Source organism: Stieleria magnilauensis (genome assembly GCA_007753675.1).
GTDB lineage: Bacteria > Planctomycetota > Planctomycetia > Pirellulales > Pirellulaceae > Stieleria > Stieleria magnilauensis.
On record CP036432.1, the window covers coordinates 4432414 to 4547756 of the forward strand.

General features: G+C 59.9%; 53 protein-coding genes (2 of these 53 only partly in view). 28 read left to right on the forward strand and 25 right to left on the reverse strand.

The genetic code is table 11. The features are described 5' to 3' along the window. From TBK1r_RS15720 to TBK1r_RS15735, 4 genes are all read right to left on the reverse strand, one after another. On the reverse strand, positions 1-734 hold the 5' portion of the coding sequence (locus TBK1r_RS15720) for an IS1380 family transposase (RefSeq protein ID WP_145208447.1). It extends 724 nt beyond the left edge of the window; the window shows 734 of its 1458 coding nt (coding positions 1-734); the start codon lies at positions 732-734; its stop codon lies beyond the left edge, outside the window. A 1097-nt stretch (positions 735-1831) separates the two neighbouring features. Next, on the reverse strand, positions 1832-3985 hold the full coding sequence (locus TBK1r_RS15725) for a DUF5722 domain-containing protein (protein ID WP_145212407.1): 2154 nt from the start codon (positions 3983-3985) through the stop codon (positions 1832-1834). A gap of 79 nt (positions 3986-4064) precedes the next feature. Further along, positions 4065-5870: an SLC13 family permease gene (locus TBK1r_RS15730; RefSeq protein WP_145212410.1), complete on the reverse strand. Its 1806-nt coding sequence runs from the start codon at positions 5868-5870 to the stop codon at positions 4065-4067. Positions 5871-6081: 211 nt separating this feature from the next. Next, positions 6082-6621: a hypothetical protein gene (locus TBK1r_RS15735; RefSeq protein ID WP_145212413.1), complete on the reverse strand. Its 540-nt coding sequence runs from the start codon at positions 6619-6621 to the stop codon at positions 6082-6084. 143 nt (positions 6622-6764) lie between these two features. Here TBK1r_RS15735 and TBK1r_RS15740 point away from each other — a divergent pair, with 143 nt between their 5' ends. From TBK1r_RS15740 to TBK1r_RS15780, 9 genes are all read left to right on the forward strand, one after another. Further along, positions 6765-7490: a two-component system sensor histidine kinase NtrB gene (locus TBK1r_RS15740; protein ID WP_145212416.1), complete on the forward strand. Its 726-nt coding sequence runs from the start codon at positions 6765-6767 to the stop codon at positions 7488-7490. A gap of 235 nt (positions 7491-7725) precedes the next feature. Next, positions 7726-8697: an HlyD family efflux transporter periplasmic adaptor subunit gene (locus TBK1r_RS15745; protein ID WP_419581389.1), complete on the forward strand. Its 972-nt coding sequence runs from the start codon at positions 7726-7728 to the stop codon at positions 8695-8697. 265 nt (positions 8698-8962) lie between these two features. Further along, positions 8963-12418: an ABC transporter permease gene (locus TBK1r_RS15750; RefSeq protein WP_145212419.1), complete on the forward strand. Its 3456-nt coding sequence runs from the start codon at positions 8963-8965 to the stop codon at positions 12416-12418. Positions 12419-12441: 23 nt separating this feature from the next. Further along, positions 12442-13143, forward strand: coding sequence for a lipoate--protein ligase family protein (locus TBK1r_RS15755; RefSeq protein WP_145212422.1), 702 nt, complete (start codon positions 12442-12444; stop codon positions 13141-13143). A 344-nt stretch (positions 13144-13487) separates the two neighbouring features. Then, complete coding sequence (locus TBK1r_RS15760) at positions 13488-15338, forward strand: efflux RND transporter periplasmic adaptor subunit (RefSeq protein WP_145212425.1); 1851 nt, start codon at positions 13488-13490, stop codon at positions 15336-15338. A 7-nt stretch (positions 15339-15345) separates the two neighbouring features. Then, complete coding sequence (locus TBK1r_RS15765; protein WP_419581390.1) at positions 15346-16167, forward strand: ABC transporter ATP-binding protein; 822 nt, start codon at positions 15346-15348, stop codon at positions 16165-16167. A gap of 1 nt (position 16168) precedes the next feature. Next, positions 16169-17503 carry an ABC transporter permease gene (locus TBK1r_RS15770; protein ID WP_145212428.1) on the forward strand — a complete coding sequence of 445 codons (1335 nt, stop codon included), beginning with the start codon at positions 16169-16171 and terminating at the stop codon, positions 17501-17503. A 341-nt stretch (positions 17504-17844) separates the two neighbouring features. Next, positions 17845-18621, forward strand: a complete 777-nt coding sequence (locus tag TBK1r_RS15775; protein WP_145212431.1) for a 3-keto-disaccharide hydrolase — start codon at positions 17845-17847, stop codon at positions 18619-18621. Further along, complete coding sequence (locus TBK1r_RS15780; protein WP_145212434.1) at positions 18618-20531, forward strand: AAA domain-containing protein; 1914 nt, start codon at positions 18618-18620, stop codon at positions 20529-20531. Before TBK1r_RS15775 ends, TBK1r_RS15780 begins: the two co-directional genes overlap by 4 nt. A gap of 36 nt (positions 20532-20567) precedes the next feature. On the opposite strand, the gene TBK1r_RS15785 is transcribed toward TBK1r_RS15780, so the two are convergent. Then, positions 20568-21911 (reverse strand): hypothetical protein, encoded by a 1344-nt coding sequence (locus TBK1r_RS15785; protein ID WP_145212437.1) that lies wholly within the window; start codon positions 21909-21911, stop codon positions 20568-20570. 163 nt (positions 21912-22074) lie between these two features. Between TBK1r_RS15785 and TBK1r_RS15790 the strand changes: the two genes are divergently transcribed. Further along, a complete protein-coding gene (locus TBK1r_RS15790) occupies positions 22075-24417 on the forward strand; it encodes an efflux RND transporter permease subunit (protein WP_145212440.1) in 2343 nt (780 codons plus the stop codon). Positions 24418-24466: 49 nt separating this feature from the next. Here TBK1r_RS15790 and TBK1r_RS15795 read toward each other — a convergent pair whose 3' ends face one another. Together TBK1r_RS15795 and TBK1r_RS15800 are read right to left on the reverse strand one after the other, a co-directional pair. Then, positions 24467-26110: a sulfatase family protein gene (locus TBK1r_RS15795; protein WP_419581391.1), complete on the reverse strand. Its 1644-nt coding sequence runs from the start codon at positions 26108-26110 to the stop codon at positions 24467-24469. Positions 26111-26202: 92 nt separating this feature from the next. Further along, on the reverse strand, positions 26203-26976 hold the full coding sequence (locus TBK1r_RS15800; protein WP_372895848.1) for an AraC family transcriptional regulator: 774 nt from the start codon (positions 26974-26976) through the stop codon (positions 26203-26205). A 257-nt stretch (positions 26977-27233) separates the two neighbouring features. Here TBK1r_RS15800 and TBK1r_RS15805 point away from each other — a divergent pair, with 257 nt between their 5' ends. Next, positions 27234-28253 (forward strand): DUF3500 domain-containing protein, encoded by a 1020-nt coding sequence (locus TBK1r_RS15805; RefSeq protein ID WP_145212443.1) that lies wholly within the window; start codon positions 27234-27236, stop codon positions 28251-28253. Positions 28254-28407: 154 nt separating this feature from the next. Here TBK1r_RS15805 and TBK1r_RS15810 read toward each other — a convergent pair whose 3' ends face one another. Then, positions 28408-28935, reverse strand: a complete 528-nt coding sequence (locus TBK1r_RS15810) for an NUDIX hydrolase (RefSeq protein WP_145212446.1) — start codon at positions 28933-28935, stop codon at positions 28408-28410. Positions 28936-29054: 119 nt separating this feature from the next. Between TBK1r_RS15810 and truB the strand changes: the two genes are divergently transcribed. After that, positions 29055-29945, forward strand: a complete 891-nt coding sequence (gene truB / locus TBK1r_RS15815) for a tRNA pseudouridine(55) synthase TruB (RefSeq protein ID WP_145212449.1) — start codon at positions 29055-29057, stop codon at positions 29943-29945. A gap of 19 nt (positions 29946-29964) precedes the next feature. On the opposite strand, the gene TBK1r_RS15820 is transcribed toward truB, so the two are convergent. Beyond that, positions 29965-31149 (reverse strand): cytochrome-c peroxidase, encoded by a 1185-nt coding sequence (locus TBK1r_RS15820; protein WP_419581392.1) that lies wholly within the window; start codon positions 31147-31149, stop codon positions 29965-29967. A gap of 371 nt (positions 31150-31520) precedes the next feature. Between TBK1r_RS15820 and TBK1r_RS15825 the strand changes: the two genes are divergently transcribed. Then, positions 31521-32219 carry a LuxR C-terminal-related transcriptional regulator gene (locus TBK1r_RS15825; RefSeq protein ID WP_145212452.1) on the forward strand — a complete coding sequence of 233 codons (699 nt, stop codon included), beginning with the start codon at positions 31521-31523 and terminating at the stop codon, positions 32217-32219. 42 nt (positions 32220-32261) lie between these two features. Here TBK1r_RS15825 and TBK1r_RS15830 read toward each other — a convergent pair whose 3' ends face one another. Next, positions 32262-33536, reverse strand: a complete 1275-nt coding sequence (locus tag TBK1r_RS15830) for a hypothetical protein (RefSeq protein WP_145212454.1) — start codon at positions 33534-33536, stop codon at positions 32262-32264. Positions 33537-33646: 110 nt separating this feature from the next. Here TBK1r_RS15830 and TBK1r_RS15835 point away from each other — a divergent pair, with 110 nt between their 5' ends. Next, complete coding sequence (locus TBK1r_RS15835) at positions 33647-34399, forward strand: 3-keto-disaccharide hydrolase (RefSeq protein ID WP_419581393.1); 753 nt, start codon at positions 33647-33649, stop codon at positions 34397-34399. A 121-nt stretch (positions 34400-34520) separates the two neighbouring features. Here TBK1r_RS15835 and TBK1r_RS15840 read toward each other — a convergent pair whose 3' ends face one another. Next, positions 34521-35159, reverse strand: coding sequence for a PEP-CTERM sorting domain-containing protein (locus TBK1r_RS15840; RefSeq protein WP_145212460.1), 639 nt, complete (start codon positions 35157-35159; stop codon positions 34521-34523). Between the two features lie 887 nt (positions 35160-36046). Between TBK1r_RS15840 and tnpA the strand changes: the two genes are divergently transcribed. After that, complete coding sequence (tnpA, locus tag TBK1r_RS15845; RefSeq protein ID WP_145212463.1) at positions 36047-36499, forward strand: IS200/IS605 family transposase; 453 nt, start codon at positions 36047-36049, stop codon at positions 36497-36499. 308 nt (positions 36500-36807) lie between these two features. Here tnpA and TBK1r_RS15850 read toward each other — a convergent pair whose 3' ends face one another. Then, on the reverse strand, positions 36808-38574 hold the full coding sequence (locus TBK1r_RS15850) for an AAA family ATPase (protein WP_145212466.1): 1767 nt from the start codon (positions 38572-38574) through the stop codon (positions 36808-36810). Positions 38575-38602: 28 nt separating this feature from the next. Further along, positions 38603-39247 carry an MOSC domain-containing protein gene (locus TBK1r_RS15855; RefSeq protein ID WP_145222676.1) on the reverse strand — a complete coding sequence of 215 codons (645 nt, stop codon included), beginning with the start codon at positions 39245-39247 and terminating at the stop codon, positions 38603-38605. A 79-nt stretch (positions 39248-39326) separates the two neighbouring features. Between TBK1r_RS15855 and TBK1r_RS15860 the strand changes: the two genes are divergently transcribed. The 3 genes from TBK1r_RS15860 to TBK1r_RS15870 all read left to right on the forward strand — a co-directional run bounded on the left by TBK1r_RS15860 (position 39327) and on the right by TBK1r_RS15870 (position 42896). Beyond that, the gene (locus TBK1r_RS15860; RefSeq protein ID WP_145212469.1) at positions 39327-40529 is read left to right on the forward strand and encodes a DinB family protein; all 1203 of its coding nucleotides are present in this window, start codon (positions 39327-39329) and stop codon (positions 40527-40529) included. Positions 40530-40583: 54 nt separating this feature from the next. Continuing rightward, positions 40584-41729, forward strand: a complete 1146-nt coding sequence (gene solA / locus TBK1r_RS15865; protein ID WP_145212472.1) for an N-methyl-L-tryptophan oxidase — start codon at positions 40584-40586, stop codon at positions 41727-41729. 210 nt (positions 41730-41939) lie between these two features. Continuing rightward, complete coding sequence (locus TBK1r_RS15870) at positions 41940-42896, forward strand: AEC family transporter (protein WP_419581394.1); 957 nt, start codon at positions 41940-41942, stop codon at positions 42894-42896. An 82-nt stretch (positions 42897-42978) separates the two neighbouring features. On the opposite strand, the gene TBK1r_RS15875 is transcribed toward TBK1r_RS15870, so the two are convergent. From TBK1r_RS15875 to TBK1r_RS15885, 3 genes are all read right to left on the reverse strand, one after another. Further along, positions 42979-44145: a hypothetical protein gene (locus tag TBK1r_RS15875; protein ID WP_145212475.1), complete on the reverse strand. Its 1167-nt coding sequence runs from the start codon at positions 44143-44145 to the stop codon at positions 42979-42981. Continuing rightward, complete coding sequence (locus TBK1r_RS15880) at positions 44142-44549, reverse strand: SseB family protein (protein WP_372895509.1); 408 nt, start codon at positions 44547-44549, stop codon at positions 44142-44144. Before TBK1r_RS15880 ends, TBK1r_RS15875 begins: the two co-directional genes overlap by 4 nt. Positions 44550-44886: 337 nt before the next feature. After that, entirely contained in the window at positions 44887-45927 is a 1041-nt protein-coding gene (locus TBK1r_RS15885; protein ID WP_473772512.1) for a TIGR00266 family protein, read from the reverse strand. Between the two features lie 219 nt (positions 45928-46146). On the opposite strand from TBK1r_RS15885, the gene TBK1r_RS15890 reads away from it, so the two are divergent. From TBK1r_RS15890 to metX, 4 genes are all read left to right on the forward strand, one after another. Continuing rightward, positions 46147-47538, forward strand: coding sequence for a Gfo/Idh/MocA family protein (locus TBK1r_RS15890; RefSeq protein ID WP_145212482.1), 1392 nt, complete (start codon positions 46147-46149; stop codon positions 47536-47538). 5 nt (positions 47539-47543) lie between these two features. After that, complete coding sequence (locus TBK1r_RS15895) at positions 47544-48674, forward strand: S1C family serine protease (protein WP_145212485.1); 1131 nt, start codon at positions 47544-47546, stop codon at positions 48672-48674. Between the two features lie 85 nt (positions 48675-48759). After that, on the forward strand, positions 48760-50064 hold the full coding sequence (locus TBK1r_RS15900; protein WP_145212488.1) for an O-acetylhomoserine aminocarboxypropyltransferase/cysteine synthase family protein: 1305 nt from the start codon (positions 48760-48762) through the stop codon (positions 50062-50064). Next, entirely contained in the window at positions 50061-51833 is a 1773-nt protein-coding gene (gene metX, locus TBK1r_RS15905) for a homoserine O-acetyltransferase MetX (RefSeq protein ID WP_145212491.1), read from the forward strand. The genes TBK1r_RS15900 and metX overlap by 4 nt, the downstream gene beginning before the upstream one ends. On the opposite strand, the gene TBK1r_RS15910 is transcribed toward metX, so the two are convergent. The 6 genes from TBK1r_RS15910 to TBK1r_RS15935 form a co-directional block, all read right to left on the reverse strand. Further along, positions 51830-53767: an ATP-dependent helicase gene (locus TBK1r_RS15910; RefSeq protein WP_419581395.1), complete on the reverse strand. Its 1938-nt coding sequence runs from the start codon at positions 53765-53767 to the stop codon at positions 51830-51832. The genes metX and TBK1r_RS15910 overlap by 4 nt on opposite strands. A gap of 137 nt (positions 53768-53904) precedes the next feature. Further along, positions 53905-55365 (reverse strand): sulfatase, encoded by a 1461-nt coding sequence (locus TBK1r_RS15915; protein ID WP_145212497.1) that lies wholly within the window; start codon positions 55363-55365, stop codon positions 53905-53907. Between the two features lie 624 nt (positions 55366-55989). Beyond that, on the reverse strand, positions 55990-57027 hold the full coding sequence (locus TBK1r_RS15920) for a WD40 repeat domain-containing protein (RefSeq protein WP_145212500.1): 1038 nt from the start codon (positions 57025-57027) through the stop codon (positions 55990-55992). Then, positions 57024-58283: a DUF1501 domain-containing protein gene (locus tag TBK1r_RS15925; RefSeq protein WP_145212503.1), complete on the reverse strand. Its 1260-nt coding sequence runs from the start codon at positions 58281-58283 to the stop codon at positions 57024-57026. The genes TBK1r_RS15920 and TBK1r_RS15925 overlap by 4 nt, the downstream gene beginning before the upstream one ends. A gap of 27 nt (positions 58284-58310) precedes the next feature. Continuing rightward, positions 58311-59975: a DUF1549 domain-containing protein gene (locus tag TBK1r_RS15930; protein ID WP_145212507.1), complete on the reverse strand. Its 1665-nt coding sequence runs from the start codon at positions 59973-59975 to the stop codon at positions 58311-58313. A 292-nt stretch (positions 59976-60267) separates the two neighbouring features. Continuing rightward, positions 60268-60987, reverse strand: a complete 720-nt coding sequence (locus tag TBK1r_RS15935) for a hypothetical protein (protein WP_145212509.1) — start codon at positions 60985-60987, stop codon at positions 60268-60270. Between the two features lie 298 nt (positions 60988-61285). On the opposite strand from TBK1r_RS15935, the gene TBK1r_RS15940 reads away from it, so the two are divergent. The 4 genes from TBK1r_RS15940 (at position 61286) to TBK1r_RS15955 (ending at position 108117) form a co-directional block, all read left to right on the forward strand. Next, positions 61286-101941: a CARDB domain-containing protein gene (locus TBK1r_RS15940; RefSeq protein WP_145212512.1), complete on the forward strand. Its 40656-nt coding sequence runs from the start codon at positions 61286-61288 to the stop codon at positions 101939-101941. Between the two features lie 16 nt (positions 101942-101957). Beyond that, on the forward strand, positions 101958-102314 hold the full coding sequence (locus tag TBK1r_RS15945) for a hypothetical protein (protein ID WP_145212515.1): 357 nt from the start codon (positions 101958-101960) through the stop codon (positions 102312-102314). Between the two features lie 1375 nt (positions 102315-103689). Further along, entirely contained in the window at positions 103690-106611 is a 2922-nt protein-coding gene (locus TBK1r_RS15950; protein WP_145212518.1) for a DUF1553 domain-containing protein, read from the forward strand. A 102-nt stretch (positions 106612-106713) separates the two neighbouring features. Next, entirely contained in the window at positions 106714-108117 is a 1404-nt protein-coding gene (locus TBK1r_RS15955) for a DUF1501 domain-containing protein (RefSeq protein WP_473772513.1), read from the forward strand. A 249-nt stretch (positions 108118-108366) separates the two neighbouring features. Here the strand turns inward: TBK1r_RS15955 and TBK1r_RS15960 are convergent, their stop codons facing one another. From TBK1r_RS15960 to TBK1r_RS15970, 3 genes are all read right to left on the reverse strand, one after another. Beyond that, the gene (locus TBK1r_RS15960) at positions 108367-109620 is read right to left on the reverse strand and encodes an AI-2E family transporter (protein ID WP_145212524.1); all 1254 of its coding nucleotides are present in this window, start codon (positions 109618-109620) and stop codon (positions 108367-108369) included. Between the two features lie 193 nt (positions 109621-109813). Beyond that, positions 109814-110170 carry an alkaline phosphatase family protein gene (locus TBK1r_RS15965; protein ID WP_419581397.1) on the reverse strand — a complete coding sequence of 119 codons (357 nt, stop codon included), beginning with the start codon at positions 110168-110170 and terminating at the stop codon, positions 109814-109816. After that, positions 110167-110481 carry a sulfatase-like hydrolase/transferase gene (locus TBK1r_RS15970; protein ID WP_145212530.1) on the reverse strand — a complete coding sequence of 105 codons (315 nt, stop codon included), beginning with the start codon at positions 110479-110481 and terminating at the stop codon, positions 110167-110169. The genes TBK1r_RS15965 and TBK1r_RS15970 overlap by 4 nt, the downstream gene beginning before the upstream one ends. A 532-nt stretch (positions 110482-111013) precedes the next feature. On the opposite strand from TBK1r_RS15970, the gene TBK1r_RS15975 reads away from it, so the two are divergent. Both TBK1r_RS15975 and TBK1r_RS15980 read left to right on the forward strand, forming a co-directional pair. Further along, positions 111014-113899, forward strand: coding sequence for a hybrid sensor histidine kinase/response regulator (locus TBK1r_RS15975; RefSeq protein WP_145212533.1), 2886 nt, complete (start codon positions 111014-111016; stop codon positions 113897-113899). Between the two features lie 491 nt (positions 113900-114390). Further along, positions 114391-115343 carry the beginning of an FG-GAP-like repeat-containing protein gene (locus TBK1r_RS15980; protein ID WP_419581398.1) on the forward strand. It continues 2116 nt past the right edge of the window, so 953 of the gene's 3069 nt are visible here — the first part of the coding sequence; its start codon is at positions 114391-114393; its stop codon lies off the right edge, out of view.

Here is a 115343-nt window from a genome sequence, read left to right on the forward strand (position 1 = left end):
ATCGCAAAACCTCCGTCACCACGAAGGGTGATTTTGACCCGAGGCCATCGTTGGCGGATCCTTGCGACAAGCAATTTTGTGATTCCGCGTGCGTGATGGCCATCACCGAGGTTGGCTGGACGAAGATACGAGACGAGAAGTTGGTCGCCGCAAAACACGTACAGAGGTTGGAAGCAATAGCTGTCGTAGTAGGCATTGAAAGCCTTTTTATCTTGATCGCCGTGTACCTTGTCGTCCGTTGCGTCTAGATCGAGTGTGATTTCATCAGGCGGGGTGTCGAAGCTGTCAAGAAAAATGTCGACGAGGATCTTGCTGAGTTCGAAGAGTTCTTTTTTGGTGATTCGGTTTTCAAATCGGGAATGAGTCGAGGGGCTCGCCAGAGTGGGATCCCAATCGTCATCCGACCTGTCATTGATTCGAGGGGGCCGTCCGGCGGCGACTTGAAAGGCGGCATCATCGCGAAGCTGCTGTTGATCGTTTGCGTCTTCGTATCCGGCCGCGATCGCAAAGATTCGACTGATAAGGATTTCCGCTTGAGAATGAACGGTGTGAATCGGATCACGCGGGTCGTGAATCGCTTGGTCGATCCGCTTGATCAAATTGAGCTTTTTGTCGACTTCGCGAAGCAGGACGAGGCCCCCATCGGAAGTGAGCGATCCGCCGTCGAAATCTACCTCAACGGCCTGCCTTCTGAGGCGTTTCAATGCGGGACGATTTCGTTTACGCTTTGTCATTGCCGAAAGCCTTGGTTTTGTGGTCTATGAAGTGTCGTAACTCCAATAGATACACGAACTAAGGCTTTCGCGCTATAGGGGCAGTCGAATAAGCGGATGCAATATCCGGGCTAAAGCCTGCACACCAGCAACCGTTGGTGTCCAGCCTTTAGGCGCATCCCCACGCGCTGCGAAGCAGCAAGGCGGGACGGCTAAAGCCTGCACACCAGCCACCATTGGTGTCCAGCCTTCAGGCGCATCCCCACGCGCTGCGAAGCAGCAAGATGGGCGGCTAAAGCCTGCACACCAGCCACCATTGGTGTCCAGCCTTCAGGCGCATCCCCACGCGCTGCGAAGCAGCAAGACGGAGCGGCTAAAGCCTGCACACCAGCACACGTTGGTGTCCAGCCTTTAGGCGCATCCCCACGCGCTGCGAAGCAGCAAGATGGGCGGCTAAAGCCTGCACACCAGCAACCGTTGGTGTCCAGCCTTCAGGCGCATCCCCACGCGCTGCGAAGCAGCAAGACGGGGCGGCTAAAGCCTGCACACCAGCAACCGTTGGTGTCCAGCCTTTAGGCGCATCCCCACGCGCTGCGAAGCAGCAAGACGGGACGGCTAAAGCCTGCACACCAGCAACCGTTGGTGTCCAGCCTTCAGGCGCATCCTCACGCGCTGCGAAGCAGCAAGACGGGACGGCTAAAGCCTGCACACCAGCAAGCGTTGGTGTCCAGCCTTCAGGCGCATCCCCACGCGCTGCGAAGCAGCAAGATGGGCGGCTAAAGCCTGCACACCAGCAACCGTTGGTGTCCAGCCTTCAGGCGCATCCCCACGCGCTGCGGAGCAGCAAGACGGGCGGCTGAAGCCTGCACACCAGCGCATGTTGGTGTCCAGCCTTGAGGCGCATCCCCACGCGTTGCGAAGCAGCAAGATGGGCGGCTAAAGCCTGCACACCAGCAACCGTTGGTGTCCAGCCTTGAGGCGCATCCCCACGCGCTGCGAAGCAGCAAGATGGGCGGCTAAAGCCTGCACACCAGCAACCGTTGGTGTCCAGCCTTTAGGCGCATCCCCACGCGCTGCGGAGCAGCAAGACGGGGCGGCTGAAGCCTGCACACCAACTCTCACTCCCCCACGTCCCCTTCCCACTCCGACTGGTAACGGCGGATCATCTCCGCCTCGCGGTCGGTTCCGATGGCTGAGAAAACGTCCCAGGCGGGCTTTTCCGCGCCCAGCGGGTTCGCTTGACTCGGCAAACCACGCAGCCCCAATCGCAGCCCTCCTTCGTCGGGATGGTCACTGGGTCGGTGGTAATCAAAGGCGATGATGGAGGGACATTGGCGGAGTTTCTTCCAAGTCAGCAGCAGCGCGGCGGCCTGGGTGCGGAGCTGTTTTGGATCATCCTCGTCGGCGTGAAATCCCTGCTCGCTGCAGATCACCGGGCGGACGCTTCCGTCGACCGTTCGGCTCGTTGGCAGGTGCATGAATCGGTCGAGAACCTGCAAGTTCTTGATCGTGATCAATCGGGTCTCAAGATCGTCGGACACCTGCGTGTCGTTCCAGAAATCGGCCTTCCACAGGCTCTGCGGGTAAGGATGGTACGCAACGCCCCAAGGAAAGTCGCCTTCGAGTCGGCTGTCCTGGATCAATCGCTCCAACATCGCTTTGGGCGCATACGTTTTCCAGTGCTGGTTGTCGGTCGTGTTCCAGCGGTGGGTCAAGGAAATGAACGCGCGGGCATGGGGATTGAATGGACGGGTCGCCGCATCGACCAACCGTATCGACCGGACGTAGTGATCCAAAAAGATCTCCAGGGGTTGCTCGCCCATGTTGGTCCACTGCCATCCATAGTCGACTTCGTTGTGCACGATCCAGTGATCGACCCGGCCGTGTTCGGGATGCAGCCCGCTGTAACGTTGACCGAGCAGATGCAATGCGGCAACGTAGCGTGCGACGGCTTGAGAATCGGTCAAGTTCGGCATCGCATAGGTGCCGGCGTCTGTCGATTCGGGGTGGGCGATCGGGGACCGTCCACGTGACGAGGTCGGGATCAGCAAGATTCCCGCAACGACGGCGCCGGCGTCGGTCGCGGTTCGAATGTCACGGTCTTGTTGCCGCAGTCGCGATTGGTTGCTCCACCAAGTCCGCCCCTTGATGTCGAACGGTTCCCAACCGGGACGCGCCGTTTCGCTGACCAATCCGCTGACGACGATGTTGACCGAGGCATGTTGGATCCCGAGCGCGCGAAGTTGATCCGGCGAGAACCGCGAGGTAATACACGTCAATCCCTTGGCGGCTGAAAGTGTCTTGGCTGGCGGGACGGCGGCGTCTGGATTCAGGTCACGATATCGGGCTGCAGAAATCGGCGTCGGTGTAGACGTGGTCGCATTGTCGGTTTGTTGAAACAATTGAAACCGAACCCCCGCGTCCAACCAGGAAGAGCCAACCGGTGAATCAATCCGCGCCGTCCATCGCCGGCCGTCCTGATCGATGGTGACCGGCCAGCGCTGCGACAGCTCTGCGGTCGTCGGCGGATCGGCGGAAACTGAATCGGGATGCCGCGCGATCAAAAACGCCGAGCGAACCACCGTGGATGGCGAAAGGGTTCCCGCCACCTGAATCCGCTCGCCGTCAAAGTCGATCGAATCAGTCTTCGCCGGCCAGTGACGGGACCGATAATCGTTGATCCGTTCGGCCAATGCCGTCTTTTGCAACTGCCGTTGGGCGGCTTCGTCGCGTTGCCGGAGTTCCACGTCGTTCATGGGTCGAACGACGACGCCGCGCACTTGCAACTGAACCCCCGATCGACTGCCCCAATCGATGCGGACCGGAACTTCGGCATCGCTACCGATCACATCGGGCGCCAGTGCGTTGAGCGAGAACGAGTACTTCGTCCAGCCCTCGGCGCTGGGCATTGACGGCAGCGCGGTGGCGGCGGGCCGATGAATCCCGCGTCCGCTTCGCCACTGGATTCCCCGAATCCCGTCGGGGCAGAAGTATTCCAGTTCCAGGATCCAGTCTCGCTCGGTCGCCGGCAACCGGGGCAATTCGAAACGAAAGTACGGATCGTTTCCCAAGGCAACGAACGAAACCACGCCGTCACGCTGCGACACGCGGAGCTGGTTGGCTTGGTCGCCGACGCCGGACCAATCCAACGGATACTCGTCCGCAATCGTTGACGCCCCCGTCTCGATTCGGCCACCTTCGTCAGCCAGGCAATGACACAAAAACAAGGGGCTGATGACCAGCCAATACATCCAGACGAAATGGCGAAACATGGAAATCAACGGAAGGAGGGAGCTAACGGTGGGCCCAATCATCGTTTCATCGGTCCGCAAGTGACAGGCTGACGGAGCACTATTGCAGCGCCGGCGGCACAGCAAACGGGAACGCGATCGGGATCACGATCATCGAGACGGCAAACACGATCAGCGACAGGGGCAACCCGAAACGCAAGTAATCACTTGCGCGATAACCGCCGACGGTGTAAACCATCAAATTGGTTTGATAACCGAACGGGGTCAGGAAACTTGCCGAGGCCGCGATCATCACGGTGATCACAAACGGCACTTCGCTGACCCCCAGCGTCCCGGCGGCTCCGATGGCGATCGTCAACATGATCAGCCCCGCAGCCGTGTTGGTGATCAATTCGGTGCACAGCATCGTGACCAGGTACACCAACGCCAGGCTTAACCAGGGGTCGCCGCCGGCCAGGTTGATCATCTCGACCGCGATCGCCTGGGCGGCACCGCTGGTCTCCAGTGACGTGCCGATCCCGAGGGTCGCTCCGATCACAATCAGAATGCTCCAGTCGACCGAGCGTCTCGCTTCGCTTGCGGTGCAGCATCGGAACAGGATCATCGCCAGCGCCGCGGCCATCGCGGCGGTCAAGATCGATGCGATCTTCAGCGCCGCAATCAACACCATCGCAACCATAATGACGATCGCATACCACGCCCGATCGTGGCGGCGGATGACATCCGAGCCGACTCGGCTGACCAGATAAAAATCGCGGAGTTCTTTGGCCCGGTGCAGAAACGACGGCGAGGCTTCGAGCAACAGCACGTCACCGGTTTCCAATTCGACGTCGCCGATTTTGCCCGTCAGCCGACGATCGCCGCGCGCGACGGCGACCACCGCTGCGTTGTAATTGCTGCGGAAACGTCCTTCGCGAATCGTTTTGCCCAACAGCGAGCAGCGGGGGCTGACGACCGCTTCGATCAGTGTCCGACGCCAAGCGGGGACTTCCAATTTGCGACCTTGGTCGTCCGGAGTCAGCAGACCGCGGATCTTTCTCAAGTCGACCACCGACTCCAACGCGCCGACCAAAATCAACGCGTCGTCGGCTTGCAGTTTTTCGTTCGGCTTGGCCGGGATGACCGAGTCGCCGCGCTGGATCTCGGCGACGTACAGCCCCGGCAGACTACGCAGTCCCGCGTCCTGAATCGTTTTGCCGATCAACGGTCCGTGGGGATCGACCTGCATTTCGACGGTGTATTGTTTGGGATCGTCGCTGGCGCTGACGGCAGCTTTCCGCGCGGGAATCAACTTGGTCGAAAACAGAATCATGTAGCCGACGCCTAGAATCGCGGCGGGGACACCGACCACGGCCGGAGCAAAGAAACTGATCTCGCCGTCATACTTGGCCTTGAATTCCTCACGCACGATCAGATTCGTGCTGGTCCCCATCACGGTGCACATCCCGCCCAGGATTGCGGCGTAGGAGAGCGGCAACAGCAACCGACTGGCGCTGGCCCCCAGCCGTTTGCAGACGTCATCGACGATCGGCATCAGCGCTGCGACGACCGGCGTGTTGTTCAAGAATCCGCTGCAGATCGCGACGGGCAGCAGGATCCGCAACTGCGCATCGCGAAAGGTTTTCGCGCGATCGAGAAACCAGCCGGTCGCCAATTTCGTGCCCCCGGTCATTTCCAATCCCGCGACCACGGCAAACAACAACGCGATCGTCAACAGTCCCTGATTGCCAAATCCCAGCACCGCTTCGGCAGGACTGGGCAAGTTGGGCGTTCCGGTCAAGTCTTGGACAATCACCAAGACAGCTAAAAACACCATCGCCAACAGGTCGGTAGATGCGATCCGGGTTGCCAAACTGGCCAGCAGTCCGAGCGAAACGGCGAGCGATAACCAGGCTTCCCAGATCATGGACCGGCTGACAATGGGGTGGAACGACGGGGAAAGGGAACAGGCGGAGAAGTGAAACGATAATCACTCAGACGCCCGATGTTCAGATGGGGTTCGGATTCGCCTCCCGCCAGGGGCGAGCGGAAAAGGGGTCAGGCACCAAAAACCAAATGGCCCAAGGGTGCTTCGCATTTTTGGTACCTGACCCCTTTTCCGAACATTCGACAACACACTAGCGAAGCAGCCGGCGCAACAGCAACGGGGCCACCACCACGGCAAATCCGGCCGGGATCAGCCCCACCAAGACGCTCGATGCCCCAGCTCCGACCAGCAGAATCGTCGGGATCCAGCCGCTGAGGAATCCGCAGACGGCCCCAAACTTGTTGATCGATCTGCGATCCCAATGCGGCGTTCCGGACGGTCTCAGGCCGCTGGCGAACAAAAAACAAACCGGCACCAAGATCGCCGAGCCGACGCCGGCGATGACCAGCCCGGCGGCCGTCGCAAATGCAACCGCCCAAAGAAGCGGCAGCACATCGGTACCGAATTCCGACATCCCACCGAACAACTGGATCGATCCGACGGCGACCGCCGAGAGCACGACCCCGAACAGCCCTCCCGAGCCCGTCACGGCGGCGATGACCGAGAGAATGATGCGAAGATTCGAGAACTCCGCGGCCCCCGATGTCGCCTCGTTAAAGTCGACCGAACCGAGATGGGAGGTCGGAGCAAACGGATTCAGCGGGGGCGGTTGGCCATCAAGATCGTTCATCGCACTTCAATGCCGGCGTAAAACGGCAGGCCGCATCCATCGCCGACTATCTGGCAGTGGGACCATCGTTACAATCGTACCTGACACCGACGAAGGTCGCCACCATCGCACCCATCGATTGACCTCGCCCCTGACCGCCAGCAATGACTTCCAACGAGAAAACCTCCCCCATCGACGCATTGCGGGCTCAGTACGAAGAGCTCGCCGAACTCGCCGGATCGCTCGCCCACGAGATCAAGAATCCGTTGTCGGTGATTCACATGAACATCGACCTGCTGAGCGAAGACTTGGCCGATTGGAATTCGCCGCAAAGCCGACGGTCGATCGAACGGGTCAATATCGTGCGTGAACAGTGCGAGCGGATGCAGGGCTTGCTGCGTGATTTCCTGCGTTACGCTCGGCTCAGAGACATCGATCTGGTTTCCGGATCACTGAACGATCAAGTCGATACCGTGCTCCGCGCTTACAAGGCCGAAGCGGCTCAGCGGGGCATCGAGATCAAACGTTATTTGGACAGCGATCTGCCGTCGATCGCGCTGCACAGCGACTCGCTGCAAGCCGCCCTGATGAATCTGGTCAAAAACGCCCTCGAAGCGACCGGCCGCGGCGGACAGCTGTTGGCGCGAACCTATTCCACACAGACCAGCGTCGCCTTGGATCTGATCGACAGCGGCCGCGGGGTGGACAACAACACCATCATGCACATGTTCGAACCGTTCTACACGACCAAGGAAGGCGGCAGCGGACTGGGATTGCCGACCGCCCGGAAAATCATCGAAGCCCACGGCGGCCGCATCAGCGTGCAAAGCGAAGTCGGACGCGGAACCAAGTTCACGCTCGAATTCCCCGTGCTCAAGCGGATCGTCTAACCCGCTCCTGGCGTTGGTGGAGCGTGACTCGACACGATGAACGCGATGCGGGTTTCGAAACGGGAACAATCCCGACATTCGGCACGACCGGTTCGATCGGATAGCGGCCGAACGACTTGCGCAACACCGCCGCTTGTTTCTTCGGTCCGCTGAAATAGTTTGATTTTCCGACCCGCGTGATTTGTTTGTAACCTAGCGCGGCATTCATCTGCTACCGACGACCCAGAGCGTTTCCATGTCCCTGACGATCCCTCGCCCCCGGCCGCTTTCGTTTCGTTCGGTGATCTGGATCGCCGGCTTCGCACTCTCGATCGCCCCGCTACTGATGCTCTCCGCTTCCAGCGTCTCGGCACAGACCGACGAATCGAGCGACGTCGAGACGAAAGTCGATGCAGACGCCGAGTCACCATCGGATGCGTTGGTGATCGAAGACGCCCAGACCTCGTTGATCAAGAACGCATTCATCGCCGCGCCGCTGCCGGGCGTCGTTTCATCAGTCGACGTGCAGGAAGGCGATCAGGTGCAAGTCGATGCGGTGCTGATCCGTTTGCAAGAAGACTTGGCGGAAAAAGAATTGGTCGCCGCCAAAGCCGCTTTGGACGCCGCTCGCTTGGAAAGCGACAACGACGTCAACTTGCGATACGCCAAACGGACCTTGCAAGTCCGCGAGCATGAGATGCAGCAGAGCCGATTGGCCAACCAAGCCTATCCGGGTGCGGTCAGCGATTTTGAGCTGGAGGAAATCCGCTTGAAAGTCGACCAGGCTGCGTTGGCGATCGAGCAAGCCCGACACGACTTGATGGTCGCTGCAGCCGCCGCGGTTGAAAAACAAGCCGCCGTTTCGATCGCACAGACTCGGCTGGAGCAACACACCGTGCGGACGCGTGTCGAAGGCATGGTCGCGGAAATCGACGTTCAACCCGGCGAGTGGGTCGAAGCCGGCGAGCCAATTGTCCGCATCCTTTCGCTGGACCCGATTCGCGTCGAAGGCTTTGTCGACGGCAAGAAGCACGGCCCGCAACTGGTCGGACGCGCCGTCCAATTCACGCCCGCCGGAGCAAACGACGGCGAGCCCCTTCGCGGCCGCGTCACCTTCGTCTCCCCCGAAATGCACCCCGTCACCGGCCAAGTCCGCCTCTGGGCAACCGTCGACAACCCCGACGGAAAGATCGGCTCCGGCGCCTCGGGCGCGCTGGTCGTGGAGTAGGGATAGGTTTCAAGTTTCAAGTTTCAAGTTTCAAGTTTCAAGTTTCAAGTTTCAGGTTTCAGATTTCAGATTTCAGATTTCAGATTTCAGATTTCAGATTTTCCTGTCACCCATTTTCTTGTCTTCCCACAGCATCCCCCCAACCACCCGTTTTTCCGCCACCTCCTTCCCCCACCCCTCCCGACGCGTTGCAACATCTCCTTCGTTGACGGACAATCGACCGCATTGAATTGTCCGGATGTCTCGAACCGCAACGAAGCCTGAGATGAACCCACCGCCTCCCGCCGCACCTGCCCGATTGAGTGCCGGTTCGATGGTTGTTTCCGGCGTCCGATACAACTGGCGGACGTCGTTGGCGGTCTCGTTGGGGGTCGCCATCGCGACCGCGGTGATCGTCGGCGCCTTGCTGGTCGGCGATTCGATGCGAGGCAGTCTGCGTGGTTTGACGGTCGAACGACTGGGCAAGATCGATTCAGTGCTCGCCCCCGGCGGATTCTTTTCCGCCGAAAACGCAGCAACGACCCTGGGCGTGGATCCCTCGCAATTGGCGACGGTGTTGTTGTTCGACCGCGCGGTGATTGAAACCGTCGGATCGGCCGACTCGCGTCGTGCCGGTGCGGTCCAGACGATCGGATGTGACGAGTCGTTCTGGGATCTGGACGTTTCCGGCATCGCGCCGAAGACGATGCCGGGTGATGACACCATCGTCTTGACCGAAGCGTTGGCGGTCGAACTGGGCGTTCAAATCGGAGACCAGGTCACGGTGCGTTTACCGGTCGAACAGGCGGTGCCGGCGGACAGCCCGCTCGGTCGGCGTGACGTTCAAACCGAGGGAATTCCGCGGCTGACGGTGGTCGACATTCTGCCCGATCGCGGATTGGCGCGGTTCTCACTTTCGCCGGCCCAAGCGGCGCCGAAGAACGTGTTCCTGTCGCGGGATGTCATCGGCGAAGTCCTGGAGCGTGAAGGACAAGCAAACATCGCGTTGGCGTCGGTCACGATCGATCCCGAAAAGATTCACGTGGGACTGTCGGACTTGGGGCTGCAACTGGAACGGGTCACCAAGACCTTTCAAGACAAGACGATTTTTGATTACTACAGCCTCACCAGCGATCGCTTGATGCTCGACGACACCGCAGTCGAAGCCATCACCGCTGCATTGCCGACCGGCTCGGTGACACCGGCGATGACCTACCTGGCCAACGCCATCGAAACACTCGATGGCAGCGGAGAAGCATCCGCGACGGTCACCTACAGCACGATCACGGCGATCGATTCGTCGCCCGAGTTGCCACTGGATTTCGGCGAATCAGATCCGGCAAACGACGTCGTCCCGATGGTCATCAACTCCTGGACCGCCGAACGTCTCGGGGTCGACGTGGGTGCCACTCTTCGGATCGCCTACTTCGAACCGGAAGTCGAAAACGGAAAGGAAATCGAGCGCACGTTTCAGGCCGTCGTCAGCGGGATCGTGCCGATCACCGAGCCGGCCAGACGTTATTTCCGCAGCCGTCCGGCGGTGTTTGACCGTGAACCGACGCGCTACAACGATCCGAATTTGACCCCCACGGTCCCCGGCGTGACCGATCAAGATTCGATGAGTGATTGGGACACGCCGTTCGAATTGACCCGCGACGTGCCGGCCGCAGACGATGACTATTGGAAGAACCATCGGCTGACTCCCAAGGCGTTCATTCCGCTGGCCGATGGGCGACGCTTGTTCGGCAGCCGGTTCGGTGAAACGACCGGCTTGCGAATCGATCCGGCGGTTGCCGCTGACGTCGACGCGTTGCGAACACAGATCGTCGCGGCGCTGCAACCCGTCTTGCCCGAACTCGGTTGGCACCCGCGTCCGATCCGCGCAGATCAACTGGCCGCGTCCAAAGGCACCACGCCGTTTGATGGGCTCTTTCTGGCGCTCAGCTGTTTCGTGATCTTTTCGGCCGTGATGTTGATCGCGATGTTGTTCCGATTGGGTCTGGTCCGCCGCGGCCGCGAACTGGGAACGTTGATGGCGATCGGATTGCAGCGCAAACAGGTCTCACGTTTGTTCCTCGGCGAAGGCGTGGTGATTGCGTTGATCGGCGTGTTGCTGGGGATTGCCGGCGGGATCGGCTACGCCCATGCGGTCTTGGCGGCGCTGCGGACCTACTGGGTCGGCGCGGTCACCGTTCCCTTTCTGACGTTCCATGCGACATCGCAAAGTCTTGTCGGCGGCGGGTTGATCGGATTGTTGATCGGAGCGGGCACGTTGTGGTGGACGCTGCGATCGATGCTGAACAACCAGGCCGTCACATTGTTGCGCGGCGCGGACGCATCGGATGAAGTCCAGGCGGAGAAAGACGTCAGTTCGTGGCCGCGTCGGATTGCGATCGGGTTGTTCGTGATGGCGATCGGCGCGGGAATCGCAGGGGCGATGTCGGGCGGCCAAACCGCCGCCGGCGGATTCGTCGGGGGTGGCATGTTGTTGTTGATCGCCATCCTGATGCTCGTCTATGAAGGGCTGCGCAAATCCAAACGCGATCACGATTCCGCCCCCGGCTATTCACTCGGCCGACTGGCCCGCAGCAATTCGACGCGGGCGCCGCTGCGGAGCACGTTGACGATCGGATTGATGGCGACCGCGTCGTTTTTGATCGTCGCGATCACCGCGTTTCGGTTGCAACCGTCCGATGAAGGCACCGGTGGGTTTGACCTGGTCGCCGAGACCGCCCAGCCGTTGTACGAAGACCTGGCCGACCCCGACGTTCAAAGGGGGCTGTTGGGAAACGACGCCGAACTCGTCTCGTCGGCGACGATTGTTTCGCTGCGTGTCCGCAGCGGGCAGGACGCCAGTTGCAACAATCTCTACCAAGCCACCGAGCCGACCGTGCTGGGCGTGCCCGATCAGGCCGCCGAATCACTCGGCAAATTTCGCTTCTACGCCTCGGCCGCTCCTGACGCCGAAGGCCAAACGGCGTGGTCGCTACTCGGCCGCAAAGCGAGCGGCAGCGAAGACGATCCGATTCCGATGATCGTCGATCAGAACACGGCGATGTGGAGTCTGCAGATGATCAAGGGGATCGGCGAACGAAAGGCGTTTCTCTATGACAACCGCACGATTCACTTCGAGGTCGTCGGGTTGCTCGAAAACTCCCTGTTGCAAGGTCGGCTGATCGTGGGGGAGGCCAATTTCGAAGCCTCGTTTCCTGAGATCAGCGGTTATCGCTACGTGTTGATCAACACCGATGAACAAGACTCCGACGCGATTGCTTCAGCCATGGAAACCCGATTGGGCGACATCGGTTTTGATGTTTCGGATGCCCGCCAAGTGCTCAGCGGCATGATGGCGGTCCAGAACACGTACCTGAGGACGTTCCAAAGCCTGGGCGGACTGGGGCTGTTGTTGGGCACCGTCGGGTTGGCGATCGCACAATTGCGCAATGTACTCGAGCGCCGCAACGAGCTTGCCGTGATGCGGGCGATCGGGTTCACCCAAGTCCGCTTGGCGGCGATGGTGATGGGCGAAACCGCGTCCCTGTTGTTGATCGGCATCGGTTGCGGTGTGGCCTGTGCGGTCGTCGCGGTGCTGCCCCATGCCCTGACGGGCGGGGTGCGGCCACCGATCCTCGAACCGATCGTCGTGGTGCTCGCGATCGTCGTCTTCGGACTCCTCGCGGGACTGGTGGCGGCGATGAAGGTCGTCCGGATGCCGCTGTTGCAATCGTTGAGGGGAACGTGAGAGGAACCGTGTTGGACCCTGCGATGTTGCTAGCCTTGGATGAGGCGTTTTTACTGGGGGCCGAATCAGGCGTGATCGGTCCCAGTTTTCGGACCTGGGAGTTTCCCAGCCCGACGGTCGTGTTGGGGCGATCGTCCAAGGTGGATCGCGAGACCGACCGCGAGCACTGTGATCGTCACGGCATCGGGATCTATCGCCGCTGCAGCGGAGGGGCATCGATCGTCGGCGGGCCGGGTTGTCTGATGTACAGTGTCGTGCTGTCGCTGGAGCATTCGCCCCATCTCGCCAAAATCGACGAAGCCCACACGTTTGTGATGCAGCGTGTGCTGGCGGCGGCACAACGTCAGCTGCCCGAGATCCGACTGCAGGGGATTTGTGATTTGACCTGGCGGAACCGCAAGTTTTCCGGCAATGCGTTGCGGGTCACACGAAGCCACGTGCTCTACCACGGCACCGTGTTATACGCGGCCGATTTGGAAAACGTGGCGCAGTGCTTGGATTTCGCACCGCGCCAGCCCGACTATCGCGACGGCCGTGACCACCAGTCCTTTCTCACCAATGTTCCGCTGGACCCTGCGATGCTGGCCGATGACTTGGCCGCACAGTTCGATTTCGCCGAACGATTCGAGCCGCTGCCGGACCAGATCCCCGACCCCATCCTGGCGCGAGCGGCTGAGCTGGTGTCAAAACGTTACAGTTGCGAAGACTGGCGTTTCCGGCACTGAAATTTCGTCCGGTCGACGACAAGTTTTGGCATTGTCCCATTTGTCACCCGAGTAGACTAACATGTGGGGCCGTTGTGGTCGGAGGCGTTGGCCTGTCGCTCGCCGCTTGCCGTTCTCGGCCCACCCAAGCCACGTCTTGCCCCCTGACACGTCGGCCCGGTTCGGCGGTCGACGCCCCGCAAGACCGCATGCGTTGGAACATGTTCATGGCTGAAATTTGGATGGGAGCGGAACCATTTGGCGAAACCAGGGTTTCAACAGATGGCCCCCTTCTCGCATCCGGCTTGTGTGCTTTGACATCCCGCCCCCAAAGACATCCTGCCCTCCGTTTCTACGGTTTTCTAATGAAATTGAACCCGCGCCCCGCTGAGAGCACGTCGTTTTCCCGTTTTTCGCCACTGCGTCCGCGTCGAGGCGGTGCACTTGGAGCCGTCGTCGCCTGTTTGGTGGTCGCCGGAATTCTCGGTGGAATCGGCTACGCGCTGTTCTATGGCAACGGCGACGGGAGCAAGTCCGGCGAGCTGATCACGGCAAACGTCGTCAAGGGCCCGTTCGATCACATCGTGCTGGAACAAGGGGAAATCGAGAGCAGCAGCAACATCGCCGTGGTCTGTCTGGTCAAGTCGCGGGGCAGCGGCACCGGCGGCACCTCGATCCTGTGGGTGATCGATGAGGGCGCGCGAGTGGAGAAAGGCGACAAGTTGGTCGAGCTGGATTCGTCTCAATTGGAACAGACACTCAACGAAGACAAGATTCGCGTGATCGCGGCCGAAGCGAACGTGACGACCGCCAAGGCCCAGGTCGAGCAAGCCAAAATCGCCCGCCAGGAATACCTGGAAGGCGTCTACATGACCGACGAACGTGCGATCCAAAATGAAAAACTGATCGCCGAACAAGACCTGGTCAAAGCCCAAAAGGCGCTTGAAAGCAGCCAGCGATTGGTCGCCAAGGGGCTGATCAAGTCGCTGCAGCTCGATGCCGACAAGTTCGCCGTCGCCAAGGCTCGCAATGAGCTCGAAGCCGCCGAGGGCCGCCTACGTGTGCTCCAGAACCTGACCAAGAAAAAGATGCTGGTCCAGTTCGATAGCGATATCGAATCTGCCCAGGCCCAGTTGAGCGCTTACGAAAGCGAGCTGCTGGAACAGCAGATTCAATTGGCCGACACCAAAGAACAGATCAAAAATTGCATCCTGACGGCTCCGGCGTCTGGCGTCGTGGTGCACGCCAACAAATACAGCAGCCGCGGTGGGAACGCCGAGTTTGTGGTCGAAGCCGGGGCGTCGGTCCGAGAACGCCAGGAGATCATCTATCTGCCCGACCCCACCAAGATGCAGGTCAAAAGCAAAGTCAACGAGTCACGAATCACGCTGATCCGCGAAGGCATGGCGGTCAAGATCTCCGTCTCGTCGATTCCCGGGCTGACCCTCAAAGGCCGGGTCACGAAGGTCAATCGCTATGCCGAACCGAGTAGCTTTACCAGCTCGGGCATCAAGGAATACGCCGTGTTGATCGACATCTTGAATCCCCCCGAAAACATCCGCACCGGGATGACCGCGGAAGTGCAGATCTTCGTCCAGCAACTCGAAGACGCAATTCAGATGCCCATCCAAGGGCTCTACGAACACGACAACCGTATGTTCGCGTTGGTCAAAGAAGGACCGGAGTCGTTCCGAACGACCAAAGTCTCCATCGGTGCAACCAATGACACGATGGCAACGATTGAAGAAGGCCTGAAGGAAGGCGAATCAGTGGTACTCAATCTGCGTCAGCACCTGGACTTGATGGAGCTGCCCGAAGTCTCCGCCGACGACAACAGCGAAATGCGTGAGATCGCCGATGTCGACCCCAATGCCAAACCCATCGAGATCGAAGACGGACCGACAGACGGTGATGGTGGTGGTGGTGGTGGACGCAAAGGCGGTGGCGGCCCCGGTGGTGCGGGACGTGGCGGTGGCCCCGGTGGCCCCGGTGGCGCAGGACGTGGCGGCGGCGGTGGCCGTCCCGACCCGGCGACGATCGTTGCCCGCATGATGGAAAGCGGCGATAAAGACGGCGACGGGACGATTTCCGCGGAGGAACTCAGTTCGATCGACGCCAACTTCCGTGACCGAATCTCCGCCGCCGATAACGACGGCGACGGTGCCGTCACCCGCGATGAGATCATGACAATGATCCGCCAGCGGGCGGGAGGTTGATCCGGACATGTCGATGACTGATGCCTACCGGTCCTCCGAGGCCGATCCGAGTGCAGGCGCGACCACGCCCAAACGCCTGGCCACTTCGATCCGCAACCTGCAAAAGCACTACGTGCTCCGAAGTGAAACCGTTAAAGCGCTGCGAGGCGTTTCGTTTGACGTTCCCGAAGGCGATTACGTCGCCATCATGGGACCGTCGGGAAGCGGAAAAAGTACGCTGCTCAACTTGCTCGGTTGCCTGGACAAACCGACCAAGGGGTCGCTGATGCTCGGCGACGATGACATCGCCAAGATGACTGACGATGAACTCGCCGAGATCCGCTCCCAACGGATCGGGTTCGTGTTTCAATCGTACAACCTGATCCAACAGCTTAGTGTCGTCGAGAACATTCAGGTGCCGCTGTATTACCAAGGCAACATCGGAGCCAAGGAACGCGCCCGTTCGATCGAACTGGCCGAACGCGTCGGCTTGGGTGATCGCCTGGATCACCGGCCCACGCAATTATCCGGTGGACAGCAGCAACGCGTCGCGATCGCCCGCTCGCTGGTCAACGACCCGTACTTTGTGCTCGCCGACGAACCGACCGGAAACCTGGACTCCGTCACCACCGAAGAAATCCTGTCGATTTTCGATCAGCTCAACGAGGAGGGCCGAACGATTATTTTGGTCACCCACGAAGACTTCGTTGCCGCGCGGGCAAAACGTGTCGTGCGTTTGAAGGACGGAAAATTGCACAAAGACGAAATCAACACGGAAGACTCCCGCAATGCCGCTCGCGATTTCCAACGCAAGCATGTCGAGCAACTGTTGAAAGAGGGCGACCGTTAAGATGATTTGGCTCCGCACGCTTCGACTCGGGGTCAAAAGCCTCGCGCTCCACCCGCTCCGCAGCGGATTGACCATGCTCGGCATCTTGATCGGTGTTTGGGCCGTCATCCTGTTGACCGCGGTCAGCCAGGGTGCCAGCGATCAAGTTCAGAAACAAATTGAATCGCTCGGTGCGAACACGATCATTGTTCGCAGCCAAAAACCGCCGGAAGAAAAACTGGCCGCCGGCGGGTTCGCCAGTCAGTACGGTCTGCTGCGACGCGATCTGGACACCATTCTGGCCAGCGTTCCGACGATCAAGACCGCCGTGCCGATCCGCGAGATCCGGCGTCAATTCGCGTTTCGTGATCGCACCATCGACGGACGTCTGGTCGGTTGCACGCCCGGCTACGCCGACGTCAACACGCTGGCCATTCGAAACCGCGGCGGCCGTTTCTTGAGTGATGCCGATGGCATTCTCGCCGATACCGTGTGCGTCATCTCCGCCGGCGTCGCCGAACGGTTGTTCCCTTTCGAAGACCCGCTGGGGAAACGCGTTTACATTCCCGAAAGCAAGGATTACTACCGCGTCGTCGGTGTCTTGGAACCCCGCAATCCCTCCGCGGCCATCGGCGGATCGCTCGATTCACAGGATTTTTCGTCTGACGTCTACGTGCCGATCCAAACGATTCGCAGCCGTGTCGGCGACCGCATCGTGACCCGCCGGAGTGGACAGTTCCAAATCGAAATCATGGAACTCAATCAGATCACCTTGCAAGTCGGCAGTGTCGACGAGGTGCGTTCCAGTGCGGCGATGATCGAACGTTTGCTGGATCGAAACCATGCCAAGATGGGCGACGTTGCCGTCGTCTTCCCGCTGGAACTGCTCGAACAGGCACGGAATTTGAGATTGATGTTTTTGGGCATCGGAATCTTGATCGCCTGTATCTCGCTGATCGTCGGCGGGATTGGGATCATGAACATCATGTTGGCCAGCGTCACCGAACGAACACGCGAAATCGGAATTCGCCGGGCGTTGGGCGCCAAACGTGTCGACATCGTGCGTCAGTTCCTGGTCGAGACGTTGGTGCTCAGTTTCTGTGGCGCCGCGCTCGGCATCCTGCTCGGGTTTCTCGGCCCGGCAATGTACGAGGGCATGATCTATATCGTCCGCGAAGGATTCCCGGACAAGTTCGCCGCCCTGCCCGATGCGATTCGCGAAGCCAAACCGACGATCGTTTATGAAACGATTCCGTTGGCAGTCCTGATCGCCGTCCTGGTCGGCTTGGTCAGCGGGTTGTACCCCGCCATCCGAGCGGCGCGGATGAACCCGATCGAAGCCCTGCGGCACGAGTAGGACAGCCCGAGGTTGCTCGCTCCACATCGTGGAGGAGCCTGCCGCACGTGGTTGTCGAACGCTTCGTCCAGATTAGATTTTGGGTTGCGATTGCGGAGCGGAAAAGGGGCACCACTGAGCCCACCGATAGCAGCGCGAACCCACGGATTTTTTGCACCTTGTCATCCGTGGGTTCGCGCTGCCATCGGTGGGTGTTCTTTTCGAGGGTTGTCGCTGGCACGCCCCACAAGCGATAAGACGGTTCCAAGCCGTCGGACGCTGGCGGCATCGACGTCGAGCGACCATAATGCCGCTCTGATTCACGTCCCTCCAACTTCTCCCCCCCCTCCGTGCAAATCATCATGTCACGAATCCTCTTGATCGCGTCCCTCGCGTTGGTGGCGATTCCGCTCCCTGCAGGCGAATATCTCAATGGCATCACGTGGCAGGCCCCCCCGGTCGTCCAGCCCGGGCCCACCGCTGCTGATCCGCCGTCCGATGCCATCGTGCTGTTCGACGGGACGGATATGTCCAAGTGGAAAAACGGTGAAAACTGGCCGGTCGCCGACGGGGTGGTGACGATCGGCAAGGGCCAGATCGTCTCGAAAGACGAGTTCGGTGATTGCCAAGTTCACATCGAATGGTCGGCTCCGAATCCTCCCAAGGGAAACGGTCAGGGCCGCGGCAATAGCGGACTGTTCTTGATGGGCACCTATGAAATCCAAATTCTGGATTCGTACCAGGCCGAAACCTATCACGACGGTCAGGCCGGCGCGATCTACAAACAAACGCCTCCGATGGCCAATGCGATGCGCGCCCCCGGTCAGTGGAACACCTACGACATCATCTGGACCGCACCGCGGTTCAACGAAGACGGTTCGTTGAAGTCGCCGGCTTACATCACCGCGATCCACAACGGCGTGGTCATCCAGAATCACTTTGAACTACTCGGCGACACGCCCTACAACCGCCCGCCGGCTTACAAGCCGCATCCGCCCCGAGGGCCGCTTTCGATCCAAGACCACGGCAACCCGGTCCGGTTCCGTAACATCTGGGTTCGCGAATTGACGCCGGTCAAGGGTGAACAGACCCGCAAACCGTACATCCGTGACGGGCAAAAAGAAACGCCAATCGAATGACGATCACCGCGAAACAACCTCTCGACCGATTGAGCGTCGACGACTACTTCGACGTCCTCTCGTCCTGGTTGGATCTGGAAGCGGACGCCGAACGCGCCCGAATGGCGCTGCGACGGCAGATGCGAAACACGCGTGATGCCGAGCGAACCGGCGAGACGATTCTGGGGCTTCAACTTCAAGACCACCAGACCGGGCTCGCCGGAAGGTTTCTGTTCGATTTCGCCAAAGTTGGGGGGAAACCGTTACCGCTGAATCGATTGAAAGTCGGATCACCGGTCGTGATTTCTGATGCCGACGATCCGGGCGACCAGGGGATCGCGGGCGTCGTCAGTCGTCGCAGCCAATCGGTGATCCAGGTGGCGTCGGAAAAGTGGCCCGACGCAAGGTACTTTCGGCTGGATCTTTCACCCGATGAAACCACCCGTCGCCGACAACTGGCGGCGATGGCGTCGGCACGCTGCGCCAGCGGCCGGGCCAAGCAGATGCGGGACCTCTTACTGGGACAGCGCCCCATCCGCTACGGCGATCCGGATCCGATCGAATTCCGCAGCGACTTGAATCCGCCACAGCGGGACGCGGTCCTGTTTGCGCTGGCCGCGCCCGACATCGCGATCCTGCACGGCCCGCCCGGCACCGGCAAAACGACAACGCTGGCCGAAGTCATCTATCAAGCGGTGATGCGTGGCGACCGCGTGTTGGCCTGTGCCCCCAGCAACACGGCCGTCGACAACTTGCTGGAACGGTTGGTCGCGATGCTGCCCAACGTGCTGCGGGTCGGCCACCCGGCTCGAGTGTTCGAATCGTTGCGCGGTCACACGCTGGACGAACTCGTCGACGCCGACCCGTCCTCGGCGGTGATCCGCGACATGCGACGCGAGTTATCCGAATTGATGCGTTCGGCGGCGCGGTCGCATCGCGGGCGGGATGGAAAGAAGCGACGTAGCTTGTTGTACTCCACCGCCGGTGATCTCCGCGGCCAAATTCGATCGTTGGAACGCAGCGTTGTCCGGGGCGTCATCGAAGGGTCCGACGTGATCTGCACGACGACAACGATCGACGAAGACTTGCTGGGGGACGCTCGGTTCGACTTGGTCGTGATCGACGAAGCGTGTCAGTGCACCGAATCAAGTGTCTGGCAAGCGGTTTTGCGTGCCGACATGGTCGTGATGGCCGGCGATCACTGCCAGCTTCCGCCGACGGTGTTGTCCGACCAGGCAGCCGCCGAAGGCATGCGCGACTCGATGATGCATCGGTTGATCGAACGCGAAGGCCAATCGATCTATCGACGGCTGACGGTACAGTACCGCATGCACCAGTCGATCATGGAATTTTCTTCACAAGAGTTCTATGACGATTCGCTGGTCGCCGATCGCAGCGTTGTCGAGCATCGACTGAGTGACCTTCCGAATGTCCAGTCGTCGCCGATGACCGAAGAGCCCTTGATGTTGGTCGACACGGCCGGTGCCAACCTGAACGAGGAACTTGAACGCGACGGCGAAAGCAAACTCAATCCGGGCGAAGGCAAGCTGGTCACCCGGTTCGCGACCGAATTGATCGAGGCCGGTGTGCTGCCCGATCAAATCGCCATCATCGCCCCTTACGCGGCCCAGGTGCGTTGGCTCCGCAATCGCCCGGAATTGCGCGACGTTGAAATCGATACCGTCGATGGTTTCCAGGGCCGAGAAAAGGAAGTCGTCTTGATCACGCTGACACGCAGCAACGATCGCGGCGAAATCGGTTTCCTGGCCGACACCCGGCGGACCAACGTCGCACTGACCCGCGCCCGACGAAAGCTGATCGTGATCGGCGATAGCGCCACACTGGGCGGCAACGACTTTTACCGCCGAATGCTCGAATACTTCGAATCACAAGGCGCCTATCGAAGCGTGTTCGAATTCGGCGTCGATTGAATGAGTCCGTCACGCAGTGCGTGACTCCCGGCATGCTCAGCATGCCCTACGTTTACCCACCACACTACACACCGCCAGGATCGCGATCGCGGGCATGATCGGGGCTCGCATTCGAAGATTGCTCCAGTAGACCGCATGGACGCCCGTCAGCGTGATCGCCAATAACCAGATCGCCCACCAGCGACTGCCAAAGACTCGTCGCCGGTGCCGCGCGACTGTGACAATCACCGCCAATGACAGCGCGACGTAGAACAAACCCACCGCGAGGGTGGCCGGCGTGGAACGCCCCGCGACCGCATGCGGAAACGGACTCCACAGACGCCCCACACGCACGACCATCGACCATGCGAACACAGACGGGTGCCGCTTGATCGTGGCCACGGCCGATTCATAGCACAAACGATCGTCGTCAACCTCCGAGACCGCGGCGTCGTAATTCGGTGTCCCGGTCCAATCGCGTCGCCAAAACGCCGCCTCGCGCGGGTCGCCCTCGTAACGATGCGCGTAGGCGCTCAAGAACGACGTCGCGTCCCAGGCTTGCCCGAATTGCCCTTCAGAAAGATAGCGATAGAACGACTCGTTATTGGCCAACAACAACGTGTATCCGCCATGGGTTGTGGCCCAGACTGGATGCCCCAAAACGCGCATGTTTCGCCACGTCCAGCCGCCGACCGCGAGGGCGACGACCGACGCGATCACCAGGGCGGATTTCACACCGCGTCGGTTTCGAAAACGCAATGGCGTGGCGACAACCAACAGCACGGCCCAGACGAGAAAGGTCGGCCGGCAGAGGTAGGCCAACGCGAGCGCCCCGCCGATTCCCAAGGGAAAAAAGATCGAACCACGCTTGCGCGCGGAGGTCGCCCCTGCGGCATTCCATCCGCTCCACAACCAGATCGCCGCGGCAGCCAAGGTGGCGGCCAAGGTTTCGGTCATCACTTCGACGGATTGCCGCAACAGAATCGGGTCGATTGCCGTCAAGACAACCGCCGCCAAACCCAGGCGGTCACCGCCGTCGAACCGAGACGACTCACGAAGCTGCGCCGCGAAATGCCGCGTCGAGAGGAAGACAAAACAGGCCGTCAATGCGGCCAAGACGAGATGCAGCGCTGCGACGGCAAGTCGCGACAGTTGTCCGTCGGGCATGCAAATCGACAACAACCAGGGATACAGCGGCGGCCGAAACGCGATCGCTCGCGTCGATCCGTCCGCACCGGTCAGACCAAAAACACCGGATTGCCGCAGCGTTTTCGCGATCACCCGATAGGCATCCGGATCCGCGACGAACGCGTCGGAGTCAAAATAGATCACCCCACCTCGAATCAACAGCGTCAGCCCGACGGCCAACAGCAGTATTCGGAGATTTGATCGAGAGGGCAAGGGAACGGCTCTGGGGTAACAACCTGGATGCGACGACGCGGGGAGGACGCCGCCAATTCTATCAGCCTGACCGACGGTCGGGCACGCGATACACGCCAGATCGCATCGTAGGGCATGCTGTGCATGCTTGACGAGCCGTATGGCGTCCACGTAGCCTGTCGCGATGCAGTTCTTGATTCAATACGCGATTCGTTGGCGATTGGTCCTGATGGCCCTCGGCATCGTGACCCTGGCCGGCGCGTACCCCATCTCCACACGACTGACGACCGAACAAAGTGTTTCGTCGTTGTTCGGTGATCAAGACATCACGCTGCAACAATACGAAAATCTGAAACGTTGGTTCGGCGAAGACGACGTGCTGGTGCTGATGTACCGCGACGAAGCGTTGCCGACGGCGGGCGGCATCGAGCGGAGCCGCCAATTGACCGAAAAGGTCAGGGCGCTCGATGGAGTCACCGCCACCCTCTCACCTTGGGTGCTCAACGAAGCGGCCGAGGGGATGAATAAAGTCAACGTGTTGCCGTTCGGGAACGGCGACGCATCGCCGGCTGACGAGACGCCGGCGCTGATGCGTCCCGATGACCCGGTCGGCAAGGGTCTGAGCGACATTTTTTCCGGCTACACCCATTCGGCGGACTATTCGCACGCGGCGGTCGTGGTGATGATCGACGACCAAAAAACCGCGTCGACCGTGGCGGGGCTGCGCGACATCACCACCTGGTGGTCCCAGCAGCAGTTGGTCAGCAACGTTTCGCTGGTCGGCGAACCCGTGCTCGTCGACGAAGCGTTTGCCTTGGTGCGTCGCGACGGTGCGCGATTGGCGATCGTGACGATTGCGTTGCTATCGCTGGTGTTGACCCTGGCGCTGTTGGACTTGCGCTTGGTGCTGCTGCTGGCGCTGGTGATCGGGTGGTCGGTCGTGCTCACCAAAGCCACGATGTTTTTGGCCGGCATCTCGTTGTCATTGATCGCATCGATTCTGACGGCCATTGTCACCGTGGTGGCGGTCACCGCGGTGCTACACCTGGGCGTCCGCTATCACAGCCGCCGCGGCCGCGGGTTCTCTCAGATCGAATCGACCGAAGAAGTCATGCAGCGGATGGCCGCGCCGATCTTCTGGACGTGCGCGACCGATGCGGCGGGATTCGCCGCGCTCTATTTTTCCGAAATCCTGCCGGTGCGTCAGTTCGGTTTGATGGTTGCACTGGCGGCGATGAACGTGTTTGTCGCGATCTTGCTGTTCACGCCCACATGCTTGATGCTTCCCGAACTTCGTTGGATTCGACGCATCGTGCCGACACGGCATCTGCTGACACGCACCTTGCGTCGACTTTGTTTTCGTGTGGCGGCCTGGTTTGCCGTGCATCGCAAATGGACGGTTTCGGGTGCGGCCGTCGTGATGGTCGTTGCCATCGTCGCCGTCACGCGGGGCGAGACCGAGACCAGTTTCTTACGGAACTTTCGTCCCGACAGCACGATCGTCCAGGACTACGGCAACGTTGAAAATAACTTGGGAGGAGCGGGGGTTTGGGATCTGGTGCTCGATGTGCCCGCGACCCTGTCCAATCCATTCCTGTCGCAAGTGCAAACGCTTCAACGCGACCTGCTCGGCGAACTCGGCGGCGATTCGGGTTTGAGCAAGGCGATCAGCATCGCCGATGCCACCGAAGTCCTGGGGCGTTCGTCGGCCGGAAAATGGATGCCGGCATCGGTGCGGATCGCCGCGATGCGGACGCGATTGCCCACCTTCATCGGCGCGTTGATTTCCGAACCGATCGGCGCGGCACCGCAGCGGCGTAAGTTGCGCATCATGTTGCGAAGCCCCGAGGGATTGTCGGCCGACACCAAACGCGAACTAATCGCAAACGTGCAACGCATCGCATCGGAACATTTGCAGCGTTGGGACTCGGAGACCGAACCAACCACAACGGAACAACCAAGCAGCGAACAGCCGGTCACCGAACGTGTCACCGTGACCGGGTACTACGTGATCATGACGCGATTGGTCGACCAGTTGGTGTCGGACCAGTGGCGCTGCTTCATTGTTTCGGCGTTGTTAATTTGGCTGTTGATGGGCATCGCCACCCGCAGCTTGCGTCTGGCGACGGCGGCGTTGGTGCCGAACTTGCTTCCCGCGTTTTTGGTGTTGGCAACCGTCTCGCTCGGCGGAGGCCGAATCAACATGGGCGCCGCGATGATCGCCGCGGTCTCGGTGGGACTGTCCATCGATGGCTCGGTGCACCTGTTGACGGTGTATCGGCGTCGGCGAGCGATCGGCCGCAACCCCGGTCAGGCGTGTGTGTCTGCGGCCGGCAACATCGGCGCCCCCGTGATGTTGGCGACGTTCGCACTGGTCGCCGGTTTCAGCGTGCTGTCGACCAGCGAGTTCATTCCCACGGCGACCTTCGGGACACTGGTCGCATGGACGCTGGTGATCGGAACGCTGATCAACCTGAGTGTCCTGCCCGCGCTGGTTCGCACGCTGGTTCGCACGCTGGATCGCTAAACACGGGATGGGCCTTCAGCCTGTCCCTGCCTCACGCCGACAGCCGGTTTCACTTCGGCCGGCGTGCTTCCAGCCACGGTTGCTCGGGAACCCACTCGGGATGTTGCCGTGCCCACTCCGGTTCAGGGAACCAGCGCAGACCGCTGACCCGCGGGTAGGTCTCCCACACGTTCGCCTTCTCGGGCGCGGTGACGCGGACGTCTCCTGTACGACGCAGATAACTGTCGAGCAGGTTCGACAAACGCTCCCGAATCTCTCCGAACGATGGATCGGCTGCCAGATTATTGAGGCAATCGGGGTCGCCGACGATGTCATACAGTTCCTCGCCGGGACGCAACCCGACCGACAATTGCATCAGCCGAGCGACGTCCGGTTGATCCTGATTGGCGATCATCCAGTCAAGCGTCGGACAAGCATCGATATCGTGATAGCCGCCGTCGGCCGGCCCCAATTCGAAGCTGACCAGTTTGCCGGAATCATCGTACTTGGCGCGGTTGTATTTCTGCGGCGTCCCGGCGGGGAACCGTTCGGGCGCGAAGTTGCGGATGTAGAGATGGGTGTCGGTTCGGACGCAGCGACAGGGATACCCCAGCGTACGAAACCGGGACGACGAGTGACGTTCGCGACCGCTATAAACTGCGTCGCGCGATGGCGACACCTTATCGGCTTCGTTGCTGTATCGGGGCAGCAGGTTGATGCCAGGTAACTGATCGGCTTGCTGGGGCACGACGCCCGCGGCGGCAAAAATGGTTCGCGTCACATCGATCAGGCTGACCAGATCATCGGTGTCTTGACCGGCGGGAATCCGCTCGGGCCAGGCGATCGCCAGCGGCATGTGAATCCCGTACTCGTACAAATTCGCTTTGGCACGGGGGAACGACATGCCGTTGTCGCTGGTGACGATCACCAGTGTATTGTCCAGTTCGCCGTCGCGCTGCAGTCGATCCAACATGCGTCCCAAGTGCGAATCAAACCATTGAATCTCGTACATGTAATCGGCGATGTCGCTGCGGATTTCCGGCTCGTCGGGCAGGAACTTGGGCACCGAGATCGCATCGGTGTCGATGCCGTTTGCTTTGCCCAACCCCTTGCCGAACACCCGATGAGGCTCGGAAGCGCCGAACCAAAAACAAAACGGTTGGTCGTCGCCGCGGGCGTCGAGGAAGTCGTCAAAGTTCGCGGCGTAGTCGTTCGAGGCGATGCCCTTGGGAGCCTTCAGTTTTCGCTTGCCGTAGGATTTGCCCGCCGGGTTATGGGGCCAACCGACGGCCTTGCCTGGCGCCCAGCCCTTGCCTGTCATCCCGACGTGGTAACCGCTTTTTTCCAATTGGCTGGTGAAGACCGGCAAATCGGTGGGGAAAAAGCTTGCGTGTGTCCCGGCTTCACGGATCTGCCAGATCTCGCGGCCGGTCAGAAAGGCCGCCCGCATCGGGCTGCAACCCGGCGCCGGCGTGAACGCGTTTTGAAACAGCACGCCGGCTTTGGCCACGCGATCGAAACTCGGGGTCCGGATCGCCGCGTCGCCATAGGCCGAAGCATGGGGATAGGACTGGTCGTCGGAGATCGCGATCAAGATGTTGGGACGCCGGGCCTGGGCCTGGGAAACCGACGGAAGCATCACCGCCCATCCGCAGAGCAACCCAACCAGACCGACGAGGCTTCGCATTTCAATCAACCAACAGGAACGTGTCATCAGGCAGTCATTTCTTGTGGGGAGCAGGTCGTGTGGGGAGCAGGTCGTGTGGGGAGCAGGTCGTGTGGGGTGCAGGGGGTCGAGAGCTTCCATCAAATGCGTGGCAGCACGCGTTGGCGTTTGCGGAATTTGAGCGGAGTTTCTCCGATGTGCTTTTTGAACTGTTGCGTGAACGCGCTTTGGTCGCAGAAACCGAATTTCAAGGAGATGTCTCCGACGCTCATGTCGGTATTGATCAACGCGTCACTGGCCGCTTTGATCCGCGTCTTGGCCAAGAACTCTTGCACGTTCAACCCGAACAATTCCACGAATCGACGATGCAGCTGGCGTGATGAAACGCCCGCGATCGCCGCCAGTTCGTTGACGCCGATCTTGCGATCCAGGTTTTGGTGGATGTGATTCAAGATGTCGTCAATTTGCGAGTAAGCTTGGATCTCGGCACGCGCGCCATTGTAATCCCGCACCGTCCCCATCACCCCGATCACTTCGCCACGGTTGTTGCGGACCGGCAGCTTGGTGGTCACGAACCAGTCCAGCAGGCGATGTTCGGTGTACCAGATTTCGACACGATTGATCAACGGTCGGCCGGTTTCGATCACCGTCCGGTCGTCGCGGACAAATTCATCGGCAAGCTGTGCGGGAAAATGATCGTAGTCGGACGTCCCGATGATTTCGGCTTCGCTGGACACCCCCAGTCGATTCAGGATGGCGGAGCTGACCGCCATCATGCGGCTCTGGGCATCCTTGACGAAAAAGTAGACGTCCGGGAGATAGGCGAACAGTTGCTGAAATTGCTGAGGCCCACCCATCGCTTCAAAAAACTGCTCTTGAAGCTGACGGGGGTTGCCGGGCGGGGATACATTCATTTTTTTCGGTCGTCCATGCGATGCATTTGGTGGAGGACGCACTGTCGTCAACAAAACAAGATTGGATTGTAACCGATCTCCCCGGAGAAGCCTGACTGGGTAGCGACGCCGCCTTGCGTTAGAATTGGGGCCGACGGCACCTCGCCGAGGCGACCTGATGGCTGGGACCTGATGGCCGCGTCCTGGCATCGGCTGTCGGCAATTCCCCCCCACACCCGCCTCCTACTCTCCCCACCAACCTCGTGAGATCTCTTTCCATGCGAATCCTATCCGTTGCGTTTGTTTTGTTGTGTTTGACGGGTGTTGGGCTGAAGCTCGCCGATTCCCCCGGCTCTCAAGTCGCTCTGTTCGCCAATCATTTCCTGGAACAATTGGACGACGACCAGAAATCGATCGCAACGATGCCCTATGACAGCGACAAACGCGTCGATTGGCACTTCATCCCGAAAAAGACTCGCAAGGGTCTGATGCTTCGCAACATGAATGCCGCCCAACGGGTGGCCGCCCTGCGGATGCTTCGCAGTGCCCTCAGCGAAGCGGGCTACGGAAAGGCCAGCAAGATCATGTTGCTCGAAGGCGTGTTAAGGGAACTGGAAGGGGAAGACCGCACCTGGGAACGCGATCCGCACAAGTACTTTGTGACCCTCTTCGGCACGCCCGGTGACGAAGGAAAATGGGGGCTCAGCTTCGAAGGACACCACCTGTCGATGAATTTCAGTTTCAGCGACGGCGCGTTGGTCGACAGCACACCGCAATTCTTCGCCGCCAATCCCGCCACCGTGATGAACGACGTTTCCGGACCACTGGGCAAGGGAACGCGCGTGCTGAGAGACGAAGAACAACTCGCATTTGATCTGGTCGCGTCGCTCGAGACCGGCCAAAAAGACATCGCGATCATCGACCAAGATGCGCCCGAAGAAATTCGCTTCGCCGGCGAAGCTCAAGCAAAGGTCGATGAACCGGTGGGCATCACCTATCGCGAAATGAGCGAGGAGTCCAAGGCATTGCTGACCAAACTGGTCAACACCTACATCGATGCCGTCACCGAACCGGTCGCCGATGAACGCCGTGCCCAGATCGAAGAAGACGGCTGGGACGGTGTGCATTTCGCTTGGGCCGGCCCCACCAAGCCGGGTATCGGGCATTACTACCGCGTGCAGGGCAAACGGTTTTTGATCGAGTTCGTCAACACGCAAGCCGATGCCGCCGGCAACCCGGCCAACCATATCCACTGCGTCTGGCGCGACCTGTCCGGCGATTTTGATTTGACGCCGTAAACCGTCGAGCCGTCCGGTAGGGCATTCGTTTTAGCGGCACGGCGGGAGCCGTCCGGTTTGCGGCAACACCGAAGGGCTCGCGCCCTTCCGCTATCATCCACCGGCATCAAGACGCAACTCGGTTCGCGGCACAACACGCCGGCGCCACGCTGACTCAATCTGCGGACAACCACGCGTACAGCCCCACCAGTGTCTTCGCATCGCGGATTTTTCCGCTGGCGATCCAGGCTTTGATTTCGTCCCGCGTCGCGATCCGATTGACGATCGACTCGGTCGCTTCGCGGTCAGGATCCCCGGCGACCAACTCGGTCGCCCGGTACAGATGCATCAGTTCGTCGCAAATGCCCGGCGCGGAATAGAACTCATGAATCAATTCCAGCTTGCCTGCCCGGTAGCCGGTTTCTTCGATCAATTCTCGCGACGCCGTGACCACGGCCTCTTCGCCCGATTCACGCGTACCGGCCGGAAGCTCCAGCAGCGTCTCGCCTACCGTCGGTCGGGTGTTTTCGATCAGAACGACGCGGCCGTCCTCCAGGATCGGTAACAACACGACCGCACCGGGATGACGAATTACCTCTCGTTGATAAAGCCGGCCATCGTCGCCGGTCAACGTCATCCGGTGGACGTTGAACCTGGCCCCCTTCAAAAGCATCGGTTCTGTGGGATCATCGTCTCGGCTCATCAGTCGTCAACCCTTCTGTCAGCATGTTGTCTTGATTCGTCAGCCGGATATGTTACGCGGTCCCTCCGTTGATGGACAATCCACCGCCCCGCGGCCTCCACCCTGTGTACCAAGGCAACATGTTCGGATTTCTCAATTGCGACAAGCCGATCGGCTTTTCATCACGCGACTTGGTCAACATCGTCCAGGGCCGACTGCGCGGGCGGAAGGTCAAGGTGGGGCACTGCGGCACGCTTGATCCGCTGGCCAGCGGCGTGCTGGTCGTCGGCGTCGGGCCCGCCGCCCGGTTGACCCCCTTCGTGCATGAAGCTTCCAAGAGCTATCGAGCGACGTTTCGACTGGCCGCCGAGAGCCCGACCGGCGACATGGAATTCGAACCCACGCTGTATCCCGATCATCCGATCCCGAGCGCCCACGAACTCGCTTCGGCGTGCCGCAGCTTGACGGGAAGGATCGAGCAGATCCCGCCGGCTTATTCGGCCATCAAAGTCGACGGCAAACGGGCCTACGCGATGGCCCGCGAAGGCCAGGACGTGGTGATGCCCGCCCGAAAGGTTCACATCGAGTCGATCAAAATCCTGTCCTATCGCTACCCCGATCTGCAGCTGCAAATCACCTGTGGAACCGGCACCTACATTCGCACGCTGGGCATGGACGTTGCGAAAGCGGTCGGCACCGTCGCGGTGATGACGTCGCTGGTCCGAACACGCGTCGGCGAGTTTTCGATCTCGAATTCCATTTCCGAAACGCAGCTCCGTGAAAACGAAATCGAATCCCTGCTGTTGCCCGCGGCGATCGGCGTTTCGCACCTGCCCCGGTTGATCGTCAATCCAGACGAATGCAAACGCTTGGCCAACGGGTTGTGCCTGGGCACCCGGCAACCCGACACGCCCCGTGGCGCGGAGGGAGATCCCGAACATGTTGCGGCGATCACCCCCGATGGACACCTCAAAGCGATCTTGGTCCAGAAGCACTCGAGCTGGTGCCCGAAGCGAGTCTTTCCGGACTAGAGCCTGCCAGCGGGACTCGCTACGGTTGAGCGACAAACGGATCTGAAAACTTGGGATCGGTCAGCAGCGTTTGGTCGGTCAACGTGGCAAGGAACGCCGCCAGTGCAACCTTGGGGACTTCTGGCAAGGCCAGGCCGTTGGCGGCAAAGTCCGCCAGTCGAGGGTCCAGGTTTGCGTGCGGCCGGACGCTCCAGTTGTAATGTTCGATCACTTGGTCCAGCGTGACGAATCGTCCGTCGTGCATGTAGGGACCGGTTTGCGCGATGTTCCGCAACGACGACGGCTTGAACTTTCCCCGATCTTGCATCCGCCCAGACTGCGAGCCGACTCCGGCGTCAACGTCGGGGCCATCGCTATCGATCCCGTTGTTCCCCGGTTCGCTCAATTGAAAGATCGCCCACTGTTTCAGGCCGACATCATCGTGATCGGGCAGATGACATTCGGCACAGCGCGCGCGGCCGAAGAACTGTCGTTTGCCGAGGTTCTCTTGGTCGCTGAAACTTGGGAAATCATCCTTCGGTGACTTCACCTGTTGCAAACCGAGGTCGTAGCGTGATCGAAAGGAAACGATCGAACGGACGAACTGCGCGAGCGCTTTGGCGATCCGGTCTTTCGTGATCGCGGGATCGCCGAACGCGTTGGCAAACAATGGCGTATAGATCGGATCATCCGCCAACTGTTGCACCAATGCTTCGAGCGTGTGCCCCATCTCAAGAGGGTTTTCGATCGGCATCAGCACCTGCGTTTCCAGGCTCGATGCCCGTTCGTCCCAGAAGAACCGATCGCGAGCATAGAAACGCAGATTGACAAGACTCATCGAGTTCCGACTGACCGCTTCACCTCGAAAACCGATGCTTTTCGCCCGAGGGTCACTGAACGCGTGCTGCTGTTCATGGCATGTCGCACAAGACGTTGTGCCGTTGGCTGAGAGTGTTTTGTCGTAGAACAGGACGCGGCCGAGTGTCGCCCCGTGGTCGGTCAGTGGATTGTCTGCGGGAGTGTTGTCCAGTCGACGGAGTTGATCGGCAATCGCTGCGGGCACGTCCAAGTCGCTGTAGCGATAGGGCGTCGCAGGCAGATCGAGTTTGCGTTGTGGTGCGGACGCGGGCGAGCCGCCGGCATCATCCGCCGCCGCGGCAAAGCACATCCACACGGGCAGCAGGACCGCCACCAACAGATTCATGATCAAGGGTTGAACCGACAAACCAAACCTCTCCGCATCATTCAGGACAACCCGCAGGCTGAAGTGGCAAAACGATGGGGGCAAGACAATCCCAGCCCCAGCCGCCCAACACCATTCTACCCACAGACATTCGCGCCACCATTGTCCTACTCTCCCCATCACCGATCCCCAAAATCCATTTCCTCCATCATTCTGCCACCCCATCATTCTGCCACCCCATCATTCTGCCACCCCATCGTCTTGCCCCCATCGTCTTGCCCCCATCGAACTCCGGCACGAGACGTCGCCCCACTTGAGGGTTGCCGGTCAGAACGGCGGTATTGCGTGGGAACGCCACAACGGTGAACTATTTTGATGACTCGCAGACCGATTATTAAACAGGAGCCGTTGACGTGAGCAGTGATTGGGCATTGGACCAGCCTCGGCCGACCGATTTTGTGGCCCCCTACTTCTTCATTTCCCACCGCGGCCTGTCGGAGATCACCTACGTCAGCCCCTCGGTCGAAAACGTGTTGGGCTACGCCCCCGATTCGATGGCGGGTCTGTCATACGAATCGTTCCTTTGCCAGGGCGACCCGCTTAACGACGATGTCGCTGAATGCCAGCACGCTAACCTCAGCGGCGGCGGCAGCCTTCACGCGCTCCGCTGTGTTCGCGACGCGACGGGCAATCCCCGCGTCCTCTCCATCCATACCGTGGGCGTTGCTCAGCACGACGGCGGCCCGATCGAGCGGCGTCACCACCTGGCGCGAGATGTGACCGAGAGTGTGCGTCGACACCTGCAGATGACGAAGCAACTCGAGTCGCTCGAACATGCCGCCAGCCAGATGACGGATCAGGAACGCGCGGTGGCGGAGCGGATCATGCAAGGCAAGATGAATCGTGTGATCGGACGCGAGCTGGACATCTCAGATCGAACGGTCGAACGCCGCCGCGCCGCGATCATGAAACACTTCCACGCAACCACGCTTGCGGAATTGATTTCCAAGCTCGCGCAGCTCGACATGCTTCGAGAATGGACCAACACCGAGACGGAGACGCAGTGGAAAACGGCGCGGAATGCGGATCAGGTTTCCGCCTTGGCCGTTTAAGTGGGCGAGGTTTCGAGACTCGCCGCTACGATCCGCGGAGCACTAACGCGAGACAGCACCCAGCCAATACCGCTCTGCCTCTCGCTTTAATTCCGCTACACCGATCAAGAATGTTTCTTGACGTTCCCCGGTCCATCGATCCGAAGCACGTTTCAGCTTTACACGAATCGCCTGATCCAAATCGTGACGCTCGGCAAGCTGGACGGCCAGCTCAAGCTGATACCTGGCTTGCGGATAAACGGGCACCCAGCGCCGCTCCAGCGACCATTGCCCGATATCCAAGTCACTCCATCGATCACCATCCGGATCGTCCAAAAAAGCGGCGACGTCACTCGGCATCCGATCGATCGCGGACTGATGGATTTGGATTTCGACGCGGCTGTTGTGTGGCGAGTACAGTGCCCAAGACGTCCAATGATCCCAATACCCCGATCGTTCGGTCAGGGGCAACAGCAAGGCGGCGACGACCGCCAGACGAATCGGCCAGCGTACCAGATGCCGTGTCGGCAGCGGAACTTGCTGATCGGTTTGCTCCATCGGTCGCGGGGAGACGACAAACAACAACGCTGCCTGGATGGCCAGCAATCCGTTCCATGCCAACACCCCCAGGCTGTGCGAGAGGGACCACGGGCCGAGCAACCCGATCAACGTCACGTGCATCGCGATCGCACAGACACCGCCGATTCGGCGTGTCCAGGGAAACGCCAACGCCATCGCGATCGCAAGTTCACCGGCTGGCAACGCAAACGCAAGCCTCGCCGCGGTCGCATCACCCACGCCGCCGATCGGGCTGGCGAGCGTTTGCACCATTTGATGGCCAACGGTGTGAACAAACTGGTAATCAAACTTGCCAGACGCGCTATAGAAATAGATGCTGATCGCAATCGCAATCACCCAGCGACGACCTTCCCGCCACGACATCCCGGCAAACAGGACAGCATACAACAGCGATTGGTAGGCCCAGGGTTGCAAGCGATGTTGGTCCAGCACGATCAAACAGGCCAGCGCTGCGGCGACGCCCCACCAGCACCATCGGTCGGCGCCACGATAGACGGCCGCCGCCAAACCGATCAGCAGGACGGCCAGTGCGACAGTTTCCACCGCGCCGGCCAACCACTCGGCACCGGGCACCGCGATCCAAGGAACGGGCGGAAAACCGGGGTCGCGCCCCCAGGGCGGGATCCAGATCGGCAAGGTGACCAGGATCAAAACCGCTAGCCCGATCGCCCACACTCGGGCAAACCGGTTGGCTGCCATCGAGGGCAGCGGGACCGTCGAAGGTGATGCGGTGTCGGGTTTGTCGGGCGGAAGTGTCAAGACCAGACGTCGGGGTTGCGGAGTGATCGGTCATGCGTCAAGCGGCACGCGCCGGACCACGAGGTTACACTACGGCGTTCCAATTCCCCAGCACCTCTCGGAGCATCATCATGCGGCTACCTCAATCCATCGCCTTGCTGGTTGTCAGCAACCTTCTGTGGAGCGTTTGCGCCTACGCTCAGTACGAGATCGAAGACGGTTATCACTCCCTGTTCAACGGCCAAGACCTCTCCGGCTGGGTGGTCCCCGAAGGCGACAACGGTCACTGGAAAGTCATCGACGGCGTCATCGATTACGACGCCCGCAGCGAAGCAACCGGCGACCGAAACTTGAAGACTGCCGCGGAGTATGGCGATTTCATTTTGAAGATCGATTGGCGGATCAAGGAAGCCTCTGGGTCGTACGACGTCCCGATCGTGCTGAGCGATGGAAGTTACCTGACCGATGCCGCCGGCCAGAAGCTGACGATCAAGATGCCCAACGCCGACTCGGGGATCTACTTGCGAGGTCACCCCCAAGCACAGCTCAATATTTGGCGATGGCCGGTCGGCTCGGGCGAAGTGTATGGGATTCGCAACAACCGGGACACGCCGCCGGAGATCCGCGCCGGCGTCACCCCACGCATCAACGCCGACAAACCGATCGGCCAGTGGAATTCGTTTGTGATCATTTTGATCGGAGACCGGGTCACGGTACTCCTGAATGACCACATGGTCCTGGAGCAAGCGAAATTACCGGGAATTCCCGAGCGGGGCCCGATCGTGCTGCAGCACCACGGCGGCCCCGGAAAAGACGGCAAACTCAAGCCCGCCTCCAGCTTGGTTCAATTCAAGAACATCTGGATCAAGTCGCTGGATCGGTGATTCGGCAAGATCCATCAAGGCATGAGCATTGATCGGCACGCCGCGTTCACCTCACAAAAAAAGGCACCACCGATTCACAATCGGCGGTGCCTTGATGGTGGGTATTCCCAGGGCTTACGTCTTAGCGACGACGGCGACGCAACAACACCATGCAGCCAAGTCCGCTGAGAGCCATTATGGTCGTCGGCTCCGGCACCGAGGTGATCGTAATGGTTCCCGCGTTTGCGAAAAGCTCTGGATCAAGGTTCGTGAACGACGCATCATCGAGAACGTTGTCCGCAGTTGAGCCTGGGTTCGGATCGGTAAACGTAAACGTCGTCGTGCTTCCGCTCTGTTGTACCGTGTAATCGAAGAAGCCAATCAATGCGTTTCCTGTATCCTTACCAGGACGCAACGGTAAAAAGAAATTCACTCCACCGCCCGATACCACCGTTCCCACAACGTTGTCAAATGTTGCGGGTGGACCAAAGCCGAAACCGGCGTCCGTCGTCGCGTTGGAAACAACACCCACACCCGGGTTGAAATTCGCTTGAAATCCCGCGGTCGTCAGGCCGGTTGCAGCGATGCGGGTGTCACCGGGATCCTGAAAGACGAACACCGAAAGACGTACGGTATCGCCCGCGTCAGCGAGCACCACTAAGTTGTCTCTCGCACTGCCCGCAGTTCCATCGGACGAGTACCTCAACACAGCAGCTGCGGAAGCCTGGGAAGCAATTCCCACAGCAAGGGCGAGGGCACAAGGGAACACAAAACGACGCATTACATACTCCAATGACTGCGACTGACGACCTAGAGTCAAGTTCCGATCATACGCAAATCCTACAAACTGTCCAGCTTATTGACTGCGACTTTGCAGATTTATCCGATTCCAACACCCCCCTCCCATAGAGAACATCCCTGGACCAAATAGAGCAAGAGGCACACGGTTCCCTGATCGTGCAGGATCGCTGGAGTCGCACCGATGTCGCCACGCCGGCGGCGTGACAAAATTATAGCTTGGGGTCGCAGTATCGCCCCCCCAAGTTCCGGTCATCACCAGCCATCCACCCCTAACAGGTGCACGCAAGCCACCCAGTCGGTCGTCCGATGCCGTTCGCGACGCCCGACAATCTCACGCTATTTGTTGAACGCCGTCGGCGTTCCGGTCCGATTTGCATCCCTCACCCGGGGTGCACTCGAGCGACCCCGGGCTGTGTTGTGGCACCGCTCTGCGGTGTGACGCCGATGGCGTCGCTGGCGTGGATCATCGCCCGCACCGGAATCCGCCCCGTCGCGTGCACCCCATCATCCGAAAAACCGCGTCGCGGTTCCACGCCAACGGCGTGACACAACAAAGCTTGGGGTCGCGATAGCGCACCCCAAGTCCCGGCCACCACCAGGCCCGCCAATCCCAACGGGATTGAACAAGAACGCCACACCCCCATACTGGCGAAGTTTTTTTTGCGGAAGACGCCGCGGATGCTATACAGACCGGCTAACGAAACAAACCGCGACGCGGCATTCACGCCAGCGGCGTGACACATCAAAGCTTGGGGTCGCGGTAGCGCACCCCAAGTCCCGGCCACCGCCAGGTCGCCAACCCCAACGGGGTTGAACAACTGCCGTGCGCGCCGCTGGATCACTTGAGACGACACAGAAGGCGATCACGTGGGGCAATCACTCGTTCAAATCTACGTCCACTTGATCTATTCGACGAAAAGCCGAAAACCGTTTTTGAAAGACCCCGAATTTCGTCAGAAGCTATACGCGTACAAAGCCGGAATCTGTAAAAAACAAGGCTGCCCAGCCGTGATCATTGGTGGCGTCGAAGACCATGTTCACCTGTTGTGCCGACTCGGCAAGACGATCGAGATCGCGAAGTTCGTTCAGTCACTGAAACGCCCGAGCAGTGATTGGATCAAGGAAGAATCGTCCATCAGAAATTTCTATTGGCAGACCGGGTATGGCGCGTTTTCGATTAGCCCTGGACACGTCGATGGATTGACCGAGTACATCCGCAACCAGGAGATTCATCATCGCAAGGAGTCCTTCCAGGAGGAATTCCGTAGAATCTGCAAACGTTACCACGTTGAGATCGACGAACGGTACGTCTGGGACTAGATGACACACGCAGGGCGATTCGCCGACGGCGTGCCCTCCGCCGGACAATCCGGCACCGTTTGTTGAACGCCGTTGGCGTTCCAATGCCGTTTTGAATCCATCACCCGGGGTGCGCTCTCGCGACCCCGGGCTTTGTTGTTTCACCGCTCTGCGGTGTGACACCGATGGCGTCTTGCGTAAGGTTGACCCAACAAACCGCGTCGCGGTTTCCACGCCAGCGGCGTGACACAACAAAGCTTGGGGTCGCGATAGCGCACCCCAAGACCCGTCAACACCAGGCCCGCCAAGCCCAACGGGGTTGAACAAGACTACAACGCCTCTTCTTCGCCCGCGGGGAGTTCTAACACAGGCTCGCCCCAGTCGGCGAGAAACATCTCGCCGCAGGCTTCGCACTTCACTTCGGTCCCCAAGCATTGATCGTCGATGACTTGCGGGATGCCCTTGCACTCGACCCGCACCTTGCCCGGTTCGGCCGCCATGGCTTTGAGGTGCATCGGATCGACACCCGCCACTTCGATATCCTCCGGCTCAAGCGTCGTGAGCAACTCACGCGTCACGTCTTCAGTTGATGCGATGCGATTGGCCAATCGGCGCACACTCCGCTCCAAACTGTTGCGCGAAGTCCGCCCGTTGCCGAAGTGTCGATCGCGACTGGCGTACAAGTAGGTGAATCCACGCAGCAGTCGACGCCGTGATTCGGTCGGCAAGGTGTACTTCGATTTCTTGGCCAGCAATTCGAAGATCCGGCACAATGCTTCGGGCGAATAATCCGAGAACTGCATCGTTGTTCCGACACGGCTGCTCAGCCCCGGATTGCTACGAATCATCTGTCGCATTTCGACGGGATAACCGGCCAGGATGACGACCAGTCGGTCACGCTGATCTTCCATGCGTTTGAGCAAGGTCTGGATCGCTTCACGGCCATACTGGTCTTGGCCGCTCTCGTCGATCAACGTGTAGGCTTCATCGATGAACAAGACGCCGTCGAGCGCTTCATCGATCTTGGCGTTTGTTTTGGGGCCGGTCTGCCCGGCGTATTCGGCGACCAGTCCACTTCGATCGGTCTCCACCAAGTGGCCTTTTTCTAAAATGCCTAGCGCGCCGTAGATCTCGGCAATGATCCGGGCTACCGTCGTCTTGCCGGTTCCCGGGTTGCCGACAAAGGCCATGTGCAAACTAGGACGCGAGGTCGGCAGATCCAGCTCTTTGCGGCGACGTTCCATCGCCAAAAAATTGGTCAACGTCGTGATTTGATCTTTGATGTTCTCCAGCCCGATCAGGCTGTCCAGCTTGGCCTTGGCGTCGGCCAATCGCTGCTCGGGTGTCCGCTCATCGATCGGCGGGTCGTCGCTGGAGCGGTCCACCGGCTTTGCCACGCCGACACTGCTCCCTGCACCTCCTCCCGGTCCGGCAACCGGAGTCGGTTTTTCGGCGGCGGTCGGCCCGACGCCTTCCCGAAGTCGCTTGGCCTCTTTACGCAACCACTTCAGGGCGTCGCGGGCGTTGGACGTATCGGTTTCGCTGACCAATGTTTCCGGCGCCCGACCGCGGGCGATATCGAATTGCTGTTTCATCAACTCGACCCGTTCGTTGTCCGACGCGCTGACCGTACCGTCGACCGACGTCAACAGGGTTGCCATCCGCATGGCCAACGTTTCCAACTCGCCCCAGTGACCGCGGAGTTCCGGCAGTTCGACGAAAGGACGCACCAGGTCGGACCACTGGAAGTCGTCTGCGGCGCTGATCAGCCAGTCGACCGCTTCGTGCAGTTGGCTGCCCAGCACCGATTTGCCCCAAATGTGTTCCAACAACACGCGGCCGAGTTGACGCTGTTCCAGGTTCTTGGCACTCGCGTCGGGCACGACGGTCGCAAAGACTTTCATCAGGAACCCCTGATGCAGCTCATTCATCTGATCTGAGAGCGAGGCCGCATCGGGATCGTCACCACCGCCCAGCCAGCCGTAGGATCCACGCACCAGCTGGCCCCCTTCGATGTACAGGGCTTGCGTCTCCGCGAGGGCTTCGCGATAGAGCCGAATGGATTCGATGATCCTGTCGTCGCTAGGTCGTGACATGGTCTGGGGATTCCTAAGAGTGAGAGTATTACGCCAGTGCGTCCTGCCATTCCCGCGACAGTTCGGGGAGATGCATCAGAGCGTGAACGGCCATCCGATCGACTTCACGGCCGTAGAGAACATCGTTGGCCCGAGCGATGGTCCAATCGGCGTTGGGACGGCTGATCAATTCCAACTCCGAACCCGATGCCAACGATCCGCCCGTGATGACCCGCACATACCATCCGGTGCGTCCGGTCTGCGTGACCTCTTTGGTCATCGATTTGGTCTGCCAGCGCCGCGCGATCTTCCAACACGGCTGACGAGGTTGGCTGACTTCCAAAACACACTCGCCGGACCGAAAACGATCACCGATGCACACGTCCGACTCGGTCACACCGCCGAGTGTCAGATTTTCACCGAATCCGCCGGCCAAAAAGTCAAGCTCGGGATGTTCCTCGGCCCAAGATCGATAGTGAACACCGGCGTAACAGAGGATCGCCTTTTCCGGGCCGCCGTGATTCTTCCTGTCGGCAACTTGGTCACCGATCAGCCCCAATTCATTGACCGAAACCGCTCCGTCGACACACGTCTTTCGAAAGGCACTCGTCCACTGGCGTGACATCGCGTCACGTGAACTCGGGTCACCTTCGGTCACCACTTTTCCCAGTTGGATCGATTCGATCGTGATCATTTACGTTAAAGTGGAACGACTTGGAACAGGCGTCAGTGTGTCGCTTGATCAAAATAACGGATCGGACACGGATTGATCTATGCCCACCACCAGAATATTGCCAATCGCCCCGGTGCTTTGCGGTGCCGCGTTTGTCGTCGCCATTCTGATGAGCACCGCGCCGAGTTCCGTGATCGCGGCGGACGGTGAACCGCTTGCGATTCGTTTGTGGCCCGACGGTCGCGTCAGTATCGAAAACCACTGGGGACTTCGGCTGGTGGTTTCAGCCAGCCGACCACCTCAGCAGTCCTCCGACAGTCCCTTCGAAAAGCATGTCACCAGCCGCGGCGGGGTCGATCACGCCTGGTCCCGACGTGCCAATGACGACGCCGCAACTTGGACAGCGGCGACTGATCAAAACGCGATTCCCGGATCAATTCACGTGACGTCGATGTCCGGCCAAGACGACAAAGCCGCCGGGATGTGGGTCCAAACCGACGGTGTCCGTGTCGCCGTCCTGGGGGATTCGTCCGCCGCCGGCGCACCGCTCGCCAAGCAGGATGCGAAACTTGATGTCGTGGTCATCCCGTTGCCCAAAGATATCCCGGATGCCGATGCCGCTGTGACGGCCTGGATCAAAGCCATGCAACCCCGCTTCGTGCTACTGCCATCGCAGATCACGGACGAAACCGCCAAGCCGTTCGCGGACTCGATCGACGCGTCCGGCGAAATCACCGCGGTGGACCACAACACGTTCGCGGTTTCCCAGTCCACCGATCGCGCCGGGCAAACTCGTTTGGTGAAGTTGAACGACCAGCCGTACGAACTTTCCGAGGAGCTCGAATCGCTGATGAAGAAGATGGAAGCGTCGTGCGATCGCTCCCAAGCCGTGTTCAGCCGGTTGAGCGCCAATCAATTGAATTTCCGGCCCGCCAACGGGACGCATACGCCGCGCTGGAATGCCGAGCACATGATGGGGCGTCAGCTGCTTTTCTTTTCGCAGATCTATCACGCGCTCGACCCGGCGATTCCGGTGATGGATTTGAATCCCAAACAGATGCCGCCCGACTACGTCCCAGCCCACCCTGATTGGGACGGAAAGGAAGAGTCACGACAAATGCAACGTGTCAGCGACTTCACGCGACGGTTCGCCTACTTGCTTCGCGGCATCAATCTCGACGTCAGGGCGCCGGGAAGCCGCTGGACACTGCGTGGACTGTTGCGGCAAATGGATCGACACTACGACGACCACACGGCAAACACGAAAAAGAAATTCGAATCGGCCGGCTGGCCGGACGAGTGAGCCTCGCTGTACCGAGCCGCTCTGTTTCGTGTCTTCACAACGAAAGAGTCTGCGATGGCAAATTGGGATGTGATTGTGATCGGGCTCGGCGGAGTCGGTAGCGCCGCCGCCTATCATTTGGCTGCCAGGGGTTGCCGTGTTCTGGGGCTGGACCAGCACCACCGCCTCCACACCTATGGCAGCTCGCACGGGAAGACGCGGATCATTCGTCAAGCGTATTTCGAACATCCGTCCTACGTTCCGTTGCTGCGTCGCGCCTACGAGCTGTGGAACGAATTGGAACAGGCCGCCGACGAGCATCTGTTTCATCGAACGGGCTTGGTTGAATTGGGGCCGAAGGAGGGCGTGGTCATCCCCGGTGTGTTGCGAAGCGCGGCGGAGCATGGACTGGCGATCGAAGAACTTCCGATCGCCGAGGTCGCGCGTCGTTGGCCGGGATTGGCCGCACGAGAGTTGCACTCACAGTCCCAATGGCAGGCCGTGATCGAAAAAGACGCCGGGTACTTGCGCGTTGAAGCTTGTGTGGAAGCCCATCTACGCCTGGCCGAACAGGCATCGGCGACGTTGCAACATGAGCGACCGGTTCGTCATTGGCGCGCGTCCCCACACGGCGTTGAAGTGACCACCGACGACGGCGTCGAACACGCCGATCGACTGGTCATCGCCGGCGGCCCCTGGAGTGGACAACTACTTTCCGGGTTGGGAATCCGCTTGAGCGTGCTCCGCAAGTATCAATATTGGTATGCACCGCAACAAACGGGCTACGACCAACGCGACGGCTTCCCCTGCTTCTTTCATGAAACCCCGACGGGATACTTTTATGGTTTCCCCTCCAACGATCGGGATGGATTGAAAGTCTCGCGTCACAGCGGCGGAACACCGATCGTTTCCCCGACCCCGGCACACCCGCCCGATCACGCCGACCAATCATTGATTGAAGACTATCTCAAGGCGTTCCTACCCGGCGTCGGCAACCACCTGCAAGCACAAGTCGGGTGCTACTACACGATGACGCCGGACGAACACTTCATTGTGGACGTTCATCCGGACCACCCCCAGGTCGCGATCGTCGCCGGACTCTCCGGCCACGGATTTAAATTCACCAGCGTCCTCGGCGAAATCGCCAGTCAACTCGTCCTCGACGGCCAGACAACCCTAGAGACCTCGCTATTACGTCTTGAAAGACGACACAACACCTGACTCTCCCTATCTCCTTGTCTCCCTATCTCCTTGTCTCCCTCTCTCCTTGTCTCCCTCTCTCCTTGTCTCCTTGTCTCCAAACGCCCCCGACGAACACGATTCACCTTAAACGAACCATCATCCCCATTGCCCGGCGGCAGTCGGTTCGCATTCTCACCTTGCCGCGACGACTTCTTACGCCCGCGGGGGCTGGGGTTTATGTTGGGCGGCATGCAAGACTTTTGGCCCATCATCGCGTCCGTCCTCGGTGTCTTTCTGGTGATGGGCGTGGGGGCCGCCTGCCGGTCGCTCGGATGGCTGACCGCCGAAGCCGATCGGACGTTGGCCAATCTGACCGCCAACGTCATGCTGCCGGCTTACTTTGTGCACCAGTTTTCGCGAAGCAGTGAGATCGGTGAGATCTCCACCGCTTGGCAACCCCCGCTGTTCGGATTCGTGTCGACCGCTTTGGGACTATTTCTGGCGTTTGGCTTTGCCCGTTCAGCGATCGGCCGCTGGTTCGGGCTGGTCAGCGATTCGTCGCAGCGAGCCTTCGCCTTGAGCGCGGGGATTTGCAATTACGGTTACATCCCGCTGCCGTTGGCCGAACAGTTTTATCCCACCGCAATGATCGATCTGATTCTGCATAACGTGGGGGTCACGATGGCGCTGTGGAGCATTGGGATTGCAATCATCAGTGGTTCGGGCCGCGACGGTTGGAAAAAAACGTTGATCAGCCCACCGCTGTGGGCGGTCGTGTTCTCAATCTTTCTCAGTTCCATGGGGTGGGCACAATCCATCCCGACACCGTTGGCGACGGCGATCGGGACGTTGGGGTCGTGCGCGATTCCGTTGGGATTGTTGCTCAGCGGTGCGATCATCGTCGACTTCATCCGTGATCAATCCTGGCTGGCCGACGCGCGGGTGATCGTAGCGGGGATCGGCGTCCGGCAACTGATCTTGCCGCTGTTGATGCTCGGCGTGGGTGGCTGGTTGGTGCAAAGTCCCGACCTGCGCACGGTCGTGATGTTGCAGGCGGCGATGCCGGCGGCGGTCTTTCCGATCGTCTTGACCAAGCTCTACGGACGCGACACCGAAACCTCCTTGCGAGTCGTCTTGTGGACCTCCGTCGCGGGCATCGTCTTGATCCCCACCTGGCTCGCCGTCGGAGCCTGGTGGCTGACCTAGTGCTTGCAAGTGGCGTACGCTTCCAGCCTGCGCCCCCCCCAAACGCCCCGCTTGTTCGCTGCTTTCCACGCAAGCTGGAAGCTTACGCCACGAACTTCCCACGCACCAACTCGGTCGCTCGGTTCCAATCGTCGGTATTGGCAAACTGTTCACGCGAGACCAGGCAGCAGGCGACGTCGCTCTCGTGGGGATACAGCCCGATGGAGTCCTCGGTGATTTCCACGTGATCAAAGAATTGCCATGTCGCCCGTGTTTGGCCCAGCGACGTCATTGCACAATACCCTTGGTCATCCAGCCAGCCCTTGGAATACCAAGCGATCATCCGGCCTTTTTGTTTTGCCGCACGACGCGCGCGCCAGACACGCACAAAGATGCTCGCCACCAAAATAGCGATCCACAAAGCCGCCAGAGCGACATACAGCGTGCGAAACCCCGTCAGCACAAAGATGCTCACCAGCAGACTGGCGAGAAGAACGGCCAACGCGACCCAAGTCCGCACCACCGCTTGCTTGGTCGCCTTCAACAAACGCGTTCCCCGTGCACAGTCCTCGTAAAAGTTTCCTTCAAACTCGATCGCATCCCCAGGCATCGAAAACAGGCACACAGTCTCCGGCGGCGTTCGTTTCCGTTCGTCAAGAAGTTGTGGCAACTGGGGTGGAAAGGCTTGCTGCAGATCCGCCGCCACGCTTCGTGCCGATGCCGGATCGGCGAACGCATCGACCGGAAGCGTTTGCCAAAACGTCTGCTCCTTTCCAAAGCTGAGTACCCACAGGTCATGCGTTGCGGCGCAGGAGACGAGGTTGCAGAGCGGCCAATAGGCTTGACTCTGCTCGGTTTCGAGCCACAAACCGTCTCGGTCGATCCAGCCATGAATCGGCCCCAAGGCGAGCTGAAAGCTTGGAACGCGGGTCCCGATCAACCAACGCTGGTGGCGACAAAACAGGCCAACACCGACGAGCAGCACGGCGGTCGCCAGCAGCGTGCGAAGCAGGTGGGTGGCGTCCAGATTGCCGGTGACCAACACCAGCACGCCGGACAACAGCGCGAACAAGCCGGCCAGGACGAGCATGACGCGCGTCGTGTTGCGATACTCGGTTCGGATTCCCGCTTTGATGACCGCATCACGATGATGCTGCGGCGTCACCTGGCCCTTGAATTCCAAGCGGCCTGGAATGAAGTGACTGGGCGGGGGCGATTGCTGGGCGGCAAGCGAATCGGTCAGCGGAGCCTGATAGGGATTGGGCGTCACGCCTCCGATTTCTGCACCAAGTCCAAGAGTTCTTGATCGATCACCAGCGATTCATCGCTTTCGGGGTTGAGATACAAACCGTGTTCGGGAGGCATGTATTGCAGCAGCGCGTCGCCGTCGAGGACGTAGCCTTCGATCTCGTCTCCCTCTTCGTACATTTCTTCCATCGAATGGACGAAATCTCCGGCGGCTTGCTCGTTGGTGAATGCGACCAACAAATGCATCCCGTCCAGTTCGGTGCTGAAGACGCTGGCACCTTCTTCGTCATCATCATCTTCCTCATCCGACATCGTCAGCAGCACAAACTCTGCCGAGTCGAACAATTGACGAACCAGAACGGCGTCGCGCTGCTCGATCGCGAGCGCCAGTTTTGATTCGAGAGATTCGGTCGATTCGGACATCATTTGGCTCGCAGGTTTTTGGGGGCGGTTGGGCCGGAGTGGTGATCCCCTAGTTATCGCAGCCGGGCACGAAAAAGCAAACCCGTCATCCCGGCAGGCCGCGCCAGCAGCGTGGCGCGACTTGGCCGAGCATTCACCTCGCGCCGGTCGCTCACCGGCTTGTTGATTTAATCCGATCGCACGTGGGATTAGCCGCGAGCGCGCAAGCGTACGGGCATTCATCTTGTCAATTACTCTCCGGCGCCCGTAGGCTCGCGCCAAACGGCTGATTAAATCAACAAGCCGTCACGCGTCCCGCTGGAACGACTCACGTCCCCCCGCTTTCGCGGGGCACACGGTCTCAATCTCCCATAAACATTTCGCCCAACCCGCCCAACAGCGAGCCTTCGCCCTTGCGGGTGTTTCCGGCCGAGGGAATCGCTGCGGCGAGTCGCCCGGCAAACCGCGAGAACGGCAGGGATTGCAACCACACCGGACCGGGGCCGCGAACGGTGGCCAGAAACAGCCCTTCGCCGCCGAAGAACGCGTTTTTCAGCCCGCCGACGAACTGGATGTCGTAGTGGACCGATGGCCCCATCGCCATCAAGCACCCGGTGTCCAGCCGCAGCGTCTCGCCGGGTTCCAGTTCCCGGTACATCATCGTTCCGCCGGCGTGAATGACCGCGATGCCGTCGCCCTTGAGCCGCTGCATGATGAAACCTTCGCCGCCGAACAGCCCCGCACCGATCTTCTTTTGAAAGGCGATGTCCACTGTGATCCCGCGAGCACCGCACAAGAAGGCATCTTTTTGGCAGATGATTTCTCCGCCCAGTTGATCCAGGTGCAACGGAATCATGCGTCCGGGATGGGGTGCTCCGAAGGCGACCTTGGCTTGCCCGCGGCCCTGATTGGTAAAGGTCGTCATGAAGAGTGCCTCGCCGGTCAGCGCCCGCTTGCCCGCCGACAAGACCTTGCCGAACAGGCTGCTGTCCTGCTTGGACGGGTCGCCGAAGACAGTCGCCATCTCGACGCCTTCGGTCATGTACATCAGCGCGCCCGCTTCGGCGATCGTCTGCTCTCCCGGATCGAGCGTGATTTCGACGTATTGGGTCTCGTGGCCGAAGACTTCATAATCGATCTCGTCACTGCGCCGGCTGACCCCGTCCCCGGATTGACCGCCCCGCATCGTGACCGGCGCGGTGCTCATTTCGATCTCGCCGGCTGAGAACCGATCATCGCCGTCGGTGGTCGAATTCAGACCGGAAAAACCACCCAACGGAACGGTCGAGGAGCCTCCCGGGACACGGAACGTCTGGCGACAGGCCTTGCAATTGACGTCTTTCCCCGCCATCTCTTCACCGGCCTGGTAGTGTTTTCCGCACATCGGACAGTCAAATTCCACTGTTTCCTCTCCTCCAAACATTAACGAGATGGTCACTTTTCGCTGGGTCGCAGGCTGCCCCAAAGGGCCCATTAGCAGTTACCATAGGGCGCTGGCTCCGATACCGAACGCGAACCGTGGATTGTCACCGATCCCCGCTCGTTCGCGCCGTCCCGATTCTCCAGTCCTGATCTGCAAATTTCCCACACCAATCCAGTCCCCCATCATAAAGGCATTCCGATGACCAAGCGATCCAAGGTGAACCATCGCCAAGAACGTCGCCAATTCCTCAAGACCGCCGCAGCCGCCTCGGCCGCCGCCTCGGTCCCTTACTTTTATTCGACGCCGAAAACGCTGGCCGACGAAACCAAGAGCAAGAACGACCGCGTCGCGATGGGCGTCATCGGTGCCGGCGGCATGGCGGGCGGCAACATGAACTCCGCCAAAGACTGGGTGGACGTCGTCGCCGTGTGTGACGTCGACGCCGGTCGCCGCCAGTCGTTCAGCCAACGACACAGCGGCGGCAAAGCCGTACAGTCGTCCGACTATCGCGAGTTGCTCGACCGCAAGGATATCGACGCGGTGCACATCGCCACCCCCGACCACTGGCACACCAAGCCACTGATCGAAGCCATGCTGGCCGGAAAAGACGTCTACTGCGAAAAACCACTCACGTTGACGATCGACGAAGGCAAGTTGATCCGCAAGGTTCAGAAGGAAACCGGACGCATCGTCCAAGTCGGAACGCAACAGCGCAGTACGTTCAATCTGTTTGTCAAAGCGATGGCGATCGTCAACGAAGGACGACTCGGAACGATTCGTGAAGTCCAAGCCGCAATCGGCGGTGCCCCCACCAGCCCTCCAATCCCCGTCGCCGAAGTGCCCGAAGGACTGGACTGGGATCGTTGGTTGGGGCCGGCCCCGAAGGTCGACTACCGCAATCTGCCGAGCCAAAAGAATCGTGGCCGCGGCAACACGAATTGCCACTACGAATTCCGCTGGTGGTACGAATACAGCGGCGGAAAACTGACCGACTGGGGCGCGCACCATGTCGACATTTGCAACTGGGCGCTCAAACTGAACGGTCAAACCGAAGGCCCGCTGTCGATCGGCGGCACCGCCACCCATCCGGTCGAATTCAAAGACGGCAAGCCCGTGATGAATGACCGCTACAACACCGCGACCGCGTTCCTGTTCAACGTGATGTATCCCGGCGGCACCAAGATGATCATCCGCAACGACACCGACAACGGCGTGCTGATCACCGGCGACAAGGGCAAGATCTTTGTCAACCGCGGCAAGCTGGTCGGCAAACCGGTCGAAGATCTGAAAGACAACCCGCTGCCCGAAGACGCGATCGCCAAGGTGTACAAGAACCTGCCGATGGAGCGGAACGAGCGGGCGGCTCACTGGGCCAACTTCCTGCACTGTGCGAAAGAACGGAAAGAGCCCATCAGCGACGTCCACACCCACATGGAAATGCTCAACGTCTGTCACTTGGCCGGCATCAGCGCACGACTCGGTCGGGAACTGAAATGGGACAACGCCAGCGAGCAGATCGTCGGTGATTCGCAAGCCAACAGCATGCTCGCCAGGCCGTACCGCAGCGGCTACGAAATCGACATGGGCTAAAGCCGATGCAGTCCGAAGACGCGATCGATCTCCGTCGTCAGCTTCGCCTGACATGGCTGCTGCTGACGCTGGTCACCGTGGTCTTTGTCTGGCCGACCGTCCGCGTTTGGCTGGGGATCGGCATGGCCGCCAGCGGAACACCTCGCGCGATCACCCCGCGAGGTGATTTGGCGGCCTTTGAGCAATCGACGGTCGAACTGTTTCGCACGGTCAGCCCATCGGTGGTTTACCTGACGACTCGATCACGCGTCGCCAGCCCGTTTTCGCGACGGGCCATCGAAGTCGATGCGGGCTCGGGCAGCGGTTTCATGTGGGACGAATTCGGCCACATCGTGACCAATTTCCATGTCCTGCAAGAAGCGTCTTCGGCCAAAGTCGTGCTCTGGGATCAATCGTCCTACGAAGCGATCTTGGTCGGCGGATCAGCCGATCACGATCTGGCGGTGCTGAAGATCAACGCCCCGGCTGCGAAATTGCTGCCGGTGGCCATCGGCACCAGCGATGACTTGCTGGTCGGCCAGGCGGTGTTCGCGATCGGCAATCCCTTCGGACTCAGTCAAACCCTGACCACCGGAGTCGTCTCGGCCAAGAGCCGCTCGATTGACAGCCCGACGGGACGTTCAATTGAAGAGGTCATTCAGATCGATGCGGCGATCAACCCCGGCAACTCCGGCGGCCCGTTGCTGGACAGTGCCGGGCGGTTGATCGGAGTCAACACGGCCATCTACAGCCCCTCGGGCACCTCGGCAGGCGTCGGGTTTTCCATCCCTGTCGACACGGTCAACCGGGTCGTCCCGCAAATCATCGCCAATGGTCGCTACGAGCCGCCGCAACTGGGCCTCCGCGTCAACCGTGAACTCAGCGAAGTCGTTACGACGCGGCTGGGCGTCGAGGGCGTGCTGATTCTGCACATCGTCCCCGGCGGCCCCGCCGATCGCGCCGGACTACGGGAAACCGTGATCGGACAATCCAGCTTGGTCCGGCCCGGCGACATCATTCAAAAGATCGGCGACGCAACCGTTCGCGACATGAACGACATGCTGGAAGCCTTGGAACACCACCGCGTCGGCGAGACGGTCACGGTGCAATTCCTGCGGGAAGGCCAAACCGAAACCGTCGACGTCGTGCTGCAATAGGCCGCCCGCACCGTGGTCAGTCCCGTCGGTTTGGCCTAAACTGTTCGCCCCTCTCGACAAACCACCGTCCCCAGGAAGCGAATTGATGAGCGAGAATTATCGCCCAGGAACTTTGGCGTTGCACGCCGGCCAGGAACCCGACCCGACCACCAACGCCCGCGCGGTGCCGATCTATGCGACCACCAGCTACACCTTCAACGACACCGACCATGCCGCCGCCCTGTTCGGGCTGACCGAGTTCGGGAACATCTACAGCCGTTTGATGAATCCCACCGTGGATGTGCTGGAAAAACGGCTGGCGGCACTCGACGGCGGCGTCACCGGGCTGTGCTTCGCCTCCGGACAAGCCGCGATCACGGCCGCGATCCTGACGATCGCCCACAGCGGGCAAAACATCGTCAGCAGCACCTCGCTGTACGGCGGCACCTGGACCCTGTTCACGCAAACATTCAAAAGCCTGGGCATCGAAGTTCGTTTCTTTGACCCCGATCATCCTGAACAGATCCATGGCTTGATCGACGAGAACACGCGTCTGGTCTACATGGAATCGATCGGCAATCCCAAGAACGACGTGCCGGATTTCAAAGCGATCGCCGACGCCGCACACAGCGCCCCCCACGGCGCGATCCCCGTGCTGTGTGACAACACCGTGATGACCCCGATGTTGCTCAAACCGATCGAGCACGGCGTCGACATCGTGATCTACAGCACGACGAAATTCATCGGCGGCCACGGCACACACATCGGCGGCGCGATCGTCGACAGCGGTAACTTCAAATGGGCCGACCAACCGGAAAAATGGCCGGAGTTCTGTGCGCCGTCTCCGTCCTATCATGGTGCCGTCTTCGAAGAACATTTGCGCCCGATGGGCAACATCGCCTACCTGCTGCATGCCCGAACGCACTGGTTGCGAGACACCGGCGCGGCGATGAGTCCCTTCGCAGCATTCCTGTTCCTGCAAGGTCTGGAAACGCTGCACCTGCGGATGCCCCGGCACTGCGAGAACGCTCAAAAGGTCGCCGAATTCTTGGAGTCCAACGACGCGGTCGAGTGGGTCAATTACCCCGGACTGAAATCGCACAAGGACTACCAGCGCGGACAACAATACCTGCCCAACGGACAGGGTGCGATCATGGGATTCGGCATCAAGGGTGGCATGGAAGCGGGAAAGAAATTCATCAACGCCTGCAAGCTTTGTTCACACCTGGCGAACATCGGCGACGCCAAGACGTTGGTGATTCACCCGGCCAGCACGACGCACCAACAGTTGACGGCCGAAGAACAAGCCAAGGCGGGAGTGGTTCCCGAATACGTTCGGGTCTCGGTCGGGATCGAAGACGTCCAAGACATCATCGATGACCTGAAACAGGCCCTCGCCGCGGCGACGTGAGCCAGCCCGACTCCACCGCCGATCTGTTCGCAAGCACCGACGACGACCGCGTCGTCGGACCGCTCAAGCATGTCCGCTCGGTGACCTTCGACGGCGATGTTGCACTGGAACTGGGCGGACGCCTGAGCAACGTTTGCTGCGCGTTCGAAACCTGGGGCACACTCAACCGCGACGCTTCCAACGCCGTCCTGGTTTGCCACGCCGTCTCGGGCGACTCCCACGCCGCACGGCACGACCCGGACGACGATCCCGGCTGGTGGGACGATTTGATCGGCCCCGGCAAACCGGTCGACACCGATCGGTTCTTCGTCGTTTGCCCCAACGTCCTAGGTGGCTGTCGCGGCACGACCGGCCCCAGTGATCTGAACCCGGAAACCGGCCAACCGTTTGGCGCCGACTTCCCGCGGATCACGATCGGGGACATGGTCACGGTCCAGCGGATGCTGGCCGATCATCTGGGCATCGGCCGCTGGCACGCCATCGTCGGCGGTTCGCTGGGCGGCCATCAGGCGATGGCTTGGGTGGCCCAACATCCCGATTCGACCAATCTGTGCGTCGTGATCGCTTCGAGCGCGCGGCTGACCAGCCAAGCGCTCGGGTTCGACATCATCGGCCGCAACGCCATCCAAACCGATCCGCATTTTTACGGTGGCCAGTACTACGACAAACCCAAACGGCCCAACACGGGACTGGCCATCGCACGCATGCTCGGTCACGTGACCTATTTGTCGACCGAAGCGATGGAGCAAAAGTTCGGCTCCGATCGCCACGACCCCCGGCAAATCGTGTCCGTGTTCGAACAACGATTCAGCATCGGTTCGTACCTAGCCCATCAAGGCCAAAAATTCACCACGCGTTTTGATGCCAACAGCTATGTCACGCTGACGATGGCGATGGATCTGTTTGATCTGGGCGTCAACCGACTGCAATTGATGGAAACATTCAACGATGCGGATTGCCAGTTCCTGGTCGTCAGTTTTAGCAGCGATTGGTTGTTCACCACGGACCAGTCACGTGACATCGTCAACGCGCTGACGGCATTGGGCAAGCCGGTCACCTACGGTGAAATCACCACGCCGCGGGGACACGATTCCTTTTTAATCGCCGAAGACATCGCCCAGTACGGACCGTTGGTGCAAGCTCGACTCGGTGACATCGACACCGCGCCGGCCTCGATCTCGGAAGTCGAAGAGCTGATCCTCGCCGAGATTCCCGACGGCGCGTCGGTGCTCGACCTGGGCTGTGGAGATGGTCACCTGCTGGCCGCACTTCACAAACGGGGGCACCAGAAACTCGTCGGCGTCGAAGTCGATCAGGAGAGCATCGTCAAAACCGGACGCCGGGGCATCGATGTCATCGACTATGACCTGAACCATGGCTTACCGGCCTTCATCGACAATCAATTCGACGTGGTCATCTTGAGCGCGACCTTGCAAGCGGTCGCCAACGTGGAAACGCTGTTTCAGGAAATGATCCGTGTCGGTCGGCGGATCATCGTCAGCTTTCCCAACTTCGCCTACCGAAAACTCAGAGAAGACTATGTCGTCCGTGGGCGTTCGCCCAAAGCCCCCGGCGAATTCGCGTTCGAGTGGTACAACACGCCCAACCGGCGATTTCCCAGCATCGCCGATGTTCACGATTTGTGCCGCCAAATGTCGCTTCGTTTGGAAAAAGAGATCTATGTCGATGCCTCCCTGGGCAAACGCATCGACGCCGATGACGATCCCAACCTGAACGCCGACACCGCGATCCTGGTGATTTCGGGCTAACCGCGAAACGATGTGATCGGCGCGTCAAACGGATCGGTGTCGATGTCCAGATCCGACTGCACCAACTCCGGCGGCACGTCGCTCAAAAAGTACGGCTGTGAGCTTGATCCGCCGGATTGATAAAACCGATTGTGGTGCGGGACATAGGCACCGTGCGAACGCAGGGTGCCGGTCAGAAACAGTTCGTTCTGGGCACGCGTCATCGCGACATACAACACCCGTCGCTCCTCTTCCTCCTTGTCGTCGTCGCCGATGCTGCGGACATGGGGATAGTTTCCCGGCTGGACCCCGATCAGATAACACACCGGTGCTTCGGTTCCCTTGGCACTGTGAACGGTGATCAGCGTCACCAAATCGTCGACGTCTTCGTTGCTGGCCTCGGATTCGGTGATCGGGTCCAGCGTGTACGTTTCTAAAAACTCGCCGACCGATTGGTGTTTGGCCGCCAATCGTTGCAGCAACTTCAGGTCCTTGCTGCGACGATCCCAGTCATCGTACTTCTTTTCCAGCAGCGGCGTCATCTTGTCCGTCGCGGCGCCGATGACGTCACTGGGCCGGTCCCAGCACGTCAGACACTCGGTGATCGATTCGGCCAGACGCGGATTGGTTTTGTATTGATCGGCCAGGAACTCGCTGATGGCTTTGATGTTTGGCATCGTCAACAGTTTGCCGATCGTGGTCGCCGCCGTCTTTTCGCCGATCCGCGGCCACAGCGTCAGATAGCGCATCCACGCCAATTGGTCGGCGGGATTGTCGATCACACGCAGCAGGCTGAGCAGATCTTTGACGTGTGCCGATTGAAGCAGTTGCGTGCCGCCGATGAATCGATAGGGGATGTCGTTTTCGATCAAGGCCGCTTCGACGCTCCTGGCCGCCCACGCGCTGCGGGTCAGGATCATGTGGTCACGCCACGGATCACCGTCTTCATGTCGCTGCATCAAATCCGATGCCACCCAGTCCGCCTCCTCAAAGTCGCCGTCCAATTCAACCAGGACGGGTTTGATGCCCGGACCTCGGGCGGCCCGAAGGTGTTTGTCATAGCCCAGTGACGACTGGTCGAGCAACCAGTTGGACAGATCCAAGATCTCCTGGGTGCTGCGATAATTCTGCTCCAGTTTCAGCACCTGCGCGCCGGCGACTCGCTCGGTGAAGGAATGGACGTTGCGAAAGTCGGCACCGCGGAACGCATAAATGCTTTGCGCGTCGTCACCGACACAAAACAATTTTGCCGGGTCACGCATGCCATCCAAGATCAACCATTGCAGTGGATTGGTGTCCTGCATCTCGTCGACCAGAATATGGTCGTAACGCGATTGCATCTTCTCACGGACGATCCGGCTGCGGTGCAACTGCCGGGCGAACAGGTGCAGGATGTCGTCGTAGTCGAAATATCGACACTCGTGCTTTCGCTTGGTGTAGTCCTGCAAGACGCTGCTGATCCGTTTGATTGCGTCTTCGTCATGGTCGGTGAACTCGGCCAGGTACTCGGCGACCGGACGGTTGGTGTTCCGCGCGTAGGAATAGTAATTGGCCAGTTCGGCCGACTTGGGAAACGCGGCGTCCTTCCCCACCACGTTCGCGCGGGCGAGCTTCATCAGTTGCAACTGGTCGTCGCGGTCGATGATCGTCAACGAACCGCACTCGAACAGATCCGGCCATCGACGAAGGTATTGCAAACAAAAGTTGTGAAAGGTTCCCGTCGGCACGGTCTTGGCCGAGGAACCGATCTGCTGGGTCAGCCGATGCCGCATCTCGCGGGCGGCGCGGCGGGTGAAGGTCAACAACAGAATGCGTCGCGGGTCGACACCGATCTTCGTCAGATGGACGACACGGGCGACGATGGTGCTGGTCTTTCCCGTCCCCGCACCGGCCAGGACCAGCACGTCATCCCCGGCGAACTCGGCGGCACGCTTTTGCTCGGCATTTAATTCCATCACGTCCATTCCATCCCGCATTCGATCGGCAAAACACCGGGCGCAACCCCAACTACCGCTCAATCGACATTGATGGGCGCCGCTCGCGCTGGCGCGAACCGGCTGATCTCAGAGTTGCCAGGGTTCAGGCTATAGACTTATCCTTTTTTTTTCAAGCGTCTAGCGATTTCCCGCTCCTCGTCGGCGGCGTCGAAGTCGGGATTCGGCTCGGTCGGCACGGGGGCAGCGGTCGATTCTCGCCACGCCTTGAGCAGCCCGTGCAATCGGTCTCGGTCTTGCGGATGTGACGCGGCCAGATTGGTCGTCTCGCCGGGATCTGCTTCCAAATCGTACAGCTCCAACCCGCCGTCTTCGAAGTATTCGTGCAGCTTCCATTTTCCGTTGCGGATGATGCTGCAAGGCCGCGAACGAAACAGCACATCGCGCTGCTCGTCGATTCGTTGGTAGCTTTGCAGATAGGCGGGGAAGTGCCAGAACAGCGATCGCGTCTGGAACGCCGGATCCGCTTCGCCGGCCAACAGGGGGCGCAGGCTGAGCCCATCGACGGGCTGATCCGGCAGCGCCGCGCCGGTCATCTCACAGAACGTCGGGAACAAATCGACGTTGATCACCGGCGTGTCGCAGGTCGTCCCCGGCTTTGTCACCCCCGGCCAAACGACAAACATCGGTTCGCGGATGCCGCCCTCGTAGTACGTTCCCTTGTATCCTTTCAGTGGTTTCATCGATGTCGCCGGACCGTAGCCGCCGTTGTCGCTGGTGAACACGATGATGGTGTCGTCGGTTTGCCCCAGCGACTCGATCGTCTTGATAATCCGACCCACACCGCGATCGACACTTTCGATCATTGCCGCCATCACGGGATGGTCATGCAGTTCACCGGGTGTTTTCTGTTCGTACTTTTTCACCAGCTCCGGCTCACCCTGAATCGGCGTGTGCACGGCGAAATGGGTCAAGTACAAGAACCACGGCTTATCCGATTCGCGACGAATGAACTTGATCGCTTCTTCGGTCAATCGGTTCGTCAGGTACTCGTCCTCGGGTGCATCGGCCAGTTCGGGAATGTTGCCGTGCGGCGGATAATAACCGCGTGGCGGACTGCCGCTGTGCGTTCCCGCAAAATTAAAATCGAATCCATAGGGCAGCGGGTCGTTGCTGAGATGCCATTTGCCGATCGTGCCGATACGGTAGCCGGCGTCTCGCACACAGTGGGCCCAGGTGCGCATGTCGGTTCGCAGTGTGTCGGTGCCGGGAATGTGCATCAGCCGTCCATGTTTCCGATTCCCCCGCCGCGACGTCCCCACGTTGTAGATCTCGTGACGCGGCGAGTACTGTCCGGACAACAGGCAAGCACGCGACGGAGCACAATTGGCGGCGCCGGCATAGGCGTCCGTGAACACCATACCGTGGGCCGCCAATGCATCCAGGTTCGGAGTCTCGTAGAAGTCGCTGCCCATGAAACCGGCATCCCGCCAACCGAAGTCGTCCAAGAAAATGAACAGCACATTCGGCTTGTCGGCACCTGCTGCGCCGGCGGATTCGATTGCTGCAGTCAACGAACCAACGAAGCAGCAAACCAGGGCGAGAAGTTTACAGGGCATGGCAGAGACAAAGGTTGGGGCGAAAGAGGATCAGACACCACAAAGTGGGAGAGGCTTCGAGGCTGTCAGGGCACCGTCGATCCGAAGCGTTCACCACATCATAACCTGTTCACCGAAACGTTTGAAACAGCGTCCCGATTCCCCCCTCCTGCCAGGTCGTGTCAGGTGGGTGACGCCGAAAACTGCACGACCTCTGACAGGGAGGGTGGAACGTCATACTGATAGATTTCGCGTCCAGGCCGCCAACCCCAACGGGGTTGAACAGAACGCGGATCGCCGGATTCCCGCCGCCGCTTGCGCCGTCCGATCGCGCAGCCTTGCTTGTTGAACCCCGCTGGGGTTCCTCTCCTTCTGTGCCACCACCCCGGGGTGCGCTTCGCGACCCCGGGCTGTGTTGTGGCACCGCTCTGCGGTGTGGCGTCGATCCATGGCATCGTCTACTGCGTCCAATCGTTTTTCGTTGGGCATCACCCAATGCTCCGGTCAGTAGGTCGGGAAAAACGGACTCTGACTCTGCGTGGGCGCAGGTCCGGGAGGGGAAATCCCAGTCGATAGCGTGCAGGTGGTGAGTGCAGTCTCGGCGCCCCAGTGCCCCGTGAATCGCTGATTCCAAGGCGGTCTGTTTTACGATTCAACCTCAGTTGCTTCTTCCGGCTCGGTGGCTTCGGCGGTCATCTGGTACAGCCGGACTTGGCCATCGGCATGGGCGACGGCCAATCGGTCCTCCCCGACAAGATCCACTCCACGTGCAGCGCTTTTCATTTTGAACGTGTGAAATGCCTCGTCACTGCCATCGTTGTAAAACCAAAGTTCGCCTTTGCCTGATTTGTCCGCACCTCCGCCGACCAGGAAGCCTTGGGGATGGAACCGTACCGCCCACGCGACTCCTTTGAAATTTTCCGCCGCGCGAAGTTGCCGGGTCGCTTCACCGGTTTCCCAGTCGAAGACCACGATGATCGGATCTTGAATCCCGGCGAACGAGTTCACCACCTTGGTGATCCCCGCGCTGGCCCATCGACTTCCGCAGGGATTGAATTGCATGTCCCGTGCGCCACCCATGTCGGCCGCAAATTTCTTGTCGTAGCCCGTCATCATGCCGGCATCGACTTTGCGTTGCTGCTCACCCGTTTTCAGATCCCAAATCAAGATCACGCCCATCAGATCTTGAGAAACCAAGTGCTCGCCGTCGGGGTGAAAGTCGACACCGTAGACGTGTCGCTCGTGCCCCTTCAGCTCTAGCTCTTGCTCTCCGGTTTCAATGTTCCACAGTTTGACAAGCAAGTCATTGCCGCACGTCGCCAGACGCGTGCCGTCTGGGCTGACTCGCACCCAGCGGGCGGCACCCTGATGAGCGGAGATGCTGCGGATGATCGAAGGATCGTCTTGGGTGAGGTCCCAGATGTTGACGACTCCGCCCCAGCACGCGGTGTAGAGCTGTTTCGAGTCGCCGGAAAAATCGATGGATCGAACCCAGCTTTGATGTCCGCTCAGCGTTCGGAGTGTGCCGTCATCAAGATCCCAGAGGTGAACATCCAGGTCTTGAGCGCCTGCGGCGACAAAACGCGACGCCGGATCGACGCGCAGTGTAGTGAGTGGCCGGGAATGCTTGAATTCGCCGATCAGGTGCGTCTGAACCGGATCGATGGTTGCGTTTGAATTCATGCCAACAGCTCCTCAATCGGCGCCGCGGCGGGGTCGCCGATCGGAATCGATTTTCCGGCAACGTCGTGGTCCGTCGTGGAATCAAGCCCGAGTGCGGACAGGTACGTATGAAACAGATGTCCGCCGTCGACTTCGCGTTCGACGACTTCCGTCCCCTCGTCGTTGGTTTTGCCGATCACCGCGGCGGGCTGGATGCCGCACCCGCCCATCGCAACGGACCACGCCGTCCCCCAGTGATCACGACCATATTTCGTGTTGATTTTCGGCGTGCGTCCCATCTCGGAATAGACGATCACCAATGTACTATCGAGCATTCCGCGATCGTGGATGTCGTCGAGCAGCATCGAAAACGTCTTGTCGAATTCGCCGAGTTGCTCCAGGTGAAAATTAAAATTCTCTGCGTGCGTATCGTAACCATGATGCGTGACTTTGACGCACGTGGCACCGTTCTCCAGTAAGTCACGCGCGAGGATGCAATGGCGACCGAAATCGTGGCGGCCGTAACGGTCCAGGTCTTGCTCGCTGACGGTACCCTCAAACATCGCCTTGCGTTTCATCAGTTTTTCAGCTTGTTCGAACGAACTGTTGTAGACATCCGTCAGCGCACGTGAACGCTGCTGTGAGAACCGACGATCAAAGTGAACACGCAGCCGTTGGCGAGCCTCGTCGGCGGGTTCGTCGATCGATTTCGGCGAGACGAGGTTTGCCGGTGCCTGGTCGCCTAACAGTTTCAGTTCGGCGTGCCGAGCCCCCAAGAACGCAGCCGTCGAATCAACGATGCCGCGTTTGCTGATGTGAATGTAGCCGGGCAGTTCGGCATCGGTGGGAGCCAGATATTTTGAGACAACCGAACCGAAGTAGGGATAATCACCGGCACGCCGTCCCTTTTCCATAAACAGCATGCCTTGTCGGTGATCACCGATCTTCGAATTGATGCTCCGGACCAGCGAAAGCAAATGCATCCGACTGGCCGTGTGCGGTAATAATTCGGAGATGTGGATGCCGGGAACCGATGTCGGAATCGCTTGGAACGGGCCACCATACTGCGTCCCCGGCTTAGGATCCCAGGATTCCAACTGGCTCACCCCGCCTTGCAGATAGATCTGCAACACCCGCTTTTGTTGTTGCTGCAGGCGGGCGGCGTTCAACGGGCTGGTGAGCGTTCCTAACCCGATCGCACCGGCGGCGGAGCCCCACAAAAATTCTCGCCGAGCGATCAAGTGATCGATGCCGTTGCAGTCTAGATTTCGTCGCATGGAGGTTCTCCGTCGAAACTTGAACGGTTAGTGGTTGAATCGAAACTCGGTGGAAACGAGCGCTGCCCATACCAATTGCTGGAGATCCGCTTTGCGGTCGGTGGTCGCGTCGAGCATCTCTTGGATGAACAGGGTTTCATCCGCGTCGGGTAGCCGTGAGAAGACCGACACGTACAGCTCTTCGGCAACCGCGTCGTTATCAAGTGCATGCAGGCGATCCGACAGCCCATTCTTTTGCGTCACCCAACGTTGAACCAACGCGCCATTGCGAAGAAACAGAGCCTGATCTGCCGACGCGTCAAACGCTGCGTTCTGAACGCCCTCAAATCCAAAGATCTCGACAAACACCTTCGTGTCGCTTGCCAGCGCTTTGTTCAGTGCTTCTTCCTGCCAGATCGGATCAAGCGCCAACTGTGGATCGTTGGTCTTTTCTTGTTTGGAAATCGCGGCGGCCAACTGCTGCTCGGCAACACCTGTCGCACGCATCATCGACAACGCCAGCTGCTCCGGCGAAAGCGGTTTCAGCAACGCCACCGAGAAACCAATTGCACGGTCTGCGTTTGATCCATGGTCCAAGGCGTCACGTCGGCTGCTCCGTTGATAAGTGTCCGTAAGCGCGAGTTCGCGAAGCAAGTACCGCAGGTCATAGTCATGTTCCACCAGCGAATCGGCGAGCAGACTGAGCAGTTTTGGATGGGACGGCGGATTCTGGGCATGCCACATGTCGACGGGATCAACCAGCCCACGCCCCATCATCAACGCCCACATTCGGTTTGCAATGTTCTCTCGAAACGCTCGGTTGGCGTCGTCCGTCAACGATTTGGCGAGCTGCAGACGTCGGCTGTAGACGGGAACCGCCCGTACATTTTTCTCGGGCTTGACCTTGTAAAGCTGTTCGCCCGGCGGCGGGTCGATGACGGGAGGTGCGTCCAACATTCGCGGCGCCGTCTGGTCCGTTTCCGAGGTGAACACGGAGGTGAACTCGACGTCGCCGTCAGCTTTTTCGCCGATCGACGATTTTTTTGTCTTGGGATCTTGAACCAGATAGCTCCGCTTGATGAACGCGGCCAGACCGTAGTAATGTCGCTGCAGGTAGTCGTCGATCGCCGGATGGTCATGGCATTGGGCGCACTCCAGATCCCTGCCCAAGAAGATGCGTCCGACGTCGCGTGTTACCTGGTCGACATTCAATTCGCGATCGAGCAGAAATCGGGCGGCGGCACGCGTTTGTTCCTCCGTTCCATCGGCCGACAACAGTTCCTGAGCGAGCTGTCGCCACGACTTGTTCTGCAAAAAAGACTCCCTCAGATACGCTTGCCATTGCTCAGCGGTGACGTGTTTGTTCGGGCGACGTTCCATCAACAGGGTGTCGAACACGTATTGCATCCGCCGCGCGTATTGTGGCGAACCGAGCAGTCGGTCAACGAGTTTGATCCGCTTGTCGGGTGCCGAATCCGCGAGAAACTCACGCACCTCATTGGCGGCCGGAATGGTGCCCGCCAGATCCAAAGAAACACGTCGCAGAAACGAAGCGTCGTCGGTGATCGCGGCCGGCGATTTGAAATCGGAATGCGACGAAATCAGGGCATCGATCTGGACATGCAGCGCGTCGCTGGCCTGGAGCGTGCGTGAGTGGGTTGCCATGCTGCCGATGACAATACCGATGATCACAATGACGCGCGAACGAGTCATGGAGGTGCCTGGCGCAGTGGGGGGAGGCTGGTGGGCGGGGAACAAGTCGCGTCAGCGGCACGACTCATCGCCAACCAGTCTACCACATCTCAACCGGAGAGAATCAACTCGGGCGGTTCAGCAAGATCATCGGCGGGGAAACGCCCGTCCGCACACCTCATCAAATGGTGCCCGAACGACTTGGTGTCTCGACCTCCGACGCGTCCACATTTGTCAGACCACTTCGTCCACCAACCGCATCACTTGGTCCACGGGCAATTCGAACGACGGCAGGAACGCCCCGCGTGCGGTTTCACCGGCTCGAAAGACTCCGACGTCGTCGCATACCAACGCCCAGCAGCGTCAATGACAAGAACAGCGCGGCACTGGGCTCGGGAATTGCGGTCGGGATCGTGAACGTGCTTCTTTCAGATCCGGACGCGGACGTGTAGGCGGGATTGACCAGCGTGGTCAGCGACGTTCCCGACGGGCGGATCGCGACCGATGTCGTCCGGGTCGATGAGCCGTCGCTACCGCCGAAGATGTCCAAGCTGATCGTGTCACCGGGTTGCAAGCCGAGCCCGCTGTAATCAAAGGTCAGCGTGCCGATTTCAAACGCGTCGGTGCTGGTGATTTCATACGGAACCGGCGGGTTCGGCAAAAAGGACTCCAGCACGATTTGCGATTCGAAACCGGCTGAACCGCTGCCGAACTGCCGTCCGTCGAACCACGACGCAAACCGGGCTGTGGCGTCGAATCGGACCCGCCCGTAGTCGGTCAGCGGGACCGCATTGATGGTGCTCTTGACGATGTCCAAGTTGATCCATTCGACCAAGTCGCCGACGGCATCGGCCGTACCGGAAAACACCAGATCGGTCTCAAAGCGTTCCCCGGTGGCAGCGCGGGACGGCGTCAAATAAGCGACGATTTCCGCCGGGCAAGGTTGGACGCTCCAACATCCGAACCCGCAAAACGCAACGACGCCGATCAGCGATGACCAGACGGATCGACGATCAAGCAATCGATGGAACATGGGTCCGAGGGAGCCTGGAGGATTTGAATGCCTCAATGCTAAATCGAGCGGGGATCAAAAGCAAGCTTGCAATTGGGTCCCATACCACTAACCTTTGGGGGTCGCAGGGTTGGGCAGGCGTTTTCTTTTCAGTTTCGCGTGGCGTTCTTTGCGATCCTATTCCCACGTTTCTCGGTCGGGAACGGAATAAGGGCCACGTTCTCGCAGATCGCCCAGCGAATGTTTCGCTTGGATCGCAACCGCGAATGATGTCGCCTTTCCTCGTTCCAGTGCCGAATCGAATTGGTAGGCATCTCGGATGGCACGCAGAAAGGATCGGTCGCAGAGGCGACACGGGTTTGGACACCAATTGCGCAATCGACGTCGCAACAAAGCGGCACGGTTAGCCCGCAAGCGAATCAGCCAGCGGTTGATTCCATCACCGTTTGAAAAACTCGAAGACCGTCATTTGCTGGCGACCGTCCAGTGGGACGGCGGCGGCGACGGAACCCGTTGGCACGACCCCTTGAATTGGGACAGCGATGCGCTGCCGACCGCTTTCGACGACGTCACGATCGAAGATTCTTCGAATGATCTGATCATTCGAATCGATGCCGACACCAACGTCGTGTCGATCCTTTCGAGCGAACAACTGCATCTAGTCGGTGCAGAACTAAAGACCACGTCGCTGGTGGTCGACGAACTGATGCTCGACGATGCCACGCTGCGTCCGCCGGAGCAGTCTTCGCTTGCGGCGACGATCGCCGATCGCCTAACCATCGACGCTGCCGCCGGCCAATTCCTGATCCTGGGCAACCTGCACGTCCAAGGTGATCTGCTGCTTCGGTCTTCGATGACACTCGTCGCCGACGGAACCGATGCCAACCTGCGGGTCGACGGCGACGTGAACCTGGACCAGGCGAGTCTAACCGCCCGCGCCGGCGGCGTGATCTCCATGCCGTCGGCCGAGCGTTATCGGCACCAATCGACGGCGAACAACCAATCGCGACAGTTCCTCGCCACCGGCACCGGCAGCCGGCTTGAACTCGGCGGTTTGCGTTCGCTGACCGGCGCGACGCACTACAACTCCGGCGCCCTGTTTCAAGTCGCCGACGGCGGCGTGATCGATCTGTCCAGCGTTCAAGCCGTGATCGACCCGGTCGATGGTGACACGCGCCGCCGCTCGTTTTCCTTCGTCGCCAAAGATGCCGGCAGCCAAATCGACCTGTCCGCCCTGGCGACGGTGACGGACCAGGTCGCCGACCAGCGAACAAGCTTCTCCGCAACCGACGGCGCTTCGATCCAGATCGGCTCCCTGACCGATGCCCGAGGCACACAGTTCCTGCTTGACGGTTCGGGAAGTCTTGCGGTGACTCAGTTGCAAACGTTGATCGATTCACAATTGATCCTCCGGGACAACGATCTGACGCTGTCGCAACTTGCGTCGGCCAATCGGTCCGAGTTTGACATCGCCGGGGCGCAGCTTGCTTTGCCGCTGATCGATAGCCTGCGTGACGGAGCGATCGCCATCGACAGCGGCGGCGTCTTTGCCGCGCCACAGTTGACGAACATCGACGGAACCGATTTGCAAGTTCGCGGTGGCGCAACGCTATCCCTGCCCGGCGTCACCGGCTATCGACACCTCGGCGATGCTTCAAGCATTGATCGCTCTTGGTCGGCAAGCGGTGCGGGCTCACGACTCGAACTGCCCAACTTGTCGTCGATCCTCGGCGGCTGGGGATACAACAACGATCACGTGATCCAAGCCGACGACGGCGCCGTGATTGCACTCCCCGCCGTCCAACAACTGATCGACGAGCCCCACGGCGACCTGAACTTTCGCTCGTTCGAAATCACCGCATCGGGTCTAAACAGCCGCATCGAACTCGACGCATTGATTTCGATCGTCGATCGCAATGGCAGCGGCCCCGGTCAGCATTCAAGCATCGACGCCAGCGGCGGCGGTGAGATCATCGCACCCAAGCTCGCGAATCTGCGTGGTACGCAGACCACGATCGATTCTGCCGGCGATATCGACGTCGCCAAGCTGGTGACGATCGAAGACAGTGCCATCACGATCGATTCCCGCCCCAGTGACTTTGATGCCTTGCAAACGATCACCGGCACGCGACTCGTTCTGTCAGCGACCGATGCACGGCTCAACCAAATCACGCGGTTTGAACAAAACACGCTGGTCACCGATTCCGCCGCCACGGTCGCAATGCCCGGCGTCGGCAGCATCGATGGTTCGAGTTTCCAAGCGTACGGTGGAACACGAATCGCATTTCCTCAAATCGAATCCTACGATCTCGCCACGACACAAATCAATTCGATTCGTTCGTGGATCGCTGAGGGACCGGGCAGCCAGATCGATCTCTCCGGTTTGCGATGGATCCGCGGCGGGACGGAATCGGGTACCGGCCTGGATGTCGAAGCGGTGCTGGGCGGATCGGTAAATCTGCGAAACGTGATTCAAGTCGTCGAGCCGACCAACGGCAACACGAGTGGTCGTCGTTTTTCGTTCACCGCCGATGGTTCGGGATCGCTCGTTCAACTCGACACACTGGCAAACGTGATCGATCGAAATGGAAACGCCCTGTCGGCATTGACGGAATCCGCAGGCGGCCAGATCACTGCGCCCGCGTTGGCAACGGTGATCAATACAACGGTGACGTCGGAGCCGATCGGTCCACCGCCTGCCGCAAGCCTACGGGCACCCGAGCACACGGGCCCGGACGCTGGTGCGAACCGGCTGATATCAAACGAGCATCAGCCGTTTGGCGCGAGCCTACGGGCAACCGCGTCTACCGACGACGCCCCGCCACCCCCGGAATCCATTCCCTCCTTCCAAACGATCGCCTGGATCGGCGGCGACGGAAACTGGAACGACCCGACCAACTGGGACGCCGGCATCGTCCCCGGCATCTTCGATCATGTCGAACTCTCGGTCTCCGGTGCCACCGCCACGATCAGCGGCGACCACGTCGTTCGCAGCATCCACGGTCCCGGCGGATTGAACCTCATCGGCGGATCATTAACCGTCACCGCCGAGTCCACACTGACCGGACCATTCAATCTAGGCGACGGCGGCACGCTGGCCGTTGAAGGCCCTCATGCCTCGTTGATCGTGGAGGGCCTGCAATCGATCGACGGTGGCAACGTGCGGGTCGATGAAGGCGCCGAGTTGGTCTTCAAACACGTGAGCCGCTACGACGTCGCCGCGACGGCCAACAACACGCAGCGAAACTGGATCGTTCAAGGCCGCGGCAGTCGCTTGGTGTTCGAGTCGCTGGAATCGATCCATGGAGGCACAAACTATGGCAACCGGTTAAGGATCGAAGCCCATTCCGGTGGGCACGTCGACCTCGCGGCCGTGACGCAGATCGCCGATGGCTCCGAGGGGAACACCGCACGCCGCGGGGTTTCGATTTTGGCTCAAGACACCGGCAGTACGATCGACCTGCGGTCGTTGACGTCCTTTCAAGATCGGGCAACGGTTGCCGACGACGCGCCGTCCTATTCCGATCTCGTCGCCCGCGACGGCGGCTCCATGCGACTCGATTCACTCACCACACTCGACGGTGTCGCCATTGTTGTCGACGCCCTGAGTGACGTGCCGCTCGAGACGGTTTCCCGCTTCGATCACGGGCGATTGCAAGTTTCCGATCGATCCGTCGCCTTGCCCGCACTGACGTCCGCAAGCGAAACCTTTTTCACCGCCGATAACGGTTTCATCGACAGCGATGCGTTGACGACCTTGACCGGTGGCGGATTGGAATTGAGGTCCGGTGGCCGGATCAATACGACGTTGCTGGCGACGATTGATGGCACCAGCGTCCGTGTCGCCGATGGCATCACATTGTCGCTGCCCCTGGTGACGTCCTATTCGCACGCGTCGACCGACAATGACCAGACGCGAACGCTGGTCGCATCCGGTCTCGGTAGTCGCCTCGAATTCCCCAATCTGACACAGATCGACGGCGGCACGCACTTTCGATCCTCGTTGTCGGTCGACGCCCGTGACGGCGGAGCGATTGATCTGGCGCGTGCCTCGCAAATCTCTGAACCCGACACCGGAAACACCTCCGGCCGCGGCGTTCACGTCACCGCCGACGGCCCCGGCAGCGTCATCGATTTGTTATCCCTGACGACCATCACCGACATCGGCGAGTCTCCAGTCTCTCATGGCGCCGCGAGTGGTCACTCTTCTTTGACCGTCACCCGCGGTGGAACCATCGCGGCACCTGCGTTATCGAAAATCACTGGTGTGCACGTCGTCGCCGACGAGGGAAGTAATTTTTCGTTTGAATCGATCGTCGATGCCACCCATAGCATCTTGCAGGCCGCCGGCAGCGGAACGCTTTCATTCGCATCTCTCGCCTCTGCCGCCGGCACCGCCATTCAGATCGTCGGACACGCCGCATCGCTTCCCACGCTGACAGATCTTTCCGCCGGATCGCTCTTCGTCCAGGGCGGCGGCACCGCCGACGCACCACGATTGGTCAACATCGACTCGGCAACGCTGATCGCAAGCGATGGCATGACGCTTTCGTTGCCCGCCGTCACATCGATCAAACACGAGACGACGGCGCCGAATCAAAGCGCGACGCTGCGCGCCGAAGGGTTTGGCAGTCGCCTCGATCTGCCCGCGGTGACGTCGATCCAAAACGGTGACGATTACAACTCTCGCATCTTCATCGAAGCGTTGTCCGGCGCAGTCGTTGATTTGTCCGGCGTGCAGACCATCGAAGACCCCGATGTCGGCAATGCATCCCAGCGGCGGATCGAACTGCTTGGCGAAGGCATCGGCAGTGGGATCGATCTGGGCGGTCTGCAATCGTTCATCGACCATTCTTCCGGAACGCTGACCGGCTCGAACCGTTTTTCCAGCGTGCTTTCCCGCTACGGAGGAACCATCGATCTGGGTAGCAACGACGCGTCGGGCGCATCGCTCGGCGGAATCCACGTGACGGCGGGCGAAGCCGGATTTCTGGTCGGCAAGTTCACACTCGAATCGGGTTCGGTTCTCACCGGCAACGGTCTGGTGCGAGCAGACGTCATTGTCGGCGGAATCGTTGATCCCCAAGAACATCTGGTCGTGGACGGTTCGTTGTCGCTTCTCAGCGGCGGACAATTGAACTTCGACGTCGGAGGACTGACGCCGATTGAGCAGCACGACGTACTCAAAATCACAGGCGCCGCGACGCTCGACGGCATCATCCGAACCAACCGCGTCAACGAGTACGCCCCACAACCCGGTGACAGCTACGTCGTGATGACGTACGCATCTCGAAGGGGTTCACCTCGTTACGCCGGCCTCGATTTCGGCAGCCAAATCCTTTCGCCAGAACTGTCGCCTACTTCGCTGGAATTTGTGACCGGGTTTTCCAGCGGCGCCGCAGTCCTCTCGGTCACTGTCTCGGACAGTGCCGTTGCTCCCGATGGACCGTTTTTCGTCATCGAATTCAGTGAGCCGATTGAACGCGATTCGCTGTCCGCCGATGACATCGCACTCGTCGGACCGGCCGACACTTCGGTCGCGGTCGAATCGATCGTACCGCTGGACGCATCGAACACTCGATTCGTTGTCCGCCCGGTGATGAATCAATACGCCGACGGAGACTACTCGCTCGCCATCGGGCCGAATGTGTTCGACTGGGTCAGCAACCCGATGAATCAAGATGGAGACGAGACCAACGGGGAACCTAACGACGACCGATGGTCCGGCAACTTGCATTGGGCGCTGCCGGATCTGATGCTGGTCGGCGGCGTTCTGCCGACGGTCGCCACCGAATTCGAATTCGGCGATGAAGTCCCCTTGTTGTTCGACGTCAAGAACGCGAGTACTGCAACTGCCGGCGGCGGTTCATGGACCGATCGCATCTATCTTTCCACCGACAGCATTTTCGACCCCGGCGATCTATTGCTGGACGAATCGGTTCATCACATAACCCTCTTCGCCGGCGATTCTTACGCGAACCAGATCAACGTTTCGCTACCGCTGGCCCAGTCGCTGCAAACGGGGACCTATTACCTGATCGCATCGATCGACGACGGCAACCAGATTCATGAGACCGACGAAGCCAACACGTTCGTCTCGGCGCCGCTGCATTTGACGGTTCCGCCGCTGGTCGACTTGCTGCCGACCTCGGTCAGCGGGCCGGCGACCGGTCAACCCCGGACACCGAGTGTGTTCACGTGGACCGCGGTCAATCAAGGCGACGCGGCGACACCCGATCGCTGGTTTGATCGAATTTACTTGCAGTCGACCGCGGGAAGCGGATTTTCACATCTGGTCGGCGGCGTCTTTCAAGCCGAACCCGTCGCGCCGGGCGAGAGCTATCTGTCGATGATGACGGTCGACCTGCCGGACTTACCGGACGGCGACTACCGGATCATCTTGGCGACCGACGACACCGATCGTTTGTTCGAAGGCCCGTATGAGTCGAACAATACGTTGGTCGGCAGCACGATCCGGATCGACCATCCCGACGTGATCGTCCAAGACCTAAACGTCCCGGCCACCGCCAACTCGGGTCAAACACTTCCCGTCAATTTCAAATTCGTCAATCAAGGCACCGGCTTCGCTTCGGCCTGGCAACAACGCATCTACCTGTCGGACGATTTAACGGTCTCCGCTGACGATCGTCTGCTTGACGAATTTGCAATCAACCAGCCGCTCGCTCCCCAGCAAACCCGCGGCGTGACGCGTGAACTGTTGATGCCGATCGATGTTCAAGGTGCCAAGTACGTGTTGGTCGTGACCGATGCGTTGGGACAACTGGGAGAACGCTCGGCCGGTGAAGCGAACAACCTGCAGACCGCAGCGATCGAGTTGACGCTGTCGCCATACGCGGACCTGACGGTGACCCACGTCAGCACGCCGACGCTGGTGATCGGCGATCCCACGCAACTGACCGTCGACTGGACCGTGGCCAACGTCGGCACCGGCCGCGGGCTGACCGATCGGTGGACCGATGCGATTGTGCTCAGCCGTAACGCGGCCCTCGGCGACGATGATGACCTGGTGATCGCGACGTTTGAGCACTCGAGAGGTTTGGAAGCGGGCGGTGACTACTCGCGCAGCGAGACAATCACGTTGCCGCCCGGGACCAGCGGGCGATTCGCGTTGTGGGTGCGCAGTGATTTCTTAGATGGTGACTCTGGGGGTAACGTTTTCGAAAACGGCAACGAATCGAACAACGACATCGCCCACGCGGATTCGATTGACATCATGCCGGCCGCTTTCGCCGATCTGGTCGTCAGCAACATTGACGTGCCGCAACCCGTCAACGCCGGATCCGTCGCCAGCGTCACGTGGACGGTCGACAACACCGGGATCGGAATCACCAACCGTGGCGATTGGTACGACGTGGTCTACTTGGCTGAGGACCCCGCCGGAACACAGCCGATCGAAGGCAGCGAAGTTCGGTTCCAGCATTTTGGTCAGATCGCACCGGGCGACAATTATACACGAACCGGCCATTTCATCGTGCCCGACGGCTTGTCCGGTGATCACTACGTGATCGTCCACACGGCAAAAGAAAACGCTCCCTTCGAATTCATCTTTGACGACAACAATCGCGTGGCCAGCGGTGCGTTTCCGATCACGTTGTTGCCGTCACCGGATTTGATCGTCAGTGAAGTCGTAGCACCCGACGTGGCCGAAGAAGGGACGCTGTTGGATGTCAGCTGGACAGTCACCAACAGCGGGCTCGGTTCAGCGTCGGGTGGCTGGATCGACCGCATTTACCTGCAATCGGCCGGTGATCCAGATGGCCAGATCATCCAGTTGGGAACGTTTCCGTTCGTCGATCCCCTGACGCCCGGAAAACGCTACACACGCAATGAAGCGATTCGCATTCCGATCCAGTCCGCGGGCGTCTTCAATCTGTTCGTTCGCACGAATTTCCAAGAGTTGATTTACGAGGGCAGCGGCGCCGTTAACAACACCGAGTCGGAGCCGATCATCATCAACGTGCGTTCCCGCCCCGATTTGCAAGTCGACTCGATCACGATCCCCGAGCGACTGTCCTCGGGCACGACGCTGTCTCCACAATTCACGGTGGTCAATCAAGGCGCCGTCGGCACGGCCGGAACGAAATGGATCGATCGCGTCTACCTGTCGCTCGACACTGTGGTCGACCAGGCGGACATTCTGATCGGTGAACTCGACAACGGTTCGGCTCTGGCCGCCGGCGAGCGTTACAGCAGCGACGCCGGCAGCTTGGTCGTCCCCATCCGTTACCGCGGCGACGTCTACGTGATCGTGCAAACCGACGCCACGGACAACATCGCCGAATGGCCCAACCACCAGAACAACATCAGCTACCAATCGATTTTCATCGAGCCCGAACCGCTGGCCGACCTGGTGGTCAGCAATGTCATCGCGCCGGGTCAAGTCGTTGCCGGAGCCGAGATCCCCGTGCGATACACGGTGACCAATCGGGGCAGCGGTGCGACGCATGGCGACACCTGGACCGAAAACGTTTGGTTGACGCGTGACAAAAATCGCCCCCACCCCGGACAGGGTGACCTGCTGTTGCAGACGACCACCCACACTGGATCACTGGACCGTTTGGCCGGCTACGAGACTTCCATCACGATACGCATCCCAAGGCAACTCGAATCGGGCACATGGTACGTGACGCCTTGGATCGACCCGCTGGACGTGGTTCCCGAAGACATGTTGGCGTCGAACCACAATCCCGACGACCCCGACAACATTGACAACAACAACTACAAGGCTCGCGCGATCCAGGTGCTCGGGGCTCAGCCCGATCTGGTCGTCAGCGAAATCAATGCACCAGCGGTTGCCACCGGAGGCGACTCCGTCACGATCAGCTGGACCGTCGACAACCGTGGACTGGCAGATGCCGACACGGGAGCTTGGCTAGATCGCGTTTACCTGAGCGACCATCCCGACCCCAAGGCCGAAGGCGCCCGGACGTTGCTGTTGGGCGAAAAGCGTCGCGGGTTGCCGCTCGCCAGGGGCGCCTCTTACACCGCGTCGATCGATGTCGACCTCGCGCCAGCCGCCAGCGGACAATACATCGTTGTCATCACCGACGACGACTTGCCGCCTCAGCCATCGATCGATCGTTCCGGCTTCTTCTCCGGTGCGTCGACTTCGTCTGAGTCCTTCACCCCCGTCCAGGAAGTTGACGAAACGAACAATGTCACTGCGGTGGCGACAACCATCCATGCCGCAGCGGCAAACTTGAAAGTCGTCGAGTTTGACTTGCCAACCGACGCCAAATCTGGCGAAGAAGTGACGTTTCGCTACACCGTCGAAAACATCGGCGAGCACCCGGTCTGGAGCGGCACGACGTACTGGAAAGATTTTTTGTGGCTCTCGCCCGACAGCACGTTCATCCGCGAACGGGCATCGTACTTGGGGGCTTCGATTCACGCGCCCGCCGAAACGATTGATCCGGGCGACCGTTACACCGTCAGCTTCACCACGACCCTGCCCGAAGGCACCGGCGGTGATTATTCGCTGTGGGTTCATTTGAATGCCAACAACGACCGATCGCCGCTGCTGTTCCCCTATCAATCGCGGTTGCTGTTGACCGATTGGTTTTCGGCCATCGAAGGCGACAACGACGTTTGGAGATCACATTTCGGGCACTGGGCCTATGAAGATCCCGGCGACAACCTCGCCCGCGCCGACTTACCAATCCGGTACGAAGAAGCCGATCTGACGATCACGGAACTTCAAGTCCCCGCATCCACCACCTCAGGCGCAACCGTCGAACTGGTCTACACGGTCCAGAACACGGGTTCCCGAAAAACACGCGTCGATTCCTGGTCGGACCGTGTGTTTCTTTCCCGTGACGCGTCGCTGGATAATTTCGATACGCAACTTGCATCGACGTCGCGCCTCGGTTCGCTGGAGCCGGGTGAGTCCTACACCGGACGTCTGTCGTTCCAAATCCCCGCAGGCATCGAGGGAGAGTTTCATCTGCTGCTGTTCACCGATTCCGCGGCCAAGCAAGACCGTTCGGGACGGCCGAGCGACATCGGATTCCGAAGGGTCGGGATCGAGTTTGAACTTCCCGGCGTGCTCGCGCCGTGGGATCTGGCGTCGTCAGCCGCCCGCGAATCGGCACGCGGTGAAGTCTCGGAGTATCAACGCGAAGGCAACAACATCGCCGTGCGAGCATTATCGATCCGCCTGTCCGATCTGCCGGACTTGCAGGTCTCGACGATCAGCGGTCCAGCGCGAGCGGATCGCGGACAAGAAATCGACGTCAACTACACCGTCACCAACCACGGCGGCGACACGGTTGGTGGGCAAAGCGACTGGACCGACCTGCTGTACCTTTCACGCGACACCTTCTTGGATCTGGCCAGCGACCTCTACTTGGGATCGTCAGAACACAACGGTGGCTTGGCGGCCGGCGCGTCCTACCAAAACAACACCTCCGTTTCGTTGCCGGCTGGACTGACCGGTCCCTACTACTTGTTCGTGATCAGCGATCCCGATCGATTTGATCCGACCGGTGATGTGTTCGAAGGCCCAAACGAGCGCAACAATGCCGCCGCCTCGGCAACACCGATGGTCATCGAGTTGCCCGATCCGGTGGACTTGCAAGTCACCGAGATCGTGGTCCCGCACGATGTCACCGCCGGCACACCGACGCAAATCCAGTGGACGGTGACCAACACCAGCGACGTGACGGTTTCAGGGCGTTGGTCCGACAGTCTGTTTTTCAGCGGCGACGCGACGTGGGACATTCATGACGCGGCGGCCGGACGTGCCGAATTTCGCGGGACGCTGGCACCCGGTGAAAGCTACACCTCAACCTTGGAAGTCATCACGCCGCCGCTGACGCCGGGCAACTATCGAGCCATCGTCCGCCCCGACATCTTTGATCAAGTTTACGAGGACGTCGGCGAAAGCAACAACCAGACCGCGTCGGCATCGACGATGCAACTGACCGTGCCTTCGTTGACGTTGGACGTTCCGCTGGATACCACGCTGGGAACCGGCCGGCAAACCTTGTTCGCCGTCGACGTGCCACCCGATCGCGCGTTGCGAGTCACGGTCCATGCCGACGACAATTCGGTCTACGAAGTCTTCCTTCGACACAATCAGTCGCCGACCGCAAGCTCCTTTGACGCCCATTCCGGCGGCGCCCTCACCGACACGCCAGCCACGATCATCCCCTCGACCGACGCAGGCACCTATTACGTTTTGGTTCGTGCGTTTGCGACCCAGGGCGGTGACTCGGCCGTGGAGATTCTGGCGGAATTATTGCCGCTGGCGATCACCGACCTTCAAACCGACATCGGCGGCGATTCGGGTTTTGTGACGACGACGATTTCCGGCGCGAGGTTTCATCCCGACGCGATCGTCAAACTGGTCCGCCCCGGTTTCGCCGAAATCCTTCCCGCCGGCCAGAACTACGTTTCCGCCTCGCAGTTGATCGTCACGTTTGATCTGCAAGACGCGCCTCATGGACTCTACGACGTCCAGGTGATCAACCCCGGCGGCGACGTTGCCGTCGTCCCGTATCGATTTCAAATCGAACGAACGATCGAGCCCGAAGTGACTGTCGGCATCGGCGGTCCACGCTTCGTCTTGGCCGGTGACAACGGCACGTATGGTGTCTCGCTGAAAAACTCGGGCAACGTCGATGCGCCGTATGTGTTTTACAACGTCGGCATTCCCGAATTGGGCAGCAATCAAAACGTCTACAACCTGCCCTACAACCACTTTTCGTCCAACCTGCGCGGCGGCCCTGACGGTGCACTTGCCGATCTGCCTTGGGCCGAACTCGATTCGGCGGTCAACACTGACGGGCATCTGACCGCCAGCGGGTATCTGTTCGACCAACCCGCCGATGGCTTCGCCGGATTCACCTTCCAGGTCCAAACCTACCCGGGCTTACGCGAACTGCATGATCACGCCTGGGAGGCGTTCAAGGCAAAGATCTACGATGCGATTCCCGCATACGCGGCGATTGATTTTTTGGCGGAAGGACCGTCGTCGCTCGACAAGATCTCGCCCGGTCTGGCTCTGGTCTGGGAAGCCTTCGGTGCCGTGCCGGATTTGTTGATTCAGCCGCTGATCCCCTTCCAATTTCATGTCGTCGCATCGGCGACCACGATGACTCGCGACGAGTTCCTGCAGCACGCGCTCGATGAAGCGGACCGACTGCGTCAAGGGATTCTGGACGATAACGACGCCGATGCGGCGTTGGTCAATCTGGCCGGTGATCCGCAAGCCTGGCAATCGCTCTATGTCAGTTATCTGACCGAAAGCGGACGTCTGCGCGCCGTCGACGCCATCCCGCCGACGCGCCGCGATCAGGAACTGGCCAGTTTGATGGCGACCCTTGCCGGAGGTGTGTTGACCGGCCCCGGAGGCGACCAGATCATCGCCAGCGGAGACCTGTCGGACTTCTTTGACAACGTGCGGCGATGGTACGGACATGACGCGTCCCTGAAAGCCCCCATCGAACCCAATCAAGTCAATTTCACTTCGGATTCGCTCTCCTTTCTGGGCATCTTGCAAAGTCCCAATCCGGTCGCGGCGCTGCCGACCTTGGACGACTATGACTTGATGCTCGATGCCAACACGCACTTTCAAACGATGCGTGTCTATGTGCCCTGGGTTCCATTCGCCAATCGCGGCGCAGGGATTCCGGCGGAGTATCAGATCACGGGGATCACGCCCAACGATGAAGACGTCTTCTTTCCGCTCAATCTGCAGGGCTACTACGAACAAGCCGACGCACACTCGGGGACTGTCTCGCAGACCGGACCGTTTACGCTGGAAACAGGCGGGTTCGTACCCGCCGGTGAGCCGCTTCCGTTCACCGTCAACTTTCAAAACGATCCGAACACAACCCGCGACGCCAACGAAGTGCGAGTGGTCGTGCCGCTGGACGATGCCGTCGATCCCCGCAGCTTTCGACTCGGCGACATCCAGATCGGCGACATCACGATTCGAATGCCCGGCGGACGATCGCTGTACCAAGGTGATTTTGATTTCCGCGACACGCTCGGTATTAACGTGCGGGTCAGCGGCGGAGTCGACATCCAATCGAATGCGGCGACGTGGCTGATCCAGGCGATTGATCCGCTGACCGGCGAAGTGCGTTCGGATCCCGACGGCGGATTGCTGCCACCGAACAATGCCCGCGGTCAAGGTGCGGGGTTCGTCAGCTACAGCGTGCAGTTGGCCGATTCGGCCGAAACCGGCGACGTCGTGACGGCGCGAGCCCGAGTCCTCCTGGACAACGCCCCTCCGGAAGATGCCGACGATCTGGCGTACAAGGTCGATTCCGTCGCGCCGACCAGCCACATCGACGTCACACCGCTGAACGACCGGAACGATTTTGTCGTCCGCTGGAACGTTGCTGATGACGACGGCGGCAGCGGTTTCAAACATGTCAGCCTGTACGTGGCCGAAGACGGCGGCGCGTTCAAGCTTTGGAAACGGCAACTACAAACCGCCGGCGGCGAGGAAGTGTGGATCGGTCGCGTCGGCACGAGCTACGAATTCTTGGCCCTGGCCAGTGACCGCGCCGGCAACCGGGAAACGCCGCCATCGGGAGCGACCGCCGACGATGATGGTTCGACCTCGTCGCTGGGCGTCTTGCCCTGGGTGGAGGAAACGACGATTCCGAATTTTGGACAACCCGCCAAGCCAACGTCCACGCCATCGATCCACCCGCTGTTCGCTTCCGCCGAACGTCAGGTCCCGACACCAGCGTCACTCGCCAACCCCGCGGCCTTTGACAAGGTCCTGCAACCGTTCACCGCCGCTCGTTTCGCCGACGGTTTTGATGTGACGGTCGGCGCCGCGGCGGCTGCGGAGATCGGCCCGATGGCGCTGGCGGAAACGCCCGAAGGAGACATCTTGGTCAGCGCTGGCCCGGCCCGGAATCAACTCTATCGTTTCACCTCCGATGGCGGAACAGCCGGTGGCGTTTGGACCGAACTGGATCATCCGATCTTCAATTTGAGCTTCGACCCGGCCGGACGACTTTGGGCCACCACCGGCGGCGGCCCACTGTTGGAACTCGACCCGAGCGACGGAAGTCTGCTGGCCGAATACGGCGACGGACTGACGATGGGACTGGCCATCGATCCGGCTTCGGGTGACCTGCTCGTCGGATCCCGCTACGGCGTCGAGCGATTCGATCCGGACAACGGGACGTTTTCACGATTCAGTCGAGATCAAAACCTGCGTGTCGGAAGTCTCGCGTTTGCCGACGACGGGACGCTCTACGGTGTGCAATGGCCGGAGCGAAACGCTGTGTTGAAGTTTCTGCCCTCGGGCCGCGCCGAAACGCTGCTGTCGTTCACGACGCCGATCGATTCGCTGGCGTTTGGACAAAACGATTCGCCACTAGCCGGCCTGTTGTTCGTCTCGCACAACTCAGACGCTGCAAATGCCGGCACTGCAAACACCGGCAGCGAACTGACGATGGTCGACGTCGCCAGCCTGCGGCGCGTCGCGCTGGCCAGTGGTGGCAGCCGCGGCGACGTCGTCGTGACGACGCGGGACGGCCGCGTATTGATCAGCCAATCCGATGCGGTGGACGTGCTCAGCCCGATCGCGGTCCCCGAACTCATCGCAACCCACCCCGCCCAGCAAACGGTCGTCGCCCTGCCGTTGGGATTGCTTCGTGTGACGTTCAGCGAAGACATGTTCACGGGACTGGTCACGCAGCCGCATTCGGTCTTGAACCCCGGCAACTACGCCATTCGCACCGATGGCAGCGAGCCTCCACAGATCACCGAGGTCCGCTACGACGCGGCGTCGCGGACGGCGTACCTGTTTGCCCAAGGATTCTCCGTCGGCGAGCACACGCTGTATGTCGGCAAAGGCATCGAGAGCGTTGGCGGTTTCTCGCTCGCCGCGGGTTATGAAATCCACTTCACCACGATCAGCGAATTCTCGGCCAACGTCGACATCGAACTGTCCGGCACGCGGCTGGATCGACAATCACAATCGATCACTTACGACGTCGTGATCATCAACCGCGGCGATCAGGACCTGATTCTGCCGGCCCGATTAGTGCTCACTCCCGACGGGCAACGCACCGGCGTGTCGTCCGCTGAGGCCGTTCCGGGGCAACCCGCGACGCCGTCGGCCGATGGGCGCTGGTTCTTTGATCTGGCCGCCAACGTTCCCGATGGTGTTCGGCTGCGTTCCAGTGAGTCGACGACGGCCGAGACGATTCGCTGGTTGGCACCGGGAAACATCAACGCGAACTTCGCGCCCAGTTTTCTCGCCAGTGCGTCGCCAAACCTGCGTCCCCGATTCGATTCCACACCGCCGCAGCACGTCGTCGCAGGGTCCGTCTATCGATACGAAGCCCGAGCCGATGACCCGGATTCCAACGCAGTCGTGTATTGGTTGAATGAAGCACCGGACGGGATGCAAGTCGACCTGGACAGCGGATTCATCGATTGGCAAACCGGCGCCGAGACCGCCGAGCAGAATCGCGTCGTTTTGTATGCCTTCGACTCACGCGGCGGCTTCACGTCTCAAACATGGACAGTCACCGTTGCCGGCGGCAATCAGGCGCCGGAGTTCATCTCGCCGCCGGCCGACGCCTCGATGACGGAGAACGAAACTCTGGTCGTTCCCGTCAACGTGCTCGACCGCGACGATGCTACGATCGACGTTTGGGCCGACAACCTTCCTCCGGGCGCGTTCTTCGATGCGTCGGAGAGGACGTTGCGTTGGTCGCCTGGTGAACATGCGTCGGGGATTTACCGAGACCTGACGTTCTTCGCCAGCGACGGCGTCAACACGACCCGGCACACGTTTGATCTCGTCGTTGCCGATGCCGACCGACCGCCGCTGATCGAGACACCGCAGCCTTTCACACTCCGCCAAGGCGACCACTGGACCTATCGTGTCTCGGCAAGCGACCCCGATGGCGACGCTTTGTTGTTTACCAGCGATGACCTGCCCCACGGTGCGACGCTAGATGCCGATACCGGAACGTTGCGTTGGGCCGTCGGTTTTGATCAGGCGGGAACCCGAAACATTCCGATCACGGTCACTGCGGGCGACCAATCCACCAGCGACCAGATCGTCGTCGACGTGCTCAACGCAAACGGAGCACCGGTGTTCGAATCGATGCACGGCTGGTCGATCGACGAAGGCCAAACGCTGGTGATGGAAGTGTTCGCCTTCGACCCCGACCATCCAGAGTTTCGATTACCGGTTCGCACCAGCGAGGGCGCACTGTTTCCGCCGGGTCTGGTCTCACCGGTAGATTATCGCGTGGTCGGTTTACCCGACGGGGCATCGTTTGACCCCGAAACCGCGACACTGACGTGGACGCCGAATCATGACCAAGCGGGCGAATACACCGTTCACATCGAAGCAACCGATGACGGCGACGGCACCGGGGTTCCCGTCACGATTCATTCCCGGGTTCCGATTTCCGTCCGCGAGGTCAACCAACGTCCGCTGATCGATCCGATCGAAAACGTTGTCCTGTCGCGCGGTGACGTGGTCGATCTCCCCGTCGCCGTGATTGACCCGGACGGTGATGCGATCACGCTGACCGCGGCCAGCGGGTTGCCGGGATTGCCGCTGCCGGACTTCGTGACGTTCAGCGACAACGGCAACGGAACAGGTTTCTTTCATTTCACGCCGGGAACCGCCCAGCGGGGCAGCTACACCCTGTCGATCATCGCCAGCGACGACGGCAATGGTCACGGCCGCGGACGGATCGAAACGACGCAATACGATTTTGTCGTCACGGTCCAATCCGCCAACGATCCGCCACAACTTTCGCCTGTTCCGTCGATCGTGGTCTTGGCCGGTGATTTGCTTCGACTGCCGCTATCGACGGCCGACATCGATCAAGAGCCGCTGCACTACACCTTCAGCGGCTTGCCCGCGGACGCTCGCATTGTCGACTCCGGGTCGTACGGCCAAGCGTTGTTGAACTGGGATCCGAAAACGGCCCACACCGGAACCTACGACGTCACCGTCACGGTGACCGATTCGGGAAACAACGGCGCGGCGGCAACGCTTTCGTCCTCGCAAAGCTTCGTGATCGATGTCCGCGATCACAACACCGCTCCGGTCTTCAACCAGATTGCCGATGCGATCGTGGATGAAGGCGAGACGCTGACGCTCGAATTCATCGCGAACGATCTCGATGGCGATGCGATCTGGTACACCTCGTCGAATCTGCCCCCCGGTGCGACGCTGGATCCGATCGACGGCGTGTTGGATTGGACACCGTCGTTTGACGATTCTGGCTCGTACACCATCGACATCGTTGCGACCGATGGATCGGCATCTGACACCCGATCGTTTTCCATCGACGTGGTTCCCGTCAACCGCGCCCCGCGTCTCGCCTTCCCCGCGCCGCAATACGCCCGTGAAGGCGTCTGGATGGAATTTCGAATCACGGGCGACGACCTGGATGGCGGACCGTTGACGTTGACCGCCGACGAGTTGCCCGACGGAGCCTTATTCGATCCCAGCAGCGGCGTGTTCCGCTGGCAACCGGCGTTCGACCAAGCTGGCGTCCACGACGTTGTCTTCACGCTGACCGATGCACAAAACGCATCCGATTCGATCCGCGTCCCGATCGTGGTGGACAATGTCAACCGAGTGCCAACGATCGAAAGCCGACACCATCAAGTGCTTGTCGGCGAGTTGCTTGATTTCCATTTGGCCGCGTCTGATCCTGATTTCGATGACACGCTGACGTACGCGGCGTACGGCTTACCCGACGGGGCGGCGTTGGACGCATCCACCGGTCGGATCACGTGGATTCCCCAACCCGGCCAACTCGGCAGCTACGTCGTCGACGTCCGAGCGAGCGACGGATTGGCGGAAACGAAACACAATCTGGTGATCGAGTCGGTCGCGACACCTCGTTTGCCCGAAGTTCGGATTGTCACCACGCCCAGTTTCCCCGCATTGCCGGGACAAACGATCCGAGTCGATGTGATCGCCGACGGCGTTGCGCCGATCGAGTCCTTGTCACTGACCTACGACGGCGGCGAAGTCACGCTGGACGAACAAGGCCGCGCCGAGATCCTCGCCGGCTCCCCGGGGAAAACGTCGCTGGTTGCCACGGCGATCGACGTCGACGGCTTTGTCGCGACCGTCACCGAAACGGTGCGAGTCCGTACGGCCACCGACAAGGAGGCTCCCCAAGTCGCGTTGTCGTTTGATGGTTCCCAACGCATCACCGAGCCGACCGAATTGATCGCCGCCATCAACGACGTCAACCTGGACCAATGGTCGCTGGAAATCGCCGCTCACGGATCGGACGATTTTGAAACTCTGGCAAGTGGTCAATCGACCGGCGAAGATCTGACGTTGACGACACTCGACCCGGCATCGCTGGCCAACGGTTTTTACACGATCCGCTTAACCGCCAGTGACATTAGCGGACGCAGCTCAAAGACCTCCATGGGCGTGGAGGTTAACTCGGACTCCAAAACCGATGCCTTCACGAGAACGGACGTTGACGCGGAAATCACGTTCGGCGACCAGACCTTTCAGATCGCACGTCAATACGATTCGCTCCGCCAATCCTGGCGTTTCACGTTCCAAGACGTTGCGTTGCAAGCCTTCACCGAAGCGGCGGACGCGTCGTCGACAGTCGTCCATCCGGCTCTGTCCGGCGGCGATCGCGTCTATTTAAGTCTTCCTGACGGACGACGCGTCGGGTTCACGTTTGAACCACAACGCGTTCAGCTCTTTCCTTCCGACGACTCGCTGGTCTTCTACAAACCGAATTGGACAGCCGATGCCGGTGTCGACTACGAATTGCGATCCATCGATCGATTATTGGTCCGTGGCGGAGAGCGTTATTACGACCAGGCCACCGGCCAGCCCTACCATCCCGCCAATTTTATTTCAGCCGATGACGCCTATGAACTCGTGCATCCCGATGGCCGGGTCGAACGGATCGACGCAGCGGGCAGGATCACGCGGCAGCAATGGCCCGGCGGCGAAATCGTGCAGATCAGCGACAGCGGCATTTTACTTCCTTCGGGCGAGTTTCTTGCGATCGTTCACAACGCCCAGGGCCAGATCGCATCGCTCCGCACGCCGACGATGGATCTGCACTACCGCTACGACGACACCGGCCGACTCGTCGAAGTCGCCTCCGTGTCCGACGTCGCGCAGTCGCTGCACCGCTATGGCTATGAATCCGACACCGGCGAAACACTTTCGGTCGCGGTCAGTTTCGACGGGAACCATCGCGCCTACCCCGCCGACCAACCGCTGACGGCGGATCTTGGACGTGCCGCTGATTTTTCCGCATCGCCCATCATTGGCGAACTCGACGCCGGCCAGACCGATCAGTACGCCTTCACGATCGACGACGCCCAGTTGCGCAGCACCGATCAGCACGTCGTTTGGGTGCGCGCGATCATCGAACGATATCGCAGTCCGTTTATCGCCGACACGCCAAGAATCGCCGGACTCGATCCGATCGCCCGCAGCGTCGATGGCGATCGGACGGTCGCGTTGTTTTCGATCCAGCGTGCCGATCAATACTTGCTGAGCGTCGCTGGGGCATCGGCCGATGACGCGGGACGCTACCGGTTGCATTTGGATGTGGTAGGCGACATCAATCGCGACGGCGTCGTCGATGGATTCGATAGTGTGGCACTGGCGAATTCCATGGGAAGTTTTATCGGCGACCGAAACTACGACGCCGCCGCGGATTTCAATGCCGACGGCGCAATCACGATCGCCGACTCGCAACTGCTCGCTGCGAACTTCGGATTCACATCCGACTTTGCCGCACTTGGATGGGACGATCGCTTTGTCACCGTCGCCGACTTTCCAACCACCACGCCGCCACCGGGCGACCCTTCACAGCCACCGATCGATCCGCCCGTTGATCCCTCCACCGGCGACGACACCCGGATCACGCCCGCCCCCGAACTGCCGCCTTCGGTCGATCCCCCGACCTTCACACCGACTTCGCTGGCGCCCTCGGCCAGGGCGACGTTTGACATTCGCAACGGAAGGTTCGATGCCGACGGCGAAGCCTGGACGACGAACGGAAACGTCGGTTTTGACAACGGCGCAGCGGAACTGTCGGAATCCCCCACCGAGCGAACGTCACTTCGCCAAGCATTTTACGTTCCCGACGATGCCTCGATCCTGCGGCTGACGATTTCAAACCTGAGCCTTACCTCGGCCCCCGACCGCGCGCCCGATGCGTTGGAAATCGGGCTGCTCGATGCCAAGACGTTCGCCCCCCTGGTCGGCGTGATCCCACTGGGCCAGACCGATGCGTCACTCAATTTTGCCACCGACGGGACCTACCGCAGCGGAGCGGGCGTCACCGTCGGCGACACCCGATCCTCTGATCCATCACAAGACCTGGGCGGCGTGTTCACCGACGACACAATGCTGGTGCAGATCGACGTCAGTGCGGTCCCGACGGGAACCCTGGCCGTCTTGTCGATCGATCTAATCGGGTTCGCCCAGCCAAACAGTCACGCACGAATCGACGACGTGTTCCTGGTGTCCGGTGGGCTGCGCGCGCCAATTGCGCGAACCGACTTGGCCACGACCGAAGAAGACGTGCCAGTCAACCTGAATGTGCTCGCCAACGATTCCGATCACGAATCGCCGTTGGTTCCCGCATCGTTGACCCTCGTGACGCCGGCCGAGCACGGACAGGTGTTCGTCAGCACGCAATCGGGCATCGTCACCTATTCACCCGACCCCGACTACTCCGGCAACGACTCCTTCACCTACACCGTCAAAGATGTCGATGGCTACGTTTCTAACGAAGCCTTCGTCAGCATCAACGTGACGCCCATCACCGACACGCCGTCGTTGGTCGTCCACACCGCCAGGGGCGATCAAGACACGCCGCTGCCTTTGCAGATCGCTGCGACGGCGACCGATGCCGACGACAGTGAACACCTCACGGTCACGATCGCGTCCTTGCCACAGGGCGCAACGCTCAATCAGGGCGTCCGCATCGCCGACGGTCAGTATCGTTTGGCTCTCGAAGACCTGGACGAGCTGCAGTTGATGCCTTCGGCCGGTTGGTCTGGGCAAGCGATGCTGAACGTCACCGTCACGGCCACTGACCCATCCGCCGATCCCGTCTCCGCCGAAGAACAACTGCGGGTGGACGTTGGCAGCGTGTTCGTCAACCCGATGTCGATCAGCGGGTTCGAAGTCAACGCCGGCGAAGTCCAACGGTCGCAATTACACACCCTCACGGTAACCTTCAACCAGCACGCTTGGATCGCCGACGCCTCGGCAGACATTTTTGTTTCCAATATCGAAGGCGACAAACTCAGGATCCCGAGTGAGAAGTTTTCGTACGATCCAGACACGTTCACGCTGACGATCGACGTCAACGGATTGATCCGACAAGACGATCAATATTACCTGATGCTCCGCAATGCAGGCATCGCCAGCAACGCAAACCGCTTGCAAACGATGGCTAGCGGACCGGAGTTCGGCAGCGAGTTCTTGCCGCTTCCGTTCCACAGACTGCTTGGTGACGTCAACGGTAACAACGAAGTCGACACCGACGATTGGCGAGACATTCGCATCAGCCTGAATTCCAACGCCGAATCCCCACGCTATGCACGTCATCGCGACCTGACCGGTGAAGGGATGATCGATCGGCACGATTTCGTCGTCTGGCGCAATCGACTCGGGTCCACGACCGATCAAGACCCGCCGCAGATCCTGGCCGGCGTCACGCTTGCGAACAACCGATTGCCGCTGGTCAACGCCTTTCGCACCGATGCAGAATTGTCGCTCGTCGTCGATGACGTCAGCGAAGTGGCTTCGTTGACCGTTTCCGTGGATGGTTCCCCAACGATCGAACTCGTCGATCGATTGTCCTCCGAAGACGCGCTGCAGTTGCCATTGACGGAGTTGTATTCGATCGCCGGCCAAACGCTTGCACCGGTCGATCATACGCTGACATTCGTGGCGGTCGACCGGTACGGCAACGCGTCGAAACCGGTCGATGTCGAATTCGTAATCGATGAAATCGCACCGGCGATCCCCTCCACCCCCACGTTGTTGGACGGCGATGGCAACGTCACGTCAACTCGGACGCTCGCGGATCCGCGTGTCGTCATCCGTTCGATCGGCGAGACCGGCAGCATCGTTCGGTTGTACCGCGACGGACGTGAAGTCGGATTGGGTGTCGCGCAAAGCCCCGTCGACTTCCCGCTGAACCTGGGATCACTCGGCGACGGAACGTTCTCGTTCACCGCCACCGCGGAAGACCCGACCGGCAATCGCAGCGCAACGTCATCGTCACTTTCCATCACCATCGATACCACCGCCCCGCGGATCGATTCTTTGCGATTGGATCCCGCGAGCGACACCGGAACGCTGGGTGATCAGACGACCGAAAACGATTTCATTTCATTGATCGGAAAAACGGAACCCGGCGCGGTTGTCTCGGTCGCGGGCAGTCTCCAAACAACCGTCGCCGATGCCGCCGGCGACCTTCGGCTCGAAGGCATTCCGCTGCGATTCGGCCCCAATCGATTGACCGTCACCGTCGCCGATGCATTGGGCAACCAGCGACCGCGCAGCATCAATGTGTTCCGCCCGCGTTTGGAATCCAACCCGCCCACGATCGCTTTCACCTTGGCCGACGACACAGGGCGTTACCAAACCGACGCCGTCACTGCCTCAACTTCCCTCAGCGGCGCGCTGAACGACGAATCGAACGTGACAGGGTTGTTCTTGACGGTCGCATCAACATCCGACGAACACTCCACGCAACATACAACCGGGCCGTTTGATGTTTCCGGTGCGATCACAGGAGATGCGTTTCATCTCTCCGCGGCCGCGATCGAACACGCCATCGGCACGGGACTCGACGATGGCAACGTCACCTTCACCCTAGTCGCGGTCGACCAATACGACAATGCGTCCCGGGCGGAATCGATTTCGTTTGTCCTTGATCGTACCGCACCCGACGTCCCGCCGGAATTGCGGCTTTCTGCGGACAGCGATCACGGTCGCGACTGGACCGATCGAATCACCCGCGCTACCTCGCTGGTTGTTTCTCTGGATGTTCCCGAACTGGCCAACGTGGCATTCTTCGTTGATGGGAATCCGCATGCCGAATTTCTGTTACCCCAAGGCGTTGGCGAAGTCACGTTGGCGGGAATAGCGGAAGGGCATCACGTGATCACCACGTCGGTGACTGACGTCGCCGGGAACGTCAGCGCCGTCGGTGCCGCACTCGATGTCTCCATCGACACGACGCCGCCAAATTCGGTCGTCGCCGACCTTCAACTGCCGCCGCTGAACTCGGACTCCGGCGTCCTCTCAGGTTCGACGGAAGCCCACGCAACGGTGCGCATCTATCGCGGATTGGACTCGCAAACCGCCATCGCGGAAACCATCGCAGCGAGCGACGGCGGTTTCCAGATCGATGCCATTCGGTTTGCCGATGGCGTCAACCGGTTTCGTGTCGTTGCCGAAGACATCGCCGGCAACGCCATCGAGACCAACGTCTCGGCACGATACGACGCCCCCGACCGTTCCGCCCCCCAAATCCAGTTGGCACTGGAACGCGACACGGGCGCTTCCGATACCGATCGATTGACCAACGATCCGACTGTATCTGGAATGGTCGATGACGCCAGTCAGATCGCAAGTTTCCAAATCAGCGTCGACGATGGACCGTTTGTCCATTCGCTCGGTTCCCTTCGCGACAACGCGTTCACGCTCTCGCGCAGCATTCTGGAGACGATCGCGGGGCATCAACTGAGCGACGGTGAGAGACGAGTTCAGATGCGAGCGACCGACATCGTCGGGCATGCTTCGGAAATCGCCGAGTTGACGTTTCAGCTGGACACCACACGCCCGGACGCCCCGGCTCCGCTTGTCCTGGACACCGCCAGCGATTCGGGAACCCTTGGCGACGGCATCACCAACCGCGACACATTGACGTTCATCACCGGCGTGACGGCGACCGATGCAGAAGTCGTCTTGTATGCCGATGGAGAAGTCGTCGATCGTGCCGATGCTGCCGAATCCCTTTCGCTCCAAACCCGCAGTCTGCCGGGGCGGCACCGCTATGTCGCCCAATCAATCGACGCCGCCGGCAATCTCAGCCCCTTCACCGCGGCCCGTTTCATCACCTTTGACGACAACTTCATCGCACCGGCCATCGGGCTGAACGAAACCCAGCGACGCGATGACCTGGGCAGTCCCCTTCATACCGATTCCTCCATCGTTTCATTGGTCGGCCGCGCCGAACCGGGAACTCGATTGCAGATCCTGGGGAAACCGAACTTCGCCGACGCCGATGACTTCGGAGCTTTCACAATCGATGATGTCCGTCTCGGCGCAGGCGTCAACCCGCTGGTCGTCTCGGCAACGGACCTCGCGGGCAACGTTCAAACCGTCGAAATCGATTTGACCTTTGTCGACATCGACGGTCCCGCATTCGACGTGAACCTGGTCAACGACACCGGGCGCAGCGGCACCGATCGACGCACCCAGGATCCGACGATCGCCGGCACGGTCCGCGACGCGTCGGCGATCGTGTCGCTCTTCGGGTCTTTGAACGGATCGCCGCCGCTCGATGTCACAGCCGCCCTGGTCGAAAACACCTTGATGATCGACTTGTCGACATTGGAATCCATTGCCGGCCAGAGCGTGGCTGACGGACGCCATCTGCTGACACTGTGGGCAACCGATGCGGCTGGAAATGAATCTTCCACCGAATTTCAGTTTGACCTGGACCGTCAAAGCCCGCCGCTGCAAACCCCGCCGGACCTGATGACGTCCAGCGATCTCGGCCACAGCGATCAAGACAACTTGACGTCGAACACCGAGCCTGTGGTGCGTGTGTTTGCCCAGCGGGGAGCATTGGTCAAGTTCTACGTCGATGGAACACTGTCCGGCGAACTCTATTCCACCGGCGCGGCACAGTACACGTTACCGAGTCTCGACAGCGGAACGTACAACGTCACCACCACCATCGAAGACGCCGCGGGAAACGTGGCCGGCCCATCGGAGCCACTGGTGTTGACGATCGATGCGATCCCGCCATCGGACCTCACCCTGGAATTGATGCCGCTGCACCAAAGCAGCGTGCGGGCCAATCACACGACCGATGCCCAAGTCAGCTTGATCGGAACCGCAGAACCCGGTAGCCGAATCACGATGCCCGGGCAGCGAGAAACACCGATCGCCGATGCCGCCGGCACGTTCTTCTTCATCACTGATCTGCAGGTCGGCTCGAATGAGTTTCGTGTCAGTTCGGAAGACCCCGCCGGAAACCGAATGGAACAGACCGTTGTCTTCACACGCGGAGCCGTTTTACCTCCGGAATTCACGTTCACGAGTGTCATCGACCATGCGATCACGCCGCCAAGCATTCAAGGGCGACTGCGTAGCGAAACTGCGATCGCCGTCGCCGAAGTCAGCACCGACCCGAACTTCTCCGGTCGCGTCGTTGACCTGACGGCGTACACCACCGCCGATCGGTTCGTGTTGACATCGTCCGACGTCGAAATAATCCATGGCGCGCCGTTTGTCGACGGCGATCACGCGTTGTACTTTCGCGCGACCGACAATCAAGGCCGAACGAGTGCCCCGACAGCGCTGACCTGGACCCGAGACACGGCAAGCCTAGCTGGACTGCGAAGCTCGGTCACGCCGTTGGGCGATGACTACCGCTATGTGATCACCGCAACCGCCGCAGCCAACACCAGCAAACGACTCGACGCGATCACTTTACCGATGGCCACGGGCGTCACCGCAAGTGACTTCGTCGTCCCCGCTTCTTGGTCGGTCGCCTACTCGCCTGGTGACTCCGCCATCAAATCCTCACCCATTGACGCGGCCGACGGACTCAGCGGCACCGGCGAGCTGACGTTCAGCTTCACCGCAACGACTGCGCCGACCCAAACGATCGCCACCGCGACGATGGCGGATTTGGCAAACGGCGCTGCGACACGGCACGCCTCCGTGTCGCTTGCTCTTCCCTCGGCAACCGATGCCGTCGCGGTGCCGGATTACTTCCGCGGCAACGCATCCGAGACGCTCTCCGTCGACGCTTCCCTTGGCCTGCTCGCCAACGATGCTTCTGGTGTCACCGGAGTGTTGGTCGCCGACGATGCGACTCGCTGGGGAGCAAGCATCACGGTCGCCGCCGATGGCAGCTTTACACTCGGCCCCGCGGATACTTACACCGGAATCGGCCTGGGGGAATCGATCACCGACTCGTTCACCTACACCGTCCGCACCGCCGACTTCAGCCTGCACACCGCCACGGTTTGGATCACGATCGAAGGTGAAAACCAATCTCCGGTCGCCGTCCAAGACGAACCATCCAACACGGCGGTTTCGCTTTACACCCGCGCGGGCACGTCGTCGACCATCGCCTTGGCGGATCTATTACGAAACGACGTCGACCCCGATGTCAACGACTCGCTCGCGATCACGTCGGTTGAAGCAACCAGCCTGCTCGGTGCCGCCGTCACACTGTCTGGAAGCGGCCTGTTTGCCGACCAGATCGTCTATGACCCGAGAGGCGTCGCCGCGTTGGATTCGCTGGCCGCCGGAGAACATCGGATCGATCGGATTACTTACACAATCAGCGACCCCAACGGCGTGACCCATTCATCGACCGCGAGCGTTTGGGTTCAAAGCCCGATCAACCTCGCCCCCAGCGCCGCCCCTGGAACAGCTCGCCTCACCGAAGACGGAGTAATCGATCAGGCCACCTTCGATTCCCTCCTCGCCGGTGCCGTCGATACCGACCATCTGCCCTCGGATCCGGAATTGGCCGCCGTGGAAGAAGTCGTCACCAGCTCGCTGGGCGCCACGGTTTCGATCTGGCCAGACGGAACGTTTACCTATGACTCCTCCGACGTCGTCGCGATTCAATCGCTCTCCGAAGGCGAAACCACCGAAGACACCTTCTTGTTCCGCGTCACGGATGGCCTGGGCTTCTCGGCCGCTCAACCGATCATGCTTACCGTTATCGGCACCAACGACGCTCCCTCTGCGGTCGATGACGTGTACATCGGCGTGCCGGCAGACGGCTTGTTGACGACCAACATCGGCAACGGTTTGCTGGCCAACGATTTCGACACCGACTCACCGCCACCGCTGATCGTCGATCCCAGTCAAACCGCTTCGCATTCCGTCGGCGGCGCGACGATTTCATTACGTCCCGACGGCACGTTCGACTACGACCCGCAGGGTGTCTTTGACCATCTTGCCGAAGGCGAAACGGCATTGGACACGTTCACCTACGTCGTCTTGGATGATCAAGGTGCCGAGTCGGCCGCGACCGTTACCGTCGAGATTCACGGCGTCGACGACGCGCCGATCGCGGGTATCGACGACATCGAACGTGGCTATTGGACCGTCGCGTCACAGACGATCGAAGTCCCCGCCGACGAAGGTGTTTTGACCAACGACCACGATCCCGACTCGGCGTCCAGCGGCACCGTCTTGGCCGCCTCCTTCGACGGACTCAGCCAATACGGTGCACGAGTGATCGTCCGACCCGACGGCAGTTTCAGCTACGACCCGACCGCCAGCCAAACGCTCCGCGATCTACAAGCCGCCGGCGTCGACGTCATCGACAGCTTCACCTACACGCTCACGGAGGTTTCTTCGGCATCGGCAGCCGCCACGAGCGAAAATCAACGCCCCGCTGCGCCCCTCGAATCCACAAGCGAGGGCGTGGTGGAGATCATCGTGCGCAGCGGTCCCTCGGCGTACAGCTTTGACGTCGTCGGCAAGGGTTACGATCGAATCGGTTCCGGCGTCTCGATCAACAACCACGGCAACGTCGCCTACACCGCCACCCTATCGGGACGCGACACCCCGTTGATCTGGAGCGATCAGACGGGTACGGCGAAACCGCTGATCCCCAATGAATTCCTGTTCGGCGACGCCACCGTCTCGTCACCACCCCGCGGCTCAGGAACCGACACGCCCGAATTGCGATTCAGCGACAACGTGCAGCTGACCGACTTCAATCGTCTACTCGTCCAACGTCAGTTGAACGCCCGCACGGTCTCCGGCGTGATCCAGGTCGGTTATCCCTTGCTCGAATTGGCCGACGTCGCGCTGTCCTATGCGGAACTCTGGAACGCCGAACGGGTCTTGGCGGGCGACAGCTATGGAACACCCAAACAATACGCGGTCGGCGATTCGGGCTTGGCCAACGCGGGGTTGCGTTGGGGCGATCCCAAGTTTCTGGACCTGCAACTCTCAGGCTTTGCCGCTGTCCTGCCCCCAATCTCCGGCACCGCTCTGCTGGGCGAACAGACTCTGGTCCCGCGCGTTTGGACGCTCGATCCGGTCTGGTCCAGCACCTACTTCACCCCGGCCAATCCTGTTTGGAACGTTTTCCAAGACCCCGACAACTTTGATTTTTCACTGTTCCGTAGCGTCGCCCTCGGTACATCACTGGCCTCCATCTACGAAGAACAGCTCTACGTGACCCCCTTCACGTCGATCTATCCCGCAAGTGTCACCGTCAATAATCTTGGCCAGTCGATCTTCGTCGCCGAAACCAACAATTCGGAAATCAGTGCGGAACTGAGCCTGGTCACGTACAGCGAAGATCGCGCGCAGCCCTACGTCCAAATTCCCATCACCGATCCCGTCGAAAACATCCAGCTTTCAGACGTCGGCTGGGGCGTCTACGTCGATGACGGCCGCATCGTCACCATCGACCTAGACGGCAACACGCACCGCCTGGAAAACTTTCAAGCCCTCGACAAGGGCGTCGCCATCAGCGACACCGGCATCATCGCCGCGGCGGCTGTCGGACCGATGGGACGCGGGATCTATGCGATCAACCCGCAAGACAACAACTGGATCAAAGTCGTCGGCGAGTCGGCAGACGCCTACATCGACCCCAACGAAGTCAACGTGGACGATATCGGGATCGGCGGCGTCTCGCAAATCGTCGAAGGTGCCATCGGCATCAACGGTCTGGTCACGCTGGAATCGCTCGACGAAGCCTCCGGTTCCAGCGACGGTGATCCCGAAACCGACGATGAGGAAAAAGAAAACGACGACTCGCTGGTCGGAGTCGCCGGCGGACTCGTCGGGACGATCGACGGCACGTCCGGTGCGGCTGCCGGAACCCCGTTCCTGACCGTCGCCTTCATGGCAATCGGCAGCGGCGGAAAGAAAGGCCTGCACACCGCACGGTTCTATTTCCCGTCCGACTTGAAACAAGCCCCGCTGCCGCCGAGTCAATTCCTGGGGCACTCGGTGGTCGCGGAAATCGGAGACTTGGTGCCCAAAGCCGGCCGCATCGATGCCATCGAAGGCTTCGACATCATCAACAACTCGGGACAAATCGCGTTCGCAACCCACGACAAAGTGCTTCGTGCTACCCCGCCGCCGTTGACTTCCGGCGAAGTGGTCTACGCGTTCGAAGGCCGCTCGTTGACCGACAACACCGTCTTCCGACGCCTCGTCGATCAACCCGTCCCCACCGAACCGGACGGCAGCAGCAACCAAACACCCGATGCATCCGGGTTGTACGTCGGAGCGTCCGTTGCCACGTTCATCGCCGGCGACCCCGATGCCTCCGCGGATCAATTCCAGGCGACGATCTACTTCGGCGACGAACCGCTGCACGATCAAGCCGAGGGTCGCGGCGACGCGACGGACCACGAACCGATCCCCGCGTTGATCATCCCAAAATCGAGTGCCGGCGGTTCCGTCCCGCTGACCTTCGAAGTCGTGACCGAACACCAGTACCTCCGCGAAGGTCCCTACGTGATCACCGTGCTGATCACCGACACCAAAAACGATAACGGCGGTCTGGCGGTCACGCTTGCCAACGTCATCGATGTCACCACTGAAGAAGAGATCGAACGTTTGGCGCTGCTGGACGAAGAAGGCAACCCGATCGAGCCGACGGTTCAAAGTTTCGCCTTCCCATTCATCGAATTTGAATCTCCCGACGACGAAGACGACCTACAGACCGACGAACCTTTGAACGTGAAGGAACCGCGGCAAGCGGTCGAATCGACGTTCTCCTCGCTGGGCCTGAAAACCTTCGTCGCGATCGACCACAACAGCGGCTCCTTCGAAGTCGCCGCGGTCGGCAGCGCCGGGTTCTCCTATTCGTTCGGCCTGGAAACCGCCGGCAGCGACGGCCAAGGGGAGCCGAACTTCAAACAGCAAGGCGACGGATCGGAGATCAAAGTTCGCCAAGTCGTCGCGCGAGGACGGGTCAATACCGTCAACTTTGCCGCCGGCGGATTTTATGTTGCCGATTACGAAACGACCTTCGACGGAAAACTCGAAAACACCTTCACCAGCGAAACCAACTCGTTCGCTGAGACCTCCGTAACCGAAGCCTCCGTGACCAGCTTCTTCGTCGATCAGAAAACCGTCGTTTATGCCCCGGGGAATCGCGACAGCACCGTCGTCGATCCATACTTCGACTGGAAACGCACCTCGGAAAGCACAACCCGCTACACGACCGTCGGAGAACGCTTTGTCGATGGGGATTTGGCCGGCCAAATCGACAACTTTATCGGTGGCGGCGGCAGCTCGTTCGTCGGTGACTTCACCTTGCAAGGCAATCAAACGACGACCGAAACACTGCATGAGTTCGGCACTGAAACCTACGACGTGACCAAGGACCTGAGGATCGTCACGTCCAGCCGAGTCGATCACCGCGGCGGACGACAACAGTTTCAGTTTGTCGACGTGACCGAGTCGACCAGTGACTACCACGTCCACGGCGTGATCCCCCAAGCCGGCGACTACTCGCTGCAGATCGATACCGTCGCCTCCTCGACCATCATCGAGCGATCACAGACCAACGGGACGCTACGGTCCGCCTCCAGTGGCTCCTCAACGGTCACCACCAACGCACTGAAAACCTACGACGTGACCAGCGGGCGGTTTCAACTTTCCAGTTCGTCCACCAGCCAGTCCAACCACGAACAAACCGACACCAATCAAACGCGAACCAGCGAATCCAACAGCCAGACGACGTCGACTTCCACGTTGTCCGGCAGCGGCCACGACCTCGATGGCGATTTCGACTTTACCAATCAGTTCCATTCGACATCTCAATCCACCACCACAACCGCCAACGCCGTCGATTCGAACTTCCTCTCCACCACGTCCCAATCCGGCACGACATCAATCGTCGTCGACCAGACCGGCGATCTGTATCGCGGCAATTATGCCTACGACGAACGCTCCGCCCAAACCACGACGTCACAATCCGTCACGACCAACGGCCCCGTCACCTCGACATCCAACTCAACCGCAACCACCCACAGTGAAAAACGGAGCCAAGGAAACAAGAAGACCGGCGACTTTTTGATCGAATCCAAATCAAGTTCGGTCAGCGACACCCAAATTGTCGAGACCAACCAGACTCGCCGAAGCGAATCGAACATCCACGCGGAATCCGAATCGGATGCCGAAAAATCGGGCAACGCCAAACAAGGCGACTTCTCGTTCAATGGCTACGGTTTCAGCCAGACGACAACCCACCAAGTTCAAACCAACACTCAGCCATCCGGTCAAATCCAACGCATCGAAACCGACGAATCGCAGACCGGCGAATCGTCTTACTCAGGATCCGGCAGCGCAAAGACCGCACAAGTCATCAAGGACGAACAAAACCGCTCCACCCTTTCGGCCACCCAAACCACGACCAACCAGACGCTCCAGTCGACGCGAACCTCCACCAGCGAGTCCTCCGGGAAATCCCACTCGATCACCAACACACTCACCGGCGATTTCACCAGCGAGAACGAAAGTCGAATTCGATCCGATTCCCAAACGGTCGTGACCAATCAAGACGTTTCGTCGCGGTCCGAAGTGTTCTCCGAAAGCAGCACGGCTTCGACGACCGAGGGGAACCGCATCTCGGGCGAATCCACTAGCCAGTCCAGCTCCGTCTCCACGTCGCAAACCGAAGAGTTGGCGAACTTCCTGACTCAAACTTCCACGACGTTCGGGCACGCCACTTCACGCACCACGGCATCATCGCAACACAATTCGGTCACCGGCGCCTTTCAGACCAGCCAGTCAACACTGGATGAAGTCGACCAGCAATCGACGACGACGAATCAATCGTCCACCACCATCACCTCCAGCCGCGGAACCTCCACACAATCTTCCACCGCCAGCGGCAACTCCATCGTCGGCGATCACTCCGAAACCAGCCAACTGAGCCGCAACACGACGTTACTGAGCGTTTCCCTCAACGGCCGTCAGCCGATCACAACCGCCGAGCCCATCGTCTTTCCCGCCGATCCGGATTCCCCGATCGCGACGCTCGCCGACAACCAAACCATCATCATCGACACCGGCCGGCTCGTCGGATTGACCGAACAAAACGTCAATGCCTCCAGCACCACCAGCAACGGATCATCGACAACCACATCCAACTCCATCAGCGGCCTGTTCGAAGAATCGTCCACGACGTCCAGCACAGTACGAACGCTGTCCAGCCGAGAAAACCAAGGTTCGGTGACGTCGGTCGAAACAGAATCGACGTCCACAACCGTTTCGGAATCCTGCGGAAACTCGATCGTCGGAAACTTCATCGCAACCAACACCCAGGCCTCCAACTCGACCGACACCTCCACCCACTCCAATCAAACGCTTACCCGAGTCCAAACCAATACCACGACGGTGAACGAAGCCGCGAAACTCACCGGCAACCGGATCACGGGCATCGTCGACCACATTTCTGATTCCAGCCGCGAAACGGTCTCGGACACGACGATCACGAATCAAACCCTGACGCAAACTCAACACTCCCAGTCCACTTCAACCAGCCACGTCACCGCACAGAACAATCAGATCACCGGCGAGAACGAATCGACCAAGACCACCGACCAGTCGTCAAGCACGTCATCGACTGCTGCTAACGAGACACTCACGACCGGCGAGACGTCGACATCCAGCGGACAAGTGACCGTCATCAATACCGGCAATCAAAACACCGGTGACTTTTCCGAATCGCGGTCCGCCACCGGCACCGTGGAAACCGCTACGACCGCAAGCAATCGATCGCTCAGCCGGTCCGGCACCAAACGCACCGAATCAACGTCCTCCAGTTCCGGCACCGGAAACTCGGTCACCGGCTCTTATGATGGATTGGAATCGCTTCAGCAATCGATCACGGCTTCTGTTACCGAATCGAATCAGTCGTTGACCGATGCGACCACCTTGACGACGACCATCGATTCAACGACCCAGCGGAGCGGCAATTCGGTCACGGGAACCTTCTCTGATGCCGAGTCTTCCGTATCGACTTCACATCAGACCCAAACGATCACCAACCAGTCACGCACCACCGACATCACGAGCGTCGTGCAAACGGATTCGACGCGTTCCCTATCCGGAAATCGACTCTCCGGCGACTACACCGAATCGGCAGGCGACGAACAGACCGTCACCCAAAACGAAACCACGGTCAACGGACCACTGACGACCACGTCGGCGCTCGTGGTCACCCGTTCCAGCGAGGCCCACTCGGCCGGCAACTCGATTCTGTCAACGGCGTCAACATCCAACACCGTCGTCGAAACCGCCATCCAAACGGACACGTCCACCAATGCGCTCGACTCCGCCACGATCTCCATCACCGCCGCGTCGACGTCCACCAATCGACGCGACGAAAACCAGATCACGGGGCTGTATTCAGACACGTCGACCTCTGCCGTCACGTCCACCCGCTCGACGACCTCGACCAACCAAACCGAAACCACCGAAAACGCCACCGCGACGACGTCTTCGGTAACCGTCACCGCTACGGGAAACCATGTCCTCGGCGATTTCCAGCAACAAAGCAATTCGACAGCCACCGCCGAAACCGACGAAACCACGACCAATCAAACCCGCACCGAAACCGTCGTGGCGACCGAAACCGTCACCACCTCGGATCAGGTCACCGGCAACCGAATCTCCGGTCTGCGATCGGGAACCTCCGAAAGCGTGACCGAAACGTCGATGGCGACCACCCTGACCAATCAAATCCTGTCCAACCAAACGCTCGACGTCCAATCGACCATCCTCGAATCGGTCACCCAAACCTCGACCTTCACGGGTGATTCGATCGCCGGTTCCACCACCAGCGCGGCCCAAACCAGCGGCACAAGAACACGAGCCGAAACGCACTCCAACGGCACACTGCAAGCATCGGCCGACGAAACCACGACGTTCTCGTCCAATCGCACACGCACCGACAATGCGATCACCGGCAGTTACGACGATTCAAACTCCGGCTCACAAGACTCGACAATCGTTGGAACAGACTCCAATAAATCACTTGCCGTCGACTACACGACCACCGAAGTCAGCAGCTACGAAAACCATTCCAACGGAAATGTGATCGCCGGCGATTTCACGAGCACCTCCGCCGGCTCGTCCTCCTCGACTCGCGTCTGGACATCCACCAACGGGCCGCTGACGATCCAGGCAACCGGCATCACCCGCGAAACCACCGAAGAATCGCTGCTCGGCAACTCGATCGCCGGAACCAGTCAGTCGGAACTGCTGATCCAGACCACCCGCAGCCTCGATCAGACCGATACCAACCAAGACTTGACGGTCACGATCCAGTCCGCCGAGACCTCTGAGACGACGACCGAATCAAGCCGATCACAATTCACCGGCGCGTTCACATCGTCCAGCGAAACCACCGCCAGCGGGACACGCGACGAATCGTCCAGCAACCAAGGCTACACGTCCACGGTCGCCGACGTTTTCTCCACCAGTTCCACGACACACCACTCGGGCAACGCCATCACCGGTGCATCGACTTCCTCCGAAAGTGCGTCCACCCAATCGACAACCACCGCATCGGGCGCCGTGCAAACCGAGACGACCGCCGAAACGACGACCACCACAGCGACCTATTCCTCCAGCACCACGTCCAACTCGGTGACCGGCACTTACGACACCGAGTCCTCCAGCTCCTCAACGCAGACCGTTGCACTTTCGCTGACCAACCAAACACTCCTTGTCAGCGGTAATTCAACAAGCACGTCGGTCACCGAGTCAACCGAATCCGGCAACTCGATCGCGGGCACCTATCAGTCCGACGCCACCACCAACACGACCGCGTCCGGAACCGGTCGCGATGAGAACCAGGTGCTGATCGTCGACTCCACCTTCGAAACCACGTCAATCTCCCGGAACCAGGAATCGGGCAACCGCGTCGAGGGCACCTATCAATCGACGGTCACCGCGACCTCGACCGAGCAACACAGCGAATCGAACCAAATTGACCCCGATTCGACCAACACTTCGACGAACAATATCACGTCGACGGCGACGACGGCGGGCGACCACCTGACCGGATCTTACGCGTCATCGAGTACTTCCAAATCCGCATCGACGTTTTCGGAAACGTTCGCCTACCTGGATTTGACCGCAAAAACGTCATCCAGCTCCACGACCGAAACCTCCCAGGCGGCGTCCGGAAACGCGATCAGCGGCGACCATTCCCGGACCACGCATTCCGAAATCGCATCTGCCGGCACCACGGCCGAGAACAATCAAGACATCACCACCGTCGCCACCACGTTCTCCAGTTCCACCGTCAGCGACACGACGGAGGTCTCCAATGCATTGACGGGAATCTATTCCAGTTCAACCACCTCGACGTCCAACGCGTCGTCCAGTGAAACCAGCAGCAATCAATCGCTCTCACTGGCCACCACCGCATCGTCCGAGTCTTCCGCGACGACCACCCGCAGCGGCAACCGTGTCATCGGAACGTTCTCCGAAACAGTCACGTCAATGTCATCGACGACCCGCAACGAATCGACCACCAACCAAACGCTTTCCAGCGTCATCGAGGTATCGTCCAGCGGGACAGCTTACACCAGCACCTCCGGAAACGATTTCACCGGTGCGTCGACCTTCGAATCATCCGGCACCACGTCGACAACGACCTCGCAAACCGACACAAACCAGACTCAGACCGTGGCGATGGAGGAAACACAAGCGTCAAGTTCCACCAGCAGCGGATCGACCAATTCCATCACCGGCACCTACCAATCGACTTCGACGACTGAGCGACAAACCGAACTCCAAGAAACCACGACCAATCAAACCTCAACAACCACGCTGGAGCGAACCGGTAATTCCACAACCACATCATCCCACTCCGGCAATCAAGTCACGGGCGACTACACGTCAACAGTTTTGACCGAGTCATCGGCCGTCGTCACCGGCACCAGCGTCAACCAAACGCTCTCGGTCACCACGACCTCGCAATCCGAAACCGCCTCGTCGACGACCAACGAAACGGGCAACACCCGCTTCGACGCGTACGAAACCGAGACGACTTCGTCACGCACCGTCGCCACCACCCAGATGTCGACCAATCAAACCCGCTCGACTTCTGCCAGCACCAGTTCGACGACCGAAACGTCGACGACTCGCGGCGGCAATCGAACCAGTGGCCAATACACCGAAGACGCGACGCGGGCCGTGAGTTCGTCGGCGACCGGATCGTCCTCCAATCAAACCCTGTCTACCTCCAGCGAAACGTCCGACGCGTTCGAAGAAGTGTTTCGGCAAATCGGCAATGACATCACGGGGCTCTACAACGTCACCTCCTCGACCATCTCGACGTCCAACCAAGAGCTGACCGAAACCAATACCGATCGCAGCGTCACCGACGCGTCGTCATCCACCGAGACAATCACCCGCAGCGGCAGCGGCAACGCGATCACCGGAGACTACCGCGACAGCGTCGAATCGACCGGCCAATCCACGCGAAACCAATCCGGCACCATCGGTGACCGATCGTTTACCTCGCAAGAAACCATGTCGACCCGCAGCGACTCCACTTCCACGGGCAACGCAATCACGACAGCCGATTCCAGCACCTCCTCCTCCAGCGAGACCTACCACTACAGCAAGAACACGACCTACGCCGACGGCAGCGACGAAAAGACGATCACGAGAACGGCAGCCCAGACCTCTGCGACGACCAGCAACTCCATCACCGGCATCTACGCCTCATCATCGAGCAGCTCGAGCACCACTGCGATCAGTGAAAACGGAATCCGCAGCGAATCGTATTCCGCGACGTCCGAAGTTCAATCCACAACGGAATCCACCGATTCGGGCAACTCCGTCACCGCAGCGTTTGAATCCGAATCCAGTTCCGAAGTCAGCACCTCGGTGTCACGCACCTTGACCGACGCCGATGGCACCACATTGTCGATCACCGAGACCGCCAGTAACGATTCAACCGGCACGCAATCCGGCAATCAGATCACCGGCGTCTTCACCAGCACCAGTGATTTCGATGGCAGCAAGACGACGACTCAAACGGTCGTGTCCAGCGACGGCGTGCACGACCACACCGCCGTCAATCGAACTTCGATCGACACCGCTTCGACCGGCAGCGGCAACTCGATCACCGGCACGATCGCGTCGGAAACCGATTCAACCGTTGTCACTTCGCTCGCCCAAGACGGACCCGTCGGCGGCCTTTCGGTCGACTATGACGCCACCACGGCCGACATCGCCGATACCGATTCAGTCGGCAACGCGGTCACCGGTGTGTTTGACGTCACCCGCACCGGCGAAGCAACCTGGTCGTTCACCCAAAACATCGATCGAGCCGCCGCGGGGCATTCGAATCTGTCTGGCAACGGAGTCCAAACGTATTCGAGCGATCGAGACGAGAACACGTTGACCGGCGAGGCGTCGCAGGTCACGAGGGGAACCGAGACGTATGCTTTGTTGCAAACCGGTTCCGATGCCGGCGGTGTGTACGAAGTCGACTTGTCCGGCCAAGACGCGTTCACCGAATCGGAAACCGTCAACGGGGAAACGGGCGTCTTCCAGCGGTCGAGCGAGGTAAATGGAGCAGCAACGGGCTCACGCACCGTCGGCGGCGTGACCGCCAGCTTCAGCGACCTGATCGACCAAGTGGTCACGCAAGCGGGCAACTACATCGACGGCGACGTCGACATCACGTTCAGCGGCGCGGGGCGGTACGATTCGTTGATCGACTTCGTCGACACGTCCGATTCCGCCGGTAGCACGCCGGGCAACCTGGATCATTCGCCGACCGGTGTACCGACGGTGATGGGCGAAGCGCCACCGCTGCCGACCGCCGGAGCGGCCGAATCGCTCAGCAAAGTCTCCGCGTCCGCAATCGACTTTTCCGCCACCGCGCCGACCGAAACGTTGGCCGCTGCCTCATTCCGCGACGTCCAGTCCACGGGCCTCGCCGGCGTGACCGTCGGCAGCGAATGGTCCGGCAGCTCGATCATCGCCGGCTACGCCAACCAAGGGGCCCAGGCGATCGAGCAGTATTGTTTTCCGGCCGGAACCGAAATCCTTCTTGCCGACGGCCGCACCAAGCCGATCGAAGCCATTGCCCCCGGCGACCTCGTCGCCTCCCGCCCCCAACCCGAATTCCCCCACCAAAGTCACCCTCTCGCGCACGCGAAGGTCTCCCATCAAAGTCAACCTCACGGGCACGGGAGGGTCGAGCGAAGCAAGGGGAGGGTCTCCCATGCTCCCCTCTCCACCACCCCCGGCACGGTCACCGAAACCTACCACAACGCCCCGCAGCAACTGCTGCACCTCCACATCGGCGACAGGAAACTCGCCACGACCGCCGGCCACCCCTTCTACGTCATCAACCGCCCCACCGAGTCCCCGCAGTCCCCCGCAGCGACTTGGAACCTGGAACCTGAAACTTGCAACTCCCCCGCAGCAACGTGGAAACTCGCCGCAGACCTCACCCCCGGCGACCAACTCACCACCGCCGACAACGTTTCCCTCACCATCACCGCAATCACACGCGATGCATCCCCGCCCGTTCCCGTTTTCAACTTTTGTGTCGCTGAGCATCACAACTACCACGTCCGCGTGCCCGGCACTGACCATTTTGTGCTCGTCCACAACGAATCCTTCGGCACATTCACCTACGGATTAGAACCGGTCCCCGAAGCCCAACAGGCGTTTAGTAACAGCGCCCTTGGGGAGCTGATGGAGTATGCGAGCGGACTGTTCGACGCCGCCTACGACGCCGCTTCACCGTACTTGTCGCAGCTGGACAATGCCGTCTCGTCGATTCAGGTTTCATCGCCTCAGTGGTTAAGCTCGCTCGGCGGATCGTTGCTGTCGTTCGCATCCGACGCCGGGGCGACCGCCAGCGGCGTGGCCAGTGCGGTCGGAACACAGCTCGCCGACGCGACCAATCACTTGTTGATCGACGTCGGTAACCTGGCGATTCAAAACGGACTGTTTCAGATCGGTGGCGCGCTGACGTATGCCGGTCAAACGAACGCCGTCGCAGCCACGCTCAGCAACATCGACGTCGAAGTCGTTGTGGCGACCGGCGCATTGGTGGTCGGTTCGGCGGCCGCGTTGATCGCCAGTGGCGGGACGGCGCTGCCGCTGGTCGCGGGCATGTGGGCCGGAGCGATCGACGTCTATATCCAAGGCGAACTGAGCGGTCAGGGGGCCGGATTCGCCGAGATTGCACTCGGGGCGACGTTCGGTTGGCTGGATCCGATCGGAGCGGTGGGAGGGCTCGCGGGCGGGGTGATCGGCTACGCAGGCGCCGATGCGCTCGGACTGTCGGGCGCGGAAGGCTACATGCTCGGCAGCCTGATCGGCGGGATCGCGGGGACCGGAGTCGCGGCGACCGGTCGCGGCGGGTCGATCCTGTATGCAGCCCGAGCGATGGCGCAGGACGCCGGCGGCGCGGGGATCGGGTTTGCCTATGGACAGCTGACCGGGCAAGACTTCAGCACCAGTCTGCAGTACGCGTTCTACGGTCAGATGATCGGCGGCACGATTGGGGCGTTGACGGTCAAGTGTTTCGTCGCCGGCACGCCGGTGCACATCCCTTCAAGCGACCCCAACCAAACATCGGTCACCAAGCCGATCGAACAGCTGCGTGTCGGCCAGCGGGTGTTGGGCGAGAACCCGCTGATCGATCGCGCCGATGCGTGCTTGTTGGAACCCGACTGGTCTCAGTACGTCGCGGTGACCGCCAAAGTCTCCAAACGCGACGGAGACGTGTTGGAGCTGACGACGCTCAAACCCGACATCTGGCTCAAGCGGAACAACGTCCGCGTCGGCCAGCGCACCTTGATGGACATCCCGGTCGCCGATGTGCACAACGAAGCCCTGATCACGGCGATCAACCCCAACCCCGACATCCAACCCGGCCCCGGCCGAGTCATCCTCTCCACCTTCCGCCACACCGCAACGGAGATCCTCCACCTCACCATCGAAGGTGAACCCACCCCCATCCAAACCACTCCCGATCACCCGTTCTGGGATGAAGACCGAAAGTGGTTTGTGCCGGCAGAGGAACTACATAAAAGGTCAAAACTGCGCCAGGGTGATCGACTTGCTCAGATTTATCGCACGCATACCAGCAAAACAAAAACGACCGTCTTTAATCTGGAGACGCAAGGCGAAAACGTGTATGAAGTTGGGCGCAGCCGGTTGCTGGTGCACAACTCGAGTCCCTACGGCGATCATGGAGCAACACGAAAAGGTCCACCTCACGTAAATAGCAGCGGGTTTCGCGACAACCACGAAAGAATTTTCTCACCTCCCGATTGGAAGGCCTGGTCGCAAAGTTTGGACAAAAAACTCACTCCAACAAATACAGCTCAGGACCTGTACGAAATCGCCCAAACGGGTCCCATCAACTTCCACGTAAAAGGTGGCGGCACGAAAATATGGGCGGATGGAATTGACGAATCAGCTGCCTCAGCTTTGGAGGCAAAGTATATTACCGATGCATCAAGAAGTCCGTTTGTTGCTGAATCGCTAACTCCAGACTTCATAAGAAAAAAGATCGCAAACGAAATTGCTGACGAATTCCGAAGGTATGCCGCTGTTATCGCTGATCCCGCAAACCCACTAAAGCAACTGGTCGTTCACGTGAACGATGCACGCGCCGTTCCATTTTTTGGAAGCCTGATAAAACGATTCAAGATTCCAGGTATCGTCACGGTTTCTCCATAGTCTCTCAAAGTTCAAAATGAAATTCTTCATCTCACCTCCCGAAGCAACAAGCTGGAACCTTGAAGTCCAAGAATTGGCTCACGCGATCCAGAAAACTTTTGGCGACATTGAGATCCATCCAATGGAACACGAAACCTCACATGCACTTGAATGGACATCGGCAAACGGAATTGAGGGAAGCCTTGATTCTGATCGAAATACGATTGTCCTTGAAGGAGACATTGGTGCATGTGCTCGCTTTGCACTTTGGTATCGCGACTTTGTACCGAATGCTCAAGCACTCGTATTTTTTGACGAAAGCTATAGTGCCGACGTCGCGCTTACTGCCAACACGAATATCGACGATTTAATGACTCCATTTGTTCCTGGTTGACTAACAAACTCGCAAATGGTGCCACCAACGAACAAGAACAATGGGGAAGGAGGTTCTATTTGCACGTTCCAAACAAGAAAAAGGGGAAGGGGGTTTTATTTGGCAGATCATTAGCCCCACGACTCCCACGTGACCGGCGATGTGTGATCGAGTCGGTTTTTCTTTGACTCAAAAGACAATCCCGTCAATCGCACGACGCGCCGTTGCGGGGGAGTCGTGCGGAAGTGGCGTTTCGAAACGACCCAATGAGATCAAAACGCCGATAACGACGGGACGCGGATGAACTGCGTGCAAAAGATGCCGGAAGCTGGCGTTAGCTTCTCCCGCTAGCAACGAGCTCATTCAGCCCCCTACAACGTTTTGGCACCACCCACCAAACGATTGCGACGGGGCATCAAATCGTGCTCCAGCCGCATCGCGGAATCACGCCAGCGGCGTGCCACATCAGAGCTTGGGTCGCGTTAGCGCACCCCAAGACCAGGTCGCCACCTCGCCGCCAACCCCAATCGGGGTTGAACAACACCATCCGCCCGACACCCCGCATTGTTTGTTGAGCCCCGTTGGGGCTCCGGACCTCATCCACCACGACCCGGGGTGCGCTGCGCGACCCCGGGCTGTGTTGTCCCACCGCCCTGCGGTGTCACGTCGATGAACGCGACGCATCGCCGGACAAGTAGAAGCCTTGGGGACATCGCTTGATTGCATCGCTTGTTTTCATTTCCAATCGATGACGAACGATTCCCGTATTCAGCTTCCCAACAGACAAATTAGGGGGGGGGGGGATTTGGCCCCACGGATGGCAGCGCGAACCCACGGATTGCAATCACAAAACGATCCGTGGGTTCGCCCTGCCATCCGTGGGCTACTTTTCCGATTGCTGCATTCGGATGCGAACGTTTTGGCACCACCCACCAATCGGTTGTGATAAGGCATCAAATCGCGTTGCAACCGCATCGCGGAATCACGCCGGCGGCGTGCCACAGCAAAGCTTGGGGTCGCGTTAGCGCACCCCAAGACAGGGTCACCACCTCGCCGCCAACCCCAGTCGGGGTTGAACAAGACCATTCGCCCGACACCCCGCATTGTTTGTTGAGCCCCGCTGGGGCTCCGGACCTCGTCCACCACGACCCGGGGTGCGCGTCGCGACCCCGGGCTGTGTTGTGGCACCGCTCTACGGTGTCGTGTCGACGAATGCGAACGTTGTGGCACCACCCACCAAACGGCCGTCAGGCGGCTGCCTTTTGATTTAGTTTTGCCGCAGCCCCCCGAGCGTCGTCGACAGTTGGTGGTTCTCAGTTGTGTTATAGTGGAGACCCCACCGACGGAGTTCCGTCACCCTCCCGCCCCGAATCACGCCGGACGACTGGAATTCGTGATGCGATCCCGCCTTGTTTTTGCTGCCGCGTTGTCGGTCTGTCTCGCTGTGCCAGCGGTCAGCCAATCCGACTCCTCTCAGCCTGCGGAAACGATTTCGTTTGAACGCGATGTCCGCCCGATTCTGAAGAAACATTGTCTGCATTGTCACGGCGAAGGAGACGACATCGAAGGCGGCCTGGATCTTCGCTTACGTAAATTCATTCTGGCCGGCGGCGAGAGTGGACCGGCGATCGTTGCCGGTAATCCGGACGAGAGTCCCTTGATCGAACGAACCGTTGCTCAAGACATGCCGCCGGGGGATGTCAAGCTGACGTCCTCTGAACAGGAGGTACTTGGTCGCTGGGTCGAGTCCGGTGCGAAGACGCTGCGTCCGGAACCGGAGGCGATTCCCGATGGAGTGTACGTGCCGGCGGAGGAACGCGAGTTTTGGTCGTTCTTGCCGATTCAAAATCCGCCGATCCCGGAGGTCAGTGCAAAGGATCGCGTTCGCACTCCGATCGACGCCTTCCTGTTGAGACGCCTCGAAGAACAGCAACTCAGCTTTTCTCCGGACGCTGATCGGCGGACCTTCATTCGACGAGCCACGTATGATCTGACCGGATTGCCACCCACCCCACAACAAGTCCAGGACTTCGTCGCCGACCAGTCCCCGGATGCCGTGGAAAACTTGATCGACCGATTGCTTGAATCACCCCAGTACGGTGAACGCTGGGGGCGTCACTGGTTGGACGTGGTTGGCTATGCGGATTCCGAAGGATACACGATCGACGATCCCATTCGCCCGCACGCGTATCACTACCGTGACTACGTCATCAGGGCGATGAATGACGACATGCCGTATGATCGTTTTATCCGCGAACAGTTGGCCGGCGATGAAATGATCGGCTTTCCTAAAAAGAATCTGACGGCCGACGAAACGGAGAAACTGATCGCCACCGGTTTCTTACGAATGGTTCCTGACGGCACGGGCAAAGTCAGCGGCGAGGAGCTGCCGCTGGCTGAAAACCAAGTCATCGCCGACACGCTGCATGTGGTGGGCAGCTCGCTGTTGGGGCTGACACTGAGTTGCGCCCAGTGCCACAACCATCGCTACGATCCGATTCCACAGGCAGAGTATTTTCAGATTCGAGCGATCTTCGAACCCGCTTATGACTGGAAGAACTGGCGTAAGCCGTCGGCCCGATTGGTGTCGCTGTACACCGACGAAGATCGCAAAGTGGCCGCGGAAATCGAAGCCCAAGCCAAACAGATTGATGCGGAACACAAGCAACGCGCCGAGGAACTGATCGCCGAGACGTTGGAGGATCAACTCGTCCAGCATGTTCCCGAAGCGTTGCGTGATGCACTGCGGGTCGCTTACCAAACCCCGGTGGCCAAGCGGACCAAGGAACAACAAGACCATTTAAAGAAGTATCCCAAAATCCTGAAGATCTCGGCCGGTGCGCTGTACCTGTATGACCGCGAACTTCGTAGCAAGCTCGCGGGGTTGAAGAAGGAGCAGGCAGACAAGACAGCCGCCGCAATCGCGGCCGCGCAAAAACTCGCACTCCAATCACTCGCCGACGACGTTGCAAAGCAAGTGGCTGCGGCGATCGCGGTCCCACGCGAAAAACGAACCAAGGAGCAGCAAGACCGACTGGCCGAACACGCCGGGTTGGAAGTCACCGCCAGCAACCTTGCAACGTTCGACCCACAGGCCGCTGCCGAAGTGGCACAGCGGCAGTCGGTCATCGACCGGACGAAGGAACGAGCGCCACAGCTGGCCGCGATTGCCAATCGCGCCAAAGCACTCCGCGCGACAAAGCCGAAAGAGCATTTCGTGCAGGCATTGACGGAAGTCCCCGGGAAGGTCCCCGAGACGTTTGTCTTCGCGCGAGGTGATTACCACAATCCGACGGACAAGGTGGCCCCTGCAGCGCTCTCGGTGGTAATGGCAAACAATCCCGCTGAAATTCCGCTCAATGACGAAGCGCTGCCGACCACGGGACGCCGATTGGCCTACGCCAACTATCTCACCAATGGTCGGCATCCACTGCTCGCGCGTGTCTTGGTGAATCGAATTTGGATGCATCACTTTGGGACCGGGATCGTGGCGACCCCCAGTGACTTTGGCAGGCTGGGTGAACCGCCCTCCCATCCAGAGCTGTTGGACTGGTTGGCGACGCAATTCATGGAGAGTGGGTGGAGCCTGAAAACGTTTCACCGCCTGGTGATGACGTCGACCGCGTACCGCCAAGCGCTGAGGGTGTTTCCGCCCGATCGCACCGACCCCGACAATCGGTTGCTCAGCGGGATGTCGTTGCGTCGTCTGGAGGCGGAAACGATTCGTGACAGCATGCTGGCCATTAGTGGCAAGTTGAACTCCAAACCGTTTGGGCCTCCCGTTCCGGTGATGGCGGACAGGGTCGGCCAGTTTGTCCTTGGGATTGAAAATCTCAATGCCGGTCGCCCCGGAGCGTTGATCGACATGAAGGGCGAAGACTTGCGCCGCTCGGTTTACGCCCAGGTGCGACGCAGCCGCCCGCTCAGTTTGCTCGATAGTTTTGACGCACCGCGGATGGATCCAAATTGTGAAGTCCGCCGGACCTCAACGGTCGCCCCGCAATCGTTGCTGTTGATGAACAACGAATTTGTGCACGATCGATCCCACGATTTCGCCCGCCGACTGGTCACACAAGCGGGGGCGGACCGATCCGAACAGGTCAAGCTTGCCTGGGAACTGGCCTATTGCCAATCACCCAGCGACCAACAGATCGCCTCGGCACTGGACTTCATGGAGCGTGAGACGGCGGTGCTTGCGAATTCTCCCCAGGCAGCCAGTCTCGCCAAGCAGGACGACACCCAAACGCCCGCGATGTTAGCGCTGTCCAGTTTTTGTCAGACGCTCTTGAGTTCAAACCGTTTCTTGTACGTCGATTGAATCGTGATGAAAGATCAGCAGCCAACCCGGCGTTCGGGAAATCCCGCCTCCACCACTGCGTCATTACGACGTCATTTCAACGCCACTGGCGCGATGAGTTTGATGGGATTCGCGTTAAACGCCCTACTGCAAAACGAGCGTGTGAACGCGGCATCGCCGGCGGACGATCCGTTTGCCCGCCCGGAAATGGAGCCCAAGTCGTATGACTTGAAACCGAAGTCGCCCCATTTCGAGCCCCGCGCCAAGGCGATGATCTCGCTGTGGATGCAGGGCGGCCCGAGCCATCTGGATCTCTTTGATCCCAAGCCCGAGCTGCAGAAGATGGACGGAAAAGATTTCGAAGGCGACATCAAGTACGACAACGCGGCGGAGGCCAGTTCCAAACTGATGGCGTCGCCGTGGAAGTTTCACAAGCATGGTGGTTGCGGGATGGAGATCTCGGAGCTGCTGCCCGGCTTGGGCGAAGTGGTCGACGACATCACCCTGATCCGATCGATGCACACCGGCGTGAACAATCATGGCCAGTCGATTCAAGCGATGCAAAACGGACGTATTTTGTCAGGTCGTCCCACCGTGGGGAGTTGGCTGACGTATGGTCTGGGCTGCGAAACCGAAAACCTGCCCGCCTACGTCGCGCTCATCGATCCCGGCCAGTTGCCGGTGATGGGCGTGGAAAATTGGACCAATGGTTTCTTGCCCTCGATCTATCAAGGGACGGTCATCCGCCCGCAAGCCCCGCGTATCCTGAACCTCGATCCGCCCCCGTACTTGAAAGGTGCCGCACAAACAGAGGCGCTCAACTATCTGGAAGAACTCAACCGCGAGCACCTGGCCCGCCGCGCCGGTTACCACGATCTCGAAGCGAGGATCGCCAGTTACGAATTGGCGGCCAACATGCAACTGGCGGCCAAGGAAGCGGTCGACTTCAGTACCGAGACGCAAGCGACACTAAAAATGTACGGGTTGGAGAATCCCGAGACGAAAGAGTTTGGAGCGAGGTGTCTGATCGCGCGGCGGTTGATCGAGCGGGGCGTCCGCTTTGCACAGATCTTTACCGAAAACCAACGCTGGGATCATCATGGCAGCATCGTCAGCAAGCTGCCCACGGCTTGTAAGAAAGTCGATGTGCCGTCGGCCGCACTCGTCAAGGATCTGAAGCAACGCGGCATGCTCGATTCCACCATCGTGCATTGGGGAGGCGAAATGGGCCGCTTGCCCGTCATTGAAAACAATTCCGGTCCCTCGAGGGTCGGGCGCGATCACAATACGTACGGCTTCAGTATGTGGGTCGCCGGAGGTGGTTTTAAACGCGGCCACGTTTACGGTGCAACGGACGAACTCGGACACAAAGCGGTCGAGGATGTGGTCAACCACTTTGATTACCATGCCACCTTGTTGCACCTGTTCGGGCTAGACGCCGAACGATTTCACTACGATTCCAACAACCGATCCATGTCATTGCTGGACAATCAAGGCGGGCGGGTAATCAAGGGGCTCTTGGCGTAAGCGTTGCCTGGTATTTCGTCTCAGCTCAATTTTCAGGTAGTGGACGAGGCGACGAGTCCTCTGCCAACACGCCCACCGCAGAGGACTCGTCGCCTCGTCCACTACCGTCTAAAGCAGAGGACTCGTCGCCTCGTCCACTACCGTCTAAAGTTTAAATCGGGACAAAGCACTAGCCGACGGATTGAACGTTACTGCGATGGGCGGCGTACCGACGAGCTGCTGATTTCGTGCCGTGCCTTTGCAGCCTGTTTAACGACTCGGGTGCCGGTCAGCGATGCGATCTCCATCTGCGGATGCTGTTGAGCTCGCGAAACCGAGAAAGGGGCAATCGAGTTGTGTCGTCGAGGATTCGTGCCCGGAAACTTGTTCGGACTTCGCTTTCTCGATCGTCTTGGGAACTTCGGCGCCAAGAATCATCGCCAAGGGCTGCAGTCCGTCATAGGCTTCACATGCCATTCGAACGGCAATCAAAATCGGCACGCTTAAAAACACACCCATGATTCCCCACATCCATCCCCACAGGACGATCGACAAGAAGACAAGCACGGGACTCATGCTCATCGATCGGCCAAGGATCGACGGTGTGATGAACTGGCCTTCCAATGACGTCAGCGTCACAAAGGTGCCAGCAACGATCACCGCGTAGTAGGTGGGTTCGAAATTCACCAGCGCCACCGCGAAGATGATGGTGGCACCTACAATCGCGCCGAGGATGGGAATAAAATTGAACGCGAAGGCCATCACCCCCCACAGCACAGGCGAAGGCATGCCTAACACCCACATGGCAATCGCGACGGCGATGCCCAGGCACAGATTGATCGTGGAGACTTGCGCCAAGTAATTACCCAGCCCTTCCTGGACGTTTTGAATCACCTCGACAAGCCGCCGTCGCGCCGTAAAGTCGGGCAGCATCCGCATGATGTTGCGGAGCAAGTCATCGCCGGTGGCCAGTAGAAAGTAGAGCAGCGCGAGACAGATGGTCAGAAAGGAGACGATGTTGCCTGTTCCACTCAGATAGCTCCATCCGCTGGCCCAAGTCGGTTGCTTGATCTCGACCGGCACCGGCTGTTCATCGGCATCGGTCGCGTCGAAGTCCTCCTCTGATTCGGCCAGATCCTCCGTCGCCTCATCCACGTCTTCAATACTTTCGGTGACAAACGATAGCTTTTCCTTGAAGGTCGCAATATGTTGCGGCGCCTCGGCAATTGTCTCGCGCGCGGGCTGGAACACGAGGTACGTGCCGCCCGCCAGCATCAGGAAAATGACTCCGATCACGCCGGCACCGCCAACGGCCGAAGGGATACCGAATCGCTGGCCCTGACGAACAATGGGGCGGAGCGTCAAGAACAAGACGACCGCAGTGACGACCGGAATCACCATCGCCCGCGCATAATACAACGCGAAAAACACCAACATGGTGGCGCAAATGCGAGTCGATAGGCTCGCCTTTGAGTCCTCCTTCCCCTCGCGTCGAATCGCTTCGCTGTGATTATCGCTGAGCATGGATGGTCTCGCCGCCGTCGTCTTTACCTGTTGCGAACCCGTCGATCGCGGTGGCGTAACCGTTGCAAATGTTGTGCCGCACTGCCGCTGGCACCACCCGGGATTGATCCTCCCCCACCTCTCTCGGGGCTACGATTGGCGGCGCACCGACTCCGTGCCGCACGCTTGCAAGATGGATCGCCCCCAGTGACGGTCAGCGAGCCATCTCGCTCCGCAAACGCTGTCGAAGCGACGCTTGAATGGCTTCGTGCTCCGGCCGATCGGCGAGATTGACGCGTTCGATTCCGTCGCTGCCATAGGCGTACAACTCTCGAAAGGCGGCATTTTGGGTGTTCCCCTTTAGCGGCCGCCATTCGGTGTAGCGATGCGTCTTCGTTCGAATCGAATAGCCCATGTAGCCGCCTTTGGGATACTGACTGATGGCGACTTCTTGGCCGGGGGCGTCGGGGTCGCGTACGTTGCCGGCAAAGCTTTCGCCTTCGGCACCGGAATGGATCGGCAATCCCGCCAATTCGCTGAGCGTTGGATGCAAATCGACCAATTCGATCAATGCCTCACACCGCCGACCGCGCGGCATTCCGGACGTAAACCACTCAGCAAGCTCGCTCGTGACGGCATGCAAACGGCCCACTGGCAATAAGCTCGCTCAAACAAAACCCCTTCGCGGGCCAGACGATCGATGTTTGGACTGCGGATGTGCGCGGCGCCGTAGCATCCCAACTCAGGTCGCAAGTCGTCGATCCCGATGAATAGAATGTTCGGCCGATCGACGTCGTTTGCGACGGTGCTGCTAGCCATCACGGTCAACGCCGCGGCCAACACGACACAACCCATCGAATGAATCGTCACGGAAGTTCGCATGGTGTTCTGACCGTTCGTCTGTAGGTCTAAGAGTGTGGCATTGAAACGTGTTACCCGTTGTCAACGCTAACTCTCTGACAACGTTTGTCCAACGCCCGCTAAGTCTACACAAACGGAGAAGCCGTTCGTGCGGGCGCGAACCGGCTGATGTCAAACCAAGATCAGCCGTTTGGCGCGAGCCGACGGGCCCCAGCACGAGAGGGCGCGACCAGCCGAACCTGTCAAAGGCGGAAACCAAACGGTGGTGACCGTGCGATGGAATCAATCGACGTCCGTCACCCATCGGGTCGGGTTGCGGCATGGCTGGAAGAACAAGGATTGAAAGCGGAGTAGAACGTCAGGTTGATTCAATACTCGATGACCCAATGACGGAACGATTTGAAGTGGCAGAATGAGACGCCTCACCGTCGGAGTTATTCGGAATCTCTCGCTGAAACGGGTCAACGGAAGAACGGCCTGGACATCTGGAGTAGAATAGCAATCTCGGGACATTGTTTCCGAGGCAAACTCTTCGACGTCGGAGCGAGACGCGGTGGATATACGAACCTCCTACATGGACCTCGGGTCGCTACACACGGCCAAGGATCAGCCTTTTACGAGAGATCAGCTTGTCAGAACGCTGATCAACGCGGCTCGACATCTCGTCTGGTGCACGTCGATGGACGGCAAGTTGCTGTATGTCAATCGCGTCGCCGAGCGTGTCTATGGCAGACCGCTCAAGGAACTGACGGCCGACCCCAATTACTGGCTGGACGCAATCCACCCGGACGACCGCGAGACCGTCGTCGCGAATCTGGACAATTTGCTTGAAAAAAAACACATCGAACAGGACTATCGCGTCGTGCGTCCCAACGGTTCGGTGATCTGGCTACACGACCGAGTCAGTGTGGTCCACGATGCCAACCGCCAACCCAAATTCGTCGGCGGGATTGGTACGGACATCAGTGCGATTCGCGAATCCGAAGCGCTCTATTCGTCACTGGTCGAGTGCATGCCGATGCAGGTCGTCCGCAAGGACATGAAGGGCAAGGTGGTGTTCGGCAACGAGCTGTACTGCGAGTCGATGGGGATGTCGTTGGATGAGATCTTGGGGAAGACCGATTTCGATCTCTTTCCCAAGGACCTGGCGAAGAAATATCGACAAGACGATCGTCGCGTCGTCAAAACGGGCAAGGTCGTCAATCATGTCGAAGCCCATGAGAAAGCCGACGGCGAACGGGTTTACATGGAAACGTTTAAAGGCCCGGTTTACGACGCCGCCGGAAATATCAGTGGCATCCAGATCATGTTTTGGGATGTCACACAGCGACATCAAGCCGAACAGGAAGTGCGTGCGGCGAAGGAGGTTGCCGAGGCTGCCAAAGAGATGGCGGAACAGGCCAACCAGGCCAAGAGCGAGTTTCTGGCAAACATGAGCCATGAGATTCGCACGCCGATGAATGGGATCATCGGGATGACCGAGTTATTGCTTCACACGACGCCGACGTCGGAACAACGTGACTACTTGAACATGGTCAAACAGTCGGCCGACTCACTGCTGCGGCTGCTCAACGACATTCTCGATTTTTCCAAGATCGAAGCGGGTAAACTTGACCTGGATCATCATCCCTTCAGTCTTCGTGATTGCATCGGGCAAACGATCCAGACGCTCGGTTGCCGTGCCGGGGGCAAGGGGTTGGAAATGCTTTGTCATGTCGCGCCCGAGATCCCCGACATGCTCGTCGGTGACGCGGGGCGACTGGGACAGATCGTTGTCAATCTGGTGGGCAATGCGATCAAATTCACCGAGGAGGGCGAAATCGAAGTCGTCGTCCATCTCGAATCCAGCAGTGAAGATTCAGTCGGTCTGCAGATTTCGGTCCGCGACACAGGAATCGGAATTCCTACCGATCGGCAACAAGCCGTTTTTGAATCCTTTCGACAAGCCGATGCGTCGACGAACAGACGATTCGGCGGCACCGGGTTGGGCCTGACCATTTCAACCCAGCTGGTCGAGCTGATGAACGGCCGCATTTGGGTGGAGAGCGAGGTCGGCACGGGAACGACCTTTCATTTCACGGCCCGCTTCGGCATCGTCGATCCGCAACCTACGCCGGTCGACACCGAAGTGTTGCACGGCGTCCCCGTGCTCGTGGTGGACGACAACGCGACCAGCCGCTCCATCCTGGACGAGATGCTCCGCCAATGGGGTCTCGCGGTGACGGTCGTGGCCGACGGTCAAGAAGCCCTCACGGAACTGCAGCGTGCCGCGGCGGACGGACGGCCCTATCCGCTTGCCATTCTCGACAGCGCGATGCAACCCATGGACGGTTTCGCGATTGCCGCACGCTTGCGACAGGATCCGGATGTCGCGTTGAAAGACTGTCCAATCATCATGCTCTCCTCGGCCGTCAAGGCGGGCGACGTGGAACAATGCAGGCAGCTGGGTGTGGCCCGCTACATGCAAAAACCCGCGGTTCACTCGGACCTGTTGAAAACCATCCTCAAGACCACCGGGCATTCCGATTCGTCACAAGTGAGTCCCAAGGACAACGCGACCAAGACCTATCGCAAACTGAAGGTCTTGCTCGCCGAGGACGGCGACGTCAATCGAAAGGTCGCGGTCGGGCTGCTGTCGCATCAGGGCCATGAAGTCCTGGTTGCCGAAGACGGCGTGGAAGCGGTTGCGGCGCTCGATGAGCAACGATTTGACATCGTGCTGATGGATGTGCAGATGCCGAACATGGACGGCATCGAAGCCACCCGACTCATTCGTGAAAAAGAACACCAGTTGGATCGACACACGCCGATCGTCGCGATGACGGCCGGCGCGATGAAAGGTGACGAAGAACATTGTCTCGAAGCCGGAATGGACGGTTATATCGCCAAGCCGATCGACCCCGAGAAACTGTATGACCTCATGGAACGCTGTGTCAGCGGCGAGGCGATCGGACCATCCAACGATCCCGTTTCGGTCGCACCCGAAAACGACGACACCAACGCCTCCTCCGACGTTGAAAGAGATCCCGGCAATAGCGACGGTTCGGACCTGACCGAGTTGATGAACGATCCGGCTGCCGCGAAGACGTTAGCCGCGATCGATATGGAAACCGCGTGTGAACGTTGCCGAGGGAACGATTCGCACCTGCGAATCCTTGCCGAGACCCTGATCGGTGAGGCGACTGAGCTGATGAAGTCCATGCGTGCAGCGGTCGATTCGCATGACGTCCAATCGATCCGCCGCGGTGCGCATTCGCTCAAAGGCGCCGCATCGGTGTTCGGTGCGACCGACGTCGTTGCTGGTGCCTTGCATCTAGAGACGATCGCGGAATCGGCTGACCCTGCCGAATTGAATGCCCAACTCGACAAGGTGGACGAAGAGGTCGGGCGTTTGGTCGCGGCGTTGATTCTGCTCTGCAAGCAAGACGCGGAATGCTAACCTCCGCCGCACCGGGCGAAGCCACGACTGGTAGGCCCAGCCCCCCAACCCACGGCAGGTGCAATCTTTAACAGCAGGTAGTCGTGGGCTTTCTTTGCTGCGAGCGACTCGACCCTCCCAAAGCGCATTGGCATCTACACCATTCGCTTTTTGCCCAAAGGGCATGCATATCCATAGCCTGGGGCAAGCAAACCGAGCATTTGCGAGGGTCGCGCCGCCCCAGGAACCGCATCGCAATGAGGTAAACTTTGGCCAACGGCCATGCACAACCTTCGCGTTTGACGAGGCATTTGTGGATGGCCGTTGGCCAATCCCTCGCGTCTCGTTTGCGGACCTTGGGCGATGCCCAAGTCAAAATCACGACTCCGACTGGCGGCACGATGCAATGATCACGCTACACTGGTGGAAAGGATCTTTCCTCGTCATCCAGCGAGAACCCGTCCACTCAGGTCCGAATGAGTCGGCATCAGTCTCCTCTTGAAGTTCAAAGCGTGATTCAGGACCTTTTCATCGCCCGCCGTGCACCGTGTCGGGCCTATCCGTCTCGTTGGATTCGCGACCGTCTTCGAAAGGGACTGATGGGATGCGTGCTGTGTGGCGTGATGGCCGGCGGATGCGACGGAACCAAACCGAACGCCCCCCCGTCATCCGGTGGAGCCTCTGCGGAGGCGGCCGGCGAGTCGCAGGATCCACGGGCGCTGATGGAATCGGCGATGCAAGCCGGGGACTGGCAGCGGGCCGATCGCTACGCGAAAGCGGCGCTGATCGCTGATCCGAACGATCCCGATTTGGTCTCGTTGGTGGCCAAGGTCAATGCGTACTGCGACCGCAAACGAGACGCAGCGAATTTGTTGGTCGAAGCGGCCAAGCTGGCGGATTATCGCCCGCCCGCGCGGGTGAACTTGGCGGTCCAGGCGCTGGTCGAAGTCGGTGAAATCTATCCGGCGATCGAACTGCTGGAACAATCACTGGCGACGCATCCCGAAGCAAACCAGCAGCGTCGCATGCTGGTCGGATTTCTGGCCGAGGTCCAACGCACCGATCGAATCGGACCGCACCTGAAGGCGTTGATCCAGAATCGTGCTTTCGATCTTTCGCTGCTGTTGGCGACGACAGAAAGGTCATCGCGACGTCTGTCGGAAAACACGGCGTCTCGATTGTTACAACGCAATCCCACCGATCGCCGCGTGCGTCTGTCCGACGCGTTTCTCTTCCTCTATCGACACGACGCGACCCGGGCGATCGACGTCTTGGAGGACATTTTGCAGCAGCATCCCAATTTCGCGCCGGCGCATGCGATGTACGGACAAGCGTTGGTGTTGGCCGGGCGTTGGGAACAGTTGCCTCAATGGATCGAAACCGCGCCGGCTGGCAGCCCCGATTTCGCCGGCTATTGGCTGACCCTGGGTGACGCGGCGATGCACCACGATGAAACGGCAGCGGC

What these genes read in the sequence shown, in the direction of transcription:
- TBK1r_RS15755 (WP_145212422.1), top strand. Translation starts at nt 12,442, where the DNA reads ATGTTGCTAGCCTTGGATGAGGCGTTTTTACTGGGGGCCGAATCAGGC.
- TBK1r_RS15795 (WP_419581391.1), bottom strand. Translation starts at nt 26,110, where the DNA reads ATGACACGTTCCTGTTGGTTGATTGAAATGCGAAGCCTCGTCGGTCTG.
- solA (WP_145212472.1), top strand. Translation starts at nt 40,584, where the DNA reads ATGGCAAATTGGGATGTGATTGTGATCGGGCTCGGCGGAGTCGGTAGC.
- TBK1r_RS15780 (WP_145212434.1), top strand. Translation starts at nt 18,618, where the DNA reads ATGACGATCACCGCGAAACAACCTCTCGACCGATTGAGCGTCGACGAC.
- TBK1r_RS15880 (WP_372895509.1), bottom strand. Translation starts at nt 44,549, where the DNA reads ATGATGTCCGAATCGACCGAATCTCTCGAATCAAAACTGGCGCTCGCG.
- TBK1r_RS15850 (WP_145212466.1), bottom strand. Translation starts at nt 38,574, where the DNA reads ATGTCACGACCTAGCGACGACAGGATCATCGAATCCATTCGGCTCTAT.
- TBK1r_RS15920 (WP_145212500.1), bottom strand. Translation starts at nt 57,027, where the DNA reads ATGAATTCAAACGCAACCATCGATCCGGTTCAGACGCACCTGATCGGC.
- TBK1r_RS15970 (WP_145212530.1), bottom strand. Translation starts at nt 110,481, where the DNA reads ATGCGAACTTCCGTGACGATTCATTCGATGGGTTGTGTCGTGTTGGCC.
- TBK1r_RS15915 (WP_145212497.1), bottom strand. Translation starts at nt 55,365, where the DNA reads ATGCCCTGTAAACTTCTCGCCCTGGTTTGCTGCTTCGTTGGTTCGTTG.
- TBK1r_RS15960 (WP_145212524.1), bottom strand. Translation starts at nt 109,620, where the DNA reads ATGCTCAGCGATAATCACAGCGAAGCGATTCGACGCGAGGGGAAGGAG.
- TBK1r_RS15860 (WP_145212469.1), top strand. Translation starts at nt 39,327, where the DNA reads ATGCCCACCACCAGAATATTGCCAATCGCCCCGGTGCTTTGCGGTGCC.
- TBK1r_RS15925 (WP_145212503.1), bottom strand. Translation starts at nt 58,283, where the DNA reads ATGCGACGAAATCTAGACTGCAACGGCATCGATCACTTGATCGCTCGG.
- TBK1r_RS15760 (WP_145212425.1), top strand. Translation starts at nt 13,488, where the DNA reads ATGAAATTGAACCCGCGCCCCGCTGAGAGCACGTCGTTTTCCCGTTTT.
- TBK1r_RS15945 (WP_145212515.1), top strand. Translation starts at nt 101,958, where the DNA reads ATGAAATTCTTCATCTCACCTCCCGAAGCAACAAGCTGGAACCTTGAA.
- TBK1r_RS15740 (WP_145212416.1), top strand. Translation starts at nt 6,765, where the DNA reads ATGACTTCCAACGAGAAAACCTCCCCCATCGACGCATTGCGGGCTCAG.
- TBK1r_RS15735 (WP_145212413.1), bottom strand. Translation starts at nt 6,621, where the DNA reads ATGAACGATCTTGATGGCCAACCGCCCCCGCTGAATCCGTTTGCTCCG.
- TBK1r_RS15895 (WP_145212485.1), top strand. Translation starts at nt 47,544, where the DNA reads ATGCAGTCCGAAGACGCGATCGATCTCCGTCGTCAGCTTCGCCTGACA.
- TBK1r_RS15930 (WP_145212507.1), bottom strand. Translation starts at nt 59,975, where the DNA reads ATGACTCGTTCGCGCGTCATTGTGATCATCGGTATTGTCATCGGCAGC.
- TBK1r_RS15810 (WP_145212446.1), bottom strand. Translation starts at nt 28,935, where the DNA reads ATGAGCCGAGACGATGATCCCACAGAACCGATGCTTTTGAAGGGGGCC.
- TBK1r_RS15840 (WP_145212460.1), bottom strand. Translation starts at nt 35,159, where the DNA reads ATGCGTCGTTTTGTGTTCCCTTGTGCCCTCGCCCTTGCTGTGGGAATT.
- TBK1r_RS15855 (WP_145222676.1), bottom strand. Translation starts at nt 39,247, where the DNA reads ATGATCACGATCGAATCGATCCAACTGGGAAAAGTGGTGACCGAAGGT.
- TBK1r_RS15900 (WP_145212488.1), top strand. Translation starts at nt 48,760, where the DNA reads ATGAGCGAGAATTATCGCCCAGGAACTTTGGCGTTGCACGCCGGCCAG.
- TBK1r_RS15730 (WP_145212410.1), bottom strand. Translation starts at nt 5,870, where the DNA reads ATGATCTGGGAAGCCTGGTTATCGCTCGCCGTTTCGCTCGGACTGCTG.
- TBK1r_RS15870 (WP_419581394.1), top strand. Translation starts at nt 41,940, where the DNA reads ATGCAAGACTTTTGGCCCATCATCGCGTCCGTCCTCGGTGTCTTTCTG.
- TBK1r_RS15805 (WP_145212443.1), top strand. Translation starts at nt 27,234, where the DNA reads ATGCGAATCCTATCCGTTGCGTTTGTTTTGTTGTGTTTGACGGGTGTT.
- TBK1r_RS15775 (WP_145212431.1), top strand. Translation starts at nt 17,845, where the DNA reads ATGTCACGAATCCTCTTGATCGCGTCCCTCGCGTTGGTGGCGATTCCG.
- TBK1r_RS15770 (WP_145212428.1), top strand. Translation starts at nt 16,169, where the DNA reads ATGATTTGGCTCCGCACGCTTCGACTCGGGGTCAAAAGCCTCGCGCTC.
- TBK1r_RS15955 (WP_473772513.1), top strand. Translation starts at nt 106,714, where the DNA reads ATGGGATTCGCGTTAAACGCCCTACTGCAAAACGAGCGTGTGAACGCG.
- TBK1r_RS15835 (WP_419581393.1), top strand. Translation starts at nt 33,647, where the DNA reads ATGCGGCTACCTCAATCCATCGCCTTGCTGGTTGTCAGCAACCTTCTG.
- TBK1r_RS15790 (WP_145212440.1), top strand. Translation starts at nt 22,075, where the DNA reads ATGCAGTTCTTGATTCAATACGCGATTCGTTGGCGATTGGTCCTGATG.
- TBK1r_RS15725 (WP_145212407.1), bottom strand. Translation starts at nt 3,985, where the DNA reads ATGTTTCGCCATTTCGTCTGGATGTATTGGCTGGTCATCAGCCCCTTG.
- TBK1r_RS15765 (WP_419581390.1), top strand. Translation starts at nt 15,346, where the DNA reads ATGTCGATGACTGATGCCTACCGGTCCTCCGAGGCCGATCCGAGTGCA.
- TBK1r_RS15910 (WP_419581395.1), bottom strand. Translation starts at nt 53,767, where the DNA reads ATGGAATTAAATGCCGAGCAAAAGCGTGCCGCCGAGTTCGCCGGGGAT.
- TBK1r_RS15750 (WP_145212419.1), top strand. Translation starts at nt 8,963, where the DNA reads ATGAACCCACCGCCTCCCGCCGCACCTGCCCGATTGAGTGCCGGTTCG.
- TBK1r_RS15935 (WP_145212509.1), bottom strand. Translation starts at nt 60,987, where the DNA reads ATGTTCCATCGATTGCTTGATCGTCGATCCGTCTGGTCATCGCTGATC.
- TBK1r_RS15950 (WP_145212518.1), top strand. Translation starts at nt 103,690, where the DNA reads ATGCGATCCCGCCTTGTTTTTGCTGCCGCGTTGTCGGTCTGTCTCGCT.
- TBK1r_RS15745 (WP_419581389.1), top strand. Translation starts at nt 7,726, where the DNA reads ATGTCCCTGACGATCCCTCGCCCCCGGCCGCTTTCGTTTCGTTCGGTG.
- TBK1r_RS15940 (WP_145212512.1), top strand. Translation starts at nt 61,286, where the DNA reads ATGGCACGCAGAAAGGATCGGTCGCAGAGGCGACACGGGTTTGGACAC.
- TBK1r_RS15800 (WP_372895848.1), bottom strand. Translation starts at nt 26,976, where the DNA reads ATGAATGTATCCCCGCCCGGCAACCCCCGTCAGCTTCAAGAGCAGTTT.
- truB (WP_145212449.1), top strand. Translation starts at nt 29,055, where the DNA reads ATGTTCGGATTTCTCAATTGCGACAAGCCGATCGGCTTTTCATCACGC.
- TBK1r_RS15890 (WP_145212482.1), top strand. Translation starts at nt 46,147, where the DNA reads ATGACCAAGCGATCCAAGGTGAACCATCGCCAAGAACGTCGCCAATTC.